Source organism: Flavobacterium sp. (assembly GCF_040383245.1).
Taxonomy (GTDB): Bacteria; Bacteroidota; Bacteroidia; order Flavobacteriales; family Flavobacteriaceae; genus Flavobacterium.
Map to the genome: position 1 here is coordinate 115,343 of NZ_JBEIDX010000002.1, position 91,854 is coordinate 207,196.

The window sequence follows — 91,854 nt, forward strand, 5'->3', positions numbered from 1 at the left end:
TTGATGAAATTGATAATAAGGTTTTTAAAGAATTTCAAACGGTAATAAATAAGCACCTCCTATATAGCGAAGACGAAGATGGTTTTATTTTAAACCTTGAAAATGAAGAAATTATTGACACTACATTTTATACTACGCCAAAATTCCCAATTAAGATTTTAGAACAACTAAATTCGGTTTTTTGGCCTTTTTCGACGAGTTGGTAGAATAATTTTAATGTAGGTAGAGACCTCAATTTTTAATTGTTTGATTAATAAGAATATGAAAATAATAAAGTACAAATGTATTAACGAGGCTTGCTCAGGAAAAAATTTGGAATATTTATCAGAGGATAAATGTCCTAATTGTAACAATGAATTAATTAAAAGTTACATAGGGTTCTCAGAAGCTGACTTGCTAATATTTATTGGTGAATATCCAAGTGCTATTAATAATCCACTAGTCTTATTATATTCTACTCAAATTTGGTATAAAAGACTTCATTTTATTTCTGATATTCTAATTGGTTCAATGAGAATATTAGGGAATAGTAAAATAAATATTTACAAAAATTCAGAATTTAAAAACATTGATATTGATGAATCCATTGAAAAATTAATGGAGCATGAGACATTAGGAGCTTGGCCAGAGTTAATTTCAAAAATTTATGTACATCTAACAACTTCTAATATAAAAGAACCAATAGAAAATTACTCTGCGGTTTTGGGTAAAAGTTCTAAAAATCAAAAGAAAGAAAAGTTAGAGTCTATTGAAAATAATTATACTGATGAATTTGGTAAACTTCAAAAAGTAAAAATTGAAGGAACTCCCTTGAATGTATTAATCAATTTTAGAAATAAATACTTAGGTCATGGTGCTGTAATTTCAGAGGCAGAATGTGAACTTATTTATTCTACTTATGAGCCAATTTTATTTCGATTTCTTAAGCAAATTGAATTTTTAAAAGCAGAATCCTATAAAAAAATAAATATAGAATCTCTAGCAATTGAGTTTCCCAATAAAGGAAACTTTTATTGTGCCAGTGAATCTTGTTTATTAGCTATTAATAGAATTCATTTTTCTTCAAGTCAACTTTGCCCTAATTGTAAAGTGCCACTAACAATTAATGCTGCTGATTTCATAGATTTTAAAGACAAAAAAATCATTAATGAGTTTCCTTACTTATTAGCATTTCCGTATCAAAGGGCTTTATTAGAGCAAGACCCCTATAAAAAATTACATTTGTTAAAAGAAACATTTTTAAATTATTTAAAGTACTTAGGTTTACTTACTGCTTCTGAATATTTTAATAGTAGTTTGAAAATCAAGAGCATTAATAACAACTTTAGAGAGTTATTGTATCGTCCACAATTTGGTTTTTGGAATAAATTTATTAGAGAGACAATAGTTACTTTAAATGATAATAATAACCAGTGGTTTATTAAGGAATTGCCCGGATATTATGACAAAATTGAAACTTCAATATATGACCCAAATGGGGAACATAAAACAGCTATAAGTAAACTTATTTATTTTAGAAATAAATATCTTGGACACGGTATGGTACCAAGTGATATTAAATCAATTGAATTATGGGAAAAATATTTTCCAATATTAAAAGAATTATTGGTTGAAATGGACTTTTGTCGTCAATACTCAATGGTAAGTTTTGATAACTTAAAAATGTGGCGTTTAATGGGAACTGAATTTAAATCTTTACCTAGTACCTCTAAAAACAAAACAGCCGATAGAGTTCAACTTTTAAACGCAAAAGGTGATGCCATGAATTTAGTACCATTTTTTGTTTTACCTGGTGAAGTTTTTCGTAAAGAAACATCTTCAAAAGCTAAGTTGATGGTATATGAACAGAATACAGGGAAGCGCATTATTTTCTTTAGTCCTGAGAGTATAACCGATGAAACTTCTGGAGCTGTTTTAGAAAGGTTGAATTTGTTATTAACAAATAAAGATAAAGAAGATCCCTATACAGAAATAACATTTACATCTGAAAAATTCAACCAAAGTCTAACATACAGGAATAATGAAACTGTAAGAACTTTGATAAAAGAAAGGAAAGTATTAGAAGGAATATACCAGTCAAGAGAAGACGCAGAGATTGCTCTTCGTTCTTGGATTGGAGCTAGAGCAGGTTTGTTTTTTATTTCAGCTGAAGCAGGAAGCGGTAAAACAAATTTATTGGTTGAAGTTAGTAAACAATACCTTGAAAGAGATGTAAAAACCATTTTGCTTAGAGCCAATAGAATGGCCCATACTGATTTATGGGACGAAATAAAATACCAATTTAATTTATCTCAAGATTTTGAAATAGAGAAGGCTATTTCTTTTCAACGATTTACACAAGAAAATCCATTTACTATTTTAATAGATGGAGGTAATGAACATGCTAATCCGAATGGTCTTTTATATGGAGTTATGCAATTTTTAGATAAAAATAAAGGAGGTCATATAAAAGTAGTTTTAAGTTGGCGGGTGAATGCTAAAAGTGAAATTCCAACAATTGAAAATAAATATGATGAATTAATCTATGCAGATAATTTAGAGGGTAAAGACGAAAATATTTTAGCTAGATATTGCCATTGGCTAACGCCATTAAATAAAAAAGAATTAGAAGGTGCTTGGAATTTCTACATCACAAAAAATTTAAAAACACATAAACCACAATTCTCACTAGAAGAATTAACCTATCACGATAGATCATTAACGGACCAACTAAATAATCCATTATTACTTCGTTTGTTCTTAGAACTATTTCACAATAGGAACTTACCAAAAAACAAAGGATTCATAAATATTTGGTCTATGTATCATGAAAGAGTTATTGCTGATTAATGAGAACTAATAAAGAAATCATATTATTTAGAATAGCTGAGTTAATGCTAGAAAAAGAACAAAATAAATTGTTACTTGACGATTTATATGAGGACGGTATTATTGGTCCTTTTGTAAGAAATATTCAGATTGACAGTCCTTTTCAAGAATTAATATTTCAAAGCATATTATCAACAAACTCAATGCTAGATAATACGATTGTAATATGTTTTAGTCAAGAGGCATATTCGCATTTTGTTTTAGGCAAATTTTTATATCAAGATAAAAAATATCAAAATATTGAATTTTTATTTAATTTATTGTCAAGTAACAAACTCAACTATTTAAAGAATGCCGTTGAAATTTATCTTATTGAAGATATTAAAAATAAAAGATTTGATAGAATTACTTGGTTAATTGACCAAGGGGGTATGAGTATTGATATAGTAATAAAACCAATAATAGAATCTTTCTTAATTATTGATAACTCACAATATCCTTTAAATGAAGAAAAATATAATTTATTAATTAGAAAAAATGTAACTGATATTTTTAATTTATTATTGAATGAAAAAACTGAAAACGATTATATCTGTATAAAAAAGTGCATAAAGGAGTGTGATAATAATTATAAAGTTGGCCTTCTTAAAATTATTTCTGAAACAGTAAAATCTAAATTCAATTTTAAAAGTTTCGCAGAGGTAGAAGCTATTGCTAATTGTATTATATTCTTTAATGATAACAATGAAAAACTCATGTACATTGATAAGATAGAAGAATGGATACTTAATAATAATATTACCAACTTACAGAAAATTGATTTATATACAAGTTGTATTTTAGTTTGCCGATCACTTTCTAACCATAAAAAAACAAAATACTTTAGTCAAAAATGTTTAAAAATAGAATTGGAAGATTTTGGTGAGATGCATCTTTTTGTGGCCAATAGTTACGATACAATAGGACAAATTTTTATTATAGAAGGTAACTATGATGAAGCGATTCTAAATTTTGAAAAATCATTCAAAATTAGAGAGAAATTATTACAAAATTCAGATGCACAATTAACAGATTCACTTCATAATATAGCATTAGTACATTCTTATAAAAATGAGAATGAGCAAGCAATAGAATTATATGAGAAAGTTCTAGAAAGACGAATAAAGTTTGAAGGTTTAGTTAGTTTGAATACAGCAATGGCAATTACTAATCTGGGTACTTGTATTCTAAATGAAGAAAATAATGATGAACTTGCTATAAAATATTTATTAAAAGGATATGATATCAATGAAATGATATTAGGGTATGATAATTCCATAAACACAAATGTAAGACCTTTTATAGCAAGATATTATTACCAACTAAATAATAAAAAAATAGCAAAAGAATACCTTACTGAAAATATTAAAATAATTGAAAAAACACTTGGCAATAAAACTAAAGATTATGCTTTTGCACTTTGGCATTTAGTAACCTATTATGAATATGAAGAAAGATTTTATTCGGCAATTAAAACAGCGGAAAAAGCTATTCCAGTTTTTTTTGAAAGCTTAGGTAAATCACATGAATTCTGTAATAATTTATATCAAGATTTAGGTGATTTATACTTTAAAAGTAATAATGCTAGTAAAGCAATAGAATGCTATAATAAAAGCGTAAACCTAAAAAAAGAGGAGTTTCCAAATGAAGATAAATATTGCTTTGAATCTCTGAATTCTATTGCAGAAGTATATTTGAATGATGCTAATTATAATTATGCTATTGAATATTTCAATAAAAGCATAAACTGTATAAAAAATAATTCTGATTCAAAAGAACAATTAGCTGGTGTGTATTATAGTCTTGGCATTTGTTATAATTTTAAAGATAGTTTGGACATTGCAATTAAATTTTTTAAAAAATCATTTAGCTTGATTAAAGGAAGTAACAATTCATTTCAATTAGCCGATTGCTTATTCAAGCAAAATCAAAAAGAAAAAGCATTAAAATATTATATTATTTCTATGAAAATTAGATTTAAAAACCTTGGATTAGATGATGAAGCAACAATTGAGGTTACTAATAAAGCAATAGATTTAGCAAGTCAATTGAACTTAATGAAATTAATTCCAAAATGGGCAATCAAGTAATGAATACTTCTAAAGAAATAATATTACTCCGTCTAGCTGAATTAATGTTGTTTTAAGAAATAATAAATTAAATTTTAATCTGTAAAATATAATTGAGGTATGCCTAATATTCAAATAATATTTTCACATAAATGAAAGTGGAATATGTAAGTTATTAAACGAGAAAATAGTATTTTAGCAACGAATTAAAAACCAAAAATATTATGAAAACCTATATCATCTTACTTTTATTTATAAACGTTTACTTACTAATTGACTATATATTAGACAATTATTATTTTAACGGAACACGAAAAGGGAATGTTTTAATTTTGAACAGACACTTCTTTTATGAGTTTTTTCAAATTGGGTTAATTGGGATATTAATTGTAGCTCAATTGTATTATATAAAAGACATTCCATGGTATGGATGGTTTATGACAATTATATTTATTATTACTTGGGCCAGTAGAATTTATACTACTTTCAAAAATAGAAATTGTGAAATTCAAATTGGTAAAGACAATATCGTTTATATAAATAACGAAGGAAAAACTTTATCTATTGAAGCACCAAATTTCATTTCTATAAAAAAAGTAAAAAGTGATCGCCTCACAATACAATCTGAAGCAACCGATTATGTAGTTTTATTTAAAAATGAAAAAAATGAAGAATTAGAAATAAATTTACATACAAGTTCTTTAGATACTTATGTGACTCAAATTTATAAATCAATAAATAAGAATTTTTCTAATGCGAAATTTGAAGGAATTCAACCTGGTAAATATTTAAACTTAAAGAACTTGAGTATTTCTTTCTTAGTTTTAGTTTTAATGTTTATAATACTTTAATGATTTTAATATTAAATTTTAGTAAAATAATTCAAAACGAAAAAATAGTAAATTAATAATAAAATAAATAATAATAACAATGGCAAAAACATCTTTAAAGGTAGATAATGATTTTATTTTCTCATTTCCAAAAAAAGTGCTTGGAAAGGAAAATGAACTAATTCCAAATTATATAAAAAAACATTTTCTTGACAATTACACGAATGTACAATTGAGTGATGATCTTTTTGCAAAGCGATCTTATCCACTTCCAAGAAATACAAATCCTGATTCCGAAACATTATATCTTTTTGAAATCGAATTTACATTTGCTGGAAAAAAAATTGGTGGTGTAAGATATTGTCCGGGGTTTACTGAAGATTCAAAAATTAATATCAAACTAGTAGATGAAAATTTTGGAGAAGACGAAGAAACTTATTATTTGAAATTTAATATCTCCGCTGACATACTATGGGATTTCAAATCCACTCATTACAATAAATTTAAAGAATTTGTTGAAAAAAATGAAGCAACATGGGAAGAATCTAAAATCTATATTCGTTTTAACTTTAGAAATAATTTTTTATATCTAAATGCATTAAAATATGATGAAAAAGGAAATTTAAAGGAAGCTCAAGAAGCAAATGAAAATAATATAAAATACATTCTTGAAAATACCCCTAATATATTTTCATTAGTTCAGAATTTTATTCCTGAAAATGTACCTGCTAATTGGCAAACAATTAAGGAAAAGAACATTGAGTTCAAAGGAAATTATTTTAAACATCTGTAATGAACGATTATATTTAATAGGACTTAGATACTATCTAGTCCTATTAAATTTATACAATCCTAATTACTTTACCTGGTACTAAATGTGAAGTGTCATCGTCTGCGCCATAAAGTGTCCATAACATAGAGCAATTGGGTTTTATCGTTGGTTTATTAGCATAACCATCTGTAAAATAAACACAGCCACCTATTCCTAGATTTCTGTTTTTATTTAACCATTCAAATACGGGGTCGAAATTAGTGCCTCCACCACCTTTTAATTCTGGTAAGGAGGCATTTCTTTTTAATTCCCAAACTTTATGTACTTTACAATCACATTCAATAATGGTGATTTTAGCCCCTGTTTTTTGAATTCCAATTATTTCATTCCAAAATAATTGCAATGTCTTTTCATCTATAGAACCCGAAGTGTCAATAGCTACTGCAATATGTTGGAGCCGCTTAATTTTAGTTCCAGGATTTCCAGGATAGCGGGTACTTTCTTTTCTTCTAGTAGATTCTAATTTGGTTTTGCCACAAGAATTTGAAAATATTCTCAGTACACGTTTCCAAGAAACTTGAGTTTTCTCATTCATTCGAGTTAATTCCCGCTGGATTCCTAAGGGTAAATCTCCAATGTTTTTTACACTAGATTTTTGCAATGCTTGACCTATTAGTTTTTTTACCGCAACATCAACAATTTTGTCATTTGAACCTTCACCTTGTTTACCATTTTCCCATAAATCATGATAACCACGTTGCTTTTTATTACCCTCAACCGCATCTAGAGTATTTTTGCTTTTCGGATGTTTATTTCCAGCATCTGAATTACGTAATTTACGTAATTTTTCATAATACCATTCAAAAGTTTGCTCTGGCAATAAATCTAAATCTGGAAAACTACTTAATAATAGAGCCCCTTCTGGCAAAGGCCAAGGAGTTACATATTGATTAACAACTAAATCGGCTGCAATATTTTCAAGTTCCCGATCATTACCGCGGCTTCTAAATAAATGTTTAAAAACTAAATGTAAAATTTCATGTTTTAGTACGGCTATGCGTTCTTTATCTGATAATTCTTTGACAGTAAACAAGGGATTAATCCATAAGCAAAATCCATCATTTTTATATGAAACAGCCATGGTTGGTATCTCTTCAGATACAATTCGTGATAATCCGGATAATACATGTGCATAAAAGGGCTCCTTTCGTAATAATTCTACTCCAGCTTTAGCAACAGCATTATTTGCCTTATTTAATAGGTCATTATCCTTTTCCATCACTAGTTTAAATCATCTTAAGTATAGCTTCACCAACTTTTGGATTTTTACATGCTTCCAATACCCCTTTAGAAGAAGGTAAATTACTAGTGCCGATTCCTGATAAATCACGATGCAAAGCAAATCTTAAATCACCAGGAATTACATCCATTAATAAAAATGAAGCTAAATTATCTGCTAAATTTTTGTGAGGGGTAAAATCTGATTTTTTTAGTTCTATAACTAAACGTGTACAAAATGTGCTCAACAAATCAATTCTTTTAAATCCTCCTTCACCTGTAGCCAATTCATTAACAATGGAAACAAAATCATTTGTTTTTTCAGCATTAAGAATAGTTAAGGGGTGCGGTATTTTTGTAAGTGCACTTTGAATAAAAGTAATAAAACTAGTAACCGTTTCTTCATCAAGACAACTAGATGCAATAATAGCTACAAGATCAATAGATGCAGCTAAATCTGGAATGTTATGAATTTGTCCAAAAAATTGAACTAATGACCTCGGAGTAGTTCTTTTAAAAGTTATAACTTCTGGATAGGTTAATATAAAATCTACCCCGCGACTGTCAATTCCATTTTTTATTGCCCATTCTGCCCATGATTTTACATCAAAATTTAGTGTAAGATGCAGCATTCTTGTTAGCATAGCATCATCCATTGGAGTTACAGAGTATTCGCCGCTATCCGGATTGGCAGTTGCTATTATTTGCCATTTAGGAGGCAACGACCAAGAGAACATTTCAAAATTTTGAAGTAACTGCATGGTTCCTCTAAGAATTCTATCATCGGCCCGATTCATATCATCCAATAATAAAATTCCGGGACCTTCATCAGTAGGAACCCAATCTGGCGGCATATAAGCGGTACGCTCATCGCCAATTTTGGTTGGGTCTGGATCTATCTTAAAAGGCAACCCATGCAAATCACCCATTTCTTCAAATTGTGCTGGGGCGCAATAAGCGATTTTCCATTTTTTAGATTTTGCTATATCCATAGCAATTTGGGTTTTACCTAAACCATGTGTTCCCCAAATACAAATTGGGGTAGGGCGTTTGCCTGTTTTTTCTTCTAATGCTAAATTGGTGTCAAAAAGTTGTTCTAATACTTTTTGCATTTCGGATCCGCCTAATTGAGCGCCTAGGCATCCTTCTTGATTAGTTGTACTCATGATAATTTTGTATTTTTTAAAATTCCATTATTTAAAACAAAGTCTTCGTTAGATAGTAATTTAATAAGAAATTTTGGTTCATGTAAAAAAGCTTGTGTAAGATCTAATTCTGTTAATTTTTCTAATTGTTCCATATTTTCAACCGAATAAAACCAACCTTTTAGATAAATATATTCCAATTTTTTCATCGAACTATTAAATGTAAGTTTGTTTAATGCAGCGTGAATAATTAGTCTTAAATCTTTACAGTTTACTAAATGTTCTAATCCATTAATTGTATTGCAATTTAGATTTAATTTTAGGTACTCCAAACTCGCGAAGTTACTTGAAAAAACCACATCAACAAGTTGTGTTGCGTTGGCAGCAGATTGCCCGACATAATATTGTTCTTGAATTGTCAATTTAACGAGGTTTTTGTTAATCGCCATGCTATCAAAATTCAATATCTCTTTAATATTTGAAATGTGAATGTCAACTATCGAAGGAACCTCAGCCATATCTATAAAATCAAATGAGGCAAACTCTTCAATTTGAATTTGGTTTAACCTTTTGAATTTTGAAAACTTCCCAATTGAATTGAAATACGGTATAAAATCAAGATTGGTTAAAGACCCAAGAGTTAATTTAGGTTTATTTACTTCTACATTACAATTCAAAAACAAAGCTTCAATTTTGGTCCTATGTTGTCCGGCTATTGAGGAATCAGGCGCTTCAAATAATAGTAATAAACTAATCAATCTTGCGGTATTTTCATCTTCCAAAATTGATTTTGGTAAATAACTAAAAACTAATTTTCCTGTTTTTTCATTGTAATCTACCGAGTTGTATAAACGATTTAACTCCTCTGGGTCGCATTGACTCAAAAGCATAAATCCTTGGTTGATACTATCTGCCTCTGCCACATTAAATAGTTCAATTATTTTACTGATGGAAACAGCCGAACTGGTTGTTTTATTTTTAGGTTTTGATTTGTTATGTCTATTTAACTCATCAAAAACTTGCATCCCGGTAAGGTTTAATCTTTTAGGTTTAGGTTTTATAGCCACACATCCAGATAACTTTAAATCGGAAATCGCAGTTAAATTAGCTAAAGGTTCTAAAGATGTAATTAGACTACAATTAGTTAAATCAATTTTTTTAAGTTGTGTAAAATTTTCTAAACCGTTAATGTTTTCGAGTTGATTCAAATCGTTTAACACCAATTCAGTAACATTTGGAAACTGATGTATTCCTTCAAGATTTGTTATTGTAGAATTGGTGATAAGTAATTTTTTAACGCTTTCGCAACGAATATTTGGGTCTTTAAATAGTTTTTTAAGTTCGTTGTTCGCATTTAAAATTAAAACGGTATCACATTTTATTTTTTCAATTCCATCTAAAGATTCAAGTGATGATTTGTCAATATTTATAAATAAGCGTTCTTCTTTTGTGTTTTGATAAACATCACCGTAAAAATGGCGGTACGGTCGTTCTCCTATTGCATTAACATGTACAATCGGAAACTCGTTGTTTTTATAATTTAATAAGGATAATAAGGTTAATTTATTTGTGCTAATTTTAGGTCTTGAATTTAATTCTCTAGAAAAATCCAAATACATGGATCTTCCTTCTCCTTTAATATCGATAGTAAGTTCGATTAATTTAGGAAGCATAATTAGTTCTATGTCTTTAGCTTCGCCATTAATTTGTAGGGTTTCTAAATCTAATACTCCGTTTAATTCTACTTCATTGGTATTGTAATCAGCACTTGGACATAATTCTATATCAATATGTTTTATACCTTCTACACCATCTCCATCATTATAATAATTATTTAAATTTAGTTCATTTTTAATAACCCCTTTAATGTCGCCTTGATGTATTGAATTAGAAATATTGAAAGACACTAAATTGGGTAACTTGCTAATTTCTATAGGTTCAATACTACTACTTCCTTTAGATTCTGCATCAATAGTTAATCTTCTTAATAGCGAACAATTATTAAGTCCTTTAATAGTAATAGTATCTTCTTTACTTTTCAATTTAATAGTAATCTCTTCAAGAAGTATATTGTTTGAAAAATTTAGTACTCCATTTATAGAACTACTTTCGAAGGCAAATGATTTTAGGTTTATTAATTCCGAAAGTGCGTTTTCAGAAAAATTAATTTTATAATTATCTTCAATCGATAAATTGAAGTTTTCTAACCCTCTAGGAATTCGCTCAGAAATTGTTTTAGCAAGGTCATTGTCCTTTATTGAAGTTGGAGCATTATTATAAATATTGAAAAATACTGAAATTTCCATTACATCAGCGGGTTGTCTCAAATATGTTTCAAAAAGTTCAATACTTTTAAATTCAAGTTTTGTAACCCTTAAATTTTTAATTATATCATGTAGTAGTTGTGCTGATAAATGATTCCAATCTGAAGTTAGTGAAAGTTTGTCAAATTTATCTGTAGAATCATAGTAAGATTTTTCTTTAGTATGCCTTATTCTATCCTGGTTTTTTGCCTCATTGGGCAAACTTCCTTCTGGAGAAAAGGCCATAAGTATAGCTCTAATCCAATCGGATTTCCATCTATCGTCTGGATTTGCTGGATTTTGCATCCAACCCATTGACCAATATTCGTTAATCACCTCAACTGAAAATAAGGGTAATAAGGTTACTGCTTGGTCCAAACCGGTTTCCCAATCGTTAAACAAATCTCGTAATTGACTGATTTTATAGTTTGTGCTCATTTTTTTTATTTTTTATTTATTAGAACATCCACTTGGGCAACTCTGATTCTTTATTAATTTCTATAGTAATTTTCAATTTTAATCCAACAATTCAATTGAAATGACACCTTCAAAAGGATATTCCATTTCTTCATTAAATTTTGGTGTAAATGATTTCCATGTTATGGAAAATGTTTTATTCAAATATTTTTTATTGGGGGTAACACCGTAATCACTTTCTGGACTTTCAACAACTAGTTTATACTTTGAAGGTAATGCCGAAAACCCATGGCTATTTCCATCTTCATCTATAAAAATATAGTGTACTAAATCTCCTTCTTCATAGCCTACAAATTTAGCTTCTGTTTTTTGTAATGGACCAATAGTATATCGCGCGGCATAATCAGATTCATTAAAATCAGAGGATGTAGTTTGGCTTGTGTCTGCTAATGTTTGTGTTGTTTTTACATTGTTGGGTTCTGAATTTGAATTGCTTTCTAATAACAATTCAATTTCTTTATCTTGTTGTTTTTGTTTGTAATTATTATATAGTTCCTTGCCAACAGAATTATACCCATAATAAATAACTCCACCAAAACTGAAAAGCACTAAAATGATATAAAACATACTTGATTGGCTTTCCTCTAAATTGACTGTATAAGAGCAATTGGAACAGAACCAATCGTAGAAATTAGTTTTTGAAGTACTTGTTTCAGTTCGGATATCATATTTAGCACCATCTACTGAAGTGCCCGATTGGTAATACCCAATTCGTTTGCCACTACCGCGTTCATAAATTACGTAACTTGAAGATGTACTGTACCGGGTAGTTTTTGTGTTTATATCCGCATAAAAACTATGATTATAATTACATTTAGGGCAATAATTATTAAACTTAATTTTAGTTTTCAACATATAAAATCCAATAGCAAACAAAAAGAAGTATCCACCAAAATTGGCGAAGTCACTATTCTCAAGTTTAAAAAAAACTATAATAAAAGCTCCTATAAAAAACAACAAGAGTATTAGACCCAAAACTTTAAAATTTATATGGTAGAATATGTTTCTTTTAATGTTTGTTGAACTGAAAAATGATGGTTTCATATTTTACATATTTATAGTTCTTTAAATATACATACCGTATAATCTTTTACCTCAATAGAATTATCAATACTATTTACAATTTTAACTGGCAATGTTTCAAATTTTATAAATTCTGACTTGCTCCCAGAATGTGCATTGATAAAATCTTGTAGCTTTTTTGCTACATCAGATGCACTTGCGTTTTCATCTATTTTAATGCCGAATGGCATTACTTTATAATTTTTTATCATTTTGAGTATTTTTAATTAATTCTATAAGGTCTAATTACAGCACCGGTAGTAAAGCTAATCCACTCGGCTTCGTTGTTATTAATGCCGTCATACATGTATATAATTCCTTCTTTACATTTAAAATAGGTTTCTGCTTTAATCCAATGAATTTCATCTTGATGTTTAATTTTAAAGTAAACCGATTGATTGGTTTCATCAATTTGTTTTTTGGCTTCCTCCATTTTGTCTAGATGCTTCCAATCGAAAGAATCTTTCCAATACTCTAGGTTTTCATTGGGTTCTAAAGGATGTAAAACAACATTTCCACCAGCATTATAATACAATAACCATTCTTTGTCATTGATTGTTTGTCTGCTAAAGGTTTCAATTTCGATTTTTGAAATACAATGAACTATAAATATAGAGATTAAATCCAGAGTTACATAAAATTCAAATTCTACCTTACTTGGCGTTCCGTGACCTCTGGTTTTATTTCGGATATAAGCCAAGTAGTTAAATAAGTCGAATAGGGTGGGCTCATCTGATACTTTTTTATCGTAGTGAAGATCTGTAATTAAGTATTTTCGTAGTCGTTCAAAATTACCACTGTCTGTATAATTTGTCTTTAATAGTTGTTTTATCGATTTCTCAAATGCATTTAGCGTTCCTTTTTCAGTTAGTGTTCGTAAGAATCCAACACAAGGTCCAAAGGATAATTGACTATATTTTGCATTTCGATCTTCAACACTATTCTCGTTTTTATTTAAATCAATATTTACTTCATTCACTAAACTAAATAAGTATCTTGCAGCTACTTCGGCAATTGAAAGGGCATCTACAAATCGAGAAGGCACCGAACCACCTTCACGCATTTGCCTTAAAAGAGTGTTGATTTCAAAAGGTCCCTTATTTATTAGTTCTGATTGTAATTGCTCATAATCAATTGTATTCTCTTTAAAGTATTCACGAACCAACATATTGATTCTAACTGACTCGGTATTGATTGAATTGATAAATGTATCAATTGTTTTGGCTTCTTCTTCAGGATTATCATTAAGTACAAATGGCTTTTCATCTATAATACATTGTTTAATGGCTATTCGTTCTCTCACACAAGCGGCATATTCATTTTCTATGGGATTTGAATACTTGTCAATAGTTTGATTTGCTATTGAATAATAATCAATCACTGTATCTACCCGGCCGGAAAAACTAATAAAATCATTTTCTATTCTGATAATTTTATCAGATTGTTCTCCTCCATCGACCAAAATCAAATGATGTGATAATGGGATTAGTTCATTTAAATTTTTAATTGAATTATGCTTAACAATTACATTTTCATATGGACTTAAAACCAGACCATAAGTAAATTCTTCTTTAATATTTATAGCAATTCTTTGAACTAACAATAAAAATTTATTTGTCAATAAAATTAATCTTAAGTAATTATAATTACCAGTAACAATAGTTTGACTATCATAAAATTTAATTGGGCTATTAAATAAACTCCTATCAGATAAAATAGTAGTCATATTGCTAAAGAAAAATAATGCTCCAATAAAAAAATACGAATAAACTGAAAACCCAAACAAATAAAAAACAATAATGCAAGGTAAAATTATTGGTAAAATCTTCACAGTTTTTTTCCAATCATCAATTAGAATTGAATCATTTGACAAAAAAAAACTTGGATAATTTGAACCTCTTGGATTAAAAATAATGAAAACTATTATTATCCATAGAAACCATGAATTAGGAACTAAAATTAAAGAAATCCAAATTGGTGTAAAAAACATCATATTAGATCCAATATTGTCTGGCTCAATTTTAAATAATTTCTCATATTTATATGAATTAATGGAAATCATAATTATTTGTTGAAGATGTAATAACCATACTAACATTAAACCTATTTTTAATTTAAAGTCTAAAAAATCGCTTATTGCAAAAATCGAGAAAATTGTAAATAGTTCTAAAAACAAATAAATAGTAACTTTGATTCCAATATTTTTTTTAAGGCTATTAATTTTACCATATAATAAATCATAATATATATGATTTAAAACAGCAATTAAAATACCCCAGAAAGCCATTTTTGAATATACGAAAACCCAAAAAAAAGATACGTACCACTGAAATTTAGATATAAAAAATACTAATTTTGATTTTTTTATCTTACCTAATATTTTAGTTGTTTTTGTAAAAAAAATAAATAAAAAAAACACTTGTAATGCATGCCAAATCCAAGGGTTAGTATCTAAAATACCTTTAAGAAAAGTGCTGTAGTAGGTAATTTGTTCCATGTATTACTTGTGTTTTATTGGTAATTCTTTTATTATAAACTTTAATTATGCGGAATAACCTTACTATTTATAAATCTTGAAGGAATTCCTAGTTTACTTAATTCTGAGCCTCTTAATACAATATCACAAGCATCATCTAGATTGTTTAAAAAATTTAAATCAGTTAAGGTAGCTACTCTATTTACAAATAGTTTATTAATTGTCTTAGGCAACACAATTGAACTTCCACTTCCCATTGATGCTGATTGAATTCTTAATTCTTGTAACTCACTAAAAATAGTAAAGTCTAATGCCTCAGTTAGTTTTTGTCCTAATTCATCTCTAACAAAAATGTCAAATGAAACTAATGAGGATGGAAATTCAACTAAATTAAAAACGGCGTCTTTACCAACATGATCAATTTTGAGTGTTTTTAATTTTTTTAGTGTTTGTAATTCATTAAGATTTGACCAATTTTGAAGTTTTTGAATGTATAAACTTTCCAAAAAAGCTAATTTTTCCAGTCCTTTAATTGACTTTATTTTTGAGGCACTATATAATGTAATATCTTGAACATTTGGAAATATCTCAGAAATCCACTCCAAATCTTTGCTTTTTAATGATTCTATGTAGATTTTTTTTACTTTGGAGGGCCAATCCTCACCATTTTTAATTTCAAAGGCTTTTGGATAGTTATAGGATAATGTAAAAACTGAAATATCATCACTAGAAAAGGTAGCGTTATTGATATCAGGGTACTTTTCGATTAATTCATTAAGTGTCATATGATTTTATTTTTAAGGTTATACTATTTTTTTCTTTTTTTAATCCACTTCAATATATTTTTTCCAAATACATAAAACCCAACTCCACCACCAATTACTAGAACAATTGAAATAGTGGTTACCCAATAGATTTCTGAGCTCCATCCTAATATTTTTTGTCCTTCAATTAAATAATCATATACTGGCTGTACAGAAGATACTGAGGTAAGAACGGTAACAATTCCTAAAATTTTATTGGTTTTATCTTGCTGTTCTTCTTGAATTTTTTGCCCTACTGCAACGATTTTCTCATTAAGTAATTTTAGTTCTTTTTCTATATCAAGTGAAGTCCTAATTTTATTATAAATTTCGGTTGGTAAAAAATTATAGGAGATATAATTAAAGTAAAATTTAGCAAGGAAATCTTGAAAATTAGATCTTCTGTCTTCATCTAAATCTGCAATTTCAAAATTGTATTTAAATAGATTGTATTTAATAAATAAGCAGTAAAGATAAATACCATGGTAAATGTTTAGATAAGTGCTTTTTTTCCATTCGGTATCTAATATCTTATTTCCTACTACTGTATAGGTATCAAGTAAAGCTAACCCTTCCCAATTATTAAAAATTGAAATGGAATTTTTATTTGTCAAATGGTTTACATAATCTTTATCCATGGAGTCGTAGTTGTTGCCAATTGCAGAACCAATTCTAGATAAAGTTCCGATATCGAACAGCAATGATTTCATTTCATTTTTTTCCTTAAGTTCTGGAATATCTAACACCATGTATAGTTTATATTTAGAACCTGAGTATTCATCAACTTTGATAGAATTTCCTCTAGTACCAGCTCCAACTAATACTTCTTTTTCAATGTATTGATGCCATTTACTGTATTGGGTATGCTCAATGTTAGTTTCAAAATTACGTGCTAAAAATGCTGCATCCGAAAATTTTGATAAATCTGTGATTTCAGTTTGTAATTTTAAATTTAGAGTAAATAATCCAAACCCTTCTTCAAATAAATCAAGACGACTATCAATTATTTTTAACTGAACTTCTTTTGATTTAGTTATTCCGTCAAATTTATAGGTAAATAAATCTACAATTGAGTTTTCAGTATTTTTTCTAACTAATATTGAATGCCTTTTTTTATTATTATTAAAAAATTGATTTCTTAAATCAGGGTAGAAAAAATCTTTACTGAATTTTTCTGAATCTTCAGAAAACAGTAGCTCTTCATAATTAGCCTGTGTTGCTTTCTTTTGAAATTCTTTATCATAATTAAATACCCCTGTAATTTTAAGGATATAATTTTCGATAGCGTATTGCGTATAATCTTGTTTCATGGTTACCATTTTAATTGAATTCCGAAATTTAATGTGTAATAATAATTTGATATTGGTACGATTCTGTAATTGTCATAGGTGTGGTCCCAATGAATTACAAAATTTGTGTTTTTTGTCATTTTGATGTAAGTGTTTAATTCAAAAAACCATCTCAAATTTGCAAAGTCTTGGTTTAAAGGAAATTGAAAATAGGAGAGTGTTGAGACGTCAACATTGTCATTAATCTTATAGGCCATTTTCCAATAATGATTCAATCGGAAAAAAGAGCGACTATTGGTGGGGGTTTCGCTATAGAGTTCGGAATTTTCTACTCCATTCCAATTCCATTGTTCCAATTCATAAAAAACACCTAAACCTGCATATAAATCTACTTTCTTTTTTTCAAAAAAACGTTTCCGAATGTTTGACCCCAGCACCTCTCTATATTCCATACCTAAAGCACCATTCCACTGGTATTGCACAAAAGCCTCTGTACTCCATTCTCTAGTATCCATGTCTCTGTATCTAATTTGAATAAATCCTTCATTTTGAATTACCTCTTTTCCGTTTAAAGTTATATCATTACTTATGGTTCCTACTATAAAGTAATTATTTTCAAAAAAATGATTCAATTCAAATTTTGTACTTCCATCTAAAACATTATTTTTTAACTTATCTGAACTAAATGAAACATCGGTAAATCCTGCCCATTTACTTGTAATTGAATCGGTTTGTGTGATCCTATCTACATTTAAAATTTGTGAAAATAATGGGGAAGAAAATAGTGTAAACGCAATGATTATTTTTAGTTTAGAAAACATGATTTGGGGTAATTTGTAGATTTATTTGGGGTAAATATTAATTTTCAAATGCTATTTTAAGTTCTTTTTCAATGGTAACTTTATCTTCTCCAAAAGTTACTCTGATGTAAATTGAGGCTGTTTTTCCTTCAAAATCATCAAAAAACACCATGCTCTGCTGTGGGGAATAAGTATACTTTGAATAGGTTGCAAAATAGGTTGGGTAAGCAGGGTGATTTACATTCACATTGGGATTATGTTGAATTTCATATCCTGCTAAATTTTCAATAGTTGTTTGTTGAACCAATTGCGGAAAAGTATAGGTTTGAGTTCCAACAGGAATTGGAGTGTTCATTTGGTTACTTGTCCATAAACCTAAAAAAGAATATACGGGATAAGTCCATATTACATTTCCTAAAGTGTAGAAAAAATTAGAATCAAATCCTGTTGAAACTAATGGCACGCCATTAATTACATAATGAGGATCTAATGGAGATATTGTTCCTTTTACTGTAAAATAATCTAATCCAGCATGTTTAATGTGCCATACACCCTGATTGTCCTGATAGGTCCCGGGATGGCCTAATGTATCAATATAAAAGTTTGCATAACAGTCTCCGTTTAAACATGTATTTTGAATTGGACTTTCTTTTTCACAACCCAATAAGGTCATTATAACTAATAATGTAGTAATTTTTTTCATAATTTATTATTTATCGAATCATGGTCATTTTATTATTAATAAAATCAACCGTTCCATCCTCGTTTAATTTAAACTTATACCTACTCGTTCCAACAAAACTAGCATGCATTGCATAAAAAATATTCTTTTTATCGAGTTCGTTAATTAAAAATATATCTTTTCTGAATTCGGTCCAATTTTTTTTTGATTCGTAACTTCCAATTTTTTGATACCTAGCATCGGACTGAATTTTTTTAATTTTTATTGTTTTTACGACCTCTCCATTTACTATCTTTTCAGTTTCAACTTCTTTTTCATAAATATTAAATTTAAAAAAACCTTTAGTTTTAATATACTTTGGATTTGTTTTAGAAGCTACGATTGCTTTTTCAAGTAGTTTTTTATAAAATTGTTTATCCATTATTTTAATTTAGGGTTTGAATAAAGTATTCCAAACTTTCTCGTCAATATATAATTTACATTTATCATTGATTAAAGCACAATCAATTTTAAATGTTTCATTTGTGCCAAGTATAGTTCTTTGATAGGTAAGTGACCAACTTGTTTTGCTTTTTTCTCTTATTCCTACACGTTTCATTGAATATCCAAATGATGCATTTGATAATTTATTTATTAAAACGCTTTTAGTTTTTCCTTGAATAGCTGGTCCGTATAGAAAAACGTACATTTTTTCGTACTGCTGGTTTTTATGTAAAATTTGTAAATAGTTCAACACATCAGTATTGTAAAAACAGAGTGGGTTTTTATATAAAGAACTATCGTTTTTTTGACAATAGATTTTGCAAGTTGATGTAATCGCTATTAAAATGACTACTAAATGGAGTAATTTTTTCATTAATAAATATAAGAAAGTATACAATCATGTAAATATATAATTTTTGCAAAAATTATTACTAAACAACTAAAAGATTTAATTATAAACTAACTTTCATTATAGAATTAATTATTTAGTGATTATCATCTTGTTTGAAATAACCTTTTAAGAAGGCATATACAATAAAAGGCCATAGCAAAAAGAATAAAAATCGTTCGCCGTAGCTAGAATATTTTAATTCTTCGTCGTCATTTGATTCAAACAAATATTCAAAAAACATAACTACTATTAATCCAGAAATGAAGTAAGATTCGATGTAACACATAATATTAAATTTTGGTTAATATAAATAGAGGCCTCTTTTCACTACAACGCATCAATTTGTTAAATAGTATGCTGTATTTAAGAGTGTTGGTACTATTAGTTAAATATATATTAGATTATTTACTTTTTTGTTATGAGCAAATTTAAATTTCCAAATAGACGAAAAATGTCGAGGCACTTATTAATTTTGTAATAAATTATAAATTATCCATATTCTTACATTTGTATCATAATTTCAATATTGGTGAAAGTTGATATGACTATTTTCTTAATACTAATTTAATATGATAACAATGACATGTTCCATAAATTAAATATAGAAATATAATAACTGCTATGATAAAAGTTTCAAGAAGTAAAATAGATCTTTTTTTAGAATGTCCTCGATGTTTTTATCTTGATGTGGTAAAAAAGATAAAGCGTCCTCCTGGATTTCCTTTTAATTTAAACAATGCTGTAGATATGCTCTTAAAAAAAGAGTTTGATAGGCATCGTGTGGCGGGAACGAGACATCCAATTCAAATTGAATTCGGAATTGATGCCATTCCAGCTCCACATCCTATGATGGATAAATGGCGTCAATCTATGCAACATGGAGTAATTTTTCAGGATGAAGAAAAAGACTTGCACCTTTATGGTGGTATCGATGATTTATGGATTAATTCTAAAGGGGAGTATCATGTTGTTGATTATAAAGCTACTGCCAAAGATAATCCGGTAACAGAATTAGCAGAATGGACAGCTGGCTATAAACGCCAAATGGAAGTATACCAATGGCTGCTAAGGAAAAACGGTTTAAAGGTTTCTAATACAGCCTATTTTGTGTATTGCACTGGGGATAACTCTTTAGAATCATTTGATAATAAAATAGAATTTCATTCGCATATTATTCCCTATGAAGGCGATGATAGTTGGATAGATAATGTAATTAATGATTTATACTCGTGCTTGCAAAGCTCTACCATTCCTCATAAAAGTTATTCCTGTGCATATTGCGGTTTCTTTAAGAAGTTATATGTAGAGTTGAAAAATGATAGAAATTTACTATCTAATTAATACGATAAAACAATAAAAAATTACGTAAACTAAGTTTATTTAAATTGCAAATATTTTTTTATTATTTTTATTCAATTAATAGTTAAGTGTCATAATTTGTCTATTTGAACTTTTATATTTGGGATAATAATTTACAAAAATCCTGATAATTCTAAACTTATACAAATAAAGTTGAGTTGTTTGAGGTAGTTTATTAATTTTAAATAAGTAATTAATATAATAATTTAACAACAAAAAAATGAGTACAACAGTATTAAGAACAGCATCCGGAGTTAAAATTGGAGAAATTAGAGATGAGGGAAATAAACTAGTAATTTATAGTGCTTCAAATGTAAGGAAAGGGCATTATGATAAATCTAGTAACATTACTTATTCTGCTTCTAATGTAAAAGTTGGAACAGGTAATTTATTAACCACTTTACTTTAAATTAATATATTAATTTATGTAGTTTATATATGAATCCAGAAATAGAGAAATTGATAAATCTTGCTTTAACAGATGGGCAAGTAACCGATAGAGAACGAGAAATTATTTTGCGTAAAGCAGAAAAACTTGGATTGGATGTAGATGAAGTGGAAATGTACCTTGAGGGTAAATTAGGTTTACAACCTGATAATCTCTCTAATGAAAAAAATTCAAGTATAGTAAAAAAAACTTCAGATAAACCAAAAACACCAATTAAAAGAACATTTACTCCCAAAGTTGTAAAGCATATTGAACCTGCAATTCTTGATAAAGAAAAAGAATTAAAGCTTAAAATTGAAGAACTTAATAAAGAAAAGTCAATATTATTTGAAAAAATTGAAAGTTTAAATGATGAATTAAAAATACCTTATGATTATTTGGTTGATCAAAGAAAAATAGTTGATAGCCAACTCAATATATTAAATATAGAATATTCAAAATCTTCAAAAATTTATATTAATAATTTTATTAATGAATTAAATGAAGCTGTATCTAATAAGTTTGGTAATACAGCATTAATTATTAACAACCCACAAAGGTTTATTGGATTAGGAACCGATGAAATAGTTATTTTAATTAAAGAAGAAGGAACTTGGGATATTTCCTCATTGAAGAAAAAATTTTATATATATAAAATTCTTGGGTTTGCAATATTTTTTATTGTTTTTATTGTTGGTTATTATAGCGATATGAGTGATACGGGTAAGTGGGTAATTGGTATATTAATTATTATTTTATTAATTTTTTTAAACAAATCTTCTAATTATGCTAATTTAATTAATGAAAACAAAACAAATTTTTCAAGTGAAGATATTTCTTCAATTATCAAAAAAATATATAATGATAATTTTAAAGTAGTTGAAAAATTATTAATATTAAAAAATCGAATTAATAGGTTAGAGTTTTTGTTGAAAGATATGGAAACAATTAAATAATAATATTACAGTAAAGTATGGAAGAAACAGATATAAATAATATTGAAAATGAAATTATTCGTTTTAAAACAATCAATAAAGAAATAAATTCTATAAGTAGTAAAATTTCTATCATTGAAAATTCTAAAGAATTTAATCAACTTATTATTAAAAGAGAAAAAGAATTAAGAAATTTTTCTTCTCAGGCAATTGGATCTGTAATGTTTTATAATCAGTTAAATGAAAAATATGATTTATTTGATGATAAAAATAAATTCAATAAAATAATTCGTTTTTTAGAACATATTGAAAATAAAGAAAAAAGATATAGAGAATTATATATTGATTGTACAAAGAACTACACTTTAAATCCCAAAGAAATACCTATATATGAATTAAAAAAAGAGAAGAATGAAATTGATATCAGTTATAGTTTATTATCAATTTTAGCGAATGAAGTTAATGGTGATGTTGTAAATTTTAATAAAGTTTATAATAACCTAGAGGATGCTGGTTTATTTATGACTGTTCCAGAAAAGATAAACCAACAATATTTAAGTGAAATTTCATCAAAACTAGATAATGTATTGTCTGGATTAAAAGTTTTGTTTGAAAGTATAGAAGAAACAAATCGTTCTTTAAGAGATATTGAACAAAATACGAATGAAATGTCTTCTAATATGTATGATGTCACTAATCATTTATGGGATATTTCAAGTAATTTAAAAGATGTAGGATCATCAATTAATGCAAATAATATTTTAACAGGTATACAGACTTACCAGTTGCATCAAATTAATAAAAATACTAAGCCAAATAAAAAATAAAAATTAATAGAGCTTTAAAACGTTTCAAGTTTTACCCAGAACCTAAAGTTATTAAATTAGATGGAGTTTCTCATTTACAAGGAAGATTTAAAGCAGCATAAAATAGTAAGCATCTAGCAGGTTTTACCTGCTAGATGGAAATTTAGTAACTTATTAATAGTATTTCATTATTAATTTTATCGAAACAATTACAATAGTTTACCCCTTTGTATTCAAACAGGTTAATTACTTTTAGCGTATTCGTTTCAAACCCAGGTTTAATATTAGTAGGTAATTTGTAATTATTAGGCGAAGAGGTTATAATGCTACTTTCTTTACTCGAGTTTTCACATTTATAACCATAGTTTTTTTTGTACTCAAGCTCTAAATAGAGTACCTCGTCTATTTGCTTTAGATCGCGTTCTAGAGTCCTGTAGGAGATAACAATGTTATAACTTCTTAAGTGAGCCATAATCTCCTTTTTATTTTTATAATCAGAACTAATAAAATCAATTATTAGTTGTAGTCGGGATATTCCTTCAGAAAATGCCATCTTTTTTTATTTCAAAAATAATAAATTATAGACATATTTTGTCTATTCCATATATAATTTTGGCCAAATAGAATTAAATAAATATTATTTATGAAACAAAAAAAGAATCTGATCCTATTAGATTTAGACCACACACTAATTTATGGCTCTTATGCAGAATTTGAAACGGCCGAATTTTTATTTAGTCATAATAAATACCTCAAAGTCTATAAAAGGAATCGCACTGAGGAATTAATTGAGTTATGCAAAATTAAAGGTGACATCATAATTTACACCACCGCTTTGAGAAGTTATGCTAGAACTATTTCTGAAAAATTAAATATCAATCCAATAGAATTGTGGAGCCGTAAAAATTGCAAAACTGTAAATGGTAAACATAAAAAAATAGTAACATCACAATGGTTGGATCACTATGACAAAATTATTATAATTGATGATAGTCCCAATGTGTGGTTAACTCAAAGTAAAAAAATAATTTTTCTTGTACCAGATGAATTTAGAGGTGCTACAAACGATTTCGGTTTACTAAAAATAATTAACGAATTAAAACAACTATAGAATATAAAAAAAATGTCATTGAAATTTCCGATGCGCAGCATGATGAAATGAAAGCCTTTTTAGAAAAGTGTTTTAGCTCTTCTCTAGAGGAAGAATGTATGGGAATGGTTGATTATACTATAAAAGTGCAAACAAGTATTCTTGTTAGTACACTAGAAGTTGAAATGTATGGAAAAATGGAACTTGGAGATGTAAAATGGAAAATTGAAGATTAATTATCGAATCCCAATTACTTTTTCTAATATTTTTTCAATTTTAGAGCCATTTATTTTAAAAGAATATCTCTTGGTCATTCCACCACCTGTTGAATATATGTCAAAAGTATTCTCAGAGGATATTTCGGAAATATAAAAACTATTTTTGAATGTTTGGTAAGAAACTTTTCCTGTAGATTCTGAGGTTATCTTTTTCTCTTTTGGAAGTTTAAAACTATGCAATTTTTTTATTGAACGATACAATATGGTTCCATCAGTTTTTTTATTCCACTCAAATAACCCTTTTTCATCTACAGTAATTTTAGTACTATAAATATGCGCAATAACGTCATCCAATAAATCTTCGTAAAATTTGTAATCCATTTTTAATATATTTATTTACAAATTTATCAAGCATATAGACAAATTATGTCTTTGAAAAAAAAAGTTTAGGCAAGATGAATTTAGAGGTAATGCAAATGATTTTGGGTTAGAAAAAATCATTTGTTCTATTAAATTATTAACATAGACATTAAATGGCAATATCTAGTTATATATTTGTTGTCAAGATTAAAATTTTATAAATCAAAACTATGAAAGTACTATCAAAATCTCGTTTTAAGTTAGGATTGGAATGTCCAAACAAGTTATTTTTCACTAGCAATTCTCAATTTGCTAATAGAAAAAATGAAGATTCTTTTTTGCAAGCATTGGCAAAAGGAGGCTTTCAAGTTGAAGAGTTAGCAAGACTACATTATCCTAATGGTGTGTTTATTAATACAGAACCTTATGAGTATGAAAAAGCGTTTCAACTAACACAAGAAGCTTTGTTGCAGGATAATGTTGTAATTTATGAAGCTGCATTTTTGGTGGACAATTACTTTATTAGGACCGATATTTTAGAAAAAAAAGGAAACCATATCCGATTAATTGAGGTTAAGGCAAAATCGTTTAATCCAAATAAAGAACACCTTTTTGTTGGAAGTAAAGGAGGATTAGTTGGTGGATGGAAACCGTATCTATTTGACCTGGCATTTCAAAAGCATGTTGCAAAATTGACTTTTCCAGAATTTCAATTTGAAGCATTTTTCATGATGGCTGATAAAACAAAAGCCGCTTCTGTTGATGGTTTAAATCAAATGTTTAGAGTGCCTCTTAATGGTAATCCTCGCACCGATATCATAAAACAAGTGAGTAGTATAAATGAGATTGGAGAATCTGTTTTATCTGAAGTTAATGTTGATGAAATTATTAATGGAATAATTAATGATAAATACAAATACAATGAGAATATTAAATTTTCTGAGGCATTAATTTCATTTAAAGATGCTTATATTAATTCTAAATATTTTAACTGGGAAACTAAATTTAGCGCATGTAAAAGATGTGAATTTAGAGCAAGTGAAGAAGAAAAAAAGGAAGGAAAATTATCTGGTTTTGAATATTGTTTTAAAAAACAGCACAATTGGTCTGATGAAGATTTTAAACTCCCAAATGCAATGGAAGTATGGAATTTTCAAGGTAAAAATTTAATCGAATCAAATCGATTATTTATGAATCAACTTACAGAGGATGATTTTAATATTGTGCCAATAGTAGATAAAATTTCTCCTGGTGAACGTCAATGGATTCAAGTTACAAAATCGTTAGAAAAAGATGATTCCATCTATGTCGAAAAAGAGGGGTTGCTTAATGAAATGTCTAGTTGGAATTACCCTTTGCATTTTATTGATTTTGAAACTAGTACAGTTGCATTACCTTTTACTTCAGGAAGAAGACCATATGAACAAGTAGCTTTTCAATTTTCACATCATATTTATTATGAAAATGGCACAATAGAACACAAATCGGAGTTCATTAGTAATACACCTGGAGAGTTTCCAAATTTTCATTTTGCACGTGCATTAAAAAAATCTTTAGAAAATGATAATGGGACAATTTTTAGATTTGCAACCCACGAAAACTCAATATTAAATGCCATAATTATTCAATTACTAAATAGTCAAGAATCGGATCGTGAGGAACTAATTTTATTTTTAAAATCCATTACTAGTTCTACAAAAGATAGTGCTAAACCGTGGCAGGGTGAGCGAAATATGGTGGATTTAAATAGAGTAGTGAAGGAATATTATTATAATCCCCACACAAAAGGTTCTAATTCAATTAAAGCCGTTTTACCTGCTTCATTAAATTCAAGTATTTATTTAAAAAACAAGTACAGTCGTCCAATAGGTGAAATAAATTTAACCAGTATTAACTTTGACATCAACCATGTTTGGATAAGAATTGTTGAAGGTCAGGTTGTAAATCCTTATAAAATGCTTCCTCCAGTTTTTGATGGTTGGACAGCACTTGAAAAAGAAGATAATTTATCAGAAATGGAGGGAATTTCTGATGGTGGAGCTGCTTTAACCGCTTATGCAAAATTGCAATACCAAGATATGTCTGAAAGAGAACGAAAAGAAATCACTAAAGGGCTTTTAAAATATTGTGAATTAGATACTTTGGCTATGGTCATGATTTACGAACACTTCAAGGAAATTTGCGAGTTTTAATTCAACTAATATATAAATTACTGAATATGAGAATAGTTTTTTTAGCCCTGATACTATTATTTATTTCATCATTTACAACAAATTCAATTAGTGAAAAAGAAATATTATATAAAAGTAATAAAGGAGTTCTAACCATTGAAAAAGATTTCATTAAAGCTAATTTTGATATTAACTATTACCGAAGAGGTGAGGGAGATTTCGTTGAAATTTTGGTGCTTTTAGATAAGAAGAATTATTTAGGTTCAGTAGATGAGCAAGAATTTAAATCAAATAAGTCATTTCTTATTGAAAATTATCAAAAAGAATTAATGAAAAAATTAGATGCTTTTGATTACTCAAAAAAAAGTCTAAGAATAGAAAAGAAAAATAGGAGGTGTTACTTTTTTTATTACGAACAACTTGCTAATATTGATATAGGAAGATTAACATCTGACGGTAAATATTGTGTTGGTGCAAATAATATTGATTTTCAAGTGAAAGAAAAAAATATTATTGTAACCTTATATATCAATGGCTTTTATAAATATGGTGAAAAAATAGTAAAGGGTAAAGATGATAATATTCTCTCAAGAAATAATTTCACTTTGGAACATCTGAAAACGACAATATAATATGAAAAGATTAGAATTTGTCAATTATAAAACAATTCAATTTTATTAGAAAATGGAAAAAAATTATTTGAAAGATATTATTTATGGTGTCTGTGTTGGTGATGCTTTGGGTGTTCCAGTAGAATTTGAAAGTAGAGAAAATTTGAAAAAGAATCCTGTTAAAAATATGCGCGAAGGTGGAATTCATGAGCAAGGAAGAGGGACTTGGTCAGATGATTCTTCGTTAACTTTATGTTTGGCAGAGTCTATAATTGAAGGTTTTGATTTGCAAAACTTAGCAAATAAATTTATTGCTTGGGAACAAAAAGGGTATTGGACTGCTAGGGGAGAAGTCTTTGATATTGGTAACACAACAAGGCAATCAATAAATAATCTTAAACGAGAAATGAAACCAACTCAAGCTGGAGGAAAACTCGAAATAGATAATGGTAATGGTTCATTAATGAGAATTTTGCCGTTGGTAATATTGATTAAAGATATGAATATTGAAGATAGGTTTAATTTAGTTAAAGAGGTTTCTTCAATTACTCATGCGCACAGTCGTTCTGTATTGGCTTGTTTTTATTATTTAGAATTTGCATTAGAAATAATAAATGGAAAAGATAAATTTGAGATTTATGAAAATTTAAAACATAACATTACTAACTTTTGTATAAGAGATGAAGATTTAAAAAAAGAATTAATTCATTTTGATAGACTATTAAAAGGTAATATTTATGAGTTATTAGAAGAAGATATAAAGAGTGGTGGTTACGTAATTGATACAGTAGAGGCAACTTTTTGGAGCTTATTGACAACTACTAATTACGAAGATGCAGTAATAAGAGCAGTTAATTTGGGAGGAGATACGGATACTACTGCTGCTGTAACAGGAGGTTTAGCAAGTTTGTTATATGAATTTAAGTCTATACCAAAACGGTGGCTAAATTGGCTTCCAAAAAGAAATGAACTAAATATGTTGATTCACAGATATAAAAAACAGCAAAATACTTTATTGGGTAAAATGACTATTATATATAAACTAACAACTATTGGCGAACAGGATAGAGTTAATGCTAATGGTCGTGACTCTGAAGTATTGTTTGAAAATTTGTCTCATGAACTAGATATAAACTTGAATCTTACAAATGAGGAAGGAGTTAATAGTATTTCTTTGAATTTTAATTATCCTAAGTACCCGCTTCAGGGATTTATTGAATGTGATTTTGAATCAGATATAACTTCTAGTAATGAAAACTTTTACTTTTTATTTGATCCATATGAATTTTCATACATAGATGAAAATAATGTTATAATTAGTGGAACTTTAGCTATAAACAAACTAGATTCGGAAGATGTAGATTGTTTTGATTATGAATTAATTATTAATAAAGATAATTGTAAAAAAATAATTCAAAACAGTACAATTGGTTCAGTTAGACCCTGGATATATGAGAATTAATATAAATAAGAACTTATATTTATTCAGGTATACCTGGGTATACCAAGGTATTCTTGGGTATACCTGAATAAATATTAATAGATAACTTATTTGCCAACTAATATAGCTCCAATTAGAGCAATTACCCCAAGTTGATTGAATGAGCTTGAAACTGATTTTAATTGCTGTATTTCTTTTTGAAGTGCAACATTTGTTTCATTAGAATTTGGTGTTATCTTTTTTGTTACTAATTTAGATTGATTTTGAATTTCTCCTCTAGTATATTTAACTGGAATAGGATGATCTTCTTGTTTAAGAAATCTTTGTTTGTTTTTCTTTTCTTTAAGCATTTCTTGTTCAAGATATAGATCCAATCTTGATATGGTCCATTCAGATAGACTTAAGCCAGCTTCCTCGGCTTTTTTTCTGTAAATTTCCTTTTGACTTGCAGTTGCTTTACCACAAACATTGAAGTTTCTAAAATTGTTTTGTTCCATTTTGTTTTTATTTTATGTTAATGATAACAAAATTAATAAAAAGTTTGTAATGAAACAATCTTTTCTCTATTTTTGACAAAAAATAAGACTATGATATCTATAGAAAATTATAGAGACAACCCAGAGAAGGTAATTAGTAATTTACTTGTAAAGCTAAATGAACGCGTTTTTTTAAAAACTGAAATTGATGTAGTTTATTCCGACTTGGTTAATTGGGAACGATCTAATCTTTTAAATATTGGCGGAAATTCAGATAAAGGTGATTGGAAAAGGTTAAATTATTTCGAATACGTATGGCTAAAAATAATTCAGGAGTTGCGAGTTTTCGGCTTTAGCTATGAAGAAATTGAACAATATAAAACTCAATTAATGTCTGAAATTACTTTAGATGAGATTATGATAGCTAGTAAAATTGATTTGGACAATATAGAAGTACAGCTTGGTAAAAAAGTAATAAATGATTTAAATTTAATTGAAGATTCGGGTTATGATGAAAGCGATAAATTAGGTATTAGTCATTTTGAAATAATGATTACTCGTATTATTGGTTCAGGAGAAAATTGGTCATTACTTTTTTTTAAGGATATTCCAGGTTTTTTTTTCCCACTATCAGTTGAAACATTAAGAGCATTTGATAAGAATGAAAGAACAGATATACCTCAAGAATTATTATCAAAAACATTTCTTAGTATTTCATTAAGTGAAATAATTGCTAAATTTTTGGTAGAAGGTAAAAATGCATTTGAGAAAAAAACTATTTCAATATTAACCAAAAACGAACATAGTTTATTAAAACATATTAGAAAGGGATATGCAAATGTAAAAAGTATTAAAATTAGATTTAGGAACAAGGAAATGGAGTTACTTGAAGTTACCTCATTAAAGAAAGTAAAAATGGAGGCTCGACTTTTAGAGTACATAAATAAGGGAGAGTACCAATCTATTTCAATTGATACAGTAGATGGGAAAATTGTAAATTTTGAAAACACACAGAAAATAAAATTATAAGATACTGAATAAATCAGATCAAGCGTTAAATAGTAAACTTATCAGAAAAACTGAAAGTGAAGCACATTTTTTAAAATGTGGTGTTATTTGAAAAGTATAGAAAAATATTAATTAAAAAGAATCCAAATTTAACAAAGGAACAAATTGAGAAAATTTTGGAGTTTATTGCAGTAATAGCAAAACAAACATTGAGTAATTACAAAAATTTGAATTGATTATGAAAAAAGCGGTAATTATGTGCCGGGTTAGTAGTGATGAACAAGCTAAAGGATATAGTTTGGATGTTCAATTGGAACAACTTACTAAATATTGTGATAGGAATGATATTTCGATAGTTAAACAATATAGAGAGGACCACTCTGCAAAAAATTTCAATAGACCCGAATTTCAAAATTTTTTACAATTTGTAAAAAGAAATAAGGGAGAAGTCGATCTATTATTAATAACTTCATGGGATAGATTTTCTAGAAATCTTTCAGATTCTCTAGTTATGTTAGCAACTTTGGAAAAACTTGGAGTAAAAGTGCAAGCAATTGAACAACCAATAGACTTGAGCATTCCTGAAAACAAGGCTATGTTAGCTTTATATTTAGTAATTCCGGAGATTGATAATGACAGACGATCAATTAAGATTAGAGGTGGTATTAGAGGTTCCTTAAAAGCAGGTCGTTGGTGTAGACAAGCTCCTCTAGGATATAAAAATACAAGAGATCAAAATAATAAACCAATTATTGTCCCTTCATCCTATGCTGAACATGTAAAATGCATGTTTGAGCAAGTTGCAATTGGTAAGCTTCAAAGTGAAGTCAGACAAGAAGTGAATAAAAAAGGAGTAGTTATAAGTAGGAGTAACTTTTCTAAATTATTAAGGAATCCAATTTATATGGGAAAGATAATTGTTCCAAAATGTGAGGATGAACCAATGATGATAATTGATGGAATTCATGAAGCAATAATCACTGAAAATTTATATTTTGAAGTTCAGCAAATGCTTTCAGATAATAACAAAGTTAGAAAACTACCAGTTTATAAATCATTAAGGGAAGAGTTACCATTAAGAGGGTTATTGTCATGTTCACATTGTGGCGAAAAATTAACAGGTAGTCGCTCAAGGAGTGCAACTGGTAATCGATATTTTTACTATCATTGTAATTATTGCAGCAAGGAAAGATTTCCAATGAATTTAGTTAACGAAACTTTTGAGAGTATTTTGGAGGATTTTAGTTTTACTTCTGATATAAAAGAAATTTATCAAATGATGGTTAAAGATTTACTCTCTGGTGATGTTAAAGATTCAAAACTAAAGCTTGAAAAATTAAAAAATAGCATAGCAGAAACAAATGAGCGAATTGAAAAATTACAAGATTTATTAGTTGATGGTAAAATAGATTCTAATCAATTTTCTGCCACAATTGCAAGATACTCATCCCAAAAGCTTTCATTAAATGAAGAAATTGATAAATTGAAAAAAGTGGATGGGGATTATTTAAAATGGTTAAAAAATGGAGTTGATGCATTATCAAATCTAAAAAGTCACTATTTAAATTCTTCAATTAGAGATAAACAACAATTAATTAGTTCGATATTTCCTGAAAAATTTGAATTTGACGGAAAAAAATGTCGAACTACTAGAATTAATGATGTTTTGAGGTTTATGTTGCAGATAGACAATGGTTTACAAAATAAAAAAAGTGGACAATTCTCGAAAAAAATCGAGTTGTCCACTCTAGTGGAGTCGCCGAGAATCGAACTCGGGTCCAAACAAGCAATCAAAGAGCTTTCTACACGTTTATTTTCTGATTGAATTTTCGATATTCTGCTTGGCCAGAAACAGCCACAAAACACTTATCTTCTTTAATTTTCGTAACAGCTCCGAAGCTTTACTGTTCTTAGGTTCGTATTTACGATTCCCCTTTGTCGACCGCCACAAACCAGAGCTTTCGAGGAGAATCCTGCTTTCCTACCTGGTAGGAGCGTGGCTAATCTTACTATGATTCAGATTATGCAGCAAGAGCGTAGTTTCCTTCGCCGTTTATAGTTGTGTAAATTCGGATTTACGAGCTGAAAGTACAAAGCTCGACGTGCTTACAGTTTAATTCCACTTGCTGTCAAAACCAGTCGACCCCCAAATGTAGTGCAGGGCATTGCAAAAACCATGCCTGCAAATATACTAACATTAATAGTGCTAATCAAAATTGGATTTGAAACTAATATAATTTAAAAGAAAGAAACTTATTCTTCTCCTTCATCAATAGTTTTAAAGGGATAATCTCCAAAAAGTGGTGCTAATTTTTTGGTTTGATACGTTTTTTTGGTGTATTTATTGGAAACAACAAACATAGTAACGCGTTCTTTTTTCAAATTAATATAACACGAAGTGTTGCCATGCCACCATCCGTTGTGATAATAAAACGGTTCACCTTTTTCAAATTCCATCATACGAATACCCAATCCATAATTACGTTGTCCCTTTCTCTCATTGCTATATCCGTGGTATACTTTCTTAATCAATTCTGGATTTAAATAGTTTGGTGCGTATTTAGCCACATCAAATTTTAATAAATCTCTTGGAGTAGAATAAATATTTTTATCTCCATATACACCGTCCAAATATTCAACTGCCAGATCCATATTGCCTTTGTAAGTAAGCGAAACCTTTCCTTTGTGTTTTGGAGTTTCATATACAAATGTGTTTTTCATTCCTAACGGCTTAAAGATCATTTCTTGCATGGCATCCGGATAGGTTAATCCGGTTGCCTTTTCAATAATTAATGCCAACATGGCATAATTCGTATTGCAATACGCAAAACGAGTGTCTGTTTTTGATTCCAATCCAATGTTCTTTTCTTTCATCACCGTAATGATATCCGCATTGGTAAGTTCTTTTTTGCGATCCCAATTATTATCTTCATATGTAAAATATGCATAGTTTCTCATTCCGCTTCGGTGGTTAAGCAAAGTAAGAACCGTAACATCGGGATAAGGAAAATTAGGAAGTAACTCAGTAACTTTTTGTTCTAACTTTATTTTTCCGGCATCTACAAGCATTAAGACAGCCGATGCAGTAAGTACTTTACTTACCGATGCAATATGTAAAGGAGTGTCTTTGGTAATGGAATCCTTTTTTGCACGATTGGCAAATCCATTGTAGTTTTCGTATAGAATTTTACCGTTTTGAGCAATCAAAAAACTAACATTGTCTTCCTTATTCCATACTTTATGAAAGAAGTTGTCAATTCTATTTTTTTTGTCATTGCAATACCCAGCAGAAAGTTCCGGCATTTTTTCTTGTAAGGGTTGCATAATCGGAATTCCGTTTGAATTGGTTTTTGTTTCGCTAGGGCTATTCTTTTTTTCTTTATAGGCAAATACGGATAGAAAGCTCAATCCAGCAGCCAGAATAATGTATAGTAGGTATTTAAATTTCATTTAATTTGGGATAAAAAAGCAAATATAAATAATACTATTGCTCTCCAAAGGAGTTTTTAATAAAGCTATTAACATGTTTTTCACAGTCTAAAAATTCACTATTGTAAAGCTTTGTTTTTCAGTAAATAGAACTTTTTTCAAGGCAATTAAAATTTGAGTCATTTGTTTTGGTAAACCATTTCGTTAATGGTATTTTTGCAAAACAAACTAGAATACGCTGCACATGAAATTTGGAATTGTTAAAGAAAGAAAATCCCCACCAGATCGAAGAGTTGTTTTTACCCCCGAAGAATTAGTGCGCTTGCAAGCCCAGTTTCCAATGGCGGAAGTAAAGGTGGAAAACTCCGATATTCGAATTTTTTCGGATGAAGAATATACCAATCTGGGGATATCTGTAACTTCCGATTTGACTGATTGTGATGTGCTGTTTGGTGTAAAGGAAATTCCTGTTGATGCCTTAATTCAGAATAAAAAATATTTTTTCTTTTCGCATACCATAAAAAAACAGCCTTACAATAGAAAATTATTGCAAGCAATTCTAGACAAGAATATCGAACTTTACGATCACGAAACAATTGTAGATGCTACGAATAAAAGGTTGATTGGCTTTGGCCGATATGCAGGAATTGTAGGTGCATACAATGGTTTTAGAGGATTCGGAATGAAATACGATTTATTCAATTTACCTAAAGCAGAAACTTTAAAAAACCAAGCTGATTTATTGGCAAGATTGAAAAGACAAACCCTTCCTAATATTAAAATTGTTGTTACCGGATTCGGCAAAGTAGGAATGGGAATAAAAGAAATGCTCGATGGAATGAAAATTAAGGAGGTCAATGTGGATGACTTTTTATCCAAAAACTTTTCTTCTCCGGTTTACACACAAATAGATGTGTTGGATTACAACAAAAGATTGGACGGAAAAAAATCTGATAAAAAAGATTTCTACCAAAACCCAGAAAATTATACTTCAGATTTTGAGCGATTTTCTAAAGTAGCCGATATGTTTATTGCGGGTCATTTTCATGGAAATGGAGCTCCAGATATTTTAACTAACGCGATGCTAAATGCACCAGATTGCAAAATAAAAGTTGTTGCTGATGTCTCTTGTGATGTAGATGGACCTATTGCTTGTACGTTAAAAGCTTCAACCATTGCCGATCCATTTTTTGGATATTTACCATTTGAACATAAAGAAGTTCCCTATACGCATCCAGGTTCAATTTTAGTGATGTCGGTTGATAATTTACCTTGTGAATTACCAAAAGATGCCAGCGAAGGATTTGGCGAAATGTTTATGGAACATGTGATTCCGGCGTTTTTTAACGATGATAAAGACGGAATTTTACAACGTGCTAAAATTACCGAAAACGGCAAACTTACTCCTCGTTTTGAATACCTTCAAGATTATGTAGACGGAAAATAATTTCGGTTTCTTACTTTTTTCAGAATTAAGAAAAGTTTTCGTTAACAACTATTTTAATCGAACTATTGGCAGTTTAGATTATAAATGTATTTTTATAATCTATAAATTGGCTTGCCAAAATCGATTATCAATTATGAAAAAACTTTCTTATTTAGTTTTATTTATTTGCACTATTTCTAGCGCTCAAAGCATTTTATCGCCTTCTAAGGAATTGCAACTTTCTTTTAGTATTTCTAAAGAAGGGAAACCAACGTATTCAGTAAATTTCAAAAACCAACCAATCGTTAAAGAAAGTAGTTTAGGCATTGTTTTAAAAGATGCTGATGATTTGGTTGCAAATTTTAAAATTGACAGTATAGGTCAAAAGAGTGTTAATGAAACCTGGCAGCCTGTATTGGGCGAACAATCCAATATCAAAAACAACTATAATGAAATGACGGCGGCACTTTCTCAGCCTGCAACCGGAAGAAGAATTAATATTATTTTCAGAGTTTTTGATGAAGGAGTGGCTTTTCGTTATGAATTTCCGAAGCAAAAAAACCTGAATTATTTTATAATTTCTGATGAAAAAACAGAATTCAATTTGGTTGGAAATCACAAAGCTTTTTGGCTTCCTGGAGATTTTGACAGTCAAGAATACCCCTACACCGAATCCAAATTATCAGAAATAAATACTGATAATATTGACAGAAATAATGGTATCGGATTAAAATCAATTTCAGGAAAATATATAGTTCAATCTCCTTTAATGATGAAAACAGCTGAGGGAGTTTATATCAATATCTTTGAAGCTGCGGTGGTAAACTATCCAGTAATGCATTTGGATTTAGTGCCTGAAGCCTATCAATTTACTTCTCATTTAGTGCCAAATGCAATTGGTGATAAAGCCTATTTGCATGCGCCTTGTGTTTCACCATGGAGAACCATTATGGTAAGCGATGATGCGCGCGAAATTGTGAGTTCTAAAATGATTTTCAACTTAAATGAACCATGTAAAATAGAAGATACTTCTTTTATAAAACCAATGAAGTTTGTTGGTGTTTGGTGGGAAATGCACGTGGGTAAATCAACTTGGGATTATGCGGGTTCTCAAAATGCACAAAATGCTGCCGATGGTCAATTAAAGCCATCAGGTAAACACGGAGCAACTACAGAAAACACTAAATATTATGTTGATTTTGCTGCAAAGCATGGTTTTGATGGCGTTCTTGTTGAAGGTTGGAATACCGGTTGGGAGGATTGGTTTGGAAACTGGAAAGAAAATGTTTTTGATTTTGTAACTCCTTACCCAGATTACAATTTGAAAGAAGTGAATGATTATGCTAAAGCAAAAGGAGTTAAAATGATTATGCACCATGAAACATCAAGTTCGGTGGCAAATTATGAAAGACATTTAGACCGCGCATTTAAATTGATGAAAGATTATGGATATACCGCTGTGAAATCAGGTTATGTGGGTAGAATTATCCCAAGAGGAGAATTTCACGACGGGCAAACTATGGTAAATCATTACAATTATGTAGCGCAAAGAGCTGCAGAAAATAAGATTATGGTAGATTCTCATGAAAGTTCTAGACCAACTGGTTACAACAGAACGTATCCTAATTATGTTGCTGCGGAAGCCGCTCGTGGAAATGAATTTAACGCTTGGAGTGTTGGAAATCCGCCAATGCACGAAACTATTTTGCCTTTCACTAGATTATTGGGTGGCCCAATGGATTATACTCCGGGAATATTTGAAATTAAAATGAGTTATTACGATAAATCGAAAACCGAGCAAGTGCATACCACTTTGGCGAAACAATTGGCTTTGTACGTTACGATGTATTCTCCGGTTCAAATGGCTGCCGATTTACCAGAAAATTACGAACGTTATGCCGATGCTTTTCAGTTTATAAAAGATGTAGCAGTAGATTGGCAAGACTCCAAATATCTAGAAGCAGAACCAGGAGATTATTTGACGGTAGCTCGAAAAGAGAAAAAGGGAGAGCGCTGGTTTTTAGGTGCTATTACCGATGAAAATGCAAGAGATACTCAAGTAAAGTTAGATTTTCTTTCTCCTAATAAAAAATATAAAGCGGTGATTTATCAAGATGGGAAAGACGCCGATTGGAAAAATAATCCTAAAAATTATGATATAAAAACGATGGAAGTAACTTCTAAATCCAAAATTAATTTACATTTGGCAAACGGAGGAGGAACTGCTATTAGTTTTCAACCTATTAATTAAACCAACCAAAAACTAACCTAAAAATTAAATTATGAATTCAAAACAAATTAAAACCAATTGGGCACAATTTATCCCACTAGTAACTGTATTCTTCTTTTGGGGATTTGTTGCTGCAAGTAATGATATTTTAATACCTGTTTTCAAAAAAGCATTTGATTTGTCTCAAGGCCAAAGCCAATTGGTGTCTGTAGCTTTTTATATTGCTTACACCGTAGGATCAATTATTTACATGTTAATTTCTCTTGCAATTGGTAAAGATTTAGTTAATAAAATCGGCTATAAAAATGGATTAGCCTTAGGATTAATAATTTCTGCTTTAGGTACTTTATTGTTTTATCCAGCTGCAAACATGCATTCATTTCCATTAATGTTATCTGGACTTTTTATTGTGGCATTAGGATTTTCATTGCAGCAAACTGTGGCAAATCCTTTGGCAATTGCTTTAGGTCCAATAACCACAGGTGCTCAAAGATTGACTTTGGCTGGAGGGATTAATAATTTTGGTACAACTATTGGTCCATTAATTGTAAGTTTTGCAATTTTTGGAGCAACAGCTTCATCTGATACAGAAATGAGTATCGAAAGCGTAAAAATACCTTACCTTGTTTTAGGAGTTGCCTTTTTATTAGTTGCCATTTTACTTAAAATGTCTTCCCTTCCTGAACATCCAGAAACAATAGAAGAAACTGTTTCTGAAGGCAGTAGTTTAAAAAGTTCAGCATTGCAATACCCACAATTAATTCTAGGGATGATTGCTATTTTCATCTATGTAGGAGTTGAGGTTTCTACCGCAAGTAATTTACCTGCTTATATGGAGAAAAATTTAGGGTTATTAACTCAAAATATTGCACCTTATATTTCATTGTATTGGGCAAGTTTAATGATTGGTCGTTGGACGGGAGCTGTTGAAGCATTTACTGATAAAATGGATTTACAAAAAATATTACGTTTTGTAGCACCTTATCTTGCTTTTGGAGTTTTCTTAGTGGTTAATGCTATTGCAAAACACGATTTAACTCCGTTTTATGTTTATGCTTTAATAATTTTGGTTCTTATTGCTGCAGATATTGCAAGTAAAGGAAACCCAGCACGAATGTTATTGATTTTTTCAGTATTAGGAATTATAGCATTACTTGTAGGTATGACAACTAATGGAATGATTTCGGTTTATGCGTTTATTAGCGTTGGATTGTTCTGTAGTACTTTATGGCCATGTATCTTTACCTTGGCAGTAAGCGGTTTGGGTAAGCACACTAGTCAAGGAAGTAGCTTCTTAATTATGATGATTATGGGTGGTGGAATCGTGAGCTGGTTGCAAGGAACTGTAGCTGATTCAATTGGAATTCAAAATAGTTACATCGTTGGGGTTGTTTGTTTTGCTTATTTAGCTTTTTATGGCTGGAAAGTAGTTTCGATACTAAAATCTCAAGGCATTGATTTTGATAAAAAAATTAGTGGCGGACACTAAATAGTAATAGGTATTTATATAAAAAAAACTCCGAATTATTTCGGAGTTTTTTTATTATTTAATAAATCTTATAGGTTGAAAATTCCTCCAAAAGAAACAATTCTTTGTAAAAACATAAAATGCTGACTTGCCGAATCGTTTGTTAAGGCAGTTGTTTGAATGTCATTCATATTTATGAAACCCGTTTTAAGTTCGCCTTGTATAAAGTAATGTTTGAAAAAAGTAAGGTTCAAACCCACTTTAGCTGAAACTCCATACCCAGAAATATGAAAATCGTCATGTCTTTCTTTACCTAATACTTTAGCATTAGTTTTTGGATATATTACACCACCACCAATACCTTCGGTTAGGTTTATTTGAATTTTATCGGTATTGGTTATTCCAAATAATTTAGAAAAATCGTCCACACGAGAAATTTCTGAGTTAATATAATTTAATCCATCGGTATGTTCAAAAGTTAAAAAAGTCTCATCAGATAAATCCACCTGACCATTATTAACTTGATTTCCTTCATAGATTGAAGGATAAGTTCCATTAATTTTTACTGATTGATTTTGAACCATTACATATTTCATATGATCTACGCCCACAGAAATATTGTAATGATCAGTAATAAAATAACCTAATCTAAAATTTGTTTGTGGGATGGTCATCATCGTTGGATTGATATAATTAATATGCCAACCTACAGGTCTATCTAAAGCCTCCACATCATTCAAAGTAAAATCATAGTCATCTCCCTTAAAATGAATATCTGATTTAGAATAGCTTTCTCTATTTCCTCCCCAATAAAAATAAAATTTGCCTTTATTGTGAGTAGTATATTTTACTTTTTTTAGAGTGTCTTGAGCAAATGTAAACTGAGCAATAGTTCCTAAAATAACAACAATAAGTATTTTAAATTTTAGCATTATTTTATAAATTTAAAATTGATTAACGGTTTTTCTTATTGCTACTAATTTAGTCATTAAATCTTCAAAATAATCTAAATGTAACATATTGGCACCATCACTTTTTGCATTCACTGGGTCAAAATGGGTCTCTATAAAAATCCCATCAACTCCAACAGCTATTCCTGCTTTGGCAACGGTTTCAATCATATCAGGTCTTCCGCCAGTTACACCCACAGTTTGGTTGGGTTGTTGTAACGAATGCGTCACATCTAAAACCGTTGTTGCGTATTGTTGCATTGTAGGAATTCCTCTATAATCTACAATCATATCTTGGTAACCAAACATTGTTCCTCTATCGGTTACCATTACATTTTCGTTATGGCAATCCAATACTTTTTGTACCGCATGTTTCATGCTTTCCGGACTCATAAATTGTCCTTTTTTCAAGTTTACTGTTTTTCCTGTATTTGCAGCAGCAACAACAAGGTCGGTTTGGCGAACTAAAAAGGCAGGTATTTGAAGAATATCTACATATTCAGCTGCCATAGCCGCATCTTCATTGGTGTGAATGTCTGTTACGGTTGGAACCTGAAAAGTTTCAGATATTTTTCTTAGAATTTTTAAAGCTTTTTCATCTCCAATTCCCGAGAAACTGTCTATTCTTGAGCGGTTCGCTTTTTTGAATGATCCTTTAAATACATAAGGAATTTCTAGTTTGTCGGTAATGGTAATTAATTTATCTGCAATACGCAAGGCCATTTCTTCTCCTTCAATTGCGCAAGGCCCAGCCAAAAGGAAGAAGTTGCCACTATCAGTATGTTTAATTTTTGGGATATTAATTAAATTCATATGCTTAAATTTTTTGCAAATGTACTAAGAAAAAACCTTCTAATGCATTATTAGAAGGTTTCGTATTAAATAATTATTGTGGGTTGTATTTTTTTATTTGCAATCCTTTAGGACATAAAACTTTTCCTTTTTCATAGATATTTAAATATAGTCGCAATTTAGTTTCGCTACCTTCAATACTAACTTCATAAACTTCTAAAGTGCCTGCACCCATAATACTTCTTTTTGTAGGATAAGGACAACAATTTTCTTTTTTAATGTAAAATATTTTTTCGCCATTTGGACCTTCCAATCCGTTAAAGAAATACTCAATATTTTTTGGCGAATTCTTTTCATTTTCAAATCCTAAATTAATTGGATAATCTTTATCATAACCGTAATTTGATTCCTTTGCGTATTCAGTAATGATGAATTGTCCTTCTTTTACTACTGGTTTAATAGCAGAATTATCTATGTTTTTTATTGTAGATTTAATTGCTCCACAAGAGGATAAAATTGAAATAAAGGTTATGAATAGTAAGGTTTTATATGTTTTCATTTTATGAAGTGAATTTATTTTAACTAAATATCTAAATAAATTATCAAAAATCAAACCACTCTCTCTATTTTTGTGAAAAATAAATTTTATGAATTTACTAACTTCAACTTGGCATTGGTCTGTCTCTGGTTTTATAATTGGGATAGTCATGCTGTGTTTAACCTATTTTGGAAAAACCTTTGGAATGTCTACCAATCTCAGAAGTTTATGCTCTATTGCTGGATTGGGAAAACGGGTTTCGTTTTTTAATTGGGATTGGAAATCACAAAGATGGAATTTAGTTGTGGTTTTGGGAGCAATGTTTGGCGGATACTTTGCCACTCATTTTTTATCTGATGCATCCAATGTTTCAATCAATCCCGTAACCATATTGAAATTAAATAAATTAGGAGTAGATGTACCAAATGGTAAATTATTACCCGATACACTTTTTGGATCAGAAGTATTTCAATCGCCTAAAAAAATATTTTTATTAGTTTTTGGTGGATTTCTTATTGGTTTTGGTTCTCGTTATGCAGGAGGTTGCACTTCGGGTCATGCCATTTCGGGGTTAAGTAATTTTCAATTGCCTTCTCTTAAGGCGGTGATTGGATTTTTTATTGGGGGTTTAATCATGGTGAATTTTATTTTTCCATTAATTTTTTAAATCAAAATGAATTTGATTAAATATTTAGTAGTTGGGTTTGTATTCGGTGTGGTATTAACTAAAACCGAAGCCGTTTCTTGGTACCGAATTTATGAGATGTTTCAGTTTGATTCATTTCATATGTATGGCATAATCATGACTGCCATTGCAACGGGTGTTGTTGGAATACAAATTATAAAACGATTTGATATCAAAGATATTAAAGGATTACCCATTGAGATTTTAGATAAAGAAAGAGGAACCTTTAGATATTGGATTGGAGGATTGATTTTTGGATTGGGTTGGGCTCTTGTTGGAAGTTGTCCAGGCCCGATATATATATTATTAGGTTCCGGATTTATAACTGTTGGTTTTGTATTGTTTGGCGCCTTATTCGGAACTTTTATATATGGTTATTTCAAAGATAAATTACCTCATTAATAGTTTATTAAGTGACATTTGTTACACAACGTTTATAGTTGCAGTACTATATTTGAATATTAAATTCAAATACCATGACAACTACACTTAGCATACAAAATTTAAAATGTAATGGTTGCGCAACAACTATTTCAAACAAATTAGCTGATTTAGAAAATGTTTCTGATGTACAAGTAAATGTCGAAGAAGGCTCTGTTACTTTTAATTATATAAATGAAGAATCGTTACTTCATGTAAAAGAAACATTAAAATCTAGCGGCTATCCCGAAGTTGGCGAAAGCAATCCTTTAGGAACTAAAGCAAAGTCTTATGTAAGTTGCGCGATTGGAAAAATGAGTTAATTTATTCAATTACAGCGCTTAATCCCAATTGTAGTAATCGAGTGCATTGGGGTTTTAGTTCTTCTAACGATCCTGTTTTAACTGCACATTTTCCGGTGTAATGAACAATAATTGCGCATTGTTCTGCCTGCTCTGATGTGTGTTTGCAAACTCGAATTAGACAATTAATTACATGATCAAAAGTATTTACGTCATCGTTGTAAAGTACAATTTCATGATTGTTTTCTAATTGCTCCTCAACTAATACGTCTTCCTGTACTTTTTCAATGGTACTCATAAACTAATAAAAGTATATTTTTAATTTATATATTTTAAAGAAACCCAATTGTTTCGTTCCAATTTCTTAACATAAGTCAATCCTTTTTCGGTGCAGGAAGCATCAATAAACGGAATGTCTTCATTATAAAAACCACTTAATAATAGGATTCCTCCTCTATTCAAACAATCAACATACGCTTGCATGTCGTTTAGTAATATATTTCGATTGATATTGGCTATGATTAAATCATAATTTTTACCATCAAGCAAACTGGCTTCACCTTCGTATACGGTGATTTCGTGGCAATTATTTCGTTGTGCATTTTCAATTGAATTTAGAAAGCACCAATTATCAATATCAATGGCATCAATTGGTTTGGCACCTTTCATTTCAGTAAGAATTGCAAGAATTGCAGTTCCGCATCCCATGTCAAGCGTTTTCAATCCCGTAACATCGGTTTCAAGTAAGTGCTGAATCATCATGTGCGTGGTTTCGTGATGACCCGTACCGAAACTCATTTTTGGTTCGATTACAATATCAAATTCAGCATTAGTTTTAGGATGAAAAGGAGCACGAACATGGCATTTACCATCTACATCAATCGGTTCAAAATTCTTTTCCCATTCTTCATTCCAGTTGACTTGATCTATTTCTTCAATTTTGTAGGAAACAGTAAATTCTGGAGAAGATAAAATAAAGATATCTTCTAACACATCATCTGTACACAGGTCTTTTTGTATATAGGCTACAATACCCGTTTCAGTTTCAATAAAACTTTCAAAAGGTTTTTGACCTAATTCGGCAATTAGAATTTCCGAACCTAATTCTTTTGGTTCAATTGTAAAATGGTAACCTAGATATATATTTGACATGTTTTTATTTTATTTGAAGCTAATTATTTATTATTTGGATTGCAAAGCATTACAATTTGGTGAAAGATGTCGTGAAGGTCTTGAAAGGCCCGCATGATTTCTACATTAGGAGCTTTGTTTTGAACTAAATCATTAACTTATTTTGTTTGCTTTTTTAGTATGGTTAATGTGGTTTCGGTCTTTTGATTTTTATATTCCTGTGGAATTGTAGCCACATCCAAAGCTTCAGCTTTTGAATTTAATTCTTTTGAAAATTCTTTTATGGGTCCAAAATTTCCTTCTTCGGTTGGATGAAATGTTTTAGATAATAGTTCGTGGTATTCAGATAAAGGAACCCATTTTACGATACTTTGAGCATTTATAATTTGGCATCCAAAAAAGATAGCAATTAGAAGAAGTAGTTTTTTCATTAGGTTTAAATTGTAAGGCAATAGTACTACTATTTTGATTAAAATTGAAATGTAGAAATTGAATTTAACATTTATGTAAAGTAAAATCTTCTGATAGAAATCATCACCAAAATTAAGATGTTATAGCCAATAAAAAATGGAACAATAACTTCTATCCAGCCAATTGTTAGCATTAATCCAATTAGAAATAATTGAAATCCAAGTCCAAATAGCGATACAAATGTCATAAACCAATTTGAAAAAATAGTGGCTTTATAGGCCTCCGGATCCAAAGCATGGATTATTTTATCAAATACACCGTAAACAAGGGTATAAATGAAAAACAAAATAGTAACCGATCTTTGACTTTCACCGGCTAAAGCTTTTGGGGTTTTATATTCAAATATTTTACTTGTAGTATCTCCGCCAGCGGTTTTGTTTCTTAAAATTACATAGTAATAATTGTATAAAGTCCCTTGTAATTGAATGCTAATGAATCCTAATAAAGTAAGCCAAATTGTTGTTTTTGAAACGAAACAAATTGCCATAAAGAGTAGAAAGTTGATTATAATATCAAATACACTATCAAGATACCTTCCAAAGTAGGAAGGGGTGTTTTTTAAACGAGCCAATTCACCATCTGCAGCATCAATTCCCGATTTTAAAAGGATAAAAATAAAGGCTAAAATGAAATGATTGGTAAGTAAAAAATAAATAGCTGTTAGCCCTGAAATGCCGAAAAGTAGCGTTACATGAATAGGAGTGAAGAGGGTGTTTTTTAGGTTGTTAGCAAGATATCTTCCAAAGGGTCTTCCGTAATCGGATAAGTCAATAAATTTATTCTCGGCTGCAAGTTTGGACATTTAGATTTGGTAAGAGGGAATGTGACAATATAGTCGGGGAAATGTGTTTTTAGGTTTGTTTTTTAGCTTCTAAAAGCATATAAAATTGAATTCCGAATAAAATAGTTGCTAATACAACATGTAAGGTTTGTGTTCCAAAAGGAAATTGAAAATAGTACATCAATATTCCTGATACTATTTCTAATCCGATTATACCTAAAACCCAATTTATTTTATTGAAATTAAGGCTTAATTTTTTATTTCTTGTGAATAAGTACAAGTTGGTAAGAAGCACAACGATTGAAAAAGTACGATGAAAATAAAATGAAAAAGATGGATTTTGCAACCAAAGTATTTTGGGTGCTCCAGCTTCTGCAATAAAATCCACATGTTCTCTTACATTGGTTCCAATAATAATTTGAATTAAAGTTAATACCGATGCAAAAATTAAAACTTTATAAAAGGTATGATCTTTTAAAATCGCTAATTTTTTATTCTGAACTGCATAAATTAAATAGATTTGAAATGAAATTATCAATAATGCAGCAAGCATGTGAGTAGTAATCTTGATTGGACTTAATACAGAATCAACTACAGTTTTTCCCAACCAAGCTTGAAATCCCATTAATACGCAAATGAAAAACGAGAGAAATAGATACATTTTTTTCTCTTTCCAATAGCTAAATGAAATGATGAATGTAACGAAACAAGCTATTCCTGCAAGTGCTCCTAACAAGCGATTGATGTATTCAATCCAAGTGTGTAACGGATTAAAGATCGCATATTCGTGTTTTGTATATTTTTCCCAGTTTGATTTTTCAAAATAATTTTTTGCAACAAAATCATTTTTAGCTACTAAAAGCGTTTCGTCTTTAATAATGACTTGTCCTTTATCATATTCTTTTCCGGGTGTAAAAAGGAGTTCTTTTAATTCTGTTGGGGGAATATAATATCCGAAACATTTTGGCCAATCTGGACATCCCATTCCAGATCCAGTTAGTCTTACAAAAGCACCTGCAAAAATTACTAGATAAACTAGTATCAAAGAGATTTTGGCTGATTTTTGAAAATATTTTTTCATAAAACTTATTTTAATTATCTGCTTTTTGTAAACCTAATTTTTGTGCTCTGCTTAATACAAATTCATAAGCAGCTTCATATTCATTCGGAATTTTACCATCCAAAATAGCTTCTTTAACTGCTTCTTTAAGCATGCCGATTTCTCTTGAAGGTTTTAAATTAAAGAGTTGCATTATTTCTTCACCAGAAATTGGTGGTTGAAATTGTCTTACATGATCTTTTTCTTCAACTTCAATTATTTTCTTGCGAACAATATCAAAGTTATTGTGGTACTTTTTAAATTTTGTTGGATTTTTGGTAGTGATGTCCGCTTCACAAAGTGTCATTAAATCATCTACATCATCACCGGCATCAAATACTAATCGTCTAACCGCCGAATCAGTAACTGTATCTTGTGCTAAAACAATCGGTCTAGAACTCATAATAACCATTTTCTGAACAAATTTTAATTTGTTGTTAAGTGGCATGTGTAATCGTTCAAAAATTTTTTTCGCCATTTTACCACCCAAAAATTCATGCCCATGAAAGGTCCAACCTTGTTTTTTGTTGAATTTTTTTGTGGGTGCTTTTCCAATATCATGGAGTAAAGCTGCCCATCGTAACCATACATCTTCGGTATTCGGACAAATATTATCTACGACTTCTAAAGTGTGATAAAAATTGTTTTTATGGGTGTGTCCTTCAACTTCTTCTACATTATTTAAGGCAGTTAATTCAGGTAAAATTAATTCTAACAATCCTGTTTTGTACAAATGTAAAAATCCAATTGAAGGCTTATCGGTTGACAATATTTTATTTAATTCATCAACAATTCGTTCACCAGAAATAATATTCAATCGCTCTTTATTTCGTTCAATTGCAATTAATGATTCTTGCTCAATATCAAAATTCAATTGGGTTGCAAATCGAATGGCGCGCATCATTCGCAAGGGATCATCCGAATAAGTAATATCAGGGTTTAACGGAGTTTTAATACACTTGTTTTGCAAATCCTCCAATCCATTAAATGGATCGATTAAATCCCCATAAGTAGCTTTGTTGAGTGATATTGCTAATGCATTTATAGTGAAATCTCTTCGGTTTTGGTCGTCTTCTAGAGTTCCGTTTTCTACAATAGGATTTCGACTTTCTTGCAAGTAACTTTCTTTTCGTGCGCCTACAAATTCAATGTCGATGTCTTTATAGCGCAACATGGCTGTTCCGTAATTTTTAAAAACTTGAACTTTAGGTTTATTTGGAATTAATTCCGAAACTTTTAAGGCCAATTCAATTCCAGATCCAAGCGCCACGACATCAATATCTTTTTTGAAGTCCCGTTCCAAAATAAAATCACGAACAAAACCACCAATTACATAACTCTCTAAGTTAAGTTCTTGGCCTGCTTGTGCTATTATTTTAAAAATAGGATTATTTAGCGCTTTGGTGTAATTCATTTTATTTTCTAATAACCTTCACTTGATTGTCTAATGAAAGTTTTATAATAGTAGATGGGTTTTTGCATACTTTATCTCGCTGCAAATTTACTACATAGTCTACACCTTTTATAATTTCAGGGCTAATTTCTTTAAAAGTTTTTGGGGTTTCCATTCCGGAGATATTAGCTGATGTAGAAACTATTGGTTTTTTCATTCGCTCTAATAATTTAAAACAAAACGGTTCCTTAATTATTCGAACTCCCAGTGTTTTATCGGCAGCAATCAAATTTTCGGCAATATTTCTCGGATTATCTAATATCAAAGTCGTTGGTTTTTCAGATAAATCCCATAAGTCCCATGCCAAATCTGGAATAGCCGAAAATACATTGTACATCATTTTATCACCATTCATCAATACAATCATGCTTTTAGAATCTTCACGTTGCTTTAAAGCATATATTTTTGCAATCGCTTCTGGATTAGTAGCATCGCAGCCAATCCCCCACACGGTGTCTGTTGGGTAGAGAATAATCCCGCCGTTTTTTATTACTTCAAAGGCATTGTGCACTTCAGTATTGATGTCCATGATGATTTAATTATAATTTGCAAAGATATTAACTTTACTAGCTAATTTATTAAAGTGCTTTATTTTCTTGAATCATTAGTTTTTTTTCTTAAAAAAATTATCTTTGTTGGTAGCTTAAAAGAAATTAAATTTTAAATTTTCATTTCTTTAGAGATTCAATTATTTACGTGTTTTTTGTGTAAAATAATTATTATAAATTATTCTCATTAAAACCTATATTGATGAATAAATGAAATTATTTTCTGTATTTCACTCAAATAGTTAGGAATATAATCCGTATTTATTCATATAAATTAATAAAAATAAAATATAGTTATGAAATTAAATTTTCGTTTTCTAAAAAAGGTCAAAAATAAATTTTACTATGATGATTTGAAGGAACTTACTAAACAAAAAGGAAGTGATACTTCTTTTCCATTTGGAAAAAAATATCCAATTCTAAATGAGCGTTTTGAATCTTCAGGGATTTTATCGGGGCATTATTTTCATCAAGATTTACTAGTTGCTAGAAAAATATTTGAAAATAATCCAGGTAACCATCTTGATATTGGATCTAGAACAGATGGCTTTGTTGCTCATATTGCTGTTTTTAGAAAAATCGAGGTGATGGATATTAGGGAGTTAGATAGTAAGGTTAAAAACATTGAATTTACAAAAGCAGATTTGATGCAATTACCAGATAATATGTTAAATAAATACGATTCAATTTCAACTTTACATGTTATTGAACATTTTGGTTTAGGACGTTATGGAGATCCAATTGATTATTATGGTCATATAAAAGCAATTGAAAATATTACAAAGATGTTAAAGTCTGGTGGTAAACTTTATTTTTCTACTCCAATAGGACCACAAAGAATAGAGTTTAATGCCCATAGAGTTTTTTCTATAGAGTATTTACTTAATATCTTTAAAGATTCTTATACATTAGATTCTTTTTCTTACGTGGATGATAGTGGAGATTTGTATGAAAATGTAGTCCTAGAAAGCGATAAGGTTCATAGTAATTTTGACTGTCAATATGGATGTGGAATTTTTGAATTTACTAAAAAGTAAATTTTAATTTATATTGTTTATGTTTAAAAGAAAAAAAACTGTTATAGTAAAATTACAGGGCGGTCTGGGAAATCAAATGTTTCAATATGCTGTTGCTAAAGGTATTGGGTTTGAAAGAGTTTTTTTTGATTTAAGTTTTTTAAGAAAGCATTCTGTATCTACTAATGATTTTACGGCAAGAGAATTTGAACTTTTGATTTTTAAAAACATTAAGGTTAAAGAAATTATTAAAACACATTTTAAATTTTTAAAATCAAAAAAAATAAATAAATTATTGGGATACAAATTCAATTTTATTACTCAAATTGAAAATGAATTTGTTGATATCGATAAAAATTCAGATGTAATCTATTTAGATGGATATTTTCAGTCTGAAAAATATTTTTCGCATTGTAGAGAATTAATTCTTAATGATTTTGAATATCCTGAATTGGACACCAAAAATCTTCAAATAAAAAATCAAATTACCTCTTTTGAAAATTCTGTAAGCGTGCATATTCGAAGAGGTGATTTTATAAAGTCCAAAGCCATTCTAGATATTCATGGTGTTGTTCCTTTAGAATTTTACCAAACTGCAATTGATAAATTAATTGATATATATGGTGATATAAAGTTATATTTCTTTTCAGAGGATATGAATTTTGTTAAAGAAAATTTTAAATCGTATCCAAATTTATTTTTTGTTGAAGGAAATGTAGGTTCTGATAGTTGGAAAGATATGGCTTTGATGAGTTCTTGTAAACATCATATAATTGCCAATAGTAGTTTTAGTTGGTGGGCTGCATGGCTTTCTAAAGAGGATGGTATTACTTTTGCACCAAGACACTTTTTTAATCCGAAAGTTAATTATGAAATTAATGATTTTATGCCTGAAAGATGGCAGATAATTGATTATAAATTTTAATTTTTTGAAAATCTAAAAAGTGACTTTAAAAATATTTTTATTTTCAATGTTAGTTTTATTTTATTAAAATTATTTTTTTCATTTTTATAAAAATAAAAAAATAATTTTAAATTAAAATCTTTACACTTTGAAAATGCTCGTATTGCAGTTAAATTAAGTTGTTTTTCAAAAAGGTCAAAATCATATTTTTTAAGGATTCTATTTTGATGGATTAGAATTTTTTTGTTTTCTAAAATCGTATAGATATCCTTTGAAGAGTATCTTTTACGGTAAAAAATAGTATCTAAAATTAGGTTTAAATTAGGAGTATTTAAATCAATACCAAATTCTTTTAATTGATTAGTGAATACTATTCGGTGCATTTTTCTGCTATTTTCTTCTTTTAATTTAGTAATATTCGTTTCATGCCATCTATATCTTAAAAGCGATTCTTGAATGTTATAAAATTTTGTATTATTTATTAATCTTGTCCATAAATCATAATCTTCGATTGGAACCATTTCAGGATGATATTTTTGATTATGCAATACACTTTTTCTAATCATTGCTGTTGGATTTCCAATACAATTTTCATATAATAATTTTACTTTAATAGCTTCATGTAACTCATTTTGTTTGAAAATATACTCCTTTATATTATCTCCAAATATTGTGTACCATGTTCCACAAACACCTATTTCACTGTCATTATTAAAAACTGAAATTTGTTTTTCAAACCTTTTTGGATGTGCAATATCATCGGCATCCATTAAGGCTATAAATTCTCCATTTGAACTTTCAAAACCTTCATTTCTTAAAAGTGCTGGACCAATATTTTGAACTTTATTTATTAAAAAAACTCGATTATCATTTTTAACAAATTCTTGAATAATTTCTAAACTATTATCTGTTGAATTATCATTTAGAATTATTAATTCAAAATCTTTAAATGTTTGATTTAAAATGCTTTGAATAGCCTCTGATAAATATCTTGAAGCATTATATACGGGCATTACTACCGAGATTTTAGGCTTCATTTTCTTTGATTTTTTGATTGATTATTGCATTATAATAATTGAGAGTTTCTTTTACAAGTTTATTTTTATTGAATTTTTCTACAATGGTTTTCCTTGCATTTATTTGAATTTCCAAAGCGGATTCTTTGTTTTCAAATATCAATCGAACTGCATTCACATATTCTTGAATTGAGTTTGCAATAAATCCATTTTCTCTATTGATTATGAGCTCACTAAAAGATGGAATATTAGAACATATTATTGGTTTAGAAAGTGACATCATTTCTAGTGCTGCCAAACTAAAATTTTCTCCTCGAGATGGTAATAATACGATTTCCGCTTTTGAAATAATTTTTATTATTTCATCTGATAATTTGAAACCATGAAATATTACTTTATTAGAAATATTGTTTTCTATTAAAATATTTTCAATTTTATTATTATAGATTGTATTTCTGCCAACAAAATTTAACGTAGCGTTTGGTTCAAATTTTAGGACTTCAATTAAAACAGAAACTGCAATATCTGCGCCTTTTTCAAAAGAAACATTTCCAAAATAAAATATTGATTTTGGGATAATAGTAACATCTTCAGATATTCGGAATTTATCTGTGTCAATTCCATTATATATTACCTCTGATTTTTCTATATTAAACAATTTATGATTAATTGATTGAGAATATTTAGAGACCATAATAAAATTTTGTGCCTTATTAATTGCTTCTCTTTCAAAATCTAACTTATACTTTGCAAATTTAAAATTAAAGTAATTATGGAAAAAATTATAATTTCCATGACATCGAATTACAATTGGAATTTTATTATTAAGATATAAAGATAATCCTTCAAAATCATGTGTTTCAATTATGTCAATTTGCAAATTATTTTTTGAAATAAACTTATTAAATTCAGATGCTATTTTTTTTAATTCCATTCTTAGTATTGATAAATAATATTTTTTCAAAAATGGAACTTTTTTTGTTAAAGATCTTGCTAATTTGTATAAGGGATTTCTTGATAAAGTATCTTTTACGAAAGTTACTTTTACTCCAAAATCATCTATGTTAATTGATTTTTTTTCTACACCAAAAACAAAAACATTATGTCCTTCGTTTACCAATGATTTTGATAAACTTGATATAAAACTACCTGTGCCTCCACTACTTGGAAGATTTTCATGATAATATTCTTTGGTTAAAAAAAGTATATTCATTTTATATTAAGTTATGTAGCTTTCCCATTCTTTTATTGTTAAAATCGTCAACTGCTTTTCTTTTATATTTTAAAATAGTAAAGACTTCGGTAGAATATTTAATGTTTTTGTTAACCTGATGTTTTTGATTTTTTACAAATTCCTTTATGATATCTGGAATTACATTTTCATATTTATTTTTAATGTAAAGCATATTTCTGTACATATAATAAACTCTTAATGAAGAATGTACAGACACATTTTTTTTAATCAAATATAAAGTAAAAATAGAGCCTCTTCTAGAAAGAACGCCTAATGAATGATGGAAAAAATTACGAGCAAATTTTATATTTTTAAAACCTTTAGTTAATGCCGAATAGCAATAATCTATGTCAACCCCATCAATAAAAAGATTTTCATCAAAACCTCCAATTTCATTGTAAAGTTTTAAATTCATCACGGATGCAGAGGTAATTAAATGATCTACCTCAATATAATTTTTTGTTGTATGGTTTATGTCTTTTTTAGAATATTCTAAACCATAAACGGCTACTTTTTCTTTTTCTTCAAAATTTAAAATGTCCTTGAAATAACGGTCAATATTTTCTTCTAAAAAGGAAGAATCTTGGTCCATTGTAAGCAAATATTCAAAATTATCATTAATTGCTCTTTTGCATGCGTCATTCAATCGAATAGATAAACCTTTGTTTTCGCCATCCCAAAAGTAGCAAACGTTTTCCATACCAATAAAAAGGCTTTCATTGCTTTTCCCTTCGGTATTATCCAATATATAAACCTTTTCCACCTTGGCAATGTAAGTCGATATATTTTCAACATCTTCTTTTTTTGGATGGTAAAGTATTACACAAGCGGCAAAGTTACTTTTCATTTTATAAGGTTCTTTTTCCAAGAATAGCATCTATTAATGAGGTTATTTTATATCGTATTGGGAATGCACTTTTTGTCTTTTCTGAAATTAATTCCCATTCTATATTATTTTCACTTTGTAATTTTTGAAAGTCTATAAAATCAAAATTATATTTTTGAAAATTTACTATTTCTTTCTTTTTTAGAAATATCTTTTTTAACAAAAATCGATATTCAGAGAAACTATTGGGAATGTCTAAGCCTAAAATAACTCGCTTTTTTCGAGTAATTTTCTCCATTTTATCTAAATTTTTCATGCCAATTTGTTGGTTATCATGAATTCTATAGGAAATTAAATTTTCAGAAGAGTAATAAAGGGTATTTTTAAAAGCTAATAAGGATGCAATCCATTCGTCGTGTAAATTATCCTTCGAAAAAGGAAAAATAAAAGATTTCACTTCTTTTTTAATACAAAGTGTAGCACCTGTAACTATATTTCCATTTTTGAAAATAATGTCTACAAAATCAATTGGTTTTTGCATTTCTTTTTCAAAGAAAAATACCGAATCCCAGATGGTTTTATTGGATAGTTTTGTGCCGTTATCATCAATTAAATCTGCATTTGTAAATACACCTTCGGCAGTAAGATTTTCGTTAAAAATGGCTAGTGTTTTGGCTACTTTTTCAGTATTCCAAAGATCATCTTGATCTGCAAGAAAAATATAATCGCCAGAGCAAAGCTGAATTGCTTTTTCAAAATTTTTAGTGCTTCTTAAATTGATTTCATTTTCAATAATTACAATGCATGGATTTGCAACCTGAATTTCCTTTAGAATTGAAACCGTAGCATCGGTAGATTTATCGTCGCACACAATTATTTCATCTACTTTAGTGGTTTGATTTAAAATAGAATTTATTTGTTGTTCAATAAACTTACTTCCATTATAAGTACAAAGTGCTACAGATAGTTTCATCTTAAAATTCTTTGATTATTTGCTTTACTTTCAGCGACTTAGAAAGTGGTGCGCCAGCCAAAAGTATTTTCAGTAAATACCAATATTTTGGTTTGAAAATAGAGCTGAAAATATAGTTTATTCTTAAATAATTCAATAAAAAATAAAATGAAAGGAACCCATAATGTTTCCTAATAATGTATAATAAAGAAATTTTAAGTTCGGTTTTAATTGTTATATTTTGAGGGGTACTAGCACCGTGGTAATGAATGTATTTGGCCTCAGGAATCAAGAAACACGACTTGCCCTTTTTTGCTAATCGCATGCACAAATCAGTTTCTTCATAATATAAAAAGATGTTGGTGTCAAATCCGCCAACGGAATTAAAATCTTCGGTTCGAACCAACATAAAGCTCCCCTGAACATAGTTTACTTGGATCGGATTAGCATATTCTAATTTTCGTTTTGGGTATTTCTTTGGGTGTATTTTTTCTAGAAAATCACGTCCAAGTAATTCTTTAGAAATAGAGGCAAAATGATCAAAAGCAACTATTTGCTTCCCTGTTTCACTATACGATTGGCCTCCAACCATTGCAATAGAGTTATCTTTCTCCAAAGCAGTTTTTAAAATAGAAAAGCAATCATTTAAAAATACTGTATCGTTATTTACAAAGGCAATATATTTAGCATTTGTAAAAAGAAAACCTGCCATATTACCGCCACCAAATCCAGTGTTGATTTTACTTCGAATGAGTTGTAAATTAGTAAACGAATGAGAATTGCAAAAGCGTTTTAAAGTTAAATAATCTTCTTTTTCCGAACAATTATCTACCACAATAATTTGATAATTTAGTGTAGGATTTGTCTTATTAATAATGCTATTAATACATTCTTGAGTAAGTTTACTCGAATTGTAATTAATAATAATTGAGGCTATATCAAACATTCGAATATTATATTAATCAATTTTTCTATATAACATCCAAAGTTGTAAATACCTTTTGAACACCGAAAAAGAGTGAGTATATGCTAAAATAAATCCCTCTTTTCCATCTATAAGTCCTAACCTAAAAATATATTGCCATAAAAAACGATAAATTGGTCTGAAAATAAGGTGGTAGGCATTGGGTTTAACTTTTTTGTTATATAAATTTTCAGCTTGTAATTTGCTGTATAAGTTTAGTTTGTCGTTGTAATTATCAAAATTTTTGTAACTGTGGTGATTTAGTGCATTCTTCAAAACACCAATACTTCCATTAGCTTTAACTTCTTCATGAACTAAATTGCCATTGTATTTGCAAAAATTCTTATTGAATAGCCGTATTGCCTTATCGTTTTGCCAACCACCAAATTTTATTTTTTTGCCCATAAAAAAGAAGTTCCTTTTTACAAAAAAAGCTACTTTGGTGCCTGAATTTAAGACAGTGTTTTTAATTTCTTGTTCTAATTCTTTTGTTATAATTTCATCCAAATCAAAAAATATAATCCAATCATTTTTAGCCTGACTAATTGCGAAATTTCGTTGATCAGAAAAATTAGTAAATTTTCTTTCAATAAATTTAACGTTTAATTCCTTGGCAATTTTAGCTGTTTTGTCCGTGCTTTGTGAATCAATAAAGATAATTTCGTCAGCAAAAGATAAACTCTCTACATATCTTTTTACATTTTCTTCTTCGTTAAATGTAATTGCTAGCGCACTTATTTTAAGGATTTTAGTATTTTGTGACATATAAATAGATGAAATATGATACAAATATAATATTTTTACCCCAATAGTATTTTCAAAATTCAAAAAGTGTCTAGATTACCTATTTTAATGTATCATAATATTACTCAATGTGATAGCGATAGCAATGAGCTAACAATTTCCCTATCAAAATTTGAAGCACAATTAAAGTATTTGAAAGACAAAAGTTATCATACCTATTTTGTTTCAGATTTGATTGATAATCAAACAATTTTAAATAAAACTGTTGTTTTGACTTTTGATGATGTTACCGAGAATCAATTACATTACGCCTTACCTTTATTGAAAAAATATAATATGAAGGCTACTTTTTTTATTCCGTTTTCATATTTAGGAAAAACAGATTTATGGAATGTTGGTACAGAAAAAATAATGTCAGTTGATCAATTAAAGTCTTTAGATTCAGATGTTATTGAACTAGCACACCATTCTTATTATCATAGAAAATACAGTACTTTATCACCTGTTGAGATTCAAAAAGACTTAGATGATTGTTTTGAATTTATTTCAAAAAACAATTTAAATGTATCTCCTGCAATAGCCTATCCTTATGGAGATTATCCTAAAATTGGTGAAGCTAAATCTCATTTTTTTCAAATTTTAGAGAAAAATAATATTAAAATGGCATTCAGAATTGGAAATAGGGTGAATCAATTTCCATTTAAAAATATTTATGAAGTGCAACGTATTGATATTAAAGGTGGAGATAGCTTGTTTGCCTTTAAAATGAAATTGCGTTTAGGAAAGTTAAGATTATTTTAAATTTTTATCGATTAAAATCATTTTTACATAACGGGAAAAAACTCCGTAAGCATCAATAGAAGCAACTGCTAATCCTGGCACACCATCCATAAAGCCTCTGCGAATAAAATAGGTATGAAAAAAACGATAAAAAGGCTTAAAGAATAAGTGAAAATAGTTGGTTGTTTTATTTCTTTCTTTCGCCATTTTTGCTTGAAACCAAGCGTAAGAATCTTTCTTTTTGATGTAATGAAACAAACCTTTGTAAGTGTAATGAATCATGAAATTATCAAGTAATCCAACAGTTCCGGTATGTATTAATTTTTCATGAACCAATCCTTCAAAATGAATACTAGTATTCTTTACTAAACGAACCACTTTATTTTCGGTATGGTATAAAAAACGATTCATGTAAAAATGAGGAAATTTAATCTTATAAGCATCGTGCTTCGGATCGTTTATGGTTTCTAAAATTTCAAATTTCAACTTCTGAGTTACACGCTCATCTGCATCAATAAATAAGATCCAATTGGATTTCGCATATTTTATTGCTTCATTTTTTTGATTTGAAAAATTATCAAACTGACGTTTTAAAATTTCGCAATTGAATTTTTTTGATATTGAAATTGTATCATCCGTGCTAAATGAATCAATTACAATAACTTGATCTGCAAATGAAACTGAATTTAAGCAATCTTGAATATAGTCTTCTTCGTTAAAGGTAGGAATAATTACGGTAATGGTTTGCATAGTCTTATTTGTAGACTTCAAACTTAGAAAAAAAATTTTATCTTTGCAATTCAATGAAAAAAGATATTTCAATTATTATTAGCACCTATAATTCACCTTTATGGCTGAAAAAAGTTCTTTATGGATTTAACACACAAACTTATAGAAATTTTGAAGTTATAATTGCGGATGATGGCTCTGATGAAATAACAAAACATACTATTTTAGAAGTCCAAAAAGAAGTTTTTTATCCAATAATTCATGTATGGCATGAGGATAATGGTTTTCGAAAAACAATAATATTAAATAAAGCAACTCTTGCTACATCAACTGATTATATACTTATGACTGACGGCGATTGTATTCCTCGTGAAGACTTTATTGAGCAACATATTAAACACCGTGAAGAAGGTTATTTTTTATCTGGAGGGTATTATAAGCTGTCTATGAATCTTTCAGAAAAAATTACAAAAGAAGATATTTATTCTGGTAAATGTTTTGATATTAAATGGTTGAAAATAAATGGTATTTCTTTTTCATTTAAAAACAGCAAATTGATTCCAAACGGATTAACTAGCTCTATATTAAATGGAATTACTCCTACAAATGCTAGTTGGAATGGACACAATGCTTCGGGATGGAAGAAAGATTTTCTTGCCGTGAACGGATTTGATGAGCGCATGCAATATGGGGGTGAAGATCGTGAATTTGGTGAGCGATTGATGAATTTTGGAATACAATCCAAACAAATTAGGTATTCAACAATTTGTGTTCATTTAGATCATGATAGAGGTTATGTGAAACCTGAAATGATAGAATTAAACCAGCAAATTAGAAAAGAAACTAGATATTCTAAAAGCGTTTGGACCGATTACGGCATTATAAAAAAGTAATCTATTTAAGGTGATCTTTTAAAAAAGAATTCAATTCTGGTAAAATCATTTTTGGAGTTAATTTCAAATACAATTCCCTCGGATTTTTTTCAATTTCTTTATTTTGCTCATACGACAATTCCGAAATAGAATTGGGTAAAAAATCCAATAAATGAACCGATTTATGGAATTTTCCATCTTCAAAACTACTCCAGTCATCTTTATTTATATAAGGTGAGAATAAGGTAAAGGTCGCCTTGCTTAATGCTTTAGCAATGTGAACAGTTCCGCCTTCATTAGATACCAAAACAGTACATTGATTCATTAATACAGCAAAATCTCGAATATTTGGCGCATAAATATCTAAAATTATATTTGCTTTATTTTGACATAAATTATAAATTTTATCAGCTTCATTTTTTTGATTTGGCGCATAATTAAAAAGTAAATAGCAATCGAAAGTGCTTGCAATATGATCAACAATTTCCGCTACATACTCATAAGGCATTGACTTTTGAGGGGTACTTCCTAATATACCGAGCATAATTATTTGTTTGTCTATGTATTTTTCAGGAACACGAAATTGTTTCTCCAATTCGGTGAGGAAAACCTTTGGTTCGTAGTTAATATTTTCAAAAGTATCCACTTGTTGCAATAAATGAATTCGATCTTCAATTGCTTTTCCGCAAATTTGAGTTTTAGTTTCTAAGATCTCAACTGGATGTGTATAGTAACCTAAGTTACCAATTTTCTTACGGCTTTTGTGTCCAACGGTTTGTTTTGCGCCACTAAATTTGCAAATTAAACGGCTTTGTAATTTAGAATACGGATCAAAAATAATATCATATTTTTCAAGACGAATTTGTGATATCATTTTAATCAAATTACCAAATTTCTTCAACTCTTTTTCATTGATAGAAATTATTTTATCAATGTTGGGGTTGTTTTGTATCACTCCAAGAGTATAGTCGTATGCCATTAAATGGACTTCACTATTTGGGTATTTTACTTTATAATTATTAGCTATAACCGAACTTATGAGCACATCGCCAATTCGTTTGTTTTGTATGATTAAAATTTTCTTCATAAAAGTAATTCTTGGTGCAAAGTACTATTTTTTATACTTTTAACCCAAATAAAATAGAAACATTGTGCGAATTACCATACATCCAAAATATAAAGATCAAGAAGAAGCTATTCTTCAGTTAGTTAAAACTTTTTATGGAGAAGGTAATTTGGTTATGAAAGGTACGCGCAATAGTATAAAAACAAATTTTCTAGGATCGAAAAAAATAAGTATTAAATTTTTTCAGAAACCTGGTATTATTAAATCGTTTATTTATTCTTTTTTGAGAAGTACCAAAGCTAAACGATCGTTTGATAATGCCAATTATTTATTGGGTCATTCTATACTAACACCATTTCCTGTTGCTTTTATTGAAGAACGAAGCCCTTTAGGATTTCTAAGAGAGAGTTTCTATATCTGCCACCAATTAGAATATGATTTTACGATTCGGGAGTTAATTCACGATCCGTTTTTTCCAGAGCGAAAGGAAATTTTAGAGCAATTCACGGAATTTACTTTTAAAATTCACGAAGCAAATGTCAATTTTCTAGACCATTCTCCCGGAAATACTTTGATTGTGAAAAAAGGTAACAGCAAATATGATTTTTTTCTAGTGGATTTAAATCGCATGAAATTTGAAAATTTATCTATAGAACAACGAATGGATAATTTCAAAAAAATGTGGTTGTCTAAAGGCATGGTTCAAATTATTGCTAAAAAATATGCGCAATTAATTGATGAAACCGAAGATAAATTGTTATCCATATTAATAGAAAAATCCCAACAATTCAAAAGAAAAACCGCTCGTAAAAAATATTTAAAAAGTAGAATCGGGAAATAATTTATATTTTTTTAGTAAACTTACTTAGTCCCCATATCAAACTATCATCCTTTTTAATAGTAACATGGCTTTCTAAGTTTAATTTTTCTTTAAATTTTTCGATTAAATCTTCGCGTACCCCAAAAATCGAGATAATAATAAAACCACCTTCGTTTAAATAAATAGAATATCTAACTAATTCATTTAAAGGATCGTCTAAATAATAAATTACTTCATTAAAAATAATTACATCAAATTTAGTTTGTGGAATAAATTTTTGAATGTTGTAAGAAAGAAAATCACTATTTAAATAGTTTCTTTTTTTTGCTTTTGATATTACGTAATTACTTAAATCAATACCAAGATAATTAGAGTAGTCTTCTTTCTTAAAATAATTTAAAAGTGTCCCATAGCCACAACCCAAATCTAAAATAGTATATTTTGTATCATTTACATTTATCAGTTTGTATATAGATTCGTATCTAATATTTTCAGTTTCCATAAATTTCCATTTTCCCTGAAAATATTTCAAATTCCAAGAAAATTTCTTTTTAATCCAAAGAATGGTGTTCTTCATAGGTGTTTCTTTTTAAACAGCTACATCATATTCTCTTAAAGCATCATTAAGCGAAGTCTTTAAGTCGGTGGATGGTTTGCGTTGCCCAATAATTAAAGCACAAGGAACTTGAAATTCTCCTGCTTCAAATTTTTTGGTATAACTTCCAGGAATTACAACTGAACGAGCCGGTACATAACCTTTATATTCTTTAGGTTCACTTCCGGTAACATCTATGATTTTTGTTGACGAAGTAAGACAAACATTTGCTCCAAGTACCGCTTCTTTTTCAATACGAACTCCTTCTACAACAATGCATCTCGATCCAATAAAAGCACCGTCCTCAATAATTACGGGAGCTGCTTGTAAAGGTTCTAATACACCACCAATTCCAACACCACCCGAAAGGTGTACATTTTTTCCAATTTGAGCACAACTTCCTACCGTTGCCCAGGTATCCACCATTGTTCCTTCGTCTACATAGGCACCAATATTGACATAACTCGGCATTAATATTACTCCTTTTGAAATATACGCGCCATAACGTGCCACGGCAGGTGGTACAACACGAATTCCTTTTTCGGCATAGCCTGTTTTCAATAGCATTTTATCATGATATTCAAAAATGCCAACTTCATGCGTTTCCATTTTTTGAATCGGGAAATACATGACCACGGCTTTTTTAACCCATTCGTTAACTTGCCATCCGTTGTTTGTTGGTTCGGCCACACGCAAAGTGCCATTATCTAAAGCATAAATAACTTCTTTTATAGCATTTATAGTAGTTTCTTCTTTAAGTAATTCTCGGTTTTCCCAAGCTTTTTCTATGGTAGGTTGTAAATGAGTCATTGCTAATATTTTTCACAAAGATAAAAACAAGTTCTGTTATTTCTTATCTTTACAAAAAAATAATATGCCAAGAATTTTAGCAATAGATTACGGAATAAAAAGAACCGGAATTGCCGTTACCGACGAGATGCAAATCATAGCTTCGGGATTGACAACGATTCCATCCGAAACCGCTATTGCATTTTTAAAAGACTATTTTGCTAAAGAAAAAGTAGCTAAAGTTTTAATTGGTGAACCCAAACAAATGAATGGCTTACCGTCTGAAAGTACTGAGATTATTGAGAAGTTTGTATCTAAGTTTAAAAGTGAATTTCCAGATATGCCTTTAGAGCGTTCAGATGAACGTTTTACATCCAAAATGGCGTTTCAAACGATGATTGATAGCGGTTTGAAAAAAAAGCAAAGACAAAACAAAGCATTAGTTGATGAAATTGCTGCAACCATCATGTTACAAGATTATCTTTTGAAACAATAAACAAATACATCTGTTTTTGTTACTTTTGCACTTTCATTTTTATAAATTAATTTAACTAATACCCTAAAATGATTCTACCAATATATGGTTATGGAGAACCTGTTTTAAGAAAAGTTGGAGTAGATATTTCGGCTGATTATCCTAATTTAAAGGAAATTATTCAAAATATGTATGAAACGATGTACAATGCCTATGGAGTCGGATTAGCGGCACCACAAGTGGGAATGGCTATTCGATTATTTGTCATTGACACCGAACCTTTTTGCGACAGTGAAAACATTTCTAATGAAGAACAAGAACAATTAAGATTGTTTAAACAAACTTTTATTAATGCTAAAATCATAAAAGAAGAGGGTGAAGAATGGGGTTTTAATGAAGGATGTTTGAGTATTCCTGATGTACGTGAAGATGTATACCGTAAAGAAAAAATTACTATTGAGTATTTTGATGAAAATTTCAATAAAAAAACCGAAGTTTATGATGGTTTGATCGCTCGTGTGATTCAGCATGAGTACGATCATATAGAGGGAATTCTATTTACAGATAAGATTGCAATGTTGAAGAAAACCTTAATTAAGAAGAAGTTACAAAACATTATGGATGGTAAAGCACGACCAGATTATCGCATGAAATTTTGTAATAAAAAAGGAAGATAAATTTTTCAAATTTTGTGATTGCAATTGCTATTGTAATTGAACTTTTATAATATATTTGCCACCTATTAAAATAATTTTTAGAAAATGAATGTTGATAAAATATTAGCCATTTCTGGTAAACCAGGATTATTTGAATTAAAAATACAAACACGTTCAGGATTCGTTGCTGAATCGATGATTGACGGAAAAAGAATTACTGTTGGCATGCGCAGTAATGTGAGTTTGTTGTCAGAAATTTCTATGTATACACACACTCAGGAAAAACCATTAGTTGAAATTTTGCGAGCAATTGCAATTAAAGAAAACGAAGGCCCTGCTATTTCTCACAAAGAAGATAACGCTAAATTATTAGCTTATTTTAAGCAAATCGTTCCCGATTATGATGAGGAAAGAGTATATCCATCAGATATTAAAAAGGTTTTAAACTGGTACAATATGCTACAAGCAAAAGGTTTAGTTTCTAAAGAAGAACCAAAAATTGAAAATGCAGAATCAGTGAAAGAACAAGTGGTGAAAGAAGTAGCCAAAGAAAAAGAAGCTAAAACTGAAGCCAAAGCGAAAAAGAAACCAGCTAAAAAGGACTAATTTCAATTCGGAATATATAATTTAATCCTGTTAAGATAATTCTTGACAGGATTTCTTATTTTTACACAAATCAATATTATGAATACACGACAACAGCAACTGGACGCCTTTTCGAGATTACTTGATATCATGAACGATTTGAGAGAAAAATGTCCTTGGGATAAAAAACAAACTCTTGAAAGTTTGAGGCATTTGACGATTGAAGAAACTTATGAATTGGGAGATGCAATTTTAAATAATGATCTTCAAGAAGTCAAAAAAGAGTTGGGTGATTTGTTGTTGCATATTGTTTTTTATTCTAAAATTGGAAGCGAAACCAACGATTTTGATATTGCTGATGTGTGTAACGAAATTTGTGAAAAATTAATTTTTAGACATCCCCATATTTATGGAGATGTAGTGGTGGCAGATGAAGAAGAAGTAAAGCAAAATTGGGAGAAACTCAAACTTAAGGAAGGAAAAAAATCGGTATTGGAGGGTGTTCCCAAAGGTTTGCCGGCCTTAGTTAAAGCTAGCAGAATCCAAGATAAAGTAAAAGGAGTGGGGTTTGATTGGGAAGAACCACACCAAGTATGGGACAAAGTTCAAGAAGAACTACAGGAATTGCAAGAGGAAGTGACTTCAGGTAATAGAGATGCCATAGAATCTGAATTTGGGGATGTGTTGTTTTCTTTAATTAATTATGCCCGATTTTTAAAAATCAATCCCGAAGATGCACTAGAACGTACCAATAAAAAATTCATCAAGCGTTTTCAATACCTTGAAGGTAAAGCATCCGAAATGGGAAAACCACTATCGGATATGACATTAGCAGAAATGGATGTTTTTTGGGAAGAAGCAAAGAAAATATAATTGCAATGCATTAAAATGTATATTTGAAATAATTAAATCAACTATTTTGGAAGTAAAACACGAATTAAAACGCTCTTTAGGCCTTATAGATGCTACAAGTTTAGTAGCTGGATCAATGATTGGATCGGGTATATTTTTGGTAACTGCAGCAATGGCTCGAGATGTTGGTTCGGCAGCTTGGATCTTAATTATTTGGTTGGTAACAGGTTTGTTAACCATGTCGGCTGCATTGAGTTACGGTGAATTAGCAGGAATGATGCCAAACGCTGGGGGACAATATGTATACATTCAGCGAGCTTACGGAAAATTGATTTCTTTCCTTTACGGATGGACGGTATTTACGGTAATTCAAACGGGAGTAATTGCTGCAGTTGCAGTTGCATTCGCCAATTATACCGCTGTTTTTTTTCCTGCTTTAGAAAATGAAATTTTTAGAATAGGAGATAATTTTACATTTACAAATAAGCAAATACTTGCTATGTTTAGTATTGGATTGCTGACCTATATTAATACCAAAGGAGTAAAAAACGGAAAAATAATTCAGTTGGTTTTTACTTCTGCAAAGTTAATCGCTCTTTTTGCTTTAATTATTTTCGGATTATATGTTGGTTTTCATACCGATACCTTTGCAACTAATTTCACAAACATGTGGGATGCCAGTAAAACCGTTTTAAATGATAACGGCACACTCACCATTACAAAATTATCGGGAGTTGCATTGTTAGGTGCAATGGGAGCTACCATAATCAATTCGTTATTTTCTAGTGATGCCTGGAATAATGTGACATTTATTGCAGGTGAAATTAAAGATCCCAAAAAGAATATCCCTCGAAGTTTATTTTTAGGAACGCTAATCGTAACCGTTATTTATATTTTGGCCAATGTTGCTTACTTGGCATTATTGCCTTTACATGGTTCACCCGACGGTTCGATTACGCAACACGGAATTATGTTTGCAAGTCAAGATCGAGTAGGAGCGGCAGCGGCCAGTGTAATTATGGGGAATATTGGAGTTTTCGTTATGGCCGGATTAATTATGGTTTCTACTTTTGGATGCAATAGTGGGTTAATTTTATCAGGTGGAAGGTTGTTTTATGCAATGGCCAAAGACGCTTTGTTTTTTAAACAGGCCGGAGAATTAAATGCGCATGATGTGCCCGCAAAAGCTTTATGGTTTCAATGTGCTTGGGCTTGTATATTATGTGTGTCAGGTAGGTATAGTGATTTACTTACTTATTCGACCTTTGCCTCTTTATTATTTTACATACTAACTATCGGGGGTTTATTTATACTTCGAAAAAAAGAACCCAATACAGATAGACCCTATAAAGCATTTGGATATCCTGTAATTCCAATTCTTTACATTGTAATTACAGCGGCAATATGTTTTACTCTATTGATTTACGATACTAGAAATACAGGTCTTGGATTGTTTATAGTTGCCATAGGAATTCCGGTTTACTATTTATTTCTTAATAATAAAAAGTAATTTAAGTGTAAATGTTTCTTTATTATTCTTGAAACAAAAGCCTATTTTTGCAAAAAAATAAATACACTTGTGAATTACCTTTCAGTAGAAAATATATCGAAATCCTTTGGCGAACGAACTTTGTTCAAAGACATTTCATTTGGAATAAATAAAGACCAAAAAATTGCATTCATCGCTAAGAATGGTTCAGGGAAAACCTGCATTATGAAAATTATTAATGGTGAAGACGAACCCGATTCTGGACAAGTGGTAATTCGTAAGGAAATTAAAATGGCCTTTTTGTCTCAGGTGCCCCAATTGCAAGATGAATTAACAGTTGAGGAGAGCATCTTTGCAAGTGATAATGAAATTCTTCATGTGATTGAACGCTACGAAAAAGCACTTGAAAACCCAGAAGATACCGAAGCTTATGAAAAAGCATTTGACGATATGGATCGTTTTAATGCTTGGGATTTTGAAACCCAATTCAAACAAATTTTATTCAAATTGAAATTGGAAGATTTCAAATTGAAGGTAAAAAATATGTCGGGTGGTCAGAAAAAACGCCTTTCACTAGCCATAATATTAATCAATCGCCCTGATTTATTGATTTTAGATGAACCTACCAATCACCTTGATTTAGAGATGATTGAATGGTTAGAAAGTTATTTTGCCAAAGAAAACATTACGTTGTTTATGGTTACGCACGATCGTTTCTTTTTAGAGCGTGTTTGTAATGAAATCATCGAATTAGAAAACGGAAAATTATACAGTTATAAAGGCAATTATTCCTATTACTTAGAGAAGAAAGAAGAACGAATTGCCTCTGAAAATGCAAGTATCGAAAAGGCCCAAAACCTTTTTGTAAAAGAATTGGCTTGGATGCGAAGGCAACCAAAAGCGAGAACTACCAAATCGAAATCGCGTCAAGATGATTTTTACAAAATCAAAGCAGTTGCCGAAAGTCGAAGAAAAGAAAATGTTGTAGAACTCGAAATAAACATGGAACGACTTGGAAGCAAGATTATTGAGTTGCATAAAATTTCGAAAAAGTTTGGCGATAAAAAAATATTAGAAAATTTCAGTTTTGATTTTCAGCGTGGTGCTCGAATTGGAATTATTGGTAAAAACGGAACGGGAAAATCGACATTCCTAAATTTACTTACGCAAACCATTCCAACCGATTCAGGTAAGGTAATAACGGGGGATACTATTAAAATTGGATATTATACACAAAGCGGAATCAACCCAAAACCCGGTCAACGTGTAATTGATATTATTAAAGAATACGGAGAATATATTCCGTTGATGAAAGGGAAATTAATTTCGGCTTCGCAATTATTGGAACGCTTTCTTTTTGATAGCAAAAAGCAATACGATTTTGTTGAGAAATTGAGTGGGGGAGAGCTTAAACGGTTGTATTTATGTACGGTTTTAATTCAGAATCCGAATTTCTTAATTCTTGATGAGCCTACCAATGATTTAGATATTGTAACCTTAAATGTATTAGAAAGTTTCTTGTTGGATTATCCAGGTTGCTTGCTTGTGGTTTCTCACGACAGGTATTTTATGGATAAAATTGTAGATGATTTATTCGTTTTTAGGGGGGATGGAATTGTAGAAAACTTCCCAGGAAATTACTCCGATTTTAGAGCTTATGAAGATTCTGCTGATCCTATTAATAAAGACGATAATAAAGAAAAGACCAATTGGAAGACCAAAACTATTTCATCGGGATTGGATTTTAATGAACAAAAAGAATTCAATAAAATTGAGAAAGAAATTAAAGACTTAGAATTTCAAAAGAAACAAATTGAACAATTATTTTCGGATGGTAAAGTAGCAGATTCAGATATTGAAGCTAAAGCAAACGAATTGCAAAAAATAATTCAAACGCTTGAAAATAAAGAAGAACGCTGGTTTGAATTGAGTTCTAAAATGGAGTAATAATGGTTTTGTATTCAATTAAATCTTACCTTAAATTTCTTTGGAACTCCAAAAACCAACACGGAGTGCATTCGCCATTTGTATATAATTTGGTGACAAAATGCTTCTATGACAAAACAAATTACGAGGAATATTCAATTTTAAAATCAAATCATAAGTCTGCAAATTACCCTATTTCTTCAAAACAAGTTAATCTGTTATTTCGAGTTGTTCAATATTTACAACCAAAATCTTTATTAGAAATAGGAAGTTCATTAGAATCAGCTACTTCTGTTTTTTCATTAGGGCATAAAAATGCTATAATTTCATCTCAAAACTCAAGTTCGGAATTCTATGATCTTATTTATTTTGGAGGCAACTCTTCGAAAAAAGAAATTTTAGAGTATTTTGAAATGTTATTGCCTACAAGTATCAATAATACGATTTGGATAGTGAATGCTATTCATGGTAGTAAAGACATGGAAGAAGCCTGGGATATTATTAAAAATCACCCCAAAGTTACCGTTACAATCGATACTTTTTATTTAGGATTTGTTTTCTTTCGTAGTGAACAAAAGAAAGAACATTTTGTAATTAGAGCATAAAAATAATTTGCATTTTTTGTAACAAAAATCGAACTTGGATTACTTATCTTTACATTCGTTAAACTTCATTCATAAATCAAAATGGCAAATCCTTTAATTCAAATCACCAATATTAAACGTGATTTTCAACTCGGAAACGAAACCATTAATGTGCTTAAAGGTATTGATTTACAAATAAATAAAGGAGAGTATGTAGCTTTAATGGGGCCATCAGGTTCTGGAAAATCTACCCTTATGAACCTTTTAGGTTGCCTTGATACGCCAACATCAGGTACTTATATCCTAAACGGAAACGATGTTTCTCAAATGCACGACGACGATTTGGCCGAAATTAGAAATAAAGAAATCGGATTTGTATTCCAAACTTTCAATCTTTTGCCAAGAACTACCGCGTTAGATAATGTGGCATTACCAATGATTTATGCCGGATATTCTAAAACTGATAGAAATATTCGTGCTACCGAAGTGCTAAAACAAGTAGGACTTGACGATCGTATGGACCACCAACCCAACCAACTTTCGGGGGGACAACGCCAGCGAGTGGCTGTTGCCCGTGCCTTAGTTAATAAGCCTTCCATTATTCTTGCCGACGAACCAACCGGAAATTTAGATAGTAAAACTTCGGTAGAAATAATGAAGCTTTTTGGTGATATTCATGCTGCCGGAAACACAGTGATTTTAGTAACGCACGAAGAAGACATTGCCAAGTATGCACACCGAATTATCCGTTTGCGCGACGGAATGATTGAAAGTGACAATCTTAACAAAGGTCATTTATAGGAGCGAAACATTAAGCTTTATCTGTAATCCATTTTCCCGCCATTCGCAGTATCTCTGCGAGTATACTTGCTGCTGTCGGGGCTAAGAAGCCAACATTTTGCTTACTTGTTAACTTCAAAAAAACGCAGTATCTTAGCAACTTTCAACCTCAGATTCTTACTAATGAAAATATATACCAAATCCGGCGACACAGGCACCACATCATTATATGGAGGAACTCGTGTATCAAAGCACCACATTCGTATAGAAAGCTACGGAACCGTAGATGAATTAAACTCCCATATTGGTTTACTTCGCGATCAAGACATGAATCCTTCCTACAAAAAGGTGTTACTTGAAGTGCAAGACCGCTTGTTTACCGTAGGAGCCATTTTAGCAACCCCTCCCGAAGATGAAAAATTAAAAAACGGAGAAAAAAGATTGCAGAATTTGGGAATTTTAGAATCAGATATCGAATTTCTAGAAAAAGAAATAGATGCAATGGACGAATCTTTGCCGGCAATGACTAGTTTCGTGCTTCCTGGTGGACATACCATTGTGTCATATTGTCACATTGCTCGATGTGTTTGTCGTAGAGCAGAGCGTTTGGCAGTATATCTTAATGACATTGAACCTACCGAAGAACTAGTTATTAAGTACCTTAACCGACTTTCTGACTATCTTTTTGTGTTGGCACGAAAATTGACTTTAGACTTAAACGCAGAGGAAATGCCTTGGATTCCTAGGAAATAGTTTGCAGTGTTCAGCAATATTTAAATTGTTATTACTGAATACAAAAGAGAAAAAAAACACGTTCTTAAATTTAATTTGAAAATAAATCATTTTTTACTTGACTTTTTCAGTTAAAAAATTATTTTTGCATAAATTATAAAATCGAAAGCAGATGTATTGGACATTAGAATTAGCATCTTATTTAAGTGATGCGCCATGGCCAGCAACCAAAGATGAACTTATTGACTACGCTATTAGAGCCGGAGCTCCTTTAGAAGTAGTTGAAAACCTACAATCTATTGAAGACGAAGGTGAAATATATGAATCAATGGAAGAAATTTGGCCAGATTATCCTACAGACGAAGATTATCTTTGGAATGAGGATGAATATTAAAAAAAAATAATTAATACCACAGAAAAAAAGTCTCCTTTGGGGCTTTTTTTTGTTAATAATAACTTTCCTTTTTGTTTTTTTTTTTGAAGAGGAAAACCAAAATATAAATAAACCAATTATGAGTTTCATAAATAGTATTCTTAAAGTATTTGTAGGGGATAAATCTCAAAAAGATGTAAAAGCTACTCAACCTTATATTGCCAAAGTAAAAGCATTAGAGTCTGCGCTTATGGCTTTGTCTCATGATGAATTGCGTGCTAAAACAGCCGAGTTCAAAGCGAAGATAAAACAAGCTCGTTCAAAACAAGATGCTGAAATAGAAGCAAAAAAATTGGAAGCCGAAAACACTTCCGATATTGATCTAAGAGAAGATATCTATAATGCAATTGATGCTTTAGAAAAAGAAGCCTACGAAATTTCAGAAAAAGTATTGATGGATATTCTTCCAGAAGCTTTTGCTGTGGTTAAAGAAACAGCAAGAAGATTTAAAGAAAACTCAACAATTACAGTAACTGCTACTGAAAAAGATAGAGAATTATCTGCATCCAAACCCTACATTACTTTAGTTGGGGATCAAGCCAATTGGGCAAACCAATGGAATGCAGCCGGTAAAGAAATCACTTGGGACATGATTCACTATGATGTGCAGTTAATAGGTGGTATTGTATTGCACGAAGGAAAAATTGCAGAGATGCAGACAGGAGAGGGGAAAACATTGGTAGCAACATTACCTTTATATTTAAATGCCTTGACAGGAAACGGAGTACATTTGGTAACCGTGAATGATTACCTAGCAAAGCGTGATAGCACTTGGAAAGCACCTTTATTTGAATTCCACGGATTAATGGTTGATTGTATTGATAACCACTCGCCAAATACTGCTGAAAGAAGAAAAGCTTACGAAGCCGATATCACTTACGGAACCAACAATGAGTTTGGTTTTGATTATCTAAGAGATAATATGGCGCACTCTCCAGAGGATTTAGTACAAAGAAAACACAATTATGCAATTGTCGATGAGGTCGATTCGGTATTGATTGATGATGCAAGAACGCCATTGATTATTTCTGGTCCGGTGCCTGACGGAGACCGTCATGAGTTTAACGAATTGAAGCCTAAAGTTGAAAATCTTTACAACTTACAACGCCAATTGGCAAATGGTTTTTTATCGGAAGCTAGAAAATTAATCAAAGAAGGAAATGCAAAAGACGGAGGGTTTCAATTATTACGTGCCTACCGTTCTTTACCAAAAAACAAAGCACTTATTAAATTTTTAAGTGAAGACGGAATCAAGCAATTGTTGCAAAAAACCGAAAACGAATACATCAGCGACAACAATAGAAAGATGCCGCTTGTTGATGAAGCTTTGTATTTTGTAATTGAAGAAAAAAACAACCAAGTTGAGTTAACCGATAACGGAATTCAATTTTTGTCTAAAGATACCGATGAAACATTCTTCGTTCTTCCAGATATTGGAACTGAAATTGCCAACATCGAAAAACAAAATTTAGATAAAGATGCCGAGTTGGAAGCTAAAGAAAAATTGTTTCAAGATTTCGGAATTAAATCGGAACGTATTCATACCCTTACGCAATTATTAAAAGCATATACTCTTTTTGAAAAAGATGTGGAATATGTAATCATGGATAACAAAATCATGATTGTTGATGAGCAAACAGGTCGTATCATGGATGGTCGTCGTTATTCAGATGGATTGCACCAAGCAATTGAGGCGAAAGAGCAAGTAACTATTGAAGCGGCAACCCAAACATTTGCAACAATTACCTTACAAAATTATTTCCGTATGTACAGCAAATTGGCTGGTATGACCGGAACTGCGGTTACAGAGGCAGGAGAACTTTGGGAAATATATAAATTAGATGTTGTTGAAATTCCTACTAATAGAGGTATTTCTCGTCAGGATAAAGAAGATTTAATTTACCGTTCAGTTCGTGAAAAATTCAATGCGGTTATTGAAGATGTAACTCAACTTTCAGCTTCAGGAAGACCCGTATTAATTGGAACAACATCAGTAGAAATCTCTGAATTATTAAGCCGAATGTTGAAAATGCGTGGTGTAGCACACAATGTATTGAATGCAAAAATGCATAAAAAAGAAGCCGATATCGTTGCGGAAGCAGGGAAACCAGGAGTGGTAACTATTGCAACCAATATGGCAGGTCGTGGAACCGATATTAAGTTAACTCCCGAAGTGAAAGCAGCCGGAGGTTTAGCAATTATTGGTACAGAGCGTCACGATTCACGTCGTGTAGACCGTCAGTTGCGAGGTCGTGCAGGTCGTCAAGGTGATCCTGGAAGTTCACAGTTCTATGTTTCTTTGGAAGATAACTTGATGCGTCTTTTTGGTTCAGAAAGAGTTGCCAAAGTGATGGATAGAATGGGATTGAAAGAAGGTGAAGTAATTCAGCATTCTATGATGACCAAATCAATTGAGAGAGCTCAGAAAAAAGTAGAAGAAAATAACTTTGGAACTCGTAAACGATTGTTAGAATATGACGACGTTATGAATGCACAAAGAGAAGTAGTTTACAAACGTCGCCGTCATGCATTGCATGGAGAACGATTGAAACTAGATATTGTAAACATGATGTATGATACTTGTGAGGTTATTGTAAATGACAACAAACCAAGCAATGATTTTAAAAATTTCGAATTTGAATTGATTCGTTATTTTGCCATTACCTCTCCATTTTCTTCAAATGATTTTGAAAAAATGTCTGAAATGGAATTGACCGGTAAATTATACAAAGCCGTAATGGAATTCTATACCGAAAAGACAGAACGAACAGCTAGAGAAGCACTTCCAATCATTACGGATGTTTATAAAAATCCGAATAATCAGTATGAGCGTATTGTGGTTCCGTTTACAGATGGAATTAAATCGTTGAATGTGGTTACCGATTTGAAGAAAGCATTTGATACTCAAGGGGCACAGCTAGTAGCTGATTATGAGAAAAATATCACTTTGGCTATTGTTGATGAGGCTTGGAAAAAGCACTTACGAAAAATGGATGAGTTGAAAACATCGGTGCAGCTTGCAGTTCACGAACAAAAAGATCCTTTGTTGATTTATAAATTAGAAGCCTTTAATTTGTTTAGAAACATGTTGGATGGTGTGAATAAAGAAGTAATTTCTTTCTTATTTAAAGGAGATTTGCCTCAGCAAAACAATACCATTCAAGAAGCTAAAGAAGTAAAACGTAAAGCGAATTACACCGAATCTAAAGATGAGGTTTTGAATTCGGATGAATTAGCAGAAAGAAATCACGAGGCGGGTCAAACGCAACAAAGACAAGTTACTGAAACTATTGTTCGCGATCAACCAAAAATTAATAGAAACGACAACGTGACAATCAAACATGTCATGAGTGGAAAAACGGAAACGATGAAATTCAAAAAAGCCGAAAGTATGTTAGCGAGTGGCGAATGGGTTTTAGTTTAGTTTATAAATAATAAAAAATCCCCAACTGAAAAGTTGGGGATTTTTTTATACGGTCATCGAGAACAACTGCGTTTGGGGAGCCTTGCGTTTCAATCTTAAATCGAAGGCCATGCAAATATTTCGTACAAATGGTTTTCCTTTTTCTGTTACCGTAAGAGCGTTGTTTTCAATTACAATAAGACCATCGGTTTCCATTTCGTGTAGTTGTCCTAATATTTCGGTTATTTCTATTAAGAAACTTTCTTTGGTATCCCACGAAGTGGTAAATTGACACATCAAATTAAGAATGTGTTTTCTTATTTTCAAATCTTCTTCGGTTAGAATATGTCCCCGAAATACAGGTAATTCATTTCGGTCAATTCGGTTGTAGTATTCTTCAATTGTTTTTTCATTTTGGGCAAAACTATACCAGCTATCACTTATCGAGGAAACTCCCAATCCATTCATTAATTTAGTTTTAGAGGAAGTATAGCCCATAAAATTGCGATGTAATTTTTTGTCTTGAAACGATTGATACATGCTGTCGGTCGCAAGAGCAAAGTGATCCATTCCTATTTCATGGTAATTATTGGCCGCCAATCGTTTTTTACCTTCTTCATACAATTGTCTTTTGGCGTCATCTTTTGGAACATCATTATCATTAAAACCGCGCTGGCCGTTGCCTTTTATCCAAGGTACATGCGCATAGCTGTAAAAGGCCAATCGATCGGGTTGCAGCGAATTTGTTTTATCAATGGTGTCAATTACATCTTCTAATGTTTGAAAAGGTAAACCAAATATTAAATCATGCCCTACAGAAGTGTAACCTATTTCTTTAGCCCAAAAAGTTACTTTGGCCACATTGTGAAAGGGTTGCATTCGGTTAATTGCTTGTTGTACCTTCTCTGAATAATCTTGCACACCATAACTTACTCTTCTAAAACCTAAATTATATAAGGTTTGCAAATGGGTTCTATTGGTGTTATTGGGGTGTCCTTCAAAACTAAATTCGTGCTTTGGGGCTTTGATAGCTCGTAAGAAAATTCCGTTGATTAGGGTTTTTAGGTTTTCTGGAGAGAAAAAAGTTGGCGTTCCACCACCCAAATGGATTTCTTTTATTAGGGGTTTGCTAGGTAATAAGATACAATACAATTCCCATTCTTTAAGTAAAGCAGTGATGTACGGATTTTCAACCTCATGTCTTTTTGTTATTCTTTTATTGCATCCGCAAAAAGTACACAGGCTTTCGCAAAATGGAAGATGAATGTATAAACTAATCCCTTCCGAATGATTACTTTCTTCAAAAGATTTAATTAAAGTGTTTTTCCAAGATTCCAATGAAAACAGGTCTTCTTCCCAATAGGGAACAGTAGGGTAGCTTGTATACCTTGGACCTGGAACATTGTATTTTTGAATTAAAGACACCGACATAACTTGGATATTTATGCCAAAATTAATTCTATATGTTGGAGTTTAAAATGATAATTGTCATAATCAAAAAAGCCCACTTTAAAGTGGGCTTTTGACTAATTATTTAAATTCTTAATTTGAATTAATTTCTCTTTCCAAGTTTGAAGTTCTTCTTTGTGTCTTTCGATATTTTTTCTCACTTCGGTAACAATAGAATTTTCTTTCTTGGCGTTTTTAGCATTTTGAAAAAACTGAATGTTGTTTTCTAATTGGAAAATTTCATTTTGTACTTCGTCAATTTTACGCATAATAAAAACACGTTCATTATCTATTTTTCTGCTATCCTCTAAATTACCTAGTTTATTAGCAAAACGCAACATGTCGTTTTCTTTTTTGCTAGAGCTTAATTTTTCGAATAAAGCATCCAATATTTTATTGAATTTACCTTCAACATGTCTTCGGTTAAAAGGAACTTTTCCAATAGCTTTCCATGCCTCAATATGCGCTTTTATGGCGTCTAAATCGGTTTTGTGATCACCAATTAATTCGAATGCTCTTAATCCTTCTAAGTATTCTTTTTTCTTTTCAAATGCAGCAACTTCTTCCGCATTTTCTTCTGATTTGCTTTCTTTTAATCTTTCGAAATAGTGATTGCAAGCACCTTTGAATTCCTTCCAAAGAACATCTGAAAATTTTCTTGGCACATGACCTACCAACTTCCATTCCTCTTGAATTTGTTTCATGATTGGAGTAGTAGCTGCAAAATCATCACTTACTTTAAGCTCGTTTGCTTTATTTACTAAAGCTTGTTTTTTGCTTAAATTATCGTTTTGGTCTTTTTTGATTTCTTTATAAAATGAATTCTTAAGTAAGTTAAAGTTTCTAACAGCAGTTTTAAATGCAGTCCATGTAGCTTCATTAACTTCAGATGGAACTTTACCTGTAGCAAAAAATTCATTTCGAAGCGCTTCAACTTTAGTAATTTGATTAAGCCAAGCTTGGTGTGTGTCTACTTTTTCTTGAGCAAGTACTTCTAATTGAGCGATAAGGCCTTTTTTCTTTTCTAAATTGTCAGTTTCTTTTGCTTTGAAACCTTCATAGTAGGCTTCTCTCTTATCGTGCATTTGTTTGGTTAAGTCGCTAAACTGTTTCCAAATTTCTTCTCTATTTTCTCTAGAAACCGGACCAATGTCTTCTTTCCAAATTCTGTGTAAATCTTGCAATTCACGGAACGATTTATTGATGTCTGTTTCGTTTACCAATTCGGCAACACGAGCTATAATTTTTTGTTTTTGCTCTAAATTATTTTTGAAATCAATGTCACGTGCTTCACGGTCTAAATGCAAGAAGTCATAGAAATTTTCAATATGAAAATGAAAATTATTCCAAACGTGGTTATATTTATCTTTTGGAATTGGACCAGCATTTTTCCATCTTTCTCTAATATCATTTAATTGTTTTAGAGAATTTGCAATATTACCTGATTGATTGTTTACTAGGTTTTTCAATTCTTCAACCAAGTTCATGCGGTTTTCTAAATTGGCCTGTAAATTATTTTGCAGCGACTTGAAATGAGCATTTTTTTTGTCTCTGTATTGATTATATAAAGTATCAAACTTAGTTTTTAAAGGAAAACTAAAATGAAACTCTTCTGTAGATTCTGGGTTTTCAGCATGAAATTCATCTTTTTTCACCTCAATAAAATGATGAAATTTTGATAAAAATGCTTTTTTTATTTCTTCAACATGCTCACGCACTGACATTACTTTTTCTGCTGCAATAAGAACTTCTAATTCTTCAACCAATTTTTCCATTGGCATTGCTTCATAATCTTGTAGTGGAATATCGTGACGACCTATTAATGTTTCGTCTTCACTTTCTTCGGCATTAGCATCTGCAATGGCATTCATAGCCACTTCACTTTCATCTGTAGCTATTTCTGTTGTTGCAGCTTCAATTACTTCTTCAATAATTGCAGTAGTTTCTTCAACTACAGGAGCAGCAACTTCAGCAATTTCTTCAATTGGCTGTTCTGCTGCTTCAACTAATTCAACTTCTTGATTTTCAGTTGAAATAGTTTCTTGAGATTCTAAATTCTCATTTCCATCTACCGCGTTTTCGTTAACTGGTAGGTTATCATTCAATTCTTCTGACATTTTTTTAAATGTGTAAGGTTATAAAATAGTCCTTTTTTGGAGGGCTAAAGATACTAAAGTATAGCTAATTTACAAAGAATTAGCCTGTCTTCTATATTTTAGTAGAGGGTAATGGAATTCTAATTTTTTATTTATTCCAAATTTTCCAAGCTTTTTCGGCTTGAAAAACGAGCATTTCATAACCGTTTTTAGTTACGGCTCCTTGTTTTTTAGCTTTCTTCAAAAACTGCGTTTCTTCTGGATTATAGATTAAATCGAAGGCAATGTGTTGTTTGCTAAAATAGTTGTAAGGTATAGGAGGGAACTCTTTTGTATTTGGACTTGTTCCTACTGGAGTACAGTTGATAATAATTTGATGATTATCAAAAGTTGTTGCGTTTATTAAGGAATAATCAATTGTGTTTGGGTTGGCTTCTCTGGATACAAAAGAATAGGTAATTCCGAGTTGGTCTAAGGCAAATGCAACAGCCTTAGCAGCTCCGCCAGTCCCTAGAATTAGGGCTTTTTTATGGTGGACTTGCAGCAAGGGTTCAAGTGATTTTTTGAATCCAAACCAATCAGAATTATAACCTTTTAAATTTCCTTTTTTGGTAAAACGTATTACATTCACCGCACCAATTTGAAAGGCTTTATCGGAAACAGTATCTAAATAGGGTATAATTGATTCTTTGTATGGAATTGTTACGTTGAGACCTTTTAGATTGGGATTGTTTTTTAAAACGCTTGGAAAATCTTCAATATTAAGGATGTCAAAATTTTCATAAGAACAATCTTCATACAAATCCTGTGCAAATTTTTCGGTGAAATATTTTTTTGAAAAAGAATATGAAATATCTTTTCCGATCAATCCGAATTTTTTATTGTTTGGTAGCATAGATTGTTATTGGAACTATATAGGAGCACCTAACTTTTTTTCCATTTTGTTCGCCAGGAGACCAAAGTGGCATTCTTTTTAATACTTCAAGAGCTGCTTTTTCTGTTCCATAACCTAATCCTCTAATTATTTTAATATCGGTTAAAGAACCATCCCGTTCCACTACAAAGCTTGCAAATATTTTTCCTCTTAATTCCGCTTCTTTCATTTCATCAGAATATTGAAAATATTTTGAAAAGTATGTTGTTAATTTATCATTACCGCCTGGGAATTCTGGTTTAACCTCTATTCCAGCTGTGTTATAAATTGTGTTTACATCTTCCTCTTTAATTATTGGAGCAGATTCAATAGCTATTGTTTCATCACCATAGTGATCACCTTTGATGTAATTAATTCGCTCTTCAATTGGTATTTCTGTAACTTCAATTTCTTTCTGAGTGTTTTTAGGATTTGATTTTTGTTTTTTGGCTTGACCAAAAGAACAAGTAATTGCTAAAAGCGCAAGAATCAGTATATTTTTTTTCATTATTATTTGTGCTTACTAATTAAGGATTGCACTTTTTTCATGCTCCAAACCGATGGATATAATTCCTTTAGTAGTGAATGATTGTTGAAATTTAATCTAAGACCATTATTTAAGTGAAAGGAGCCTTTTTCTATTTCGTTTTGTAGGTAATATAATCCAGCCAAACGATATTCTACTTCATATTCTTCAGGAAAATATTCTGAAGCTTGTAAAAGTGTAAGTATGGCGCTATCTATCTCTGACAAATTAACTAAGACATCAACCCAAAATAACCAGGTGTCGAGCTGATAATCTCCTAATTCTACTGCTTTTCTATAGCCATATTCAGCATCTTCAAGCAAATTCATGGCTTTATTAATCGTAGCAAATCGTTTCCAATACGCTTGATTTTGGTCGTCAATTGATATCGCTTTATTTACATGTTCTAAAGCTTCTTTGTATTTTTTTTGACGTACATAATAATCAGTAATAGCAATCCATCCTTTGTCTAAAAGCGGATCTTCATGCACCGTTTTATTGAAAAAAGCTAAAGCCTCCTTCAAGTTACCTAATTTTTCATGACATTTTCCAATTCGCAATAAGGCATAGGAGGTAGGATCGTCCAGTTCTATGGTTTTAGCATAACTTTCAATAGCATCTTCATAACGCTTTAAGCGTTCTAATGCTTTCCCGTTTTCCATGTGGGCTCCTACAAAATATTCGTCGATATAGGTAGCGTATTCAAATGAACGAACCGCATTTTCATAGTCCTTTATTCCATAATATAAACGCCCTATTTGATGCCATGCAATTTCAGAATAGGGGTTTTTGTCAATGTATTTTTTTAAATATTCTATAGCTTCTAGATTTTGATCTAAAAATTCAAAGCAATAAACTACATTATATATTGAAGATTGGTCATCAATTTCTTCTTCCAAACACTTTATGAAATTGACTTTTGCCATTTCTAAATTGTCCATAAAGAGATATTCCATCCCAATTAAATTGTAGATATCAGTATAATCTTCTGTAAATTGTAGGGCTTGAGTTAAAAGCTCCACCGCTTTTTCATGGTCATCTCTCTTTGAGTAGATATTGGCTTTTTGAATGTAAATTTCTTCGTTGGTAGGTTCAAGAAAATAAAGCTCATTTAGCAATTTTTCTGCTAATTCCAATTTATCTTCAAAAACCAGCATTTCAACCTGAACCAATTTTAAACCAGTAGATTTAGGATGTTGATCTAAACCAATTTTCAATGCCTTTTTGGCTAAATTGGTTTTGCCCATATCTAAATAATGCAAGATTATTTCTTCAAATTCTTCGGAATCAAAAAACAGCACCTTGTTGGTTTTCAACATGGATTCGAATTTGGATAAAGATAAGTTGTAGTCTTCTTCTTCGTGATCTAGGTGCATAACAGTTTAGTTAAAATTAACTATTATAAAAGTACCTAACTATTGTTTGGAAAAGGAAGAAATCTTAATTTGTTTTGAACAAATTAATTAACAGAAAATATAAATGAAAAAGGTAAGTTAGAAGATGGTAGCAAGAAGCTAAAGTTGCAAGTTTTTTTACCTTAAACCTTAAACTTTAAACTATTTAATACTTCGTCCAAAACCTCAAGAAGTATTTTACAACCTTCTTTTATTTCTTCTTCAGAAATAGTAAGTGGTGGTGTAATTCGGATTGCTTTCCCTTCAAATAAAAGCCAAAATAAGATCAAGCCTTTTTCTTGGCAACGCAAAATTACCTGATCTGTAATTTCTGGTTTTTCAGTCATGGCAGCAAGCATTAAGCCTCTTCCTCTTATTTCAGTAATCAAGGGATGAACAATAAGTTCTCTGAATATTTTTTCTTTTTCTAAAGATTGATTAGCATAATCTTTTTCAAGTATTTCTTGCAAAGTGGCTAAGCAGGCCGCAGCAATAACAGGATGGCCTCCAAATGTGGTAATATGTCCCAATTTAGGATCGTGACTTAGTAAATCCATGTATTTTTCATCGGCAATAAATCCTCCAACAGGCATTCCGCCGGCCATTCCTTTACCAATAATAACCACATCGGGCACAACGTTGTAATTTTCAAAACCAAATAATTTACCGGTTCTACCAAACCCCGGCTGAATTTCATCAACGATTAATAGCGCACCAACTTCTTCACATCTTTTTTTAACTTTTGCTAAAAAATCATTTTCTGGTTGAATAAATCCTGCGCCACCTTGAATGCTTTCTAAAATAATTCCAGCGGTTTTGGTAGTTATTTTTTGGATATCTTCTTCGTTGTTGAAGGTTATAAAATCAACATCCGGAATTAAGGGTCTAAATACTTGCTTGCGTTCTTCAAATCCCATCACACTCATTGAGCCCATCGTGTTTCCGTGGTAGGCATTGTGACAAGAGATTAACTGGCTTCTTCCGGTAACGCGTCTTACTAATTTCAGAGCTCCTTCACAGGCCTCTGTTCCTGAGTTTACTAAATAAACTTTGTTTAAAGTAGGAGGTAAATTTTCGACCAATAATTTGCAATATTGCACCGCCGGACTTTGAGAATATTCGCCATAAACCATTACATGCGAATATTTATCTAATTGATCTTTAATGGCTTGGTTTACTTTCGGATGTTGGTGTCCTAAAGAACATGCAGAAACTCCAGCAACAAAATCAAGGTATTTTTTATTGTTGGTGTCAAATATATACGATCCAATTGCGTGCGAAACTTCCATACCTAAAGGATAGGGAGATGTTTGTGCTTGGTATTTAATAAAATCGGTTTTCATTCAGATTTTTATCAGAGATAAAATTAGAAGGCAAATTTAGGAAATTAGCTTCAACTAAATCTTTATTAAGATTTTTTTATTAATAGTTTAAAAAGCAGTTCAAATTTTTATATTTGTGACTTGTGTCCACTAATGATAAACCCTTATGAAAAGAATAGCGTTACTTGTATTTATTGGATTTGCTTTAACAGCAAATGCTCAAACAAAAAAGTCAGTTACGAAATCCCAACAGAAAGTAATTGCAGTTGAGAAAAAAAAAGTGGTTTATCAAGTATTTACCAGATTATTTGGAAATAAAAACACAACCAATAAACCTTGGGGAACAATAGCTGAAAATGGGGTTGGAAAATTTAATGATTTTACCGATAAAGCCTTAACGGAAATTAAAAATCTTGGAGTGACTCATATTTGGTATACCGGTGTGCCGCATCATGCCTTGGTTAACGATTATACAAAATACGGAATTTCTAATGATGATCCCGAAGTGGTTAAAGGTCGCGCAGGTTCACCCTATGCGGTGAAAGATTATTACAGTGTAAACCCTGATTTGGCTGTGGATCCTTCTAAACGAATGGAAGAATTTGAAGCACTTATTGCGCGTTCCCATAAAAATGGTTTAAAAGTTATTATTGATATTGTTCCCAATCACATAGCTCGTAAATACGTTGGTTTAAACAATCCAAAGGGTGTTCGTGATTTTGGTGCCGATGATAATACCGGTGTAGAATATGATAAAAATAACAACTTTTATTACATTCCGGGGCAACCTTTTCAAGTTCCAACATCCGATTCATATAAGCCTTTAAATGGAGAAGAACATCCATTAATTGATGGAAAATTTGATGAAAATCCAGCAAAATGGACCGGTAACGGATCTCGTTTAGCAAAGCCAGATATAAACGATTGGTATGAAACCGTAAAAGTGAATTATGGTGTTCGTCCTGATGGTACTAAAGATTTTCCCGAATTACCAAAAGGATTTGATAAGAAATCATACAATGAGCATTTTGAATTCTGGAAAAATAAAGATGTTCCAAGTTCTTGGAAAAAATTTCGTGATATAGCCTTGTTCTGGACCGCCAAAGGTGTAGATGGTTTTCGATATGACATGGCCGAAATGGTGCCGTATGAATTTTGGAGTTACATGAATTCAGCTATTAAAATGAAAAATCCTGATGCTTTTTTAATGGCAGAAGTATACAATCCTAACGAATATAGAAATTACATTTACCTTGGCAAAATGGATTATTTGTATGATAAAGTAGCGACTTATGATAAGTTGAAAGAAGTAGTTCAAGGTAAATCGAGCGCTGATGGACTTACAAATATTCAAAATAGTATGGCTGATATTGAAAGTCATATGCTTCATTTTTTAGATAATCATGATGAACAAAGATTGGCGAGCCCAGAATTTGCGGGTAGTGGAGAATATGGTAAGCCATTAATGGTAGTTTCGGCTACAATTGGATCTGCTCCAACAATGTTGTATTTTGGTCAAGAAGTGGGTGAAGCTGGAAACGAAAACGGCGGTTTTGGAACACATTCAAGAACTTCTATTTTTGATTATGTAGGTGTGCCAAACCATCAAAAGTGGATGAATGGTGGTAAATTTGACGGAGGTTTATTATCTGATAAAGAAAAAGAACTTAGAGATTTTTATAAACGATTATTGAATTTCACTCTTAAAAGTGATGGGTTAATGGGGCAGTTTGAAGAGATTCAAACTATAAATAGAAAAGAAACTTTGAACTACGATGAAAGTAAATACGCTTTCGTTCGTTGGTCTGTAAAGGAAAAATTAATCATTGCAGTGAATTTTTCAAAAGATAAAGAGGCTGATATTAATCTTATTATTCCGGCAGCTATTATTACAAAATGGAAACTTAAAGACGGAATTTATAAAGTAACCGATCAATTGTATGGAGGTGTAAATCAGTTGCAAGTAGTTAAAGGAATAGGGAAAATAAAAGTTAATTTATCTTCAAGCGGAAGTTTTATTTATAAGCTATAATTAAGCTATGCAATTATCTGTAATCATCCTTAATTATAATGTGCGCTATTTTTTAGAGCAATGCGTTTTAAGTGTTCAAAAAGCACTTGAAGGAATTGATGGTGAAATAATTGTTATTGATAATAATTCTTCAGACGATAGTTGTGCCATGATGCAGCAACTTTTTCCGGAGGTGAAATTGATAGCAAACACAGAGAATTTAGGTTTTCCAAAAGGGAATAATATTGGAGTTTCTCAAGCCAAAGGAGAATACATTTGCATCCTAAATCCGGATACTATTGTTGCCGAAGACACCTTTTCCATGATTTTAAATCCAATTAATTGGACACCAGAAACCGGAATTATTGGCTGCAAATTAATAGATGGAGCCGGAAACTTTTTACCTGAAAGCAAGCGTGGAATTCCGACACCTTGGGTTTCGTTTACTAAGATTTTTGGATTGTATAAAATTTCCAATTTATTTGGCAAATATTATGCTCAGCATTTATCTAAAGATCAATCAGGGAAAGTCGAAATTCTTGTAGGAGCTTTTATGGTTATGAAACGGGATTTGTATACCAAAATTGGAGGATTTGATGAAAATTGTTTTATGTATTCCGATGATATTGATTTAAGTTACTTGGTGTTGCAAGAAGGAAAATATAATTATTATTTTCATGATACAACGGTAATTCATTTTAAAGGAGAAAGCACTGTTCGAGACGGAACTTATATGAAGCGTTTTCAAGAAGCTATGAATTTCTTTTATAGAAAACATTTTAAGGTTTCTTTTTTCTTTTCTTTTTTTATGAAAATAGGAATTGTTTTGTTTTCATTTTTCAAAAGATTCCAAGGTAATGTAACAGAAAAAATTCAGCCGGATGCTTATTTTTTAGTTACTGAAAATCCCAATAAAGAGTCGTTGATAAAGGATTTTGAAAGTAAATTTGGACCAAAATTTACAGAAGTTTTAGATCCGTCTATCAAGACCGAATTTATATTGGATTTATCCACAATTTCTTGCAAAAAAGCAATTCACTTTATGGAAGATAATAAAGGTAAAAATCACACATTTAAATTAATTTCTTCTAATGCGACTTTTATTATTGGAAGTAACAACAGTAATGATCGAGGGGAAGTACTAGTTTTAGAATAAAAAATAATAGGTAAAAATTATATAATTCTTGATTATACCTGAAAATAATCATTAATTTTGCAAACCAAACAACGATATACAACTTTAGTTTAAAGATATGGCAAAGTTCGAATTGAAATTACCCAAAATGGGAGAGAGTGTTGCAGAAGCAACAATTACCAACTGGTTAAAAAATGTGGGTGAATCTATTGCAGCTGATGAAGCAGTTCTAGAAATTGCTACAGATAAAGTAGATAGCGAAGTGCCAAGTGAAGTATCTGGGACTTTAGTTGAGATATTGTTTCAAGTTAATGATGTAGTTAAAGTAGGTCAAACTATTGCCATCATTGAAACAGAAGGTGGTAGTGCTCCAGCTGTTGAAGCTGTTGCTACCCCTGTTGCTGCCAAAGAAGAAGTTTCGGAAGAAATTATTAAAGAAGTTTCTAAGCCTATTGAAGCAGCTAAAGATGTAGATTTTTCACATTCAGATAAATTCTTTTCGCCATTAGTAAAAAATATTGCTAAAGAAGAAGGGGTTTCAATAGCTGAATTGGAAAGTATTTCAGGATCTGGAAAAGAAGGACGAGTTACTAAAGAAGATATATTAAAATATATTGAAAGCAGAAAATCTGGAGCAGTAGCTTCAACTTCTAAACCTAGTTCCCAAGAATCAAAACCTGCTAACCAAACTTCACAACCCGTTTCTGTAAATGGAGGTGATGAAATTGTGGAAATGGATAGAATGCGAAAACTTATTTCAGGATATATGGTTGCTTCTGTTCAAACTTCTGCTCATGTGCAGTCGTTTATTGAAGTGGATGTAACTAACATTGTGAAATGGAGAGATAAAGTTAAGACTGCTTTTGAAAAGCGCGAAGGAGAGAAATTGACTTTCACTCCAATTTTTATGGAAGCAGTAGCAAAAGCATTAAAAGATTTTCCAGGGATGAATATTTCTGTGGATGGCGATTTTATTATTAAAAGAAAAAATATCAATTTAGGAATGGCTGCAGCATTACCAAACGGTAATCTTATTGTTCCGGTAATTAAAAATGCAGATCAATTGAATTTGGTAGGAATGGCCAAAGCCGTTAATGACTTAGGTAACCGAGCTAAAGCCGGAAAATTAAAACCAGACGATACCCAAGGAGGTACGTATACGGTTACTAATGTTGGAACTTTTGGATCGGTGTTTGGAACGCCAATTATCAACCAACCACAAGTGGGAATTCTTGCTCTTGGAGCTATCCGTAAAGTGCCTGCAGTTATCGAAACTCCAGAAGGTGATTTTATTGGAATCCGTCAAAAGATGTTCTTATCACACAGTTACGATCACCGTGTTGTTGATGGCGCATTGGGTGGTAGCTTTGTAAAACGCGTTGCAGAATACTTGGAAGCATTTGATGCAAACAGAGAATATTAATAAATGAATTAAATATATTTTAAAAAACCCTTTCTAAAAGAAAGGGTTTTTTATTTGCAAAATAATACCCGAAAATGGATTGCCAACAAGTACAATATTTTATATTTGCTTTCAAATAATAACCAATGGAATTAAAATTAAACCGACCAATTTGTTTTTTCGATTTAGAGACCACAGGAATAGATGTTTCCAAAGATAGAATTGTAGAAATATCCATTTTTAAAGTATTTCCAAATGGAACTACCGAAAGCAAAACATGGTTAGTAAATCCTACAATTCCAATTCCGGCTCAGGCTTCTGCAGTACACGGAATTACGAATGAAAAAATTGCTAACGAGCCTACTTTTAACGAGTTGGCATCCCAAGTACATAATATGATTAAAGACTCCGATTTGGGAGGATTTAATTCCGATCGATTTGACATTCCATTATTGGCAGAAGAATTATTGAGAGCCGGACTAGATTTTGACATGAAAAATAGAGTTTCTGTTGATGTGCAAACCATTTTTCATAAAAAAGAAGAACGAACTCTGAGTGCTGCTTATAAATTTTATTGTAACGGAAGTTTAGAGAATGCCCATTCTGCCGAAGCGGATACCATGGCCACTTATGAGGTGCTTAAAGCACAATTGGATCGTTATGATGATTTACAAAACGATACCAAATGGTTATCTGAATTTACAACTAGAAAAAAATCTGTTGATTTTGCTGGATTTATTGCTTTAAATAATGAGGGAAAAGAAATATTTACTTTCGGAAAAAACAAAGGCCAGTTAGTTGAAGAAGTATTAGAAAAAGAACCCGGTTATTACGGTTGGATTCAAGGAGCCGATTTTCCTTTGTATACCAAAAAGGTGCTAACGAGCATCAAATTAAGAAAGCTAAATACCAAAGGCTAATTTAAATTAGATTTGTCCCAATATGAAAATAATTTGCATCGGTAGAAACTATGTCAAGCACATCGAAGAGCTTAATAATGATCGTCCAGACGAACCTGTTGTATTCTTAAAGCCCGATTCTTCCATTTTGCTAAAACAGCATCCGTTTGTAATTCCCGAATTTACTGACGATGTACATCATGAAGTTGAGCTACTTGTTAAAATTAATAAAGTTGGGAAGTATATTGAGCCAAAATTTGCATCTAATTATTATGATGAAATTGGATTAGGGATTGATTTTACAGCTCGCGATTTGCAAGCCAAATTAAAAGAAAAAGGATTGCCTTGGGAAAAAGCAAAGTCTTTTGATGGATCGGCAGTAATAGGAGAATTTTATCCTAAAAGTGATTCTAAATCATTAGAAGATCTCGAATTTAAATTGGTGAAAAACGGAGAAATTGTTCAACTCGGAAATACCAAACACATGATTTGGAAAATTGATGAATTGATTTCTCATGTTTCTGAATATTTTACTTTGAAAAAAGGAGATATTATTTTTACAGGAACTCCAGAAGGTGTTGCTGCGGTTAAGCCTAACGATATATTAGAAGGCTATTTAGAAGATAAAAAATCATTTAGAATCCAAGTTAAATAATGGCTATAAATTATAATCTTGCTAAAGTTTTTGCCCTTGCTGATGGCGACACCGATTTTGTATTGAAAATCGCACGAATATTTGTTGCTGAAATCCCTAAAGATTTAAAAGAATTGGAACTTGCAATTAAGGAGAAAGATCATGCGAATGCCTTTTTATTTGCTCATAAAATTAAGCCTTCCTTGGAGTTATTCGGAATGTTGATTGCACACGATGATATTATATTAATTGAATCTTGGTGTCACTTAAAAGGTAAAAGAAAAGAAATCGCTGCAACTTTTGAAAGCATAAAATTGCAAATAAATAAAGCAATTAAAGAAATAAAGAAAGATTATTCTATTTGATATAATTAAAAAATCCCCAAGTTGTACTTGGGGATTTTTTTATGTTTGATTTTTATTATTCAAATTTAACTTTAACTGTTTTGGTTTCGCCATCTCTTATAAAAACAACTTCCAACTCTTCGCCAGGAGTTATTTTAGCTAGGGCCTCCATATAACTATAAACTTCTTTAATTTCGGAAGTGCCAATTTTTGTAATCACATCTCCTTCTTTAATTCCGGCAAGTTGCGCTGGTCTGTTATCGGTAACTCCATCTACATGTAAACCATCAGGATGTTCTGTGTAATCAGGCATAATCCCCATTGTTACTTTGTATTTTGGTCTTGTTTTTCCTGCATTGTTTTTAGTTTTGATAAAAGCCACTGTTTCTAAATCGGCAATATCATTAGCAACTCTAAATACATAGTTGACAATATTTGTTACACCAGTGTAATTAATTTTGTCTTCGTCATCACTTGGCTTATGGTAATCGGTATGCGTACCCGTAAAGAAATTTAAAACCGAAATATCTTTTAAGTAAAATGAAGTGTGATCTGTTGGGCCAATTCCGCTTTCTTCTTGTGTGATATTAAATCCGGCTGGCTTATTTTTTTCAACAATATTTTTAAAATCTGCTGCGGTTCCAACACCGCCAATTAGAAGTTCTTTTTTATCATTTAATCTTCCGATCATATCCATGTTAATCATGGCTTCTACATTTGGATATTTTTCTTTCAAAGTTTCTGCCATGTGTTTAGAACCAATTAAACCGTCTTCTTCACCAGAAAATAATGCGAAAATGTAATTTACTTTTTCTGTGGTTTTGTTTTTGCTAAACATTCTAGCTAATTCTATAACTCCAGAAACTCCCGATGCATTGTCATCAGCTCCATTGTGGATTTCGCCTTTTGAATTTACTTTGGTAGAATTATTATGTTCATTTAAACCCAAATGATCATAGTGTGCACCAATTACAATTGTTTTTGCAGCTTTATTATCTAAATAGGCAATCACATTTCTACCGGTATTCGCAACACTACTTGCATTAGTTGTATCGTGCGGATTTAAACGAATGGTGTAATCAAATTTTTGAATGTAATTTTTACCATCGTATGGTTTTAAACCTAATGATTTGAATTGTTTTGTGATGTAATCTGCAGCTTTTTGTTCACCTTCAGATCCAGTTAACCTACCTTTTAATTCATCAGAAGCTAAATAAGAAATGTGTTTTTTTAATGACTCTGGTTTTGCATTTTCAGTTTCGTCTAAATCTACCCAATCTGCAATAAATACATTGGTTTCTCTTGCAGCCGTTTGTTGTCTGTTACTTGACCAAACTAATTTTTTTCCATCTGGAGAGAACATAGGGAATGCATTAAACTCGCTCTCCCATGTAATTTGTTTTAAATTAGTTCCATCAATATCAATCATATACAATTGAAAATCATAACCTCTTGTAGAATGATGGTTTGATGAAAAAATTATTTTTTTATCAGAAGGATGGAAAAAGGGAGCCCAATTTGCTTTACCCAAATGAGTAATTTGTTTAATATCTGTTCCATCTACATTGCAAGTGTAAATTTCCATTTCAGTTGGAGCCACCACATTATCATTCAATAATGCTTTGTAATCAGCAATTTCTGCAGCTGTTTTTGGGCGAGAAGAACGGAAAACTAATTTCTTGCTATCGTGTGAAAAGAAACTTCCTCCATCATAACCCAATCCGTTGGTAACTTGTTTCAAATTTGTTCCGTCAATATCCATGGTCCATAACTCTAAATCTCCAGATCGAGTAGAGGTAAACGCAATTTTCTTACCGTCAGGAGAAACTACTGCCTCAGCATCGTAACCTGGTGAATTGGTTAATTGTTTAACAATTTTACCATCTAAATCAGCCATGTAGATTTCAAATTCAGGATATACTGCCCAAAGATATTTCCCGTCACGCGGCTTTGGTGCAGGAGGACAAGCCTCATTTGCTGCAAAAGTTGAAGCATAAATAATATGCTTTCCATCTGGCATGAAATAAGAACATGTAGTTCTTCCTTTACCAGATGATATTTGTTTTAATTTATCAGTAGAGTAGGGTGTGTTTTGCAAATCCAACATATAGATTTGGTCGCAAGACATTCCCATTTTTGGATTGTTAATTTGAAGTGTAAGTAACGAGCTATTCGGACTAAAATAAGCTTCTGCATTGTCACCTCCAAAAGTTAGTTTCTGAATATTTTTAAGATTTTTTTCTTGTCCAGATGAAACTGCAGTTATAAGTGTAATGAAAATTTGTAAAAATAAAACTCGTTTATTAGTAATAAAATGCATGGTAATGAATTGTTTTGGTATTAGTGTTTTTATTTAGAAAGGGCGCTTTCAAAGTTTTCTTCCACTTTTTTCCAGTTAATTAATTTGAAGAAATTTTCGATATATTTTTTTCTATTATTTTGATAATTCAAATAATAAGCATGCTCCCATAAATCGATTCCAAGTATTGGTGTGCCTGAAATTTCAGCTCTTGGCATTAACGGATTGTCTTGATTTTGAGAATTTGTAATTTGAAGTTTACCAGATGAATCTACAACAAGCCATGCCCATCCTGATCCAAATTGTTTATTGGCAGCATCTTTAAATTGAGTTTTGAATTCATCAAATGAACCAAAATCTCTGTTTATGGCACTTGCAAGTGTATCTGCTGGGGCACCACCACCTTTTGGAGTTAGTATTTCAAAATACAAGCTGTGATTATAATATCCGCCTAGATTATTTCTTAAATTGGAATTTGATAAATCTAATTTTTTCAATAGATCTTCAATTGGAGTATTTTCAGATTCAGACTCTTTTAGCGCTTTATTTAAATTATTTGTGTAGGTTAAATATTGTCTTGAATAGTGAATTTCCATAGTTTGCGCATCTAAATTTGGTGCCAACGCATCATATGTAAATGGCATTTCTACAAGTTCAAACGCTCCCGATTCTGCTTTTACATCATCTGGAGATCCTAAAGTTAAATTTTCTTCTACTGATGGTAAAGGTACTTCTACCACTTCTGTATATTTTTTTCTTTTGCAAGCCCCTGTTGAAATAATCAATAGAGCACAAAATAAAAGGAGAGTTATTTTTTTCATGTATCTATTTTTTCTTTGCTATTGATAATATTGCTTCAATATATAATTCTTTGCATTCGTCTTCACTTAGGTGGCTTATTTGCATCCAAGCATTCATTTTAAATGCATTTCTTAAATCATAAACTGGGTAAATTCGGTTGGTAATAGTTCCGTGGGTAGACTGTTTGTATAAGGCATAAAGACGCAACTGCACATCTTGAGGTAGGGATTCTTGAGACATGCCATTAGCTAATTCAACTGCTTCTTCAAATCTTGTTTCTAAGTCTTTTTCTGACATTTATTTTGTTGCAATTATGGTTTTGTTTCCAACTGCTTTTTGGTTTAAAGTAACATTAATATTCGTTCCTAAAGGAAAATATAAATCTACTCTTGAACCAAATTTAATAAAACCGGCATCTTCACCTTGACGAACGAATGTTCCTTCTTCTGCATAGTTTACAATTCTTTTTGCTAATGCGCCTGCTATTTGACGGTATAGGATTTCTCCAAAAACTCTATTTTCAATAACTACAGTAGTTCTTTCGTTTTCAGTACTCGCCTTTGGATGCCAAGCAACTAAATATTTTCCTGGATGGTATTTGCTATATCTTACTTTTCCTCCAATTGCATATCGGGTAACATGCACATTAATAGGCGACATGAAAATAGAAACCTGAATTCGTTTATCTTTAAAATATTCTGGCTCGAAAACTTCTTCAATAACCACAACTTTACCATCAACAGGAGCATAAACATGCTGATCGTTTGGAACTAAAACACGATTCGGATTTCTAAAAAATTGTAAAATGATTACCAAAAATGCCAATAAAAAAAGCTGTACTGGTTTTAGTATCCACGGATTATCTGTTAGGTATGGAGTTCCTAATAATAAAACGGTAAAAATGAATGTGGAAATAAGAATAATCTTGGCTCCCTCTTTATGAAACATAATATAGTATGTATTTGTAATGTATTGAATTTTAATGAATTACAACTATTTTAATTTTTTTAGTGAAGGTTTTAGTGAAGTTTTTTAATTAAAAAAACATACGTTATACCCATAATTTCTATTAAAA

89 protein-coding genes, 1 other RNA gene and 1 pseudogene (1 of these 91 running past the window's edge) are annotated in these 91,854 nt (G+C 30.6%); 44 read left to right on the plus strand and 47 right to left on the minus strand.

Features of this window, described 5'->3' with window-relative positions:
• The 5 genes from ABWO08_RS01515 to ABWO08_RS01535 all read left to right on the plus strand — a co-directional run.
• On the plus strand, positions 1 to 206 hold the 3' end of the coding sequence (locus ABWO08_RS01515) for a hypothetical protein (RefSeq protein ID WP_353083285.1). It extends 286 nt beyond the left edge of the window; the window shows 206 of its 492 coding nt (coding positions 287-492); its start codon lies off the left edge, out of view; it ends in the stop codon at positions 204 to 206.
• A 55-nt stretch (positions 207 to 261) separates the two neighbouring features.
• Entirely contained in the window at positions 262 to 2,829 is a 2,568-nt protein-coding gene (locus ABWO08_RS01520; protein WP_353083286.1) for a hypothetical protein, read from the plus strand.
• Complete coding sequence (locus ABWO08_RS01525; protein WP_353083287.1) at positions 2,829 to 4,937, plus strand: tetratricopeptide repeat protein; 2,109 nt, start codon at positions 2,829 to 2,831, stop codon at positions 4,935 to 4,937. The genes ABWO08_RS01520 and ABWO08_RS01525 overlap by 1 nt, the downstream gene beginning before the upstream one ends.
• Before the next feature lie 203 nt (positions 4,938 to 5,140).
• Positions 5,141 to 5,767, plus strand: coding sequence for a hypothetical protein (locus ABWO08_RS01530; protein ID WP_353083288.1), 627 nt, complete (start codon positions 5,141 to 5,143; stop codon positions 5,765 to 5,767).
• A gap of 79 nt (positions 5,768 to 5,846) precedes the next feature.
• Positions 5,847 to 6,539 carry a hypothetical protein gene (locus ABWO08_RS01535; RefSeq protein ID WP_353083289.1) on the plus strand — a complete coding sequence of 231 codons (693 nt, stop codon included), beginning with the start codon at positions 5,847 to 5,849 and terminating at the stop codon, positions 6,537 to 6,539.
• 49 nt (positions 6,540 to 6,588) lie between these two features.
• Here ABWO08_RS01535 and ABWO08_RS01540 read toward each other — a convergent pair whose 3' ends face one another.
• The 13 genes from ABWO08_RS01540 to ABWO08_RS01600 all read right to left on the minus strand — a co-directional run bounded on the left by ABWO08_RS01540 (position 6,589) and on the right by ABWO08_RS01600 (position 19,993).
• Positions 6,589 to 7,797 (minus strand): vWA domain-containing protein, encoded by a 1,209-nt coding sequence (locus ABWO08_RS01540; protein ID WP_353083290.1) that lies wholly within the window; start codon positions 7,795 to 7,797, stop codon positions 6,589 to 6,591.
• A 7-nt stretch (positions 7,798 to 7,804) separates the two neighbouring features.
• Positions 7,805 to 8,962, minus strand: coding sequence for an ATP-binding protein (locus ABWO08_RS01545; protein WP_353083291.1), 1,158 nt, complete (start codon positions 8,960 to 8,962; stop codon positions 7,805 to 7,807).
• A complete protein-coding gene (locus ABWO08_RS01550) occupies positions 8,959 to 11,682 on the minus strand; it encodes a disease resistance family protein (protein WP_353083292.1) in 2,724 nt (907 codons plus the stop codon). The genes ABWO08_RS01545 and ABWO08_RS01550 overlap by 4 nt, the downstream gene beginning before the upstream one ends.
• A 78-nt stretch (positions 11,683 to 11,760) precedes the next feature.
• A complete protein-coding gene (locus tag ABWO08_RS01555; RefSeq protein ID WP_353083293.1) occupies positions 11,761 to 12,576 on the minus strand; it encodes a hypothetical protein in 816 nt (271 codons plus the stop codon).
• Positions 12,577 to 12,776: 200 nt separating this feature from the next.
• Positions 12,777 to 12,974, minus strand: a complete 198-nt coding sequence (locus ABWO08_RS01560; RefSeq protein ID WP_353083294.1) for a hypothetical protein — start codon at positions 12,972 to 12,974, stop codon at positions 12,777 to 12,779.
• A 32-nt stretch (positions 12,975 to 13,006) separates the two neighbouring features.
• Positions 13,007 to 14,881 (minus strand): hypothetical protein, encoded by a 1,875-nt coding sequence (locus tag ABWO08_RS01565; RefSeq protein ID WP_353083295.1) that lies wholly within the window; start codon positions 14,879 to 14,881, stop codon positions 13,007 to 13,009.
• Positions 14,882 to 15,321: 440 nt separating this feature from the next.
• Positions 15,322 to 16,044 (minus strand): hypothetical protein, encoded by a 723-nt coding sequence (locus ABWO08_RS01570; RefSeq protein ID WP_353083296.1) that lies wholly within the window; start codon positions 16,042 to 16,044, stop codon positions 15,322 to 15,324.
• Between the two features lie 23 nt (positions 16,045 to 16,067).
• Positions 16,068 to 17,372: a hypothetical protein gene (locus tag ABWO08_RS01575; RefSeq protein WP_353083297.1), complete on the minus strand. Its 1,305-nt coding sequence runs from the start codon at positions 17,370 to 17,372 to the stop codon at positions 16,068 to 16,070.
• A gap of 2 nt (positions 17,373 to 17,374) precedes the next feature.
• Positions 17,375 to 18,172 carry a DUF481 domain-containing protein gene (locus tag ABWO08_RS01580; RefSeq protein WP_353083298.1) on the minus strand — a complete coding sequence of 266 codons (798 nt, stop codon included), beginning with the start codon at positions 18,170 to 18,172 and terminating at the stop codon, positions 17,375 to 17,377.
• 37 nt (positions 18,173 to 18,209) lie between these two features.
• Positions 18,210 to 18,854 (minus strand): hypothetical protein, encoded by a 645-nt coding sequence (locus ABWO08_RS01585; RefSeq protein ID WP_353083299.1) that lies wholly within the window; start codon positions 18,852 to 18,854, stop codon positions 18,210 to 18,212.
• A 10-nt stretch (positions 18,855 to 18,864) separates the two neighbouring features.
• Positions 18,865 to 19,254: a hypothetical protein gene (locus tag ABWO08_RS01590; RefSeq protein ID WP_353083300.1), complete on the minus strand. Its 390-nt coding sequence runs from the start codon at positions 19,252 to 19,254 to the stop codon at positions 18,865 to 18,867.
• 9 nt (positions 19,255 to 19,263) lie between these two features.
• Positions 19,264 to 19,521 carry a hypothetical protein gene (locus ABWO08_RS01595; protein ID WP_353083301.1) on the minus strand — a complete coding sequence of 86 codons (258 nt, stop codon included), beginning with the start codon at positions 19,519 to 19,521 and terminating at the stop codon, positions 19,264 to 19,266.
• A gap of 280 nt (positions 19,522 to 19,801) precedes the next feature.
• Positions 19,802 to 19,993: a hypothetical protein gene (locus ABWO08_RS01600; RefSeq protein ID WP_353083302.1), complete on the minus strand. Its 192-nt coding sequence runs from the start codon at positions 19,991 to 19,993 to the stop codon at positions 19,802 to 19,804.
• Between the two features lie 335 nt (positions 19,994 to 20,328).
• Here ABWO08_RS01600 and ABWO08_RS01605 point away from each other — a divergent pair, with 335 nt between their 5' ends.
• From ABWO08_RS01605 to ABWO08_RS01630, 6 genes are all read left to right on the plus strand, one after another.
• Positions 20,329 to 21,048 carry a PD-(D/E)XK nuclease family protein gene (locus ABWO08_RS01605; protein ID WP_353083303.1) on the plus strand — a complete coding sequence of 240 codons (720 nt, stop codon included), beginning with the start codon at positions 20,329 to 20,331 and terminating at the stop codon, positions 21,046 to 21,048.
• A gap of 238 nt (positions 21,049 to 21,286) precedes the next feature.
• On the plus strand, positions 21,287 to 21,475 hold the full coding sequence (locus ABWO08_RS01610; RefSeq protein WP_353083304.1) for a hypothetical protein: 189 nt from the start codon (positions 21,287 to 21,289) through the stop codon (positions 21,473 to 21,475).
• 131 nt (positions 21,476 to 21,606) lie between these two features.
• Positions 21,607 to 22,449 carry a hypothetical protein gene (locus tag ABWO08_RS01615; RefSeq protein ID WP_353083305.1) on the plus strand — a complete coding sequence of 281 codons (843 nt, stop codon included), beginning with the start codon at positions 21,607 to 21,609 and terminating at the stop codon, positions 22,447 to 22,449.
• A 17-nt stretch (positions 22,450 to 22,466) separates the two neighbouring features.
• Entirely contained in the window at positions 22,467 to 23,255 is a 789-nt protein-coding gene (locus ABWO08_RS01620; protein ID WP_353083306.1) for a hypothetical protein, read from the plus strand.
• A gap of 622 nt (positions 23,256 to 23,877) precedes the next feature.
• Positions 23,878 to 24,345: an HAD family hydrolase gene (locus ABWO08_RS01625; protein WP_353083307.1), complete on the plus strand. Its 468-nt coding sequence runs from the start codon at positions 23,878 to 23,880 to the stop codon at positions 24,343 to 24,345.
• A gap of 47 nt (positions 24,346 to 24,392) precedes the next feature.
• Positions 24,393 to 24,560, plus strand: a complete 168-nt coding sequence (locus tag ABWO08_RS01630; protein WP_353083308.1) for a hypothetical protein — start codon at positions 24,393 to 24,395, stop codon at positions 24,558 to 24,560.
• Here the strand turns inward: ABWO08_RS01630 and ABWO08_RS01635 are convergent, their stop codons facing one another.
• The gene (locus ABWO08_RS01635; RefSeq protein WP_353083309.1) at positions 24,561 to 24,923 is read right to left on the minus strand and encodes a hypothetical protein; all 363 of its coding nucleotides are present in this window, start codon (positions 24,921 to 24,923) and stop codon (positions 24,561 to 24,563) included.
• 209 nt (positions 24,924 to 25,132) lie between these two features.
• Here ABWO08_RS01635 and ABWO08_RS01640 point away from each other — a divergent pair, with 209 nt between their 5' ends.
• The 3 genes from ABWO08_RS01640 to ABWO08_RS01650 are packed head-to-tail and all read left to right on the plus strand — an operon-like array spanning position 25,133 to position 29,146.
• The gene (locus tag ABWO08_RS01640) at positions 25,133 to 27,094 is read left to right on the plus strand and encodes a DUF2779 domain-containing protein (protein ID WP_353083310.1); all 1,962 of its coding nucleotides are present in this window, start codon (positions 25,133 to 25,135) and stop codon (positions 27,092 to 27,094) included.
• Positions 27,095 to 27,120: 26 nt separating this feature from the next.
• On the plus strand, positions 27,121 to 27,705 hold the full coding sequence (locus tag ABWO08_RS01645; protein ID WP_353083311.1) for a hypothetical protein: 585 nt from the start codon (positions 27,121 to 27,123) through the stop codon (positions 27,703 to 27,705).
• Positions 27,706 to 27,757: 52 nt separating this feature from the next.
• Positions 27,758 to 29,146 carry an ADP-ribosylglycohydrolase family protein gene (locus ABWO08_RS01650; RefSeq protein WP_353083312.1) on the plus strand — a complete coding sequence of 463 codons (1,389 nt, stop codon included), beginning with the start codon at positions 27,758 to 27,760 and terminating at the stop codon, positions 29,144 to 29,146.
• An 86-nt stretch (positions 29,147 to 29,232) separates the two neighbouring features.
• On the opposite strand, the gene ABWO08_RS01655 is transcribed toward ABWO08_RS01650, so the two are convergent.
• Complete coding sequence (locus ABWO08_RS01655) at positions 29,233 to 29,622, minus strand: hypothetical protein (protein ID WP_353083313.1); 390 nt, start codon at positions 29,620 to 29,622, stop codon at positions 29,233 to 29,235.
• Positions 29,623 to 29,712: 90 nt separating this feature from the next.
• On the opposite strand from ABWO08_RS01655, the gene ABWO08_RS01660 reads away from it, so the two are divergent.
• Positions 29,713 to 30,630, plus strand: coding sequence for a hypothetical protein (locus ABWO08_RS01660; protein ID WP_353083314.1), 918 nt, complete (start codon positions 29,713 to 29,715; stop codon positions 30,628 to 30,630).
• Between the two features lie 235 nt (positions 30,631 to 30,865).
• Positions 30,866 to 31,783: pseudogene (locus tag ABWO08_RS01665) on the plus strand (recombinase family protein); the annotation flags it as partial.
• A 574-nt stretch (positions 31,784 to 32,357) separates the two neighbouring features.
• Here ABWO08_RS01665 and ssrA read toward each other — a convergent pair.
• Together ssrA and ABWO08_RS01675 are read right to left on the minus strand one after the other, a co-directional pair.
• Positions 32,358 to 32,756: a transfer-messenger RNA gene (ssrA, locus tag ABWO08_RS01670) on the minus strand.
• Positions 32,757 to 32,862: 106 nt separating this feature from the next.
• On the minus strand, positions 32,863 to 34,059 hold the full coding sequence (locus ABWO08_RS01675) for a serine hydrolase domain-containing protein (RefSeq protein ID WP_353083315.1): 1,197 nt from the start codon (positions 34,057 to 34,059) through the stop codon (positions 32,863 to 32,865).
• 223 nt (positions 34,060 to 34,282) lie between these two features.
• Here ABWO08_RS01675 and ABWO08_RS01680 point away from each other — a divergent pair, with 223 nt between their 5' ends.
• The 3 genes from ABWO08_RS01680 (at position 34,283) to ABWO08_RS01690 (ending at position 39,183) form a co-directional block, all read left to right on the plus strand.
• The gene (locus ABWO08_RS01680) at positions 34,283 to 35,485 is read left to right on the plus strand and encodes an NAD(P)-dependent oxidoreductase (protein WP_353083316.1); all 1,203 of its coding nucleotides are present in this window, start codon (positions 34,283 to 34,285) and stop codon (positions 35,483 to 35,485) included.
• Positions 35,486 to 35,618: 133 nt separating this feature from the next.
• Positions 35,619 to 37,715, plus strand: a complete 2,097-nt coding sequence (locus ABWO08_RS01685; protein ID WP_353083317.1) for a glycoside hydrolase family 97 protein — start codon at positions 35,619 to 35,621, stop codon at positions 37,713 to 37,715.
• 31 nt (positions 37,716 to 37,746) lie between these two features.
• Positions 37,747 to 39,183: an MFS transporter gene (locus ABWO08_RS01690; protein WP_353083318.1), complete on the plus strand. Its 1,437-nt coding sequence runs from the start codon at positions 37,747 to 37,749 to the stop codon at positions 39,181 to 39,183.
• Between the two features lie 68 nt (positions 39,184 to 39,251).
• Here the strand turns inward: ABWO08_RS01690 and ABWO08_RS01695 are convergent, their stop codons facing one another.
• The 3 genes from ABWO08_RS01695 to ABWO08_RS01705 all read right to left on the minus strand — a co-directional run bounded on the left by ABWO08_RS01695 (position 39,252) and on the right by ABWO08_RS01705 (position 41,463).
• Entirely contained in the window at positions 39,252 to 40,094 is an 843-nt protein-coding gene (locus ABWO08_RS01695; RefSeq protein WP_353083319.1) for a hypothetical protein, read from the minus strand.
• A gap of 12 nt (positions 40,095 to 40,106) precedes the next feature.
• Positions 40,107 to 40,925 (minus strand): 3-deoxy-8-phosphooctulonate synthase, encoded by an 819-nt coding sequence (gene kdsA / locus ABWO08_RS01700; RefSeq protein WP_353083320.1) that lies wholly within the window; start codon positions 40,923 to 40,925, stop codon positions 40,107 to 40,109.
• Positions 40,926 to 40,998: 73 nt separating this feature from the next.
• Positions 40,999 to 41,463, minus strand: a complete 465-nt coding sequence (locus ABWO08_RS01705; RefSeq protein WP_353083321.1) for a 2-dehydro-3-deoxyphosphooctonate aldolase — start codon at positions 41,461 to 41,463, stop codon at positions 40,999 to 41,001.
• 88 nt (positions 41,464 to 41,551) lie between these two features.
• Here ABWO08_RS01705 and ABWO08_RS01710 point away from each other — a divergent pair, with 88 nt between their 5' ends.
• The 3 genes from ABWO08_RS01710 to ABWO08_RS01720 all read left to right on the plus strand — a co-directional run bounded on the left by ABWO08_RS01710 (position 41,552) and on the right by ABWO08_RS01720 (position 42,870).
• A complete protein-coding gene (locus ABWO08_RS01710) occupies positions 41,552 to 42,109 on the plus strand; it encodes a YeeE/YedE family protein (RefSeq protein ID WP_353083322.1) in 558 nt (185 codons plus the stop codon).
• Positions 42,110 to 42,115: 6 nt separating this feature from the next.
• On the plus strand, positions 42,116 to 42,529 hold the full coding sequence (locus tag ABWO08_RS01715) for a DUF6691 family protein (RefSeq protein WP_353083323.1): 414 nt from the start codon (positions 42,116 to 42,118) through the stop codon (positions 42,527 to 42,529).
• A gap of 74 nt (positions 42,530 to 42,603) precedes the next feature.
• The gene (locus ABWO08_RS01720; protein WP_353083324.1) at positions 42,604 to 42,870 is read left to right on the plus strand and encodes a heavy-metal-associated domain-containing protein; all 267 of its coding nucleotides are present in this window, start codon (positions 42,604 to 42,606) and stop codon (positions 42,868 to 42,870) included.
• A gap of 1 nt (position 42,871) precedes the next feature.
• On the opposite strand, the gene ABWO08_RS01725 is transcribed toward ABWO08_RS01720, so the two are convergent.
• From ABWO08_RS01725 to ABWO08_RS01755, 7 genes are all read right to left on the minus strand, one after another.
• On the minus strand, positions 42,872 to 43,147 hold the full coding sequence (locus tag ABWO08_RS01725) for an ATP-dependent Clp protease adaptor ClpS (RefSeq protein ID WP_353083325.1): 276 nt from the start codon (positions 43,145 to 43,147) through the stop codon (positions 42,872 to 42,874).
• Between the two features lie 20 nt (positions 43,148 to 43,167).
• The gene (prmA, locus tag ABWO08_RS01730) at positions 43,168 to 44,001 is read right to left on the minus strand and encodes a 50S ribosomal protein L11 methyltransferase (protein WP_353083326.1); all 834 of its coding nucleotides are present in this window, start codon (positions 43,999 to 44,001) and stop codon (positions 43,168 to 43,170) included.
• A 137-nt stretch (positions 44,002 to 44,138) separates the two neighbouring features.
• On the minus strand, positions 44,139 to 44,411 hold the full coding sequence (locus ABWO08_RS01735; protein WP_353083327.1) for a hypothetical protein: 273 nt from the start codon (positions 44,409 to 44,411) through the stop codon (positions 44,139 to 44,141).
• A 71-nt stretch (positions 44,412 to 44,482) separates the two neighbouring features.
• On the minus strand, positions 44,483 to 45,253 hold the full coding sequence (locus ABWO08_RS01740; protein ID WP_353083328.1) for a CDP-alcohol phosphatidyltransferase family protein: 771 nt from the start codon (positions 45,251 to 45,253) through the stop codon (positions 44,483 to 44,485).
• 49 nt (positions 45,254 to 45,302) lie between these two features.
• On the minus strand, positions 45,303 to 46,313 hold the full coding sequence (locus ABWO08_RS01745; protein WP_353083329.1) for a COX15/CtaA family protein: 1,011 nt from the start codon (positions 46,311 to 46,313) through the stop codon (positions 45,303 to 45,305).
• 10 nt (positions 46,314 to 46,323) lie between these two features.
• Entirely contained in the window at positions 46,324 to 47,745 is a 1,422-nt protein-coding gene (locus ABWO08_RS01750; protein ID WP_353083330.1) for a CCA tRNA nucleotidyltransferase, read from the minus strand.
• A gap of 1 nt (position 47,746) precedes the next feature.
• On the minus strand, positions 47,747 to 48,313 hold the full coding sequence (locus ABWO08_RS01755; RefSeq protein ID WP_353083331.1) for an L-threonylcarbamoyladenylate synthase: 567 nt from the start codon (positions 48,311 to 48,313) through the stop codon (positions 47,747 to 47,749).
• A 315-nt stretch (positions 48,314 to 48,628) separates the two neighbouring features.
• Here ABWO08_RS01755 and ABWO08_RS01760 point away from each other — a divergent pair, with 315 nt between their 5' ends.
• Together ABWO08_RS01760 and ABWO08_RS01765 are read left to right on the plus strand one after the other, a co-directional pair.
• Positions 48,629 to 49,369: a DUF268 domain-containing protein gene (locus tag ABWO08_RS01760; protein ID WP_353083332.1), complete on the plus strand. Its 741-nt coding sequence runs from the start codon at positions 48,629 to 48,631 to the stop codon at positions 49,367 to 49,369.
• 19 nt (positions 49,370 to 49,388) lie between these two features.
• Positions 49,389 to 50,273, plus strand: coding sequence for an alpha-1,2-fucosyltransferase (locus ABWO08_RS01765; RefSeq protein WP_353083333.1), 885 nt, complete (start codon positions 49,389 to 49,391; stop codon positions 50,271 to 50,273).
• Here the strand turns inward: ABWO08_RS01765 and ABWO08_RS01770 are convergent.
• From ABWO08_RS01770 to ABWO08_RS01795, 6 genes are read right to left on the minus strand one after another with little or no spacing between them, the layout of a single operon-like run.
• Entirely contained in the window at positions 50,270 to 51,289 is a 1,020-nt protein-coding gene (locus tag ABWO08_RS01770; protein WP_353083334.1) for a glycosyltransferase family 2 protein, read from the minus strand. The two genes, ABWO08_RS01765 and ABWO08_RS01770, sit on opposite strands and share 4 nt — an antisense overlap.
• Positions 51,279 to 52,481, minus strand: coding sequence for a glycosyltransferase family 4 protein (locus tag ABWO08_RS01775; RefSeq protein ID WP_353083335.1), 1,203 nt, complete (start codon positions 52,479 to 52,481; stop codon positions 51,279 to 51,281). The genes ABWO08_RS01770 and ABWO08_RS01775 overlap by 11 nt, the downstream gene beginning before the upstream one ends.
• Position 52,482: 1 nt before the next feature.
• On the minus strand, positions 52,483 to 53,349 hold the full coding sequence (locus tag ABWO08_RS01780) for a glycosyltransferase family protein (protein WP_353083336.1): 867 nt from the start codon (positions 53,347 to 53,349) through the stop codon (positions 52,483 to 52,485).
• A 1-nt stretch (position 53,350) separates the two neighbouring features.
• Complete coding sequence (locus tag ABWO08_RS01785) at positions 53,351 to 54,301, minus strand: glycosyltransferase (protein WP_353083337.1); 951 nt, start codon at positions 54,299 to 54,301, stop codon at positions 53,351 to 53,353.
• Between the two features lies 1 nt (position 54,302).
• Entirely contained in the window at positions 54,303 to 55,226 is a 924-nt protein-coding gene (locus tag ABWO08_RS01790; RefSeq protein ID WP_353083338.1) for a glycosyltransferase family 2 protein, read from the minus strand.
• Between the two features lie 12 nt (positions 55,227 to 55,238).
• Positions 55,239 to 56,009, minus strand: coding sequence for a glycosyltransferase family 2 protein (locus ABWO08_RS01795; protein ID WP_353083339.1), 771 nt, complete (start codon positions 56,007 to 56,009; stop codon positions 55,239 to 55,241).
• 66 nt (positions 56,010 to 56,075) lie between these two features.
• Between ABWO08_RS01795 and ABWO08_RS01800 the strand changes: the two genes are divergently transcribed.
• Positions 56,076 to 56,789 carry a polysaccharide deacetylase family protein gene (locus tag ABWO08_RS01800; RefSeq protein WP_353083340.1) on the plus strand — a complete coding sequence of 238 codons (714 nt, stop codon included), beginning with the start codon at positions 56,076 to 56,078 and terminating at the stop codon, positions 56,787 to 56,789.
• On the opposite strand, the gene ABWO08_RS01805 is transcribed toward ABWO08_RS01800, so the two are convergent.
• Positions 56,781 to 57,518: a glycosyltransferase family 2 protein gene (locus ABWO08_RS01805; RefSeq protein WP_353083341.1), complete on the minus strand. Its 738-nt coding sequence runs from the start codon at positions 57,516 to 57,518 to the stop codon at positions 56,781 to 56,783. The two genes, ABWO08_RS01800 and ABWO08_RS01805, sit on opposite strands and share 9 nt — an antisense overlap.
• A gap of 53 nt (positions 57,519 to 57,571) precedes the next feature.
• On the opposite strand from ABWO08_RS01805, the gene ABWO08_RS01810 reads away from it, so the two are divergent.
• On the plus strand, positions 57,572 to 58,390 hold the full coding sequence (locus ABWO08_RS01810) for a glycosyltransferase family 2 protein (RefSeq protein WP_353083342.1): 819 nt from the start codon (positions 57,572 to 57,574) through the stop codon (positions 58,388 to 58,390).
• A 1-nt stretch (position 58,391) separates the two neighbouring features.
• Here ABWO08_RS01810 and ABWO08_RS01815 read toward each other — a convergent pair whose 3' ends face one another.
• Positions 58,392 to 59,456, minus strand: coding sequence for a glycosyltransferase family 9 protein (locus ABWO08_RS01815; protein ID WP_353083343.1), 1,065 nt, complete (start codon positions 59,454 to 59,456; stop codon positions 58,392 to 58,394).
• Positions 59,457 to 59,520: 64 nt separating this feature from the next.
• Between ABWO08_RS01815 and ABWO08_RS01820 the strand changes: the two genes are divergently transcribed.
• On the plus strand, positions 59,521 to 60,276 hold the full coding sequence (locus ABWO08_RS01820; protein ID WP_353083344.1) for a lipopolysaccharide kinase InaA family protein: 756 nt from the start codon (positions 59,521 to 59,523) through the stop codon (positions 60,274 to 60,276).
• A gap of 1 nt (position 60,277) precedes the next feature.
• On the opposite strand, the gene ABWO08_RS01825 is transcribed toward ABWO08_RS01820, so the two are convergent.
• Together ABWO08_RS01825 and ABWO08_RS01830 are read right to left on the minus strand one after the other, a co-directional pair.
• Positions 60,278 to 60,832: a class I SAM-dependent methyltransferase gene (locus tag ABWO08_RS01825; protein ID WP_353083345.1), complete on the minus strand. Its 555-nt coding sequence runs from the start codon at positions 60,830 to 60,832 to the stop codon at positions 60,278 to 60,280.
• Between the two features lie 12 nt (positions 60,833 to 60,844).
• Positions 60,845 to 61,660: a 2,3,4,5-tetrahydropyridine-2,6-dicarboxylate N-succinyltransferase gene (locus ABWO08_RS01830; RefSeq protein ID WP_353083346.1), complete on the minus strand. Its 816-nt coding sequence runs from the start codon at positions 61,658 to 61,660 to the stop codon at positions 60,845 to 60,847.
• A 64-nt stretch (positions 61,661 to 61,724) separates the two neighbouring features.
• Between ABWO08_RS01830 and ruvX the strand changes: the two genes are divergently transcribed.
• The 11 genes from ruvX (at position 61,725) to secA (ending at position 73,575) form a co-directional block, all read left to right on the plus strand.
• A complete protein-coding gene (ruvX, locus tag ABWO08_RS01835; protein WP_353083347.1) occupies positions 61,725 to 62,135 on the plus strand; it encodes a Holliday junction resolvase RuvX in 411 nt (136 codons plus the stop codon).
• Between the two features lie 68 nt (positions 62,136 to 62,203).
• Positions 62,204 to 62,791: a peptide deformylase gene (gene def, locus ABWO08_RS01840; RefSeq protein WP_353083348.1), complete on the plus strand. Its 588-nt coding sequence runs from the start codon at positions 62,204 to 62,206 to the stop codon at positions 62,789 to 62,791.
• Positions 62,792 to 62,875: 84 nt separating this feature from the next.
• Entirely contained in the window at positions 62,876 to 63,376 is a 501-nt protein-coding gene (locus ABWO08_RS01845) for a DUF5606 family protein (RefSeq protein ID WP_353083349.1), read from the plus strand.
• A gap of 78 nt (positions 63,377 to 63,454) precedes the next feature.
• Entirely contained in the window at positions 63,455 to 64,228 is a 774-nt protein-coding gene (gene mazG / locus ABWO08_RS01850) for a nucleoside triphosphate pyrophosphohydrolase (RefSeq protein ID WP_353083350.1), read from the plus strand.
• Between the two features lie 43 nt (positions 64,229 to 64,271).
• Positions 64,272 to 65,717, plus strand: a complete 1,446-nt coding sequence (locus ABWO08_RS01855; protein ID WP_353083373.1) for an APC family permease — start codon at positions 64,272 to 64,274, stop codon at positions 65,715 to 65,717.
• Positions 65,718 to 65,786: 69 nt separating this feature from the next.
• A complete protein-coding gene (locus ABWO08_RS01860) occupies positions 65,787 to 67,643 on the plus strand; it encodes an ABC-F family ATP-binding cassette domain-containing protein (RefSeq protein ID WP_353083351.1) in 1,857 nt (618 codons plus the stop codon).
• A 2-nt stretch (positions 67,644 to 67,645) separates the two neighbouring features.
• Positions 67,646 to 68,227: a class I SAM-dependent methyltransferase gene (locus tag ABWO08_RS01865; protein WP_353083352.1), complete on the plus strand. Its 582-nt coding sequence runs from the start codon at positions 67,646 to 67,648 to the stop codon at positions 68,225 to 68,227.
• Between the two features lie 81 nt (positions 68,228 to 68,308).
• On the plus strand, positions 68,309 to 69,007 hold the full coding sequence (locus ABWO08_RS01870; protein ID WP_353083353.1) for an ABC transporter ATP-binding protein: 699 nt from the start codon (positions 68,309 to 68,311) through the stop codon (positions 69,005 to 69,007).
• 162 nt (positions 69,008 to 69,169) lie between these two features.
• Positions 69,170 to 69,739, plus strand: a complete 570-nt coding sequence (locus tag ABWO08_RS01875; protein WP_353083354.1) for a cob(I)yrinic acid a,c-diamide adenosyltransferase — start codon at positions 69,170 to 69,172, stop codon at positions 69,737 to 69,739.
• A 151-nt stretch (positions 69,740 to 69,890) separates the two neighbouring features.
• Positions 69,891 to 70,112, plus strand: a complete 222-nt coding sequence (locus tag ABWO08_RS01880; RefSeq protein WP_022828503.1) for a DUF2795 domain-containing protein — start codon at positions 69,891 to 69,893, stop codon at positions 70,110 to 70,112.
• Between the two features lie 118 nt (positions 70,113 to 70,230).
• Positions 70,231 to 73,575 (plus strand): preprotein translocase subunit SecA, encoded by a 3,345-nt coding sequence (gene secA, locus ABWO08_RS01885; RefSeq protein WP_353083355.1) that lies wholly within the window; start codon positions 70,231 to 70,233, stop codon positions 73,573 to 73,575.
• A 45-nt stretch (positions 73,576 to 73,620) separates the two neighbouring features.
• On the opposite strand, the gene hemN is transcribed toward secA, so the two are convergent.
• The 6 genes from hemN to ABWO08_RS01915 form a co-directional block, all read right to left on the minus strand.
• Positions 73,621 to 74,985, minus strand: a complete 1,365-nt coding sequence (gene hemN, locus ABWO08_RS01890) for an oxygen-independent coproporphyrinogen III oxidase (protein ID WP_353083356.1) — start codon at positions 74,983 to 74,985, stop codon at positions 73,621 to 73,623.
• 95 nt (positions 74,986 to 75,080) lie between these two features.
• The gene (locus tag ABWO08_RS01895) at positions 75,081 to 77,120 is read right to left on the minus strand and encodes a DUF349 domain-containing protein (RefSeq protein WP_353083357.1); all 2,040 of its coding nucleotides are present in this window, start codon (positions 77,118 to 77,120) and stop codon (positions 75,081 to 75,083) included.
• A gap of 127 nt (positions 77,121 to 77,247) precedes the next feature.
• On the minus strand, positions 77,248 to 77,994 hold the full coding sequence (locus ABWO08_RS01900) for a shikimate dehydrogenase family protein (RefSeq protein ID WP_353083358.1): 747 nt from the start codon (positions 77,992 to 77,994) through the stop codon (positions 77,248 to 77,250).
• Positions 77,978 to 78,520, minus strand: coding sequence for an energy transducer TonB (locus ABWO08_RS01905; protein WP_353083359.1), 543 nt, complete (start codon positions 78,518 to 78,520; stop codon positions 77,978 to 77,980). The genes ABWO08_RS01900 and ABWO08_RS01905 overlap by 17 nt, the downstream gene beginning before the upstream one ends.
• Before the next feature lie 2 nt (positions 78,521 to 78,522).
• On the minus strand, positions 78,523 to 79,914 hold the full coding sequence (locus ABWO08_RS01910) for a tetratricopeptide repeat protein (RefSeq protein WP_353083360.1): 1,392 nt from the start codon (positions 79,912 to 79,914) through the stop codon (positions 78,523 to 78,525).
• A 161-nt stretch (positions 79,915 to 80,075) separates the two neighbouring features.
• Positions 80,076 to 81,275, minus strand: coding sequence for an aspartate aminotransferase family protein (locus ABWO08_RS01915; protein WP_353083361.1), 1,200 nt, complete (start codon positions 81,273 to 81,275; stop codon positions 80,076 to 80,078).
• 145 nt (positions 81,276 to 81,420) lie between these two features.
• Between ABWO08_RS01915 and ABWO08_RS01920 the strand changes: the two genes are divergently transcribed.
• From ABWO08_RS01920 to ABWO08_RS01945, 6 genes are all read left to right on the plus strand, one after another.
• Positions 81,421 to 83,286, plus strand: a complete 1,866-nt coding sequence (locus ABWO08_RS01920; protein WP_353083362.1) for an alpha-amylase family protein — start codon at positions 81,421 to 81,423, stop codon at positions 83,284 to 83,286.
• 7 nt (positions 83,287 to 83,293) lie between these two features.
• Positions 83,294 to 84,421 (plus strand): glycosyltransferase family 2 protein, encoded by a 1,128-nt coding sequence (locus tag ABWO08_RS01925; RefSeq protein WP_353083363.1) that lies wholly within the window; start codon positions 83,294 to 83,296, stop codon positions 84,419 to 84,421.
• Between the two features lie 97 nt (positions 84,422 to 84,518).
• Positions 84,519 to 85,823, plus strand: a complete 1,305-nt coding sequence (locus ABWO08_RS01930) for a dihydrolipoamide acetyltransferase family protein (RefSeq protein ID WP_353083364.1) — start codon at positions 84,519 to 84,521, stop codon at positions 85,821 to 85,823.
• A gap of 125 nt (positions 85,824 to 85,948) precedes the next feature.
• Entirely contained in the window at positions 85,949 to 86,722 is a 774-nt protein-coding gene (locus tag ABWO08_RS01935) for an exonuclease domain-containing protein (protein ID WP_353083365.1), read from the plus strand.
• A gap of 22 nt (positions 86,723 to 86,744) precedes the next feature.
• Positions 86,745 to 87,356 carry a fumarylacetoacetate hydrolase family protein gene (locus ABWO08_RS01940; RefSeq protein ID WP_353083366.1) on the plus strand — a complete coding sequence of 204 codons (612 nt, stop codon included), beginning with the start codon at positions 86,745 to 86,747 and terminating at the stop codon, positions 87,354 to 87,356.
• Positions 87,356 to 87,700 carry an Hpt domain-containing protein gene (locus tag ABWO08_RS01945; protein ID WP_353083367.1) on the plus strand — a complete coding sequence of 115 codons (345 nt, stop codon included), beginning with the start codon at positions 87,356 to 87,358 and terminating at the stop codon, positions 87,698 to 87,700. The genes ABWO08_RS01940 and ABWO08_RS01945 overlap by 1 nt, the downstream gene beginning before the upstream one ends.
• Positions 87,701 to 87,755: 55 nt before the next feature.
• On the opposite strand, the gene ABWO08_RS01950 is transcribed toward ABWO08_RS01945, so the two are convergent.
• Genes ABWO08_RS01950 through ABWO08_RS01965 form a run of 4 tightly spaced genes read right to left on the minus strand, consistent with a single transcriptional unit; the run spans position 87,756 to position 91,727 of the window.
• Positions 87,756 to 89,999, minus strand: a complete 2,244-nt coding sequence (locus tag ABWO08_RS01950) for a M20/M25/M40 family metallo-hydrolase (RefSeq protein WP_353083368.1) — start codon at positions 89,997 to 89,999, stop codon at positions 87,756 to 87,758.
• Between the two features lie 29 nt (positions 90,000 to 90,028).
• The gene (locus tag ABWO08_RS01955) at positions 90,029 to 90,799 is read right to left on the minus strand and encodes a superoxide dismutase (RefSeq protein WP_353083369.1); all 771 of its coding nucleotides are present in this window, start codon (positions 90,797 to 90,799) and stop codon (positions 90,029 to 90,031) included.
• 4 nt (positions 90,800 to 90,803) lie between these two features.
• Positions 90,804 to 91,076: an acyl-CoA-binding protein gene (locus ABWO08_RS01960; protein ID WP_353083370.1), complete on the minus strand. Its 273-nt coding sequence runs from the start codon at positions 91,074 to 91,076 to the stop codon at positions 90,804 to 90,806.
• Positions 91,077 to 91,727, minus strand: a complete 651-nt coding sequence (locus ABWO08_RS01965) for a phosphatidylserine decarboxylase family protein (protein ID WP_353083371.1) — start codon at positions 91,725 to 91,727, stop codon at positions 91,077 to 91,079. It lies immediately after the preceding gene.
• Positions 91,728 to 91,854 lie beyond the last annotated feature (127 nt).

Excerpts from the sequence above, each read along its gene's own strand:
- ABWO08_RS01570 (WP_353083296.1), bottom strand. The coding sequence starts at position 16,044 with ATGACACTTAATGAATTAATCGAAAAGTACCCTGATATCAATAACGCT.
- ABWO08_RS01560 (WP_353083294.1), bottom strand. The coding sequence starts at position 12,974 with ATGCCATTCGGCATTAAAATAGATGAAAACGCAAGTGCATCTGATGTA.
- ABWO08_RS01965 (WP_353083371.1), bottom strand. The coding sequence starts at position 91,727 with ATGTTTCATAAAGAGGGAGCCAAGATTATTCTTATTTCCACATTCATT.
- ABWO08_RS01740 (WP_353083328.1), bottom strand. The coding sequence starts at position 45,253 with ATGTCCAAACTTGCAGCCGAGAATAAATTTATTGACTTATCCGATTAC.
- ABWO08_RS01580 (WP_353083298.1), bottom strand. The coding sequence starts at position 18,172 with ATGTTTTCTAAACTAAAAATAATCATTGCGTTTACACTATTTTCTTCC.
- ABWO08_RS01600 (WP_353083302.1), bottom strand. The coding sequence starts at position 19,993 with ATGTGTTACATCGAATCTTACTTCATTTCTGGATTAATAGTAGTTATG.
- ABWO08_RS01720 (WP_353083324.1), top strand. The coding sequence starts at position 42,604 with ATGACAACTACACTTAGCATACAAAATTTAAAATGTAATGGTTGCGCA.
- ABWO08_RS01930 (WP_353083364.1), top strand. The coding sequence starts at position 84,519 with ATGGCAAAGTTCGAATTGAAATTACCCAAAATGGGAGAGAGTGTTGCA.
- ABWO08_RS01590 (WP_353083300.1), bottom strand. The coding sequence starts at position 19,254 with ATGGATAAACAATTTTATAAAAAACTACTTGAAAAAGCAATCGTAGCT.
- ABWO08_RS01530 (WP_353083288.1), top strand. The coding sequence starts at position 5,141 with ATGAAAACCTATATCATCTTACTTTTATTTATAAACGTTTACTTACTA.
- ABWO08_RS01685 (WP_353083317.1), top strand. The coding sequence starts at position 35,619 with ATGAAAAAACTTTCTTATTTAGTTTTATTTATTTGCACTATTTCTAGC.
- ABWO08_RS01585 (WP_353083299.1), bottom strand. The coding sequence starts at position 18,854 with ATGAAAAAAATTACTACATTATTAGTTATAATGACCTTATTGGGTTGT.
- ABWO08_RS01550 (WP_353083292.1), bottom strand. The coding sequence starts at position 11,682 with ATGAGCACAAACTATAAAATCAGTCAATTACGAGATTTGTTTAACGAT.
- ABWO08_RS01610 (WP_353083304.1), top strand. The coding sequence starts at position 21,287 with ATGAGTACAACAGTATTAAGAACAGCATCCGGAGTTAAAATTGGAGAA.
- ABWO08_RS01520 (WP_353083286.1), top strand. The coding sequence starts at position 262 with ATGAAAATAATAAAGTACAAATGTATTAACGAGGCTTGCTCAGGAAAA.
- ABWO08_RS01940 (WP_353083366.1), top strand. The coding sequence starts at position 86,745 with ATGAAAATAATTTGCATCGGTAGAAACTATGTCAAGCACATCGAAGAG.
- ABWO08_RS01525 (WP_353083287.1), top strand. The coding sequence starts at position 2,829 with ATGAGAACTAATAAAGAAATCATATTATTTAGAATAGCTGAGTTAATG.
- ABWO08_RS01945 (WP_353083367.1), top strand. The coding sequence starts at position 87,356 with ATGGCTATAAATTATAATCTTGCTAAAGTTTTTGCCCTTGCTGATGGC.
- ABWO08_RS01555 (WP_353083293.1), bottom strand. The coding sequence starts at position 12,576 with ATGTTGAAAACTAAAATTAAGTTTAATAATTATTGCCCTAAATGTAAT.
- ABWO08_RS01905 (WP_353083359.1), bottom strand. The coding sequence starts at position 78,520 with ATGAAAAAAAATATACTGATTCTTGCGCTTTTAGCAATTACTTGTTCT.
- ABWO08_RS01635 (WP_353083309.1), bottom strand. The coding sequence starts at position 24,923 with ATGGATTACAAATTTTACGAAGATTTATTGGATGACGTTATTGCGCAT.
- ABWO08_RS01655 (WP_353083313.1), bottom strand. The coding sequence starts at position 29,622 with ATGGAACAAAACAATTTTAGAAACTTCAATGTTTGTGGTAAAGCAACT.
- ABWO08_RS01960 (WP_353083370.1), bottom strand. The coding sequence starts at position 91,076 with ATGTCAGAAAAAGACTTAGAAACAAGATTTGAAGAAGCAGTTGAATTA.
- ABWO08_RS01750 (WP_353083330.1), bottom strand. The coding sequence starts at position 47,745 with ATGAATTACACCAAAGCGCTAAATAATCCTATTTTTAAAATAATAGCA.
- ABWO08_RS01865 (WP_353083352.1), top strand. The coding sequence starts at position 67,646 with ATGGTTTTGTATTCAATTAAATCTTACCTTAAATTTCTTTGGAACTCC.
- ABWO08_RS01625 (WP_353083307.1), top strand. The coding sequence starts at position 23,878 with ATGAAACAAAAAAAGAATCTGATCCTATTAGATTTAGACCACACACTA.
- ruvX (WP_353083347.1), top strand. The coding sequence starts at position 61,725 with ATGCCAAGAATTTTAGCAATAGATTACGGAATAAAAAGAACCGGAATT.
- ABWO08_RS01915 (WP_353083361.1), bottom strand. The coding sequence starts at position 81,275 with ATGAAAACCGATTTTATTAAATACCAAGCACAAACATCTCCCTATCCT.
- ABWO08_RS01605 (WP_353083303.1), top strand. The coding sequence starts at position 20,329 with ATGATAAAAGTTTCAAGAAGTAAAATAGATCTTTTTTTAGAATGTCCT.
- ABWO08_RS01675 (WP_353083315.1), bottom strand. The coding sequence starts at position 34,059 with ATGAAATTTAAATACCTACTATACATTATTCTGGCTGCTGGATTGAGC.
- ABWO08_RS01880 (WP_022828503.1), top strand. The coding sequence starts at position 69,891 with ATGTATTGGACATTAGAATTAGCATCTTATTTAAGTGATGCGCCATGG.
- ABWO08_RS01790 (WP_353083338.1), bottom strand. The coding sequence starts at position 55,226 with ATGTTTGATATAGCCTCAATTATTATTAATTACAATTCGAGTAAACTT.
- ABWO08_RS01690 (WP_353083318.1), top strand. The coding sequence starts at position 37,747 with ATGAATTCAAAACAAATTAAAACCAATTGGGCACAATTTATCCCACTA.
- ABWO08_RS01660 (WP_353083314.1), top strand. The coding sequence starts at position 29,713 with ATGATATCTATAGAAAATTATAGAGACAACCCAGAGAAGGTAATTAGT.
- ABWO08_RS01925 (WP_353083363.1), top strand. The coding sequence starts at position 83,294 with ATGCAATTATCTGTAATCATCCTTAATTATAATGTGCGCTATTTTTTA.
- ABWO08_RS01715 (WP_353083323.1), top strand. The coding sequence starts at position 42,116 with ATGAATTTGATTAAATATTTAGTAGTTGGGTTTGTATTCGGTGTGGTA.
- ABWO08_RS01920 (WP_353083362.1), top strand. The coding sequence starts at position 81,421 with ATGAAAAGAATAGCGTTACTTGTATTTATTGGATTTGCTTTAACAGCA.
- ABWO08_RS01895 (WP_353083357.1), bottom strand. The coding sequence starts at position 77,120 with ATGTCAGAAGAATTGAATGATAACCTACCAGTTAACGAAAACGCGGTA.
- ABWO08_RS01805 (WP_353083341.1), bottom strand. The coding sequence starts at position 57,518 with ATGCAAACCATTACCGTAATTATTCCTACCTTTAACGAAGAAGACTAT.
- ABWO08_RS01755 (WP_353083331.1), bottom strand. The coding sequence starts at position 48,313 with ATGGACATCAATACTGAAGTGCACAATGCCTTTGAAGTAATAAAAAAC.
- ABWO08_RS01775 (WP_353083335.1), bottom strand. The coding sequence starts at position 52,481 with ATGAATATACTTTTTTTAACCAAAGAATATTATCATGAAAATCTTCCA.
- ABWO08_RS01575 (WP_353083297.1), bottom strand. The coding sequence starts at position 17,372 with ATGAAACAAGATTATACGCAATACGCTATCGAAAATTATATCCTTAAA.
- ABWO08_RS01780 (WP_353083336.1), bottom strand. The coding sequence starts at position 53,349 with ATGAAAAGTAACTTTGCCGCTTGTGTAATACTTTACCATCCAAAAAAA.
- ABWO08_RS01910 (WP_353083360.1), bottom strand. The coding sequence starts at position 79,914 with ATGCACCTAGATCACGAAGAAGAAGACTACAACTTATCTTTATCCAAA.
- ABWO08_RS01725 (WP_353083325.1), bottom strand. The coding sequence starts at position 43,147 with ATGAGTACCATTGAAAAAGTACAGGAAGACGTATTAGTTGAGGAGCAA.
- kdsA (WP_353083320.1), bottom strand. The coding sequence starts at position 40,925 with ATGAATTTAATTAATATCCCAAAAATTAAACATACTGATAGTGGCAAC.
- ABWO08_RS01785 (WP_353083337.1), bottom strand. The coding sequence starts at position 54,301 with ATGAAACTATCTGTAGCACTTTGTACTTATAATGGAAGTAAGTTTATT.
- ABWO08_RS01815 (WP_353083343.1), bottom strand. The coding sequence starts at position 59,456 with ATGAAGAAAATTTTAATCATACAAAACAAACGAATTGGCGATGTGCTC.
- ABWO08_RS01565 (WP_353083295.1), bottom strand. The coding sequence starts at position 14,881 with ATGTTAGTATGGTTATTACATCTTCAACAAATAATTATGATTTCCATT.
- ABWO08_RS01710 (WP_353083322.1), top strand. The coding sequence starts at position 41,552 with ATGAATTTACTAACTTCAACTTGGCATTGGTCTGTCTCTGGTTTTATA.
- ABWO08_RS01680 (WP_353083316.1), top strand. The coding sequence starts at position 34,283 with ATGAAATTTGGAATTGTTAAAGAAAGAAAATCCCCACCAGATCGAAGA.
- ABWO08_RS01535 (WP_353083289.1), top strand. The coding sequence starts at position 5,847 with ATGGCAAAAACATCTTTAAAGGTAGATAATGATTTTATTTTCTCATTT.
- hemN (WP_353083356.1), bottom strand. The coding sequence starts at position 74,985 with ATGTCGGTGTCTTTAATTCAAAAATACAATGTTCCAGGTCCAAGGTAT.
- ABWO08_RS01770 (WP_353083334.1), bottom strand. The coding sequence starts at position 51,289 with ATGAAGCCTAAAATCTCGGTAGTAATGCCCGTATATAATGCTTCAAGA.
- ABWO08_RS01795 (WP_353083339.1), bottom strand. The coding sequence starts at position 56,009 with ATGTCACAAAATACTAAAATCCTTAAAATAAGTGCGCTAGCAATTACA.
- ABWO08_RS01810 (WP_353083342.1), top strand. The coding sequence starts at position 57,572 with ATGAAAAAAGATATTTCAATTATTATTAGCACCTATAATTCACCTTTA.
- ABWO08_RS01900 (WP_353083358.1), bottom strand. The coding sequence starts at position 77,994 with ATGCTACCAAACAATAAAAAATTCGGATTGATCGGAAAAGATATTTCA.
- ABWO08_RS01650 (WP_353083312.1), top strand. The coding sequence starts at position 27,758 with ATGGAAAAAAATTATTTGAAAGATATTATTTATGGTGTCTGTGTTGGT.
- ABWO08_RS01765 (WP_353083333.1), top strand. The coding sequence starts at position 49,389 with ATGTTTAAAAGAAAAAAAACTGTTATAGTAAAATTACAGGGCGGTCTG.
- prmA (WP_353083326.1), bottom strand. The coding sequence starts at position 44,001 with ATGTCAAATATATATCTAGGTTACCATTTTACAATTGAACCAAAAGAA.
- ABWO08_RS01705 (WP_353083321.1), bottom strand. The coding sequence starts at position 41,463 with ATGAAAACATATAAAACCTTACTATTCATAACCTTTATTTCAATTTTA.
- ABWO08_RS01830 (WP_353083346.1), bottom strand. The coding sequence starts at position 61,660 with ATGACTCATTTACAACCTACCATAGAAAAAGCTTGGGAAAACCGAGAA.
- ABWO08_RS01540 (WP_353083290.1), bottom strand. The coding sequence starts at position 7,797 with ATGGAAAAGGATAATGACCTATTAAATAAGGCAAATAATGCTGTTGCT.
- ABWO08_RS01935 (WP_353083365.1), top strand. The coding sequence starts at position 85,949 with ATGGAATTAAAATTAAACCGACCAATTTGTTTTTTCGATTTAGAGACC.
- mazG (WP_353083350.1), top strand. The coding sequence starts at position 63,455 with ATGAATACACGACAACAGCAACTGGACGCCTTTTCGAGATTACTTGAT.
- ABWO08_RS01545 (WP_353083291.1), bottom strand. The coding sequence starts at position 8,962 with ATGAGTACAACTAATCAAGAAGGATGCCTAGGCGCTCAATTAGGCGGA.
- secA (WP_353083355.1), top strand. The coding sequence starts at position 70,231 with ATGAGTTTCATAAATAGTATTCTTAAAGTATTTGTAGGGGATAAATCT.
- ABWO08_RS01760 (WP_353083332.1), top strand. The coding sequence starts at position 48,629 with ATGAAATTAAATTTTCGTTTTCTAAAAAAGGTCAAAAATAAATTTTAC.
- ABWO08_RS01845 (WP_353083349.1), top strand. The coding sequence starts at position 62,876 with ATGAATGTTGATAAAATATTAGCCATTTCTGGTAAACCAGGATTATTT.
- ABWO08_RS01875 (WP_353083354.1), top strand. The coding sequence starts at position 69,170 with ATGAAAATATATACCAAATCCGGCGACACAGGCACCACATCATTATAT.
- ABWO08_RS01595 (WP_353083301.1), bottom strand. The coding sequence starts at position 19,521 with ATGTACGTTTTTCTATACGGACCAGCTATTCAAGGAAAAACTAAAAGC.
- ABWO08_RS01735 (WP_353083327.1), bottom strand. The coding sequence starts at position 44,411 with ATGAAAAAACTACTTCTTCTAATTGCTATCTTTTTTGGATGCCAAATT.
- ABWO08_RS01630 (WP_353083308.1), top strand. The coding sequence starts at position 24,393 with ATGAAAGCCTTTTTAGAAAAGTGTTTTAGCTCTTCTCTAGAGGAAGAA.
- ABWO08_RS01745 (WP_353083329.1), bottom strand. The coding sequence starts at position 46,313 with ATGAAAAAATATTTTCAAAAATCAGCCAAAATCTCTTTGATACTAGTT.
- ABWO08_RS01640 (WP_353083310.1), top strand. The coding sequence starts at position 25,133 with ATGAAAGTACTATCAAAATCTCGTTTTAAGTTAGGATTGGAATGTCCA.
- ABWO08_RS01695 (WP_353083319.1), bottom strand. The coding sequence starts at position 40,094 with ATGCTAAAATTTAAAATACTTATTGTTGTTATTTTAGGAACTATTGCT.
- ABWO08_RS01955 (WP_353083369.1), bottom strand. The coding sequence starts at position 90,799 with ATGAAAAAAATAACTCTCCTTTTATTTTGTGCTCTATTGATTATTTCA.
- def (WP_353083348.1), top strand. The coding sequence starts at position 62,204 with ATGATTCTACCAATATATGGTTATGGAGAACCTGTTTTAAGAAAAGTT.
- ABWO08_RS01950 (WP_353083368.1), bottom strand. The coding sequence starts at position 89,999 with ATGCATTTTATTACTAATAAACGAGTTTTATTTTTACAAATTTTCATT.
- ABWO08_RS01620 (WP_353083306.1), top strand. The coding sequence starts at position 22,467 with ATGGAAGAAACAGATATAAATAATATTGAAAATGAAATTATTCGTTTT.
- ABWO08_RS01645 (WP_353083311.1), top strand. The coding sequence starts at position 27,121 with ATGAGAATAGTTTTTTTAGCCCTGATACTATTATTTATTTCATCATTT.
- ABWO08_RS01825 (WP_353083345.1), bottom strand. The coding sequence starts at position 60,832 with ATGAAGAACACCATTCTTTGGATTAAAAAGAAATTTTCTTGGAATTTG.
- ABWO08_RS01870 (WP_353083353.1), top strand. The coding sequence starts at position 68,309 with ATGGCAAATCCTTTAATTCAAATCACCAATATTAAACGTGATTTTCAA.